Annotated in this window: 109 protein-coding genes; 38 read left to right on the top strand and 71 right to left on the bottom strand. The window is 69.7% G+C overall.

Annotation, left to right across the window (positions count from 1 at the left end):
* Positions 1–390: 390 nt before the first annotated feature.
* Together gmk and KRR26_RS26725 are read right to left on the bottom strand one after the other, a co-directional pair.
* A complete protein-coding gene (gene gmk, locus KRR26_RS26730; protein ID WP_120210852.1) occupies positions 391–1,014 on the bottom strand; it encodes a guanylate kinase in 624 nt (207 codons plus the stop codon).
* Positions 1,011–1,889: a YicC/YloC family endoribonuclease gene (locus KRR26_RS26725; protein WP_120210851.1), complete on the bottom strand. Its 879-nt coding sequence runs from the start codon at positions 1,887–1,889 to the stop codon at positions 1,011–1,013. The genes gmk and KRR26_RS26725 overlap by 4 nt, the downstream gene beginning before the upstream one ends.
* Positions 1,890–1,972: 83 nt before the next feature.
* On the opposite strand from KRR26_RS26725, the gene KRR26_RS26720 reads away from it, so the two are divergent.
* Entirely contained in the window at positions 1,973–3,076 is a 1,104-nt protein-coding gene (locus tag KRR26_RS26720) for a glycosyltransferase family 9 protein (protein ID WP_217081181.1), read from the top strand.
* On the opposite strand, the gene KRR26_RS26715 is transcribed toward KRR26_RS26720, so the two are convergent.
* From KRR26_RS26715 to KRR26_RS26670, 10 genes are read right to left on the bottom strand one after another with little or no spacing between them, the layout of a single operon-like run.
* The gene (locus KRR26_RS26715; RefSeq protein WP_120210849.1) at positions 3,062–3,268 is read right to left on the bottom strand and encodes a Trm112 family protein; all 207 of its coding nucleotides are present in this window, start codon (positions 3,266–3,268) and stop codon (positions 3,062–3,064) included. The two genes, KRR26_RS26720 and KRR26_RS26715, sit on opposite strands and share 15 nt — an antisense overlap.
* A gap of 3 nt (positions 3,269–3,271) precedes the next feature.
* Complete coding sequence (locus tag KRR26_RS26710) at positions 3,272–3,760, bottom strand: adenylyltransferase/cytidyltransferase family protein (RefSeq protein WP_217081180.1); 489 nt, start codon at positions 3,758–3,760, stop codon at positions 3,272–3,274.
* Positions 3,757–4,770: a bifunctional heptose 7-phosphate kinase/heptose 1-phosphate adenyltransferase gene (locus KRR26_RS26705; protein WP_120210847.1), complete on the bottom strand. Its 1,014-nt coding sequence runs from the start codon at positions 4,768–4,770 to the stop codon at positions 3,757–3,759. The genes KRR26_RS26710 and KRR26_RS26705 overlap by 4 nt, the downstream gene beginning before the upstream one ends.
* Before the next feature lie 31 nt (positions 4,771–4,801).
* Positions 4,802–5,914, bottom strand: coding sequence for a tetraacyldisaccharide 4'-kinase (gene lpxK, locus KRR26_RS26700; RefSeq protein WP_233577542.1), 1,113 nt, complete (start codon positions 5,912–5,914; stop codon positions 4,802–4,804).
* Positions 5,907–6,923 carry a glycosyltransferase gene (locus tag KRR26_RS26695; protein ID WP_217081179.1) on the bottom strand — a complete coding sequence of 339 codons (1,017 nt, stop codon included), beginning with the start codon at positions 6,921–6,923 and terminating at the stop codon, positions 5,907–5,909. Before KRR26_RS26695 ends, lpxK begins: the two co-directional genes overlap by 8 nt.
* Complete coding sequence (locus tag KRR26_RS26690) at positions 6,923–7,924, bottom strand: glycosyltransferase family 4 protein (protein WP_217081178.1); 1,002 nt, start codon at positions 7,922–7,924, stop codon at positions 6,923–6,925. The genes KRR26_RS26695 and KRR26_RS26690 overlap by 1 nt, the downstream gene beginning before the upstream one ends.
* Positions 7,921–9,201, bottom strand: coding sequence for a 3-deoxy-D-manno-octulosonic acid transferase (locus tag KRR26_RS26685; protein ID WP_217081177.1), 1,281 nt, complete (start codon positions 9,199–9,201; stop codon positions 7,921–7,923). Before KRR26_RS26685 ends, KRR26_RS26690 begins: the two co-directional genes overlap by 4 nt.
* 21 nt (positions 9,202–9,222) lie before the next feature.
* Positions 9,223–10,383: a PHP domain-containing protein gene (locus KRR26_RS26680; RefSeq protein WP_217081176.1), complete on the bottom strand. Its 1,161-nt coding sequence runs from the start codon at positions 10,381–10,383 to the stop codon at positions 9,223–9,225.
* Positions 10,380–12,158 carry an ABC transporter ATP-binding protein gene (locus KRR26_RS26675; RefSeq protein WP_120210843.1) on the bottom strand — a complete coding sequence of 593 codons (1,779 nt, stop codon included), beginning with the start codon at positions 12,156–12,158 and terminating at the stop codon, positions 10,380–10,382. Before KRR26_RS26675 ends, KRR26_RS26680 begins: the two co-directional genes overlap by 4 nt.
* 2 nt (positions 12,159–12,160) lie before the next feature.
* Complete coding sequence (locus KRR26_RS26670; RefSeq protein ID WP_120210842.1) at positions 12,161–14,047, bottom strand: response regulator; 1,887 nt, start codon at positions 14,045–14,047, stop codon at positions 12,161–12,163.
* Between the two features lie 64 nt (positions 14,048–14,111).
* On the opposite strand from KRR26_RS26670, the gene lpxB reads away from it, so the two are divergent.
* From lpxB to KRR26_RS26655, 3 genes are read left to right on the top strand one after another with little or no spacing between them, the layout of a single operon-like run.
* Positions 14,112–15,266 carry a lipid-A-disaccharide synthase gene (lpxB, locus tag KRR26_RS26665; RefSeq protein WP_217081175.1) on the top strand — a complete coding sequence of 385 codons (1,155 nt, stop codon included), beginning with the start codon at positions 14,112–14,114 and terminating at the stop codon, positions 15,264–15,266.
* A gap of 16 nt (positions 15,267–15,282) precedes the next feature.
* Positions 15,283–15,987, top strand: a complete 705-nt coding sequence (locus KRR26_RS26660; protein WP_120210840.1) for a polyprenol monophosphomannose synthase — start codon at positions 15,283–15,285, stop codon at positions 15,985–15,987.
* Between the two features lie 21 nt (positions 15,988–16,008).
* Positions 16,009–16,638, top strand: a complete 630-nt coding sequence (locus KRR26_RS26655; protein ID WP_120210839.1) for a MarC family protein — start codon at positions 16,009–16,011, stop codon at positions 16,636–16,638.
* A gap of 7 nt (positions 16,639–16,645) precedes the next feature.
* Here the strand turns inward: KRR26_RS26655 and KRR26_RS26650 are convergent, their stop codons facing one another.
* The 13 genes from KRR26_RS26650 to KRR26_RS26590 form a co-directional block, all read right to left on the bottom strand.
* Complete coding sequence (locus tag KRR26_RS26650) at positions 16,646–17,116, bottom strand: hypothetical protein (RefSeq protein ID WP_120210838.1); 471 nt, start codon at positions 17,114–17,116, stop codon at positions 16,646–16,648.
* Between the two features lie 10 nt (positions 17,117–17,126).
* Positions 17,127–18,152, bottom strand: coding sequence for an OmpA family protein (locus KRR26_RS26645; protein ID WP_217081174.1), 1,026 nt, complete (start codon positions 18,150–18,152; stop codon positions 17,127–17,129).
* Positions 18,153–18,401: 249 nt separating this feature from the next.
* Positions 18,402–19,205 (bottom strand): LpxI family protein, encoded by an 804-nt coding sequence (locus KRR26_RS26640; RefSeq protein WP_217081173.1) that lies wholly within the window; start codon positions 19,203–19,205, stop codon positions 18,402–18,404.
* A gap of 20 nt (positions 19,206–19,225) precedes the next feature.
* Positions 19,226–20,002, bottom strand: a complete 777-nt coding sequence (lpxA, locus tag KRR26_RS26635; protein WP_120210836.1) for an acyl-ACP--UDP-N-acetylglucosamine O-acyltransferase — start codon at positions 20,000–20,002, stop codon at positions 19,226–19,228.
* 32 nt (positions 20,003–20,034) lie between these two features.
* A complete protein-coding gene (gene fabZ, locus KRR26_RS26630; RefSeq protein ID WP_120210857.1) occupies positions 20,035–20,502 on the bottom strand; it encodes a 3-hydroxyacyl-ACP dehydratase FabZ in 468 nt (155 codons plus the stop codon).
* On the bottom strand, positions 20,502–21,557 hold the full coding sequence (lpxD, locus tag KRR26_RS26625) for a UDP-3-O-(3-hydroxymyristoyl)glucosamine N-acyltransferase (RefSeq protein ID WP_120210835.1): 1,056 nt from the start codon (positions 21,555–21,557) through the stop codon (positions 20,502–20,504). Before lpxD ends, fabZ begins: the two co-directional genes overlap by 1 nt.
* Positions 21,558–21,578: 21 nt before the next feature.
* Positions 21,579–22,142 carry an OmpH family outer membrane protein gene (locus KRR26_RS26620; RefSeq protein ID WP_120210834.1) on the bottom strand — a complete coding sequence of 188 codons (564 nt, stop codon included), beginning with the start codon at positions 22,140–22,142 and terminating at the stop codon, positions 21,579–21,581.
* 106 nt (positions 22,143–22,248) lie between these two features.
* A complete protein-coding gene (bamA, locus tag KRR26_RS26615) occupies positions 22,249–24,690 on the bottom strand; it encodes an outer membrane protein assembly factor BamA (protein WP_236069210.1) in 2,442 nt (813 codons plus the stop codon).
* Between the two features lie 76 nt (positions 24,691–24,766).
* Positions 24,767–25,441, bottom strand: coding sequence for an ABC transporter ATP-binding protein (locus KRR26_RS26610; RefSeq protein WP_120210832.1), 675 nt, complete (start codon positions 25,439–25,441; stop codon positions 24,767–24,769).
* A 2-nt stretch (positions 25,442–25,443) separates the two neighbouring features.
* Entirely contained in the window at positions 25,444–27,822 is a 2,379-nt protein-coding gene (locus KRR26_RS26605; RefSeq protein ID WP_120210831.1) for an ABC transporter permease, read from the bottom strand.
* 12 nt (positions 27,823–27,834) lie between these two features.
* Positions 27,835–29,397: a lysine--tRNA ligase gene (gene lysS, locus KRR26_RS26600; protein WP_120210830.1), complete on the bottom strand. Its 1,563-nt coding sequence runs from the start codon at positions 29,395–29,397 to the stop codon at positions 27,835–27,837.
* A gap of 144 nt (positions 29,398–29,541) precedes the next feature.
* Positions 29,542–29,922: an anti-sigma factor family protein gene (locus KRR26_RS26595; RefSeq protein ID WP_120210829.1), complete on the bottom strand. Its 381-nt coding sequence runs from the start codon at positions 29,920–29,922 to the stop codon at positions 29,542–29,544.
* Positions 29,919–30,551: an RNA polymerase sigma factor gene (locus KRR26_RS26590; protein WP_120210828.1), complete on the bottom strand. Its 633-nt coding sequence runs from the start codon at positions 30,549–30,551 to the stop codon at positions 29,919–29,921. The genes KRR26_RS26595 and KRR26_RS26590 overlap by 4 nt, the downstream gene beginning before the upstream one ends.
* A gap of 250 nt (positions 30,552–30,801) precedes the next feature.
* Between KRR26_RS26590 and KRR26_RS26585 the strand changes: the two genes are divergently transcribed.
* Positions 30,802–31,887 (top strand): PilZ domain-containing protein, encoded by a 1,086-nt coding sequence (locus KRR26_RS26585; protein ID WP_120210827.1) that lies wholly within the window; start codon positions 30,802–30,804, stop codon positions 31,885–31,887.
* Positions 31,888–32,393: 506 nt separating this feature from the next.
* Here the strand turns inward: KRR26_RS26585 and KRR26_RS26580 are convergent.
* From KRR26_RS26580 to KRR26_RS26545, 8 genes are all read right to left on the bottom strand, one after another.
* Positions 32,394–33,893 carry a hypothetical protein gene (locus KRR26_RS26580; RefSeq protein WP_217081172.1) on the bottom strand — a complete coding sequence of 500 codons (1,500 nt, stop codon included), beginning with the start codon at positions 33,891–33,893 and terminating at the stop codon, positions 32,394–32,396.
* Between the two features lie 298 nt (positions 33,894–34,191).
* Positions 34,192–35,314 (bottom strand): peptide chain release factor 2 gene (gene prfB / locus KRR26_RS26575; RefSeq protein WP_233577540.1). Its coding sequence is split into 2 segments (ribosomal slippage): positions 34,192–35,244 and positions 35,246–35,314, totalling 1,122 coding nucleotides; the frame shifts between segments, so codons are not numbered across the junction.
* Between the two features lie 33 nt (positions 35,315–35,347).
* Complete coding sequence (locus KRR26_RS26570) at positions 35,348–36,667, bottom strand: Lnb N-terminal periplasmic domain-containing protein (RefSeq protein WP_120210823.1); 1,320 nt, start codon at positions 36,665–36,667, stop codon at positions 35,348–35,350.
* A 102-nt stretch (positions 36,668–36,769) separates the two neighbouring features.
* Positions 36,770–37,651: an rRNA maturation RNase YbeY gene (ybeY, locus tag KRR26_RS26565; protein WP_199723976.1), complete on the bottom strand. Its 882-nt coding sequence runs from the start codon at positions 37,649–37,651 to the stop codon at positions 36,770–36,772.
* A complete protein-coding gene (locus tag KRR26_RS26560; protein ID WP_199723975.1) occupies positions 37,648–40,152 on the bottom strand; it encodes an HD family phosphohydrolase in 2,505 nt (834 codons plus the stop codon). The genes ybeY and KRR26_RS26560 overlap by 4 nt, the downstream gene beginning before the upstream one ends.
* A gap of 193 nt (positions 40,153–40,345) precedes the next feature.
* Positions 40,346–41,428: a PhoH family protein gene (locus KRR26_RS26555; protein WP_120210821.1), complete on the bottom strand. Its 1,083-nt coding sequence runs from the start codon at positions 41,426–41,428 to the stop codon at positions 40,346–40,348.
* Positions 41,429–41,510: 82 nt separating this feature from the next.
* A complete protein-coding gene (locus tag KRR26_RS26550) occupies positions 41,511–42,626 on the bottom strand; it encodes a DUF4388 domain-containing protein (protein ID WP_217081171.1) in 1,116 nt (371 codons plus the stop codon).
* Positions 42,627–42,632: 6 nt separating this feature from the next.
* Positions 42,633–44,777, bottom strand: coding sequence for a hypothetical protein (locus KRR26_RS26545; protein WP_217081170.1), 2,145 nt, complete (start codon positions 44,775–44,777; stop codon positions 42,633–42,635).
* A 131-nt stretch (positions 44,778–44,908) separates the two neighbouring features.
* On the opposite strand from KRR26_RS26545, the gene mazG reads away from it, so the two are divergent.
* Positions 44,909–46,081 carry a nucleoside triphosphate pyrophosphohydrolase gene (mazG, locus tag KRR26_RS26540; protein ID WP_120210818.1) on the top strand — a complete coding sequence of 391 codons (1,173 nt, stop codon included), beginning with the start codon at positions 44,909–44,911 and terminating at the stop codon, positions 46,079–46,081.
* A 147-nt stretch (positions 46,082–46,228) separates the two neighbouring features.
* A complete protein-coding gene (rpsT, locus tag KRR26_RS26535; RefSeq protein WP_120210817.1) occupies positions 46,229–46,492 on the top strand; it encodes a 30S ribosomal protein S20 in 264 nt (87 codons plus the stop codon).
* A 36-nt stretch (positions 46,493–46,528) separates the two neighbouring features.
* Here the strand turns inward: rpsT and lptE are convergent, their stop codons facing one another.
* The 3 genes from lptE to leuS are packed head-to-tail and all read right to left on the bottom strand — an operon-like array spanning position 46,529 to position 50,148.
* Entirely contained in the window at positions 46,529–47,038 is a 510-nt protein-coding gene (lptE, locus tag KRR26_RS26530) for an LPS assembly lipoprotein LptE (protein ID WP_120210816.1), read from the bottom strand.
* Between the two features lie 32 nt (positions 47,039–47,070).
* A complete protein-coding gene (locus KRR26_RS26525; RefSeq protein WP_217081169.1) occupies positions 47,071–47,634 on the bottom strand; it encodes a hypothetical protein in 564 nt (187 codons plus the stop codon).
* Positions 47,635–47,646: 12 nt separating this feature from the next.
* Positions 47,647–50,148 carry a leucine--tRNA ligase gene (gene leuS / locus KRR26_RS26520; RefSeq protein WP_217081168.1) on the bottom strand — a complete coding sequence of 834 codons (2,502 nt, stop codon included), beginning with the start codon at positions 50,146–50,148 and terminating at the stop codon, positions 47,647–47,649.
* A gap of 328 nt (positions 50,149–50,476) precedes the next feature.
* Here leuS and asnS point away from each other — a divergent pair, with 328 nt between their 5' ends.
* Together asnS and KRR26_RS26510 are read left to right on the top strand one after the other, a co-directional pair.
* Positions 50,477–51,877 carry an asparagine--tRNA ligase gene (gene asnS, locus KRR26_RS26515; RefSeq protein ID WP_120210813.1) on the top strand — a complete coding sequence of 467 codons (1,401 nt, stop codon included), beginning with the start codon at positions 50,477–50,479 and terminating at the stop codon, positions 51,875–51,877.
* Positions 51,878–52,300: 423 nt separating this feature from the next.
* Positions 52,301–52,498: a hypothetical protein gene (locus KRR26_RS26510; RefSeq protein ID WP_120210811.1), complete on the top strand. Its 198-nt coding sequence runs from the start codon at positions 52,301–52,303 to the stop codon at positions 52,496–52,498.
* 9 nt (positions 52,499–52,507) lie between these two features.
* On the opposite strand, the gene KRR26_RS26505 is transcribed toward KRR26_RS26510, so the two are convergent.
* From KRR26_RS26505 to KRR26_RS26375, 27 genes are all read right to left on the bottom strand, one after another.
* Positions 52,508–53,440: an NAD(P)-dependent oxidoreductase gene (locus KRR26_RS26505; RefSeq protein WP_328707219.1), complete on the bottom strand. Its 933-nt coding sequence runs from the start codon at positions 53,438–53,440 to the stop codon at positions 52,508–52,510.
* Positions 53,441–53,540: 100 nt separating this feature from the next.
* Positions 53,541–55,265 (bottom strand): putative ABC exporter domain-containing protein, encoded by a 1,725-nt coding sequence (locus KRR26_RS26500; protein WP_217081166.1) that lies wholly within the window; start codon positions 55,263–55,265, stop codon positions 53,541–53,543.
* Entirely contained in the window at positions 55,262–56,032 is a 771-nt protein-coding gene (locus KRR26_RS26495) for an ABC transporter ATP-binding protein (protein WP_120210808.1), read from the bottom strand. Before KRR26_RS26495 ends, KRR26_RS26500 begins: the two co-directional genes overlap by 4 nt.
* A gap of 23 nt (positions 56,033–56,055) precedes the next feature.
* Positions 56,056–56,439 carry a response regulator gene (locus tag KRR26_RS26490; RefSeq protein WP_217081165.1) on the bottom strand — a complete coding sequence of 128 codons (384 nt, stop codon included), beginning with the start codon at positions 56,437–56,439 and terminating at the stop codon, positions 56,056–56,058.
* A 78-nt stretch (positions 56,440–56,517) separates the two neighbouring features.
* Positions 56,518–57,552: a protein-glutamate methylesterase/protein-glutamine glutaminase gene (locus KRR26_RS26485; RefSeq protein WP_120210806.1), complete on the bottom strand. Its 1,035-nt coding sequence runs from the start codon at positions 57,550–57,552 to the stop codon at positions 56,518–56,520.
* A complete protein-coding gene (locus KRR26_RS26480) occupies positions 57,552–58,424 on the bottom strand; it encodes a CheR family methyltransferase (RefSeq protein WP_217081164.1) in 873 nt (290 codons plus the stop codon). The genes KRR26_RS26485 and KRR26_RS26480 overlap by 1 nt, the downstream gene beginning before the upstream one ends.
* A gap of 20 nt (positions 58,425–58,444) precedes the next feature.
* Positions 58,445–60,439, bottom strand: coding sequence for a HEAT repeat domain-containing protein (locus KRR26_RS26475; protein ID WP_120210804.1), 1,995 nt, complete (start codon positions 60,437–60,439; stop codon positions 58,445–58,447).
* Positions 60,436–60,966 carry a chemotaxis protein CheW gene (locus tag KRR26_RS26470; protein ID WP_120210803.1) on the bottom strand — a complete coding sequence of 177 codons (531 nt, stop codon included), beginning with the start codon at positions 60,964–60,966 and terminating at the stop codon, positions 60,436–60,438. Before KRR26_RS26470 ends, KRR26_RS26475 begins: the two co-directional genes overlap by 4 nt.
* The gene (locus tag KRR26_RS26465) at positions 60,963–61,526 is read right to left on the bottom strand and encodes a chemotaxis protein CheW (protein WP_217081182.1); all 564 of its coding nucleotides are present in this window, start codon (positions 61,524–61,526) and stop codon (positions 60,963–60,965) included. The genes KRR26_RS26470 and KRR26_RS26465 overlap by 4 nt, the downstream gene beginning before the upstream one ends.
* Before the next feature lie 41 nt (positions 61,527–61,567).
* Positions 61,568–63,784, bottom strand: coding sequence for a chemotaxis protein CheA (locus tag KRR26_RS26460; protein ID WP_236069220.1), 2,217 nt, complete (start codon positions 63,782–63,784; stop codon positions 61,568–61,570).
* Positions 63,784–64,158, bottom strand: a complete 375-nt coding sequence (locus KRR26_RS26455; protein WP_120210801.1) for a response regulator — start codon at positions 64,156–64,158, stop codon at positions 63,784–63,786. Before KRR26_RS26455 ends, KRR26_RS26460 begins: the two co-directional genes overlap by 1 nt.
* Before the next feature lie 57 nt (positions 64,159–64,215).
* Positions 64,216–64,707, bottom strand: coding sequence for a M17 family peptidase N-terminal domain-containing protein (locus KRR26_RS26450; RefSeq protein ID WP_120210800.1), 492 nt, complete (start codon positions 64,705–64,707; stop codon positions 64,216–64,218).
* On the bottom strand, positions 64,704–65,129 hold the full coding sequence (gene nusB / locus KRR26_RS26445) for a transcription antitermination factor NusB (protein WP_120210799.1): 426 nt from the start codon (positions 65,127–65,129) through the stop codon (positions 64,704–64,706). The genes KRR26_RS26450 and nusB overlap by 4 nt, the downstream gene beginning before the upstream one ends.
* Positions 65,130–65,134: 5 nt before the next feature.
* Positions 65,135–65,635: a 6,7-dimethyl-8-ribityllumazine synthase gene (ribH, locus tag KRR26_RS26440; RefSeq protein ID WP_120210798.1), complete on the bottom strand. Its 501-nt coding sequence runs from the start codon at positions 65,633–65,635 to the stop codon at positions 65,135–65,137.
* A gap of 35 nt (positions 65,636–65,670) precedes the next feature.
* The gene (locus tag KRR26_RS26435; RefSeq protein WP_120210797.1) at positions 65,671–66,327 is read right to left on the bottom strand and encodes a riboflavin synthase; all 657 of its coding nucleotides are present in this window, start codon (positions 66,325–66,327) and stop codon (positions 65,671–65,673) included.
* 45 nt (positions 66,328–66,372) lie between these two features.
* Positions 66,373–67,536: a bifunctional diaminohydroxyphosphoribosylaminopyrimidine deaminase/5-amino-6-(5-phosphoribosylamino)uracil reductase RibD gene (gene ribD / locus KRR26_RS26430; RefSeq protein ID WP_120210796.1), complete on the bottom strand. Its 1,164-nt coding sequence runs from the start codon at positions 67,534–67,536 to the stop codon at positions 66,373–66,375.
* 9 nt (positions 67,537–67,545) lie between these two features.
* Positions 67,546–68,049 carry a transcriptional regulator NrdR gene (gene nrdR, locus KRR26_RS26425; RefSeq protein ID WP_120210795.1) on the bottom strand — a complete coding sequence of 168 codons (504 nt, stop codon included), beginning with the start codon at positions 68,047–68,049 and terminating at the stop codon, positions 67,546–67,548.
* Positions 68,050–68,068: 19 nt separating this feature from the next.
* Positions 68,069–69,325, bottom strand: a complete 1,257-nt coding sequence (locus tag KRR26_RS26420; RefSeq protein ID WP_120210794.1) for a serine hydroxymethyltransferase — start codon at positions 69,323–69,325, stop codon at positions 68,069–68,071.
* A gap of 38 nt (positions 69,326–69,363) precedes the next feature.
* Positions 69,364–69,807 carry a ribose 5-phosphate isomerase B gene (gene rpiB / locus KRR26_RS26415; RefSeq protein ID WP_120210793.1) on the bottom strand — a complete coding sequence of 148 codons (444 nt, stop codon included), beginning with the start codon at positions 69,805–69,807 and terminating at the stop codon, positions 69,364–69,366.
* Between the two features lie 108 nt (positions 69,808–69,915).
* The gene (gene fabF / locus KRR26_RS26410) at positions 69,916–71,172 is read right to left on the bottom strand and encodes a beta-ketoacyl-ACP synthase II (RefSeq protein ID WP_199723973.1); all 1,257 of its coding nucleotides are present in this window, start codon (positions 71,170–71,172) and stop codon (positions 69,916–69,918) included.
* Positions 71,173–71,255: 83 nt separating this feature from the next.
* Positions 71,256–71,513, bottom strand: a complete 258-nt coding sequence (acpP, locus tag KRR26_RS26405) for an acyl carrier protein (protein ID WP_120210791.1) — start codon at positions 71,511–71,513, stop codon at positions 71,256–71,258.
* A gap of 107 nt (positions 71,514–71,620) precedes the next feature.
* Positions 71,621–72,370 (bottom strand): 3-oxoacyl-[acyl-carrier-protein] reductase, encoded by a 750-nt coding sequence (gene fabG / locus KRR26_RS26400; protein WP_217081162.1) that lies wholly within the window; start codon positions 72,368–72,370, stop codon positions 71,621–71,623.
* The gene (fabD, locus tag KRR26_RS26395) at positions 72,367–73,305 is read right to left on the bottom strand and encodes an ACP S-malonyltransferase (RefSeq protein WP_120210789.1); all 939 of its coding nucleotides are present in this window, start codon (positions 73,303–73,305) and stop codon (positions 72,367–72,369) included. Before fabD ends, fabG begins: the two co-directional genes overlap by 4 nt.
* A gap of 24 nt (positions 73,306–73,329) precedes the next feature.
* A complete protein-coding gene (locus KRR26_RS26390; protein ID WP_217081161.1) occupies positions 73,330–74,328 on the bottom strand; it encodes a beta-ketoacyl-ACP synthase III in 999 nt (332 codons plus the stop codon).
* 46 nt (positions 74,329–74,374) lie between these two features.
* Positions 74,375–75,436, bottom strand: coding sequence for a phosphate acyltransferase PlsX (gene plsX, locus KRR26_RS26385; protein ID WP_120210787.1), 1,062 nt, complete (start codon positions 75,434–75,436; stop codon positions 74,375–74,377).
* Positions 75,437–75,454: 18 nt separating this feature from the next.
* Positions 75,455–75,640: a 50S ribosomal protein L32 gene (gene rpmF, locus KRR26_RS26380; RefSeq protein WP_120210786.1), complete on the bottom strand. Its 186-nt coding sequence runs from the start codon at positions 75,638–75,640 to the stop codon at positions 75,455–75,457.
* A gap of 58 nt (positions 75,641–75,698) precedes the next feature.
* Positions 75,699–76,298, bottom strand: a complete 600-nt coding sequence (locus KRR26_RS26375; RefSeq protein WP_217081160.1) for a YceD family protein — start codon at positions 76,296–76,298, stop codon at positions 75,699–75,701.
* A 227-nt stretch (positions 76,299–76,525) separates the two neighbouring features.
* Here KRR26_RS26375 and KRR26_RS26370 point away from each other — a divergent pair, with 227 nt between their 5' ends.
* The 26 genes from KRR26_RS26370 (at position 76,526) to KRR26_RS26245 (ending at position 102,416) form a co-directional block, all read left to right on the top strand.
* The gene (locus tag KRR26_RS26370) at positions 76,526–77,380 is read left to right on the top strand and encodes a tetratricopeptide repeat protein (RefSeq protein WP_233577538.1); all 855 of its coding nucleotides are present in this window, start codon (positions 76,526–76,528) and stop codon (positions 77,378–77,380) included.
* Positions 77,377–77,874 carry a hypothetical protein gene (locus KRR26_RS26365; protein WP_120210783.1) on the top strand — a complete coding sequence of 166 codons (498 nt, stop codon included), beginning with the start codon at positions 77,377–77,379 and terminating at the stop codon, positions 77,872–77,874. The genes KRR26_RS26370 and KRR26_RS26365 overlap by 4 nt, the downstream gene beginning before the upstream one ends.
* 106 nt (positions 77,875–77,980) lie before the next feature.
* Positions 77,981–78,661, top strand: coding sequence for a winged helix-turn-helix domain-containing protein (locus KRR26_RS26360; RefSeq protein WP_120210782.1), 681 nt, complete (start codon positions 77,981–77,983; stop codon positions 78,659–78,661).
* Between the two features lie 6 nt (positions 78,662–78,667).
* A complete protein-coding gene (locus KRR26_RS26355; protein WP_120210781.1) occupies positions 78,668–80,023 on the top strand; it encodes a sensor histidine kinase in 1,356 nt (451 codons plus the stop codon).
* A 13-nt stretch (positions 80,024–80,036) separates the two neighbouring features.
* Positions 80,037–80,984, top strand: a complete 948-nt coding sequence (locus KRR26_RS26350) for a metallophosphoesterase family protein (protein ID WP_120210854.1) — start codon at positions 80,037–80,039, stop codon at positions 80,982–80,984.
* Between the two features lie 165 nt (positions 80,985–81,149).
* Positions 81,150–82,724 carry a trypsin-like serine peptidase gene (locus KRR26_RS26345; protein ID WP_217081159.1) on the top strand — a complete coding sequence of 525 codons (1,575 nt, stop codon included), beginning with the start codon at positions 81,150–81,152 and terminating at the stop codon, positions 82,722–82,724.
* A gap of 438 nt (positions 82,725–83,162) precedes the next feature.
* A complete protein-coding gene (locus tag KRR26_RS26340) occupies positions 83,163–84,875 on the top strand; it encodes a chloride channel protein (RefSeq protein ID WP_236069207.1) in 1,713 nt (570 codons plus the stop codon).
* Between the two features lie 23 nt (positions 84,876–84,898).
* Complete coding sequence (locus tag KRR26_RS26335) at positions 84,899–85,147, top strand: hypothetical protein (protein WP_120210779.1); 249 nt, start codon at positions 84,899–84,901, stop codon at positions 85,145–85,147.
* A 92-nt stretch (positions 85,148–85,239) separates the two neighbouring features.
* Positions 85,240–86,088 carry a sulfite exporter TauE/SafE family protein gene (locus KRR26_RS26330; protein WP_407931740.1) on the top strand — a complete coding sequence of 283 codons (849 nt, stop codon included), beginning with the start codon at positions 85,240–85,242 and terminating at the stop codon, positions 86,086–86,088.
* Positions 86,085–86,525 carry a DUF1634 domain-containing protein gene (locus tag KRR26_RS26325; protein WP_120210777.1) on the top strand — a complete coding sequence of 147 codons (441 nt, stop codon included), beginning with the start codon at positions 86,085–86,087 and terminating at the stop codon, positions 86,523–86,525. Before KRR26_RS26330 ends, KRR26_RS26325 begins: the two co-directional genes overlap by 4 nt.
* Positions 86,526–86,591: 66 nt before the next feature.
* Positions 86,592–87,071 (top strand): SixA phosphatase family protein, encoded by a 480-nt coding sequence (locus tag KRR26_RS26320; RefSeq protein ID WP_217081157.1) that lies wholly within the window; start codon positions 86,592–86,594, stop codon positions 87,069–87,071.
* A 127-nt stretch (positions 87,072–87,198) separates the two neighbouring features.
* Entirely contained in the window at positions 87,199–87,750 is a 552-nt protein-coding gene (locus tag KRR26_RS26315; RefSeq protein WP_147423105.1) for a hypothetical protein, read from the top strand.
* Between the two features lie 270 nt (positions 87,751–88,020).
* A complete protein-coding gene (locus KRR26_RS26310; RefSeq protein ID WP_158611603.1) occupies positions 88,021–90,093 on the top strand; it encodes a SulP family inorganic anion transporter in 2,073 nt (690 codons plus the stop codon).
* A 29-nt stretch (positions 90,094–90,122) separates the two neighbouring features.
* Positions 90,123–90,995, top strand: a complete 873-nt coding sequence (locus KRR26_RS26305; RefSeq protein ID WP_158611602.1) for an SPFH domain-containing protein — start codon at positions 90,123–90,125, stop codon at positions 90,993–90,995.
* Positions 90,992–91,939, top strand: coding sequence for an SPFH domain-containing protein (locus KRR26_RS26300; RefSeq protein ID WP_120210772.1), 948 nt, complete (start codon positions 90,992–90,994; stop codon positions 91,937–91,939). Before KRR26_RS26305 ends, KRR26_RS26300 begins: the two co-directional genes overlap by 4 nt.
* Before the next feature lie 113 nt (positions 91,940–92,052).
* The gene (locus tag KRR26_RS26295) at positions 92,053–92,742 is read left to right on the top strand and encodes a response regulator (RefSeq protein WP_120210771.1); all 690 of its coding nucleotides are present in this window, start codon (positions 92,053–92,055) and stop codon (positions 92,740–92,742) included.
* A gap of 94 nt (positions 92,743–92,836) precedes the next feature.
* The gene (locus tag KRR26_RS26290) at positions 92,837–94,042 is read left to right on the top strand and encodes a porin (RefSeq protein WP_120210770.1); all 1,206 of its coding nucleotides are present in this window, start codon (positions 92,837–92,839) and stop codon (positions 94,040–94,042) included.
* 35 nt (positions 94,043–94,077) lie between these two features.
* Positions 94,078–94,902, top strand: coding sequence for a phosphate ABC transporter substrate-binding protein (locus tag KRR26_RS26285; RefSeq protein WP_120210769.1), 825 nt, complete (start codon positions 94,078–94,080; stop codon positions 94,900–94,902).
* Positions 94,903–94,941: 39 nt separating this feature from the next.
* Positions 94,942–95,955: a phosphate ABC transporter permease subunit PstC gene (pstC, locus tag KRR26_RS26280; protein ID WP_120210768.1), complete on the top strand. Its 1,014-nt coding sequence runs from the start codon at positions 94,942–94,944 to the stop codon at positions 95,953–95,955.
* Entirely contained in the window at positions 95,952–96,866 is a 915-nt protein-coding gene (gene pstA / locus KRR26_RS26275; RefSeq protein WP_120210767.1) for a phosphate ABC transporter permease PstA, read from the top strand. The genes pstC and pstA overlap by 4 nt, the downstream gene beginning before the upstream one ends.
* Positions 96,867–96,914: 48 nt before the next feature.
* Entirely contained in the window at positions 96,915–97,658 is a 744-nt protein-coding gene (gene pstB, locus KRR26_RS26270; RefSeq protein WP_199723977.1) for a phosphate ABC transporter ATP-binding protein PstB, read from the top strand.
* 14 nt (positions 97,659–97,672) lie between these two features.
* Complete coding sequence (gene phoU, locus KRR26_RS26265; protein ID WP_120210765.1) at positions 97,673–98,362, top strand: phosphate signaling complex protein PhoU; 690 nt, start codon at positions 97,673–97,675, stop codon at positions 98,360–98,362.
* A 95-nt stretch (positions 98,363–98,457) separates the two neighbouring features.
* Complete coding sequence (locus KRR26_RS26260) at positions 98,458–99,669, top strand: ceramide glucosyltransferase (RefSeq protein WP_120210764.1); 1,212 nt, start codon at positions 98,458–98,460, stop codon at positions 99,667–99,669.
* A 79-nt stretch (positions 99,670–99,748) separates the two neighbouring features.
* Complete coding sequence (locus KRR26_RS26255; RefSeq protein WP_120210763.1) at positions 99,749–100,600, top strand: metallophosphoesterase family protein; 852 nt, start codon at positions 99,749–99,751, stop codon at positions 100,598–100,600.
* Between the two features lie 91 nt (positions 100,601–100,691).
* Positions 100,692–101,072, top strand: a complete 381-nt coding sequence (locus KRR26_RS26250) for a response regulator (RefSeq protein ID WP_233577535.1) — start codon at positions 100,692–100,694, stop codon at positions 101,070–101,072.
* Between the two features lie 51 nt (positions 101,073–101,123).
* Positions 101,124–102,416, top strand: a complete 1,293-nt coding sequence (locus KRR26_RS26245) for a hemolysin family protein (protein ID WP_120210761.1) — start codon at positions 101,124–101,126, stop codon at positions 102,414–102,416.
* Here KRR26_RS26245 and KRR26_RS26240 read toward each other — a convergent pair.
* From KRR26_RS26240 to KRR26_RS26220, 6 genes are all read right to left on the bottom strand, one after another.
* A complete protein-coding gene (locus KRR26_RS26240) occupies positions 102,400–103,377 on the bottom strand; it encodes a fibronectin type III domain-containing protein (RefSeq protein ID WP_158611601.1) in 978 nt (325 codons plus the stop codon). The two genes, KRR26_RS26245 and KRR26_RS26240, sit on opposite strands and share 17 nt — an antisense overlap.
* A gap of 133 nt (positions 103,378–103,510) precedes the next feature.
* Positions 103,511–104,119 carry a bacteriocin fulvocin C-related protein gene (locus tag KRR26_RS26235; protein ID WP_217081156.1) on the bottom strand — a complete coding sequence of 203 codons (609 nt, stop codon included), beginning with the start codon at positions 104,117–104,119 and terminating at the stop codon, positions 103,511–103,513.
* A 326-nt stretch (positions 104,120–104,445) separates the two neighbouring features.
* Positions 104,446–104,712 (bottom strand): LamG domain-containing protein, encoded by a 267-nt coding sequence (locus tag KRR26_RS26230; RefSeq protein WP_217081155.1) that lies wholly within the window; start codon positions 104,710–104,712, stop codon positions 104,446–104,448.
* A 365-nt stretch (positions 104,713–105,077) separates the two neighbouring features.
* On the bottom strand, positions 105,078–105,203 hold the full coding sequence (locus KRR26_RS37485) for a hypothetical protein (RefSeq protein ID WP_268905895.1): 126 nt from the start codon (positions 105,201–105,203) through the stop codon (positions 105,078–105,080).
* Between the two features lie 95 nt (positions 105,204–105,298).
* On the bottom strand, positions 105,299–105,931 hold the full coding sequence (locus KRR26_RS26225; RefSeq protein ID WP_120211004.1) for a CHRD domain-containing protein: 633 nt from the start codon (positions 105,929–105,931) through the stop codon (positions 105,299–105,301).
* Between the two features lie 123 nt (positions 105,932–106,054).
* Positions 106,055–107,017, bottom strand: a complete 963-nt coding sequence (locus tag KRR26_RS26220; RefSeq protein WP_158611609.1) for an AraC family transcriptional regulator — start codon at positions 107,015–107,017, stop codon at positions 106,055–106,057.
* Positions 107,018–107,121: 104 nt separating this feature from the next.
* Here KRR26_RS26220 and KRR26_RS26215 point away from each other — a divergent pair, with 104 nt between their 5' ends.
* Positions 107,122–108,504 carry an alpha/beta fold hydrolase gene (locus tag KRR26_RS26215; RefSeq protein ID WP_217081154.1) on the top strand — a complete coding sequence of 461 codons (1,383 nt, stop codon included), beginning with the start codon at positions 107,122–107,124 and terminating at the stop codon, positions 108,502–108,504.
* An 11-nt stretch (positions 108,505–108,515) separates the two neighbouring features.
* On the opposite strand, the gene KRR26_RS26210 is transcribed toward KRR26_RS26215, so the two are convergent.
* Positions 108,516–109,256, bottom strand: a complete 741-nt coding sequence (locus KRR26_RS26210) for a TetR/AcrR family transcriptional regulator (RefSeq protein ID WP_120211001.1) — start codon at positions 109,254–109,256, stop codon at positions 108,516–108,518.
* A gap of 97 nt (positions 109,257–109,353) precedes the next feature.
* On the opposite strand from KRR26_RS26210, the gene KRR26_RS26205 reads away from it, so the two are divergent.
* A complete protein-coding gene (locus KRR26_RS26205) occupies positions 109,354–110,934 on the top strand; it encodes an FAD-dependent oxidoreductase (protein WP_217081153.1) in 1,581 nt (526 codons plus the stop codon).
* Positions 110,935–111,163: 229 nt separating this feature from the next.
* Here the strand turns inward: KRR26_RS26205 and KRR26_RS26200 are convergent, their stop codons facing one another.
* Positions 111,164–111,634: a hypothetical protein gene (locus KRR26_RS26200; protein WP_120210999.1), complete on the bottom strand. Its 471-nt coding sequence runs from the start codon at positions 111,632–111,634 to the stop codon at positions 111,164–111,166.
* Positions 111,635–112,092: 458 nt separating this feature from the next.
* Here KRR26_RS26200 and KRR26_RS26195 point away from each other — a divergent pair, with 458 nt between their 5' ends.
* Entirely contained in the window at positions 112,093–113,094 is a 1,002-nt protein-coding gene (locus KRR26_RS26195) for a hypothetical protein (protein ID WP_120210998.1), read from the top strand.
* Positions 113,095–113,529: the final 435 nt, after the last annotated feature.

The following is a 113,529-nucleotide window of genomic DNA, read 5'->3' as shown; positions in this document are numbered from 1 at the left end:
CCACTCCACTCCCTCACCGCCCGCTGAACTCACCTCCGGGTCGACCGTCAGGAACCTCTCCGCAATCCCCTTCGCAAAGCAACGCGAGCAGGCCTGCAGGTCCTTTGAGCCAGACAGGAATCATCCCCTGTCAGCTTTCGGTCTTATTCGACATCCTTCACAGAACATGGGCGCACAGGCGCCTCCTCGCGAGACCGAACTTGCGAGGCCACCTCTTGGCAACGTGTGGGCAACACCGGGGTGTCGCTCGCGTGCCGCCGTGAGATGAGGGGCTTATCCGCCAGAAGAACGGGCAGCGCAAGAAGTTTGCTGCCTTCTGCTCCGGGTCGTGCCCCCGCACTCGCTCCGGGTTCGGGCAGGCAGGCCCCCCTGCCCGCCACGATCCCTCCTTCAGCTGCCGAACTTCAGCCGAGACAGGTCTACGCGGCCCCGCCGGCAGCGCTCCGCCACCACCACCGACTTGAGCTCCTGATAGGCGCGCTCGAAGTCATCGTTCATGACGATGTAGTCGTAGGAAGCGATGCCTCGCTCGATCTCCGAGCGGGCCGCGAGCATGCGGCGCCGGATGGTTTCGTCCGAGTCAGTCATCCGGTCGCGCAGCCGCCGCTCGAGTTCTTCCATCGAGGGGGGCAGCACGAAGATGAGGATCGCATCCGGGTGCTTGCGCTTGATGGCCTGGCCGCCCTGGACGTCGATGTCGAAGATGGCGACCCCCTTTCGGCTCCGGGCGTCATCCACCACGGACTGCGGGCTGCCGTAGAAGTGGCCGTGGACCTCGGCCCACTCCACGAACTCGTTGCGCTCGATCTTCTGCTGGAAGGTCGCCACGTCCACGAAGCGGTAGTCCACCCCCTCCTGTTCCTTGCCTCGGGGGCGGCGCGTGGTGACGCTCGTGGAGAAGATGGCCTCCGGCTGATCCTTGAGGAGACGATGGGCCAGCGTCGTCTTCCCCGCTCCCGAGGGAGCAGAGAGGACCAGCAGCAGGCCGGGTTGCAACACCATGGGCTCGTTCATTCGACGTTCTGCACCTGTTCGCGGATGCGCTCGACCTCGGCCTTCATCGAAACCACGCGCGCGGAGATCTCCGCGTGCTGGCTCTTCGAGCCGGTCGTGTTCACCTCTCGGTGCATCTCCTGCACTAGGAAATCCATGCGGCGGCCCGCGGGCTCGCGGCTGGCCATCAGGACTCGGAACTGCTCCAGGTGGATACCCAGCCGCGTCACTTCCTCGGCGATATCGGTGCGCTCGGCGAAGAGCGTCACTTCCTGGGCGAGCCGCTGCGGATCCACCGCGATGCCGCGCGCCAGCTCCGCCACGCGCTCGCTGAGCCGGGTCTGGTAGTCCGCCACGGCCTTGGGCGCCAGCTCCGCGACCTCGCGACTCCAACCTTCGATGAGCTTCATGCGCGCGTCCAGGTCCGCCTGGATGGACTGGCCTTCCGTCTCGCGCATCGCCTCCAGGGCCCCGAGGGCCTGCTCCAGCGCGACCTGCACGGCCTGAGTGGCCGGCTCGATGGCCAGCCCCTTCTCCTCCAGACGAATGACGCCCGGCTGGTTGGCCACGTGCGCCCACGCCACTTCGGCCGTGAGGCCCAGTGCATCCGCGACCTCGCGGAAGGCTCGGGCGTACTCACGGGCCAACGCGACATCCACGGTGGGGACATTGCCCGAGACGGTGGCGGCCTGGCGCTTCACCAGCACCTCGACCGAGCCACGGGCCAAGCGGTCCTTCACCGTCTTGACCAGCACGGACTCCAGGGGCGCCAGCTCGCGTGGCAAGCGGACCTTCACTTCGCAGAACTTGTGGTTGAGCGAGCGCACTTCGACGGAGACCTCTTCGTCTCCCACACGCGCGCGACCCGCGCCAAACCCGGTCATGCTCTTGAGCATCGGGCCGGTTGCTAGGGTCTTTCGGGCCGGAGGTCAAGGCAGCGTCTTGCGTCGCTTCCAGTTCTGGTAGGGTCCGCCGCGCAATGGCGTGGCACAAGCGGCTCGAACTGTGGGCAAAGCTGGCGCTGGCGCTCGTCGGGTCCGTGCTGCTCTGGCGCCCCGGTCGTCGCCGCCCTCTTGGAACTCCTCTCCCCGTCCCGCGCAGGGTCCTGCTCGTGCGGCCCGACAATCGCGTGGGCGAGGCCCTCCTCACGACACCTCTGATGCGGACGCTCAAGACGCACGTGCATCCCGCGCCCGAGGTCCACGTCCTCGTCCACGCCAAGGTGGCTCGCGTGTTGTCCGGGCACCCGGACGCGGATGCCGTCATCCCATTCGATCGGCGTCACCTGTGGCTTGGGCCCCTGGCCCCCGGCATCCGAGCCTTGCGCCGCCAGCGCTATGACGTGGTGGTGGACTGCGCGAACTGGGACGCGCCCTCGGTCACCAGCGCATTCATCGCGCGGATGGCGGGACCTCGCGCGGTCGTCCTCGGGCCGGCGGTATGGCCTGTGTCTCTGCTGCACTCCATCTCCGTGCCTGCTCGGGCGGACACGCGGCATGAGGCCCAGCAGCGCACGCATCTCCTCACGCCGCTGACTGGCGGCGCGGTGTGCGAGGGCTTGTCCTTCCGCGAGCCGACCCTCAGCCCTCCCATTCGGGCCTACCTGGAGGCCAGCTCGGGGCGAAAGCTCGCGGTCATCAATCCGGGGGGGCGCCTGGGCAATCGCCGCATTCCTCCCGAGGCCTTCGCCGCCGCTGCGCGTGCACTCCTCGAGCAGGGGCGGACACCTGTTGTCACCTGGGGCCCCGGAGAGGAAGCGCTGGCGCGAGGGGTCGTCGAGGCGGCACCCGGAGCGCAGCTCGCGCCGCCGACCTCCATCGATGAACTGGCTGCGCTCATGCGCTCGGCGGGAGCGACGGTGTGCAACAACACCGGTCCGATGCACCTCTCGGTGGCCGTTGGCGCGCCCACACTGGCGTTCTTCCTGCGCATCGACATGGAGCGCTGGGGCCATGCCCAGGCTCCGCATCGCATGGTGGACCTCACGGGGCTCGTCGATGGTGCGGGCGGCGTCGGGCTCGAAGCTCGCGCCGCGGACGAGGCCCGCAGCTTCGCTTCGGCGCTGGAGTCACGCTCCTCCTGAGCCGAGTCCCGATGAGCGGGGCCAGGGACTCTCGCGCTCGGGGACCATCTGCGGGATGCCGTCCTCGATGGGCCAGGCTCGCTGGCAGACGGGGCAATGCACCTGCGGACCTGCCTCGCTGTCGTGGACTTTCAGGGCGCCCTTGCATCGCGGACACCCGAGCACCTCTGTCAGGAGCGGCGACAGGGGCATGGCCTACTTCGACGCCTCGCGACCCAGGCGGCGCGCGAGGTCGGTGGTGCTGTGGTCCTTCGGATCCCCCGAGACAGCGGTCCGACCACCGTAGGCCCGCACTTCGTCTCCCTCGGGGATGGAGTCCGGCGTGTAGTCCGTCCCCTTCACGTGGAGGTCTGGCTGCAGGGCCCGGATGATGTGGCGCACGTTGGATTCATCGAACAGGAGGACACGGTCCGTGCACGCCAGCGCCGCGACCAGTTCTGCTCGCTCCAACTCCGGGATGTACGGGCGTCCCGGCCCCTTGTAGGCACGCGTCGAGGCGTCCGAGTTCACCGCCACCACGAGCACATCCGCGAGCGCCTTCGCTCCTTCCAGGTAGCGAACGTGCCCCACGTGGAGCAGGTCGAACACGCCGTTGGCCAGCGCGACGGTGCGCCCCTGCGCTCGCCACTGGGCACGCTCGCGTGCGAGCGACTCCAGGGACCGCAGCTTGTCCAACGTGCTCATCGCGTGCCCCGCAGCTCGCCCAGCAGTTCGTCCCGCGACACGGTGGCGGTGCCCGGCTTCTGCACCACGAGCGCGCCCGCGATGTTCGCGAGCCGAGCCGCTTCGCCGAACGTGGCTCCGGCAGCGAGGGCCAGGGAGAAGCTGGCGATGACCGTGTCTCCCGCGCCGGTGACATCCACCGCCGCCTTCGCCCCATATACGGGGATCAGATCCACGCCTCCGTCGGCGTCGAACAGCGCCATGCCATGCCGACCGCGCGTCACCAACAGGGCCTGGCAATCGAGGTTCTTGCGGGCGGCGTGCCCTGCCTCCAGCAAGTCCGCTTCCGAGCGAACTCGGTGCCCGGACAGGTGCTCCAGCTCGGGCTCGTTGGGCTTGCACACCGTCAGGCCGGTGAACGAGGACAGCGAATAACGGCTGTCTACGCAGACCGGCATCCCGTCCGCCGCGAGCTTGCGCAACGTCTCTCGGACCTCGTCGCCCACGACTCCCGCGCCGTAGTCCGAGACCACCACCGCATCCGCGTCACGCGCCGCGGCCTCGACCTGCTTCGCGATCGCCTTGCGGATGCGCGGCGACAGCGGACCTTGTTGGCCGCGGTCGACGCGGAGCATCTGCTGGCGTGTCGTGCTCACTCCGCCCGCGAGGATGCGCGTCTTGGTCTCGGTCTGAATGTCCTTGCCGCTCACCGCATGCAGCCGAATGCCCGCCTCGTCACAGAGCTTGCGCAACGAGCGGCCCATCGCGTCCGCGCCCAGCACGCCCACCGCGGTCACCTGTCCTCCGAGCGCTCGGACGTTGGCCGCGACGTTGGCGCCACCGCCCAACTTCACCTCCGACGACTCGTAGCGGACGATGAGGACCGGCGCCTCACGACTCACGCGGTCTGTCTGGCCGTAGAGATAGTGGTCGGCAACCAGGTCACCGATGAGCAGCACCCGACGCCGAGCGAACGCGGCGGGCAGGCGGGTAGGCGAAGGCAATGGACGTACGGGCGAGACTGCGGCCATGGGCGCGGTTTGTCCCACAGCCCCCCGCCCCTCACAAGTCGCTCGGACGCGGCGCCAGCCCGAGTGCCCGACGCAGGTGCGACTCGCCCTCCAGGAGTTCGACGCCCAGCCGTATCACCCAAGCCGAGTAGCCCGACGGGAGCCGCATCGCGTCCTTCTCCGTGGTGACGACCTCGGCGCCGAGTTGGCGGGCCCTTGCGTGGATCGCGCGCAGCTCGGACTCGGTGTAGGCGTGATGGTCCGGGAAGAGCGCTGCGTCGCGGAGGTCGGCTCCGAGAGACGCGAGCATTCGCAGGAAGCCTCCCGGCCGGGCCAGACCCGCCAGCGCGAGCACCGGCCGCCCTTGAAGCCATGAAAGCGGGCGCGTCACACCGTCCGGTGCAACCACCTCCGTAGGAAGGTAGCGCGTCACGACCCGGGGCAGCCCTTGGGTCCTCCGCGGCGAGGGGGAGGCCCCGTCCGGCGCGGCGCGGACCCAGAGGAGCGTGGCGCGGCGCAGGGCCGAGGCGGGCTCTCGGAGTGGGCCTCGTGGCAAGAGGTGGCCGTTGCCCAGCCCCACGCTCGCATCCATGACGACGACGTCTTCGTCTCGGGCGAGTCGACGGTGCTGGAAGCCGTCATCGAGCAGCACCGTGTCGAGTCCGAACTCGTCCCTGGCCCGGCGCGCTCCGGCCACGCGATCCGCGCCCACGAAGAGGCGGACCTGCGGACAGCGGGTCGCGAGCATCAGGGGTTCATCCCCCGCGTCTTGCACCGAGGGCAGCGGGACCGCCCCCGTGAAGGTCCGCGGCTCGGTGGACGCGCGACCGTAGCCTCGCGTGAGGATGCCCACCTTGCGCCCCTCTCGGACGAGCAGCTCCGCGAGGTAGAGCACCGCCGGTGTCTTGCCGGTTCCTCCTACGTTGAGGTTGCCCACGGAGATGACTCGAAGCCCCTCCACTCGCTCGGGGCGCATGAGCCCCGTTTCGTAGAGCGCGCCTCGGAGGCGAACGGCCAGACCATAGGGCCAGGACAGCAAGGTCAACGGCGAGAGCTGCAAGCGCCGGGTCCAGGACTCAGGCTTCGGCGGATAGAAGAGGCGCTCGAGCGCTGTGGATGAGGCATCGGCCGTTCCGAGCCGCATCGGGAGCTCGGAATCAGCCATGGCCGTAGAGGTCCAGGATGGTGCGGGCGATCTCCGCGTTCGTCGGGTGCGCGACCTCCGCGCGTTGGCCAGACAGGGAGGCGGAGACCACGGCCTCGACCGTGGGTGAGGCCACTCTCGCGTCCGCCAGGTCCGGCAACGCACCTTCTTCGACGGCGATGACTCGAACTCCGCTCGCTCGCGCCTGCGCCGCGGCGCGTCCGCTCCAATCGTTTCCGAGCCCGAGGATCCACACCTCGTCCAGCGCACGCAACCAACGGGCGAAGTCCTCTGCGCGTTGGTAGCCCGCGAATGTCACCGCACTCGCGAGCCCAAGCGTCGTGACCTGTCGCCGCGTGTCTTCCAACAAGGCGCCGTCACCGATGAGGACCAGGTGCGCCTCGGGGCGCTGCTCGCGCAGCTTCGCGAAGGCCTCCACGCCCAGCGCATGCCTGCGCGACGGCTGGAACGTGGAGATCATTCCGACGAGCGGAGCCCCGGCAACTCCCAGCGCATGTCGCAGCGTGGGCCTATCGGTCGCGGGCTCGAAGTGTGAATCCACCAGGGCCGGGAGCACCTGCCCCAGGCGTCCCAGGGCCTTGAGCTTGGGCAGCAGGGAGCGCGCCGGCACCGTATAGGCGTCCGCCCGGGGCAGCGAGGCACGCAGGGAACGCAGGGCATGGATGGACCGAACCAGCACGGCCCCTCGTGGACGTCCCCAGCGGGCCAGCAGGTGATCATGGCTGAAGTGCGAATGGACGACATCCACCGAGCGACGACTCAGCGCCCTCCCGTCGCGCCACATCCCCCAGGGCGGCGACTTCACCGACAACTCCAGGCCCCCTTCGTCCAACAGGCCGAGTTCGCGCAGTCGCGGAACCGCGGGCTCCTCGGCGGGGATGTCGACTCGCCGGCGATCCACCGCCACCGTCACCTCGTGCCCCAGGTCTCGCTGAGCGAGGGCGAGCAGCGCCACGTTCTCCGCGGGGCCGCTCCAGAATGGACTCGCGAGCAGATGGAGGATGCGCATCAGGGCTCCACCAACGACCGGTACAGCGCCGTCAACGCCTTGGCCTCGTGCTCGACGCCGCAGCGCGAGCGTGCCTCTTCGGAGGCATTGCGACCCACGGCTCGGGCTCTCTCAGGCTCGCGCAGGAGTTCGGTGAGCAGTTCGCGCAGGCCCTTCACGTCTCCGGGCTCGAAGAAGAAACCGGTTCGCCCGTGCTCGATCAGCGTGTCCAGGTACGGCAGCTTCGAGGCCACCACGCAGCACCCCGAGGCCATGGCCTCCACGTGGACCAGGGAATAGCCCTCGGCGTAGGACGGGTGCACCAGGATGGTCAGCCCTCGATACCAGGGCTCGATGACCGCCTGCTCTCCCGCGAGCGTCACCCGGTCCTCGATGCCAGCCCGGAGCTTGTTCACCCAGTCCAGGTCTGGTCCCTTCGCCAGCCCGACCAGGACAGCTTGCCAGTCCGGGTTCGCTGGCAACACGGGCCGCATGGCCTCGATGAAGTCGCCCTGCCCCTTCTCCGCGCGAATGCGGCCGATGACTCCGATGCCGTAGCGGCCCCCTTGCCCCAGGCTTCGCCACGCGTCGTCGCGATTCTCGGGGGGATGGAAGCGCGACAGGTCGATGCCATGCGACACGATGGACGAGGGGAGCCGGAACACCTCGGAGATCTGCTGCGTGAGCGCCACCCGAGCGTCCGCGCAACGCGCCAACCAGCGAGTGAAGCCGGTGGGCGCGATCGACGTGTGGCGCGTGAAGACGAGGCGCACATGGCGCCCCAACAGGCGCAACAGCATGCCCGCCATCAGCTCGTTGTTGCGGTGGGCATGCCACACGATGGGCTCACGTCGCGACCGGCGCAGCAGTTCGCCCCAGGTGATTCGTGGGAGCGACTCGCTCAGGCCCGAGCCGATGACGCGCGTCTCGTCGACCCGTTCGAGCGCTGGCACCACGGACTCCACGTGCCGCGTCACGCCCGTGTAGCGCGAGTGGAAGTGGGGATGAACGATGAGCGTCATCGGCGCGCGACCCCCGCGGTCGAGAAGAGCGAGGCCATCGCCTCGGCGTTGCGTTCGCTGGCTCCGGAGATGCCTCGCACCGTGGCCTCGGCCTGAGCGCCGAGGTGCTGACACTGCCGTGGAGCCTCAAGCAGTCGAGCCAGCTCCGTGTAGAGCGCGTCGGCGTCCTGGACCTGGACTCCGCCGTGGCCGTTCAGCACCGCGACGCTGTCTCGGAAGTTGTCCATGTGCGGACCGAACAACACGGGCCGGCCCTGCCCCGCCGGTTCGAGGATGTTCTGCCCGCCGCGCTTCGTGAAGGAGCCCCCGACGAACACCACCGTCGCCAGTCGGTACGCTCGCGACAACTCGCCCATGGTGTCCAACACCACCACCGATGCGCGCTCGGGGTTCCCCTTCGAGCGAAGGCCCGCGCGCAGGCCCTGCGCCTCGGCCAGTGCGACGATTCGCTCGGCGCGATTCACATAGCGCGGTGCAATCACCAGCCGCAGCGTCGGGTGCGCGGGGCGCAAGCGCAGATAGACAGCGAGCAGTTGCTCCTCCTCGCCCTCGTGCGTGCTGCCCGCCATCCACACGGGCTCATTCGTGGACAGCCCCAGTGCGTCGCGCAATGCCGCGTCCTCGCCGGCCGGCCCCGCGGTGAGCGAATCGAACTTCGTGTTCCCCGTGACGTGTACCCGGTCGGCCGGGGCTCCGAGCATCCGTGCCCGCTCCGATTCCTCGTCCTGGCGCATCAACATCAGGTCCAGGTCTTCGAGCGGATTGCCGATGAGGCCGAACAGCCGGCGATACCGCCCCACGTTCGCGGGCGAGAAGCGGCCATTCGTCATCACCACCCTCGCGCCCCCGCGCTTCGCGGCGCGAATGAGGTTGGGCCAGACCTCGGTGTACTCGAGCACCAGCACCCGCGGGCGGAGGGCTCGGACCGCCCTGCGCGTCGCGCCCCACAAGTCATAGGGCGCGTACACCACGCCATCGATTTGCGATGACAGGCGCTCCTTCGCCATCGCATAGCCACTGTCCGTCATCGTCGACAGGACGATGCGGCAGCCCGGGAAGCGGGCCCGCAGTGGACCGAACATGGGCGAGAGGGCCAGCAGATCTCCCGCGCTCGCGCCATGCAGCCACAGCAGCGGGCCCGTGCCCTCGGGCACGACTCCCGGCGCGTAGAAGCCAAGCCGCTGCAACAGGCCATGCCGCGTCTTCCGGTGCAGCGAGAGCACCGGAAACAGCAGGCCGAACAGCACATAGGTCGTGAGAACGTACAGGAGGCGCATGGGCCGACGCCTCGCCGTCTATCAGATGCCCGGGCCGCGCGGCAGCACGCGGACAGGGCTCGGGACGATCCAGGGGCGCCACTCCGAACCGAAGAAACGCCCGGGTGCGCGCACCCACACTTCCACCTGCGCCACTCCTGGCCCCGTCAGCTCCACGGACGTCGCATCGCGAAGGCGGCCCTCTCCCCAGACGCGCACCTCCACCGTGTCGGGATGGCGCTTGGGCAGGCGCACGGTGAGGACGTCCCCCACCCTCGCCTCGCGCCCGGCTGAAGCGAGGCCCTCCAGGGCGAAGCCCTCGGGTTCACCCAGTGCCCGAAAGGAGCAGACCGCGCTCCCGCTCGTGAGCGCGGACACCACCCGTTCGGCGGCCTCACTCGCGTTCTGGGGGAGCGGGCGCGGCACCACCTCTGGCGGCAGCACCATGGCCATCGCACGGAAGACGGATTCGTAGGTCGGCAGTCCGTGCGCGTCGTGTGCGCACAGCGCCACGCGGGGCTTCTCGTGGGACAGTTCCAAGAAGCGCACCATGGGCTCGGGCTCCGGCGCGACCATCAACATCACCCCGTGGACTGGATGGGTGAGCGATGCGCCCACGGCGGGCAGCAACCGCGAGATGGGGTTGCGCAGGGCCTGACGAAGGAACGTGTCCGCCGAATACAACTCAAAGCCCGGGACTCGCCGCGCGGTGTCGTCGTCTCGCCACGGGTTGCGACGTTGTACCGGATGCGCGAGGACGCCGGTTCCTCCCGCCGCCTCCACCGCGGACACCGCCGCGTCGGGAGGCATCCACGCTCGCACTCCCTCCAACGGCCGCTGCATCCCCAGCGCCGCGAGGTGTCCCGCCGTCGTGGAGAGCTCCACGCCCGGAATCATCAGGACACCGTCGATCCACTCGGGGACCCTCGGGGCGAAGTCGTTGTGATCCGTCAGCACCACGAAGTCCAGGCCCGCGGCCTTCGCCGCCCGCGCCACCTCATCGGGCGTGCCGCGCCCATCCGAGCGCGTCGTGTGCACGTGATAGGCGCCTCGGATCCACGCGGACGGGCGCGTGGGTTCATCCAGGGCCGGGTAGTCCACGAAGCTGGCCGCGAACGCGAAGAAGCCCGCGAACCCCAGCAGCACCAGCACGAGGCCCGCCAGCGCCCGAAGCGTTCGGCCGGCCAGCACCGAGGACTTCACGCCGCGCCCCGCTCGCCCGTGGTCTGCAAGGCCCACAGCGAGGCGTAACGTCCGCCCGTGCGCAGCAACTCCGCGTGGGAGCCGCTCTCCACAATGCGGCCCGCGTCCACGACGTGGATGACATCCGCGTTCGTGATCGTGGACAGACGGTGCGCGATGACCAGCGCCGTGCGCCCCGGGAGGACCTCGGCCAGCGCGGCCTGCACGTCGCGCTCGCTCTCGGGGTCCAAGCTGCTCGTCGCCTCGTCCAGCACCAGGATGGGTGCTCGTGACAGGACCGCGCGCGCGATGCAGAGGCGCTGCCGCTGACCACCGCTGAGAATCACCCCACGCTCACCGATGCGCGTGTCGTAGCCTTCGGGCAGGGCGCGGATGAAGCCGTCCGCGCTGGCCACTCGGGCCGCGGCCTCGACTTCTTCTCGCGTGGCCTCGGGGCGCGCCTGTCGCAGGTTCTCCACCACCGTGCCGTGGAACAACAGTGGCTCTTGCGTCACCAGGGCGAGCTGCGCGCGCACGCTCGCGGCTGTGTAGCGATCCGCGTCCACGCCATCCAGGAGCACGCGCCCTCGAGACGGCCGCTCGAAGCGCAAGAGCAGCGAGGTCACCGTGCTCTTGCCACCGCCACTCGCGCCCACCAGCGCCGCCACCTGCCCCACCTTCAAGTCGAGCGTCAGCCCATCCAGGGCCCGGCGCTCCCCATACGAGAAGGCCACGTCCTCCAGGCGCAGCGACGTCGTCACCGCGGGCGCGGGCCTGGCGTCCGGCGCGTCCTCCACCGGGTGACGCAGGTCGAGCACCGCGAACAGCCGCTCTCCCGCCGCGCCTGCCTGCACCGCGAACTGCGTCACGCGGCCCAGGTCCTTCACCGGCTGGTAGACCATCACCACCGCGGTCAGCAGTGACAAGAGCGCCTCGGGCTCCATCGCCCGCGTCGCCGCCGCGTAGCCCAACGCCGCCGCCAGGGCCGCCGCCGCGAGCACCTCCATCACACCGGGGACGCCCCCCCGCGCCCAGGCCGCGCCGACCACGGCGTCCTCGTGGGCCTTCGCGTAGGACTCGAAGCGCGCCAGCTCCGCCTTCTGGCCGTTGAAGGCCTGGATGGTGCGCAGGCCACCCAATCCCTCATGGAGCTGCGCGGCGATCTGCCCGAGCTGCGCCTGTCCCTCACGCGTGCCTCGCAGCACCTTGCGCGTCAGTCGCGACGCGGGCAGCGCCGCCAGCGGAATCACGCACAGCATCAGTCCGCCGAGCAGCGGGCTCATGGACAGCGCGACGCCCGCCAGCACCAGCACCTGGAGCGAGTCACGCAGATACGAGCCCACCGAGTACATCGCCGCCATCTCCACGGCCGTCACGTCCGAGGAGAACCGGCTGAGCAGGTCGCCCATCCGCTCGCGCGAGAGCTGCGAGGGAGACAGCGCGGTGAGCCGCAGGAAGAGGTCTCGGCGCAGGTCCTTCACCACGCCCTGCGCGAACAAGCCCATGAAGTAGAACTGGCCCAGGTAGCCCACGCCCTTCACCACGCCCACGCCCAGCACCAGGACCGGGAAGCCCCACAGCGCGGCCTCGCGTGGCAGGTCCGCCAGCCACGGCACGCGGTGCGCGCCAGCGAAGCCCTCTTCCCCCCCGGACAACAGGAAGCGCAGGGCCGGGCCCATCAGGTACGCGTATGCGCCCGTGGCGAGCCCCAGCACCGCCATGCACGCGAACGCCGTCACCAGGACGCCCACGTGCGGACGGGCATACCGAAGCAGACGCCACAAAGCCCGATGCATGGCTACTTCCCCACCTTCTGCAACGCGGCCTTCGCCAGCGTGGAGTACGGATTCAGCTCCAGCACCTTGAGCAGCTTCTTGCGCGCCAGGGGCGCATCCCCCAGGTCCATCTCGATGATGGCCGCGATGATCTGCGCCCGCTCCAGGTACGGATCCAACGTGAGCGCCTTCTTGAGCGACTTCTGCGCGCCGCGCGCCCGTTGCACCAGCGGCCCCGGCGAGCCCTGGTACGTGGCCCACGAGAGGTACGAGTAGTACTCCGGCTCGCCCGGGTTGAACGCAACCGCTTCCTCGAAGGCCTGCATGGCCGCGCGGAAGTCGCGCTTCTTCAGCGAGGCCTCGCCCCGCCGCAGGGCAATCTCCGCGTCCACGTTGATGGTCGTAGCGCGCCCCACCACGTCCTGCCGGCTGAAGAGATACTGGAGGTAGGCCTTGCGCTTCTCCTCCACGCTGAGGACTCGGTACGCCGCGGACAGCTTCTCCTGCACCGAGTCCAGCAGGTCCTTCAGGTCCGACAGGTCGAACTCGGCGTGGGTGTCCGGATGAAAGCGCATCGCGGTCTCGTGGTACGCGCGCTCCACCGCCTCCGCGTCCGCCGCGATGTCCAGGCCCAGGCACCCGAAGTAGCTCCGGGTGATGATGCGCACCGCCTCCTCGCGCAGCGCCGCGGCCGTCTCCCCAGGCATCGTCTTGCGCTTGCGCGGCGCGATGACGTCCGGAGCCGCCGCCGCGCTCAGGGCATCCGAGCCCGTGGCCACCGGCGTGGGCGAGAACGTCACGCCGCCCGTCAGCTTGAGGAACCAGAGGAGCGTGTACGACGCGCGCAGCTCCCCGCGGCCGTGCGCCAGCAGGTCGCGCAGCATGATGCGCCCGTTGATCTGCAGGGCGATCTTCAGATCCTCCGTGTCCAGCGCCATGGCCTGGAGGTCCCGGCTGAAGTCCGCCGAGCGCACGGCATACTCGGTCAGGTTCGCGCGCAGCGACGCGGCCATCACCTTCAGCGGGAACATGCGCCGTCCGCCCTGGAGCACGGGCGCGAGCGCCGGGGCCTCCACGGTGGCGACCTCGGAGGCGAACTCGTCTCCCGCGTAGAACGCGTACCGGCCCTCGCGCATGCTCAAGACGCGGCCGAGCATCTCCCGCGTGTAGTCCCGCAACAACTGCAGCAGGTCCTCGCCCGCCGCCTCCACGCCCGCGTCCGCCAGCGCCGCGCCGATGCGCAGCCCCGAGGACAGCGCCTCTACCACGCGCGACTCCTGCGCCTCGGTGAGCACGCCGCGCCCGCGCAAGAAGCGCGGCAACGAGTCCTGGCGGGAGGTGGAGTCGAAGCTCACCGCGCCGCCACGCAGGAAGAACACGCGCCGGGACAGGTCGCGGTGCGCGGCCACGAGCACGCCATCGCGGCGCAGCCGGTAGAGCCCATGCAACTGGGCGGGCAAGGGATAGCCGCGCAGCTCTCCGGCAATCACCGCGGGGCGAGACAGCGTCGCCAGGATGCCCGTCAGCGGGACGGCCTGCGCGGCGCGAACCAGCGGCTCCAGGCGAGGCACCAGCTCACCGGGCTTGAGCGGATCCGGAATGTACGCGTTGACCTTCAGGTCCAGCACCGAGGCCACGCCACGCGCGCGCCCCAGGTGCCCCTTGTCGATGGCGACGATGGGCACGCGCCCGCCCTGGCTGTGCGAGCGGATGAGGTGCACCACGTGCTGGCCCTCCACGCGGGGCAAGTCCACCGACAGCACGACGATGTCGGGATTGTCCGCCGAGAAGTGCTCCAGCGCCGTGATGGCGTCGTTCACCGGACGCACGGTGTATCCCGCCTGGGACAGCAGTCCGGTCAGGTGCTCCAGCGTGGGAGGATGGCTCTCGGCGAGCAGGAGCGTCTTCACAGGGGAGTCGCAGTCTACAACCTCCACCCGGTCTCGCATCAGGTACGATGCGTGCCCTGCCCTCATGACGTCTTCCGCCCCCCGCATCCTCGTCGTGGCCGGCGAGGCCTCCGGCGACGCCCACGCCTCCGAGCTGGTCGCCGCCCTTCAAGCCCTCCGACCTGACCTCACCTTCTTTGGAATGGGGGGCACGCGCCTGGCCGCCCGAGGGGTGGAGCTCCTCTTCGACGCTCGGGAGGTGTCCGTCATGGGCATCACCGAGGTCCTCCCGCGCATCCCCCGCATCCTGCGGGTGCTCCATGGGCTGGCCGCCGCCGCCGCCGAGCGCCGCCCGGTCTGCGCCATCCTGGTGGACATCCCGGACTTCAACCTGCGCCTGGCCAAGAAGCTCAAGGCGATGGGAATCCCCGTCGCCTACTACGTCTCGCCGATGATCTGGGCGTGGCGCCGTGGGCGGGTGCGCACCATCAAGCGGCTCGTGGACCGGATGCTGTGCATCCTGCCCTTCGAGGAGGCGTTCTACCGGGACGCCGGCGTGGACGCGCGCTACGTGGGCAGCCCCGTGGTGGAGCAGGTGCCCGCGCCCCAGAGCGCCGCCGCGTTCCGAGCGCAGCTGGGGCTCAAGCCGGACGCGCCCACGCTCGCGCTGCTGCCCGGCAGCCGCATGAGCGAGATTCGGCGCATCCTGCCCACCCTGGTAGGCGCCGCGCGCCAGCTCCAGGCCGAGCGGCCCGGGCTCCAGGTGGTGGTGCCCGTGGCGCCCACCATCGCCCGCGAGGAGGTCGTGTCACGATTCGATGGCAGCGGGGTCACCCCCATCCTGGTGGACGGCCACGCGCCCGAGGTGGTGGGCGCCAGCGACGCGGCCGTGGTCGCTTCTGGGACGGCCGTACTGGAGGCGGGGCTCATGCAGCGCCCGCTGGTCGTCGTGTATCGCGTGTCACGCATCACCTACTGGGTGGGCCGGCTGCTGCTCCAGGTCGCGTTCGTGTCCCTGGTGAACCTGCTGGCGGGCCGGCGCGTGGTGCCCGAGCTGCTCCAGGGCGAGATGACCCCCGAGCGCATCGCGGAAGAGGTGCGGCAGGTCTGGCTGCCCGGCGCCCCCCGAGAGGCGATGGTCCAGGGACTGGCGGAGGTCCGCGAGCGGCTGGGCGAGGTGGGCGCGGCCCAGCGGGCGGCCGAGGCCGTGCTGGAGCTGCTGCCCCCGCGCCGCGTTTAGGGTATGTCGCCCCGACATGAACCGCGCGCTGGTCTGCATCCCCACCTACAACGAGCGCGAGAACATCGAGCCCATCACCCAAGCGGTGCTGAAGGCCGACTCTCGCGTGGACATCCTCATCGTCGATGACAACTCGCCCGACGGGACGGGGCAGATCGCCGACGCGCTCGCCGCGAAGGAGCCGCGCATCCGCGTGTTCCATCGCGAGAAGAAGGAGGGACTGGGACGCGCCTACCTCGCGGCCTTCCGCTGGGCCCTGGCCGAGCCCTACACGTACATCCTGGAGATGGACGCGGACTTCAGCCATGACCCGCGCTTCCTGCCCCTGCTGCTGGACGCGGCCGAGGGCGGCGCGGACCTCGTGCTCGGCTCGCGGTACGTGACGGGCGGCGGCACGGTGAACTGGGGCGTGGGCCGGCAGGTCATCAGCCAGGGAGGCTCGCTCTATGCGCGCACCATCCTGGGCGTGGACGTGCGAGACCTGACGGGCGGGTTCAAGTGCTTCCACCGGCGCGTGCTGGAGGCGATGGACCTGGACGCGGTGCACAGCACGGGATACGCGTTCCAAATCGAACTGACGTATCGCACTTTGCGCAAGGGCTTCACCGTGCGCGAGGTCCCCATCGTGTTCGAGGACCGACGTGTGGGTCACTCGAAGATGAACAAGAAGATTTTCCTCGAGGCGCTCGGCATGGTGTGGAAGCTGCGCTTCACCGTGTAGCCCCGAACCGGCCGTTCCGTCATGTCCAGCTCCCTGTCGCTCTTCCTCGTCTCCCTGTCCGCCGTCTTCTTCGTGGTGGACCCCATTGGCGTCGTCCCGCTCTTCCTGGCGATGACGGCGGGGGACTCGCGCGACAAGATTCGCCGCACCGCCCTGCGCGCCTGCCTGGTGGCGTGCGGGCTGATGCTGTTCTTCGCCCTCTTCGGCAGCATCATCTTCAAGGTGTTCGGCGTGTCGCTGGGCGCCTTCCGCGTGGCGGGCGGCATCCTGCTCCTGATGACGGCGCTGGACATGCTCCGCGCGCGGCCTGCCGCCACGCGCACCAGCCCGACGGAAGAGCAGGAAGGCGCCGTGAAGGAGGACATCGCCATCGTCCCCCTGGCCATCCCGCTCCTGGCGGGCCCGGGAGCCATCGCCACCGCGATGGTGCTGATGGCGCGAGGGGGCTCGTCGCTGCGCACGATGATTCCCGTGCTGGCCGCCATCGTGCTGACGTTCGTGTCCTGCTACTTCATCCTGGGCGCCTCCAGCCTGGTGCAGCGCGTGCTGCGCCAGTCGGGCGTCGCCATCCTGGAGCGCGTGTCCGGCCTCATCCTGGCCGCCATCGCCGTGCAGTTCATCGCGGATGGCGCCAAGGACCTGATGCGCTAGCCGCGCCTCAATTCACCGACACCCACGAGGCGCCCCTGCGCTTGAGCGTCCCCTGCGGCTTGCCCGCCTCCGCGGTGAGCTGCTCAGGGCTGGCGCGGCGCGCGTCGTAGGCATAGCCGCCCTGCACTTCCTGCAGATACACCACCACCGCGTCGACGACGTTCTCCTGCACCACCCGGAACGTGGGGTCACCGCACTGGGGCTCACCCTGGAAGAAGCGCTCCAGCATGGACTGGTCCGGGTGGCGCACATAGACGACGACGGGCACCTGGCCCGCGCGTCCCTCGGAGACAATCTGCTGCGCGGCGAGCGACGGCGAGGGCTGGTGCATCACCGTCTGCACCAGTTCGCACTTGTGGGCCTCCACATCCCGACGCGGAGCGAACGGCAGCGTGCGCGCACAGCCGCTGACGGCCAGGAGCGCCAACGGGAGCGTGCCCAGCATCTTCCGGAAGGGACGGGAGCCTGTCGTTCGCATGCGTTTCACCTCACAGTGGGTGCCACCGGGGGGTGAAGGGCGCGTCCTTCAGCGACGGCTCCTCCACCGCGATGATGTACTCGGCGCGACGGTTGCGGGCCTCCGCCGTCTCGTCGGGGGTGCGCACGGCCAGCGACTGCTCGCCGAACCCCTCGTAGAACACGGGCACCCGCAGGCCCCGCTGTCGGAACGCCGCCGCCAGGCTGCGCGCCCGCCGCAAGGACAGCGCGCGGTTGTCGTCCGCGCCCCCCACGGTGTCGGTGTGCCCCACGACGTAGAGCCGCAGCGCCGCGAAGCGCCCGTACTTCACGAGCGCGTCCCGGATGAGGCCGTAGGTGGTGTCGAGCTTCGCGCGCTCCGCCGCGGGAACGTCCGCGCGGTTGGACGCAAAGCCCACCTCCTCGTGGGGGATGTCCACCTGCCACGGGAACACATCCACCCCGGTGTAGAAGTCCGCGGTGTCGAAGGCCTTGAGGGCCACCTTCATCACCCGGCCCTCCGCCGCCGGCCAGGTCACCTCCAGCGGCGTGCCCGCGGCGGCGCCGTGGAAGTCCACCTCGCCCTCGAATGCCTTCTTGCCGGTGTCCATCAGCACCACCACCTCGGTCTTCCCCGCCGAGCGCGACAGCGTGAAGCGCAACCGCCGCGCGGCCACGTCCACGTCCTCCTTGCGCACGTCCAGGCGCAGCGGGCCGAAGAGCTCCGTGTCGAAGGACAAGGGCAGCGTGGCGGGCTCCGCGTCGGAGAAGCGCACCGTCAGCGCCCCCTCGTAGTGAAAGCGTCCGTCCGGCTGCGGGAGGGGGATGCGGCGCGTCACGCCCGGCGTCCCGCCGCCCTTCACCTCCACCGCCTGGCCGTCGCCACGCTTGAGCGTCACTTGGAATCCCTCGATGGGTTCGAGGATGTGCACGAGCAGCGTCGGTGTCCCCTCCCCCTTCGCGGCGCGAGCCTCCAGGGAGACCCGAATGGCGTCGGCGAACGCGGGGACGGGAACGCACAGCAGGACAAGGCAGCGGAGCAGAAGACGGGCATTCATGCGCGGCGGCACCGGGGTGTCGCGGGCAGGGTGGCGGTGCAACCCCAGCCCGGCAGGAGCGATTCCCGACAGGCTAGGCCGAAGCCTCGGGGCGCGGAACGCTCCGCGCGCACGACGGTGAGCGGCCCGACATCCATGCGCGGGGAATGCTGGCGACAGCGCGTCGCAGCACTGGGGTCACACTGACGGAGCCGCGCGGTAGGAGCCCAACCACGGGGGCGGCCGGGGAACCGAGCCGCCCGTGGGCCGTCAGCGCACGCCCACCAACGTGATGCCGCGCGCCTGGGCGCCGGCGAACAGGGCGGGCGCGTCCAGGAGCACCGTGCGCCCTACCTCCAGGGCCAGCACCGTGGCGCCGACCTCCTCCATGACCTCCAGCGTGCGAGGCCCCACCGCGGGCAGGTCGAAGCGCAGGTCCTGCTGGGGCTTGCAGCGCTTCACCACCACGGCGCCCTTGCCACCCAGCTTCGCGCCGCGGCGGATGGTCTCGTCCGTCCCCTCCACCGCCTCCAGCGCGAGCACATGGCCGTTGCGCACCACCACCGTCTGGCCCACGTCCGCCTGCCCGAGCAACACCGCCACCTCGCGCCCCAGCGCCACGTCCGTCTCCTGCGCGGGGTGCAGGCGCGGGCCGGCGAGGTGTCCCTCGGGACACAGCACCTCGCCCAGGTAGTCCGTGGGCGCGATGATGGTGATGCCGCGTGACTCGAAGTCCGCCGCCACCGCGCGCAAGAGGGCGTCATCCCGGAAGCTGCGCAGCCGAGAGATGATCCGCACCGCGCCCAGGTCGGGCCGCGCGTCGGACAGGGCACGAACGCGGCCAATGCCGCCCGCCATGGCGGCCTGCTTCACGCCCGCGCCCAGGAAGGCCTTCTGGATGCGATCCACCTGCCCCACCCGAACCCAGGTGAGCTGGTCGACCTCGGCCGCCAGCGCCGGGTCCGTCTCTCCCCGGTGCGCCACGGCCACCACTTCCTGCCCGCGCGCACGGGCCGCCCGCGCGAAGAGGAAGGGGAGCTGGCCGTTGCCCGCGATGAGCCCGATTCGCTCCACCACCCCTCCCATGCGCGCCGCTAGCGCGTGAGCCCGCGCTTGCTCTGCGCGACGAACTCGATGAGGTGGTCCACTTCCGGGTGCCCCGAGAGCTCCGCGCGAAGCTGGGCCAGTGCCTCCTGCAGCCCCTGCTTGGAGCGGAACAGGATGCGGTAGGCCTCCTTGACGCGAGCGAGCTGCTCCTCGGTGAAGCCCGCGCGCTCCAGGCCCACGGTGTTCAGCCCCACCAGCGTCGCGCGGTCGCCCTGCACCGTGCAGTACGGGGGCACGTCCATGGTCACCATGGAGCCACCGGAGATGAAGGAGTGGCGCCCGAGCCGCGTGAACTGGTGCACCGCCACCAGCCCGGAGATCTTCACCGAGTCGCCCACCGTCACGTGCCCGGCGAGCGCCGAGCCGTTGGCCAAGAGGCACTCGTCGCCCACCACGCAGTCATGCGCCACGTGGCTGTTGGCCAGGAAGAGGTTGCGGTGTCCGATGCGCGTGACACCGCCGCCGCCCGCCGTGCCGAGGTTGAGCGTGACGAACTCGCGAATCTGGTTGTCGTCTCCGAGGATGAGCTCGGTGTCCTCGCCCGCGTACTTGAGGTCCTGCGGCGCCGCGCCCACGGAGGCGAACTGGAAGATGTGGTTGCGCTCACCCAGGGTCGTGCGCCCCTCGATGACAACGTGAGGCCCTACGCGCGAGCCCGCGCCAATGGTCACCTGGGGCCCGATGACACTGAAAGGCCCCACTACCACCGACTCGTGCAGCCGGGCGTCGGGGTGAACCACCGCGGAGGGGTGAACCTGAGCCATGACGTCTCCTCTTGCTCGCGTGCCGACGACGCTCAGGACGCCTCGGCCCCGGAGGCCTTCGCGTCGGGATCCTTTTCCACCACCGTGGCGAGGAACTCACCCTCGGCCACCTTCGCGCCGTCCACGTGGGCCGTGCCCCGCGTCTTCCAGACAGCGCCCTTGTGGCGCACCACTTCAATGACGAGCTCCAGCCGGTCCCCGGGCACCACGGGCTTGCGGAACCGCGCGCCGTCGATGCCCATCAGGTAGGTCACCTGACGGGTGGGGTCCATGCCCTCGCTCTTGTACGCGAGGATGGCCGTGGCCTGGGCCATGGCCTCCAGGATGAGCACGCCCGGCATCACCGGGTGGCCCGGGAAGTGGCCGTTGAAGAAGGGCTCGTTGATGGTGACGTTCTTGTAGGCCGTCAGCTTCTGACCCGGCTCGAACGCGACCACCCGGTCCACCAAGAGGAACGGGTAGCGGTGCGGCAGCAGGCTCTGGATCTCTCCAATGTCCATCATCCGCCCTTCTCCTTCTCGAGCATCTCCACCCTGCGGCGCAGGGCGCGTACTTCCTTGAGCACGTCCGCCAGCTGTCCCACCGCGGCGCTGGCGCGCAGCCACTCGCGGTGCGGCACGGCGGGACTGCCGCTGACCACCTGTCCGTCTTCCACGTCATGGGCCACACCGGACTGGGCGCCCACCTTCGCGAGGTCGCCCACCCGGATGTGTCCCACCACGCCCACCTGCCCCGCGAGCACCACGCCCGTCCCCACTTCCGCGGAACCGGACACGCCCGCCTGCGCACAGATGAGCGACAGCGGGCCCACGCGCACGTTGTGAGCGATCTGCACCAGGTTGTCGAGCTTCGTCCCACGCCCGATGACCGTTTCGCCCACCGTCGCGCGATCGATGCATGTGCAAGCACCGACCTCGACATCGTCCTCGATGCGGACGATGCCCACCTGGGGAATCTTGAAGTGCTCCGGCCCCGCATCCCCCTCGGGGTTGAAGGCGAAGCCAAAACCATCCGCGCCCACCACGCACGAGGCGTGGAGGATGACACGCGAGCCGACCACGCACTGCTCACGCACCGTGACGTTGGGGTACAGGACACAGTCCTCCCCCACCTGGGCGTGCGCTCCGACATACGCCCCGGAATACAACACCGAGCGGGCGCCGATTCGTGCACCCGACTCCACCACCGCGCCCGGCATCACCGTGGCCTCGGGGTGGACGCTCGCCTCGGGATGGACGTGCGCGCCCGCGCGCACCCCCGCGGCGGGACGCGCCACGGGGTGGAACAGCCGGAGCAGGCGCGCGTAGGCCAGGTGCGGGTTGGACACCCGAACCAGGGACACGCCCTCGCGCGTGGGGGCATCCGAGCCCACCAGCACCGCCGAGGCCCGGGTGGACTCGAACTGCCGGCGGTAGCGCGGGTTTCCGTAGAAGGACACCTCGCCAGGGCCGGCTTCCTCGAGCCCGTTGAGGCCATGGATGAGCACAGCAGGGTCGCCGAGGAGCTCTCCTCCCACGTGGGCGGCGAGCTCCCCGAGCGAGCGCGAAGCGGGCATGGGCTGCACGCGCGAGACCGCCTACTTCTTCACCGGGGCATCCTTCGCCGCCGGCGCCGTCTTCTTGGCGGAGGTGTTGTAGCTGCGGATCACCTCGTTGGAGATGTCGTACTGGGACAGGGCGAACACGATGCCCGAGTCACGCTTGTCCAGCACGAAGCTCAGCCCGTCGCGCTCGGCGATGGTCGCGATGATCTGGTCGATGCGGTTGACGATGGGCTCCATGGCCTGGCGCTCCTTGTTGGCGGCCTCAGCCCGGCTGCGCTCGTACTTCTGCGCCAGCTCCATGACCTTCTTCTGGAGCTCGGTGGCCTTCTGGACCTTGGTCTCCTCGGACATGGCGCTGGCCTGCTTGTCGAGGACGTCCTTCTCCTTGCGCAGCGCCTCCTGCTCGCGGTCGATCTCCTTCTGGCGATCATCCAGCCACTTCTGGAGGCTGGCCTTGGCGGCCTTGCCATCGTCCACCTCGAGCAGCACGCGCTGCAGGTCGACGTAGGCCAACTTCAGGTCAGCGGCCGAAGCGGCGGCCGGCAGGGCAAGAGACAGGACAGCGGCGAAGGCCGCCAGAAGGCTTCGAAGCGACATGTTCAACGACTCCTCGGGGAAGGTGTACAGGCTCCGACGGGTGGTTCCCGGACGTGTTCAATCCACGTCCGGGCGGGCTGGCCGGAACGCCAGGGCACAAGGCCTATCAGAAGAAGTTACCGATGGTGAACTCGAACAGGATGGGTTCGTCCTCAGGCCGCTTGGTGAGCGGGATGCCCCACTCGAAGCGCAGCGGGCCGATGGGCGAGAACCACCGGAAGCCGAAGCCCACCGAGTGGAACAAGCCAAGCGGGAGCTTGTCCTGTTTGTCCTGGAAGAAGTTCTCGTGGATGCCGAACGCGTTGCCCGCGTCGTAGAACACCACGCCGCGCAGGCCGGCCTTCTCGAAGATGGGGAACTCCAGCTCGAAGTTGAAGATGAGCTGCTTGTTGCCGCCCACTCGGAACTCGGTGACGTTGGCGTCCGGGTTGTCCGCGCGAGGCACCAACTGCGTGGGGCTGATGCTGCGCAGGAAGTAGCCGCGAACCGAGTTGATGCCACCCACGTAGTAGAGCTCGCTGATGGGCAGCGGCTTGTTGGCGTTGAGCTGCTGGATGTAGCCCAGCGTGGCGTTCGTCTTGAAGACGAGGCCCAGCGGCAGCGGGAAGTACAGGCGCGAGTACGCGGTGTACCGGTTGAACAGGAAGCTGCCGCCCAGGAAGTCCGGGGCGAACTCCACCGCGCCGTAGTGGATGAATCCGCGCGACGGGAACAGGCGGTTGTCGCGGCGATCGAACGAGAGCGACAGGCGCGCCGCGCTCGTCACGCCGGATTGGAACTGGTTGGCCAGCAGCACCGCGCCGATGTTCTGGCCCGCCTCCACCGTCACCCACTCCCGCGTGTAGCCGATGGTGCCGAGCAGGTCGTCGATGAACTGGTAGCCGATGGAGACCGTGCCACCCGTCGAGTTGCGGATGAAGCCCTCGTAGTCCGCCTGGATGCGGAACGCCTCCACGGACAGGAGGTAGTTCGTGTCCAGGAAGTACGGGTCGTAGAACGACAGCTGCACCAGCGAGCGCAGACCGGAGATCTGCGCCGACGCGGACACGCTCTGGCCCCAGCCCAGGAAGTTGTTCTGGGACACCTGCGCCGTGAAGATGAAGTTCTCCACGTTGGAGAAGCCCAGGCCGATCTGGAACGTACCGGTCGCCTTCTCCTTCACCTCCACCTGGAGGACGATGGTGTTGTCCGCGCTGCCCGGGTGCTGGGTGATCTCCACCGTCTCGAAGAAGCCGAGGGCGGTGACGCGCTCGCGGCTGCGACGCACGCCGCTGCCGTTGTACAGCTCGCCTTCGTAGACGCGCAGCTCGCGGCGGATGACCTTGTCGCGCGTCTTGGAGTTGCCCACCAGGTCGATGCGCTCGATGGTGACCTGCGGCCCCTTCTGAACATCGAAGGTGAGGTCCACCGTGCGGTTGTCCGCGTTCACCGAGGTGACCGGGTTGATGTTCGCGTAGGCGTAGCCGCGGTCGTAATAGACGTCCGAAATGGACTGGATGTCCGTGGAGAGCTGCGATCGGTTGAAGCGCTCGTCCGAGTGCGACGTCATCAGCCGCGACAGCTGCTCCTTGGAGACCTCCAGGTCACCGGAGAAGTCGATCTTCCCGATGTCGTAGGCGTCACCCTCCACCACGTGGATGGTGATGTAGATGTAGCGCTTGTCCGCGGACAGCTGGATGGTGGGCTTGTCGATGCGGACGTTGATGAAGCCGCGGTCGTAGTAGGCCACCTGCATGACCGCCAGGTCGCGCTGGAAGGCCTCCTCGCGGTACGTGCCCTCGCCGGTCACGAAGGAGAAGTAGCCGCCCTCCTTGGTGATCATCGTCTCCTTGAGCACCGCGGGAGGCACCTTCTCCGCGCCCACGAAGGTGATCTGCTTGACCATCACCTTCGAGTGCTCGTCGACGAGGAACACCACGTTGACCGCGGCGCCGTTGTCCACGGGCTCCAAGCGGTGGCGGACCTCGGCCAGGAAGTAGCCCTTCTCGACGTACTTCTCCTGGATCTTCTTCTGGGTCGCGCGAACCGCTTCCAGGTCCAGGATGGTGTTGGCCTTGACCTCGATCTGCTCCTTCAGGTCCTCCTGGCTCAGCTCCTCGTTCCCCTGGAGCTGGACGGCCTTGATGATGGGCCGCTCGGCCACGCGCACCACGTACGCGATGCCCCGGGGGAGCCGCTGCACCAACAGCTGCACGTCGGTGAAGTAGCCCAGCGCCCAGACCGCCCGCAGGTCATCCTGGGTGAGCTGCGGATTGAACGTTTCACCGACACGCGTGCGCAGCGCGCGGCGGACCGCCTCGGACTCGACGCGCCGGTTCCCCTCGACGCGCACCTCGAAGACGCGGTCAGGATGGGACTCGTCATCGGGGCCAGGGGCCTCGGCGACGGGGGCATCGGATGCGGCCCCGGGAGTTGCGGGCGCGACGGAGGACGGGGACGGAGCGGGCGTACCCGCGTCCACCTGGGCGCGGACGAGCGCGGGCGCCAGCGTCCACCAGGTGGCCGCCAGGAGCGGGAGCAGTGACTTGCGCAGAACGGGGAGCCTCAAGTGCAGTCCGGCCAGAGAAAGGCGGGGCAATGTACGGGATGGGGGGAGCGCCCCTCAATCCAAAAGCGTGCAGGCATCAGGCCTCCGACACCTGGCCGCCAGCCAGCCGCAGGCGGCGGGGCATGGAGCGGGCGAGCGTCTCATTGTGGGTCACCACGACTGCGGTGATGCCCAGGTCGCGGTTCACTTCCCGCAAGAGCTGGTGAATCCCCTCGCCGGTGGTCGGGTCCAGGTTTCCCGTGGGCTCGTCGGCGAGCAAGAGGGCGGGCTTCAGGACGAGCGCGCGCGCCAGGGCCACGCGCTGGGCCTCGCCTCCGGACAGCTCGCCGGGCCGGTGGTCCACCCGCGCGCCCAGCCCCACGCGCTCCAGCAGCTCGCGCGCGTAGGTGTAGGCGCCGCCGCGGTCGCGCCGCTGGATGAGCGCGGGCATGGCCACGTTCTCCAGGGCGGTGAACTCCGGCAGCAGGTAGTGGCTCTGGAAGACGAAGCCGATGGAGTGGTTGCGGAACTCGGCGATCTCCGCGTCGTTCATGGCGAACACGGAGCGTCCATCGAAGAACACCTCGCCGGCCGCCGGGGCATCCAGCGTGCCCAGCACGTGCAGGAAGGTGCTCTTGCCCGCGCCGGACGCGCCAATCATGGACACCAGTGAGCCGCGCTCGATGTCGAGCGACACGCCGCGCAGCACGTCAATGCGCTTGCCGTGCAGGAAGTAGCTCTTGAAGACATTGCGGATGGACAAGAGGGCCATGGCTACTCCGCCTTCAGTCCTTCCACCGGCTCCACGCTGCTCGCCTTGAGCGCCGGGTAGATGGAGGCCAGATACGTGACGAGCACCGCGATGACCACCGCGAGCGCCGTCTGGACCGGTTCGATGCGCACCGGGAGCGCCGGGATGTAATACACCTCCGGGTCCAGCTTGATGCCGACCTTCTCGATGAAGACGCACCAGGAGAGGCCGGAGAACAAGCCGAGCAGGCCGCCCGCCACGCCGATCTGCAGTCCCTCCGCGAGGAAGATCTTCACGATGCCGCCGTCCGGGACGCCGAGCGCCTTGAGGACGGAGATCTCCTTGCGCTTCTCCAGCACCAACATGATGACCGTGGCCACGATGAGGCCGGCGGCCACGACGATGATGATGGAAAGGATGATGCCCATCACCAGCTTCTCCAGCCGCAGCGCGGAGAAGAGGTTCTTGTTCATCTCGCCCCAGTCGCGGGCGCGGTAGGGGTAGCCGCCCAGCACCTTCACGACCTGGTTGGAGATGCGGCGCGCGTCGTCGATGTCCGCCACCTTCAGCTCGATGCCGGTGGCGCCCTTCACGTTGAAGAAGTCCTGCGCTTCCTTGAGCAGGATGTAGACGAACTTGGAGTCGTACTCGTACATCCCCGAGTAGAAGATGCCCGCCACGCGATAGGCGCGGCTCTTGGGAATCGGACCCGTGGGGCCCAGCTCCGTGCCGAGCGGCGACACCACGTTCACCCGGTCCCCCACCACCACGCGCAGCGACGCGGCCAGCTCGCGCCCGATGATGATGCCCGGGAGCGTGGGCTGCGCCTTGCCCTTCGCGGGCGTGCCGATGATGGGGTCCAACTCCTCGTCCTTCGGGGGCGCGCCGTCGTCGTCCAGGCCGCGGCGCGGCAGGATGCGGTCCGGGTGCTCCAGGTGGGCCAGGTCTCCGCCGGGCAGGATGTTCTGGGGCAGGTCCGTCACCTCGCCCACCGTCGCCGGGTCGATGCCCTTGATGACGACGCCGTCCACGTTGCCCTCGGACGCGATCATCACCTGATTGATGATGAAGGGCGTCTCACCCACGACGCCGGGCACCTTGCGGATCTGCTCCATCACCTTGGCGTACTCGGGCATCTCGCTGGCGTACTTGTTCACCACCGCGTGCGCGTTGGTGCCCAGGATCTTCTGCTGAAGGTCCGCCTCGAAGCCGCTCATCACGCTCAGGACGATGATGAGCGCCATCACGCCCACGCCCACGCCGCCCACCGACAGCGCGGTCATCATCATGGTGGGTGACTGCTCGTGCTGCTTCATGTGGTTCTGCGCGGCCGCGGCGGCCAGCGGATCCGCCATGCCCAGCGCGCGCACGCGGGTGCGCTCGACGGCGGCCTCCGCGCCTCGGATGATGAAGTAGACGAGCAGCGGCGGGATGATGCCGAACATCAGCACCGCCAGGGTCCCCAACAGCAGCGACGGGCGGAACACCGCCACGTGGCGCCGGGCGACGAACAGCTCGAAGCCCAGCTTCAGATCCACCCGGCCGCTGCCCGCGGCGATGAACCCGGTGTTGATGCCCAGCACCAGCGCCAGGACCAGCGCGGTGAACACCAGCCAGTACGCCAGCTCCGGCCGGCCGATGAGCCCCGCCACGTACGTCACCTCGCGCAGCCGGTAGCCGAGCGCGAGCTGGAGCGAGGGGATGCGCTCCATCAGGGTCAGGATGACGGGGACCGGGATGCCCAGGTAGACGACGCCGATGGTCGCCTCGGGCAAGGACAGGCGCTGCGCCCGCGAGGCCCCCACGAAGCCCGAGATGAAGGCCACGAGCGACGCGGAGCACAGCGCGATGGCGAAGGCGACCGTCGGGGCCAGGGCGAGCCCACCGCCCGAGGAAGCACGGCTCGCGCCCCCCAGCTCCGGCGAAGGCCCCCCGCTCGACAGGAAGGTCTGGAGGAGGATGAGCACCAGCTCCGCCAACAGGATGCCGCCGCCGTAGGCCCCCAGGGTGCTCCAATAGAAGTCCCGGTAGCGCGCCAAACGGGGGTACAGCGGCGCCCCGGCCGCGGGGCTCGGGCCCTCAGAGGATGCGGGGCGACGGCGGATGCCCGCCGCGACGAGTCCCCAGCCCCCCAGCCAGACGAGGACGCCGGCGATGAGCATGCGCGGCCCGGCGATGGGCAGCGCCGCGGCGGCACGCTCCGGAACGAGCGCCAGCGCGTCCACCGCTTGGACGAGCCCACCCCACCCCACCAACGACAGGCCCAGGGCGCCGGCCGTCTCGGCCCACGCCGCCGACTCGGTGATGGCCACTCCGAGGAGGATGGCGCCGACGAGGGCCACCAGGGCCCCCGTCCAGATGAAGCTCCAGCGATAGACGGTCTGCCGTTCGGCGGGGTGCACGCGGCCTCCTGGCTACTTCGCCAGTGGCTTGAGGAGAGGAAACAGGATGACGTCGCGAATGCTCTGCGCGTCCGTGAACAGCATGGCGAGCCGATCAATCCCGATTCCTTCACCGGCCGTCGGCGGCATGCCGTGCTCGAGGGCGCGGATGTAGTCCTCGTCGTAATCCATCGTCTCCTGCTGCCCCCGCTGCTTGGCGTCCAGCTGCGCCAGGAAGCGACCCTTCTGATCCAACGGGTCGTTCAGCTCGGAGAACGCGTTGGCGATCTCCCGCCCGGCCGCGTACAGCTCGAAGCGGTCCGTCACCTCGGGGTTCGCGTCGTTGCGGCGAGCCAGCGGGCTCATCGACGTGGGGAAGTGGGTGACGAAGGTGGGATGAATCAGGGTGGACTCGACGTGGTGCTCGAAGAGGGCCCCCACCAGCTCGCCGTGGTTCATGGTCTCCACGGCGCGCCGCTCGGCCTCGGCGTGGGACGTCTTGAGCAGTTCGTGGCGCAGCCGGTCCGGGTCCGCCATGTCCTTGTCGGACAGGCCGCTGACCGCCTCGCGGATGGCCTCCACCATGGAGATGCGCTTCCAGCCCTTGCCGAAGTCCAGCACGTGCTCGCCGTACTTCACCTTGGAGTCGCCGGTGACGGCCACGGCCGCCTCGGAGATCATCTGCTCGGTGAGGTCCATCAGGTCCTCGTACGTGGCGTACGCCTGATAGAACTCCAGCATGGTGAACTCGGGGTTGTGCCGGGTGCTCACGCCCTCGTTGCGGAAGTTCCGGTTGACCTCGTAGACGCGCTCGAAGCCGCCCACCACCAGCCGCTTGAGATACAGCTCGGGGGCGATGCGCATGTACAGGTCGATGTCGAGCGCGTTGTGGTGCGTGCGGAACGGCCGCGCCGCCGCGCCCGACACCAGCGGGTGCATCATCGGGGTCTCCACCTCGATGAAGTCGCGCGTGTCCAGGAAGTTCCGGATGAAGCGCACCAGCTTGTTGCGCCGCAGGAAGACCTGCTTCACGTCCGGGTTGGACACCAGGTCCAGGTAGCGCTGGCGGTAGCGGATCTCCACGTCCGTCAGGCCGTGCCACTTCTCGGGCATCGGGCGCAGGGACTTGGTCAGCGGCGTGAACTTCGTCGCGGAGAGCGACAGCTCGTTCGTCTTGGTGCGGAAGATGGGGCCGGTGACCGCGAGGAAGTCACCCACGTCGCACTGCTTGAACACCTCGTAGGCGGCGTCGCCCAGGGCGTCCTTCTTCATGTGCGCCTGGATTTCCCCCGTGCGGTCGCGCAGCTTGATGAAGGCCGCCTTGCCGAACGAGCGCATGGCCACGATGCGGCCCGCGACGTCGTAGGGAGCCGTCGCGGCCTTCTCGAGCTCCTCGGCGGACTGGTCAGCGTGTTTCGCGACGATCTCCGCCGCGGTGTGCTGCGGCCGGTAGCCATTCCCGTACGGGTTGAAGCCGGAGTCCCGCCACTTCGCGGCCTTGTCGAGCCGCTGCTGGTAGATCTCCTGCTCCTTGGACCCGAGATCCGCTTCGGGACCGCTCTTGTCGACTGGGGGCTTATTGTTGTTGTCGTCCATGACGCGCTTTCAGAAAGGCGCGGCACGCTAGCCAAGCGGCCCTCGGGACGCAACGCATCACGGAGGCCCGCTCGCTCGCGCGGACAGGTGCCCCCAGGTCGCGGCGAGTGTTGCGCTTCATTTCCTTCACCGCGAGGACGCGCCCTAGATGACCGTCATCACGAAGACGGCCACCGCCGCGGCCACCAGCAGCGTGACGAGGATCTCCACGGGGAAGCGCTGGTGGGCATGGGCCAGATGAATCCCCCGGAGCCCGAACCGCCGCTGCCGGCGCACACGCCCCATCACCCGGGTCGCGAGCGCGGGTGGCGCCTTCTCCCGAGGCACCCCGCGCAGCCGCGACACCGTGCGGGCGTAGCGCTCCCACCCTTCCCGGCACTCGGGGCAACCATCCAGGTGAGCCCGCACGCACTTCTCGCGCGCTGCGTCCAGGGCCTCGTCCGCGAGCGAGAGAAACGCCTCCCGCGCCTCGCGGTGACTCAGCCGGGGTTCCACGTCCGTCGATTGCTCGTGAGTGCCGCTCATGGCTCCAGCCGCCCCAGGATGTCCGCCAGCTTCTCGCGCGCCCGATGCAACCGGCTCTTCACGGTTCCCTCGGGCAATTCAGTGATGTCTACGATTTCTTCGTAGCTCAGGCCCTCGACGTCGCGCAGGGCAACGAGCATGCGCGCATCGGGCTCGAGCTGCGAAATCGCCTGCTGCACCCGCGCCCGCTCGCGCGCGGATTCCAGGGCCGCGTCGGGGCCTGGGGGCGCGCCGAAGACCTCCACGTGGTTGCCCGCGCTGAGCTCATCGAAGGCTTCCGAGCGGCCCCGCCCTCGCCGCTGGAGGTACTTGAGGCGGTTGATGCAGTGGTTCTTCGTGATGCGGAACAACCACGTGGACAAGCGCGAGTCCTCGCGGAAGCGGCGCATGTTCTGATGCACGCTGACGAAGACCTCCTGCACCAGGTCGTGCGCCTCCTCGCGGTCGCCCACCATGCGCACGCAGAAGTCATAGAGCCGGTCCTCGTATTGGTGGACCAGGGTCTCGAACGCGTCCGCCTGGCCGCGCCGGAGCCGGGCCACGAGGGCCTGTTCCTGGCGCCGGGCCTCCAACGCCACGGACACGCCCGGACCGTCCTGCCCCAAATCGAGCGCCTCGCTCGGTGACACCCGTGTCCTCCCGCGTCCAGCAGCGTACCGCGCGCCGAGGCAGAGACATCCGCGCCGAGGAAAGGTTCCACGAATCGGCGGCCATTCCCGTCAGGCCTGGATTCGCCTTGGCTCCCCGCCCAGCCCTCCAATTCCGCAATCAGCGCAATCAGGCAGCGACATTGTAAGAAATCGAGGACTCAGCTACAGCGCGGAGACCTCGCGCGGCGTCGGACTCGGCGCATCCGTAACACCGGGGACAGGAGCACGGATGCCCTTGCCTGGAGCGCCCTGGGAGTCCTCCTCGGCCCGACGCGCGTCGCCGCCGCACGTGCTGCTGGTGGAGCCCGCTTCCGATCGCGCCGCGCGACTGACCTCGCTGCTCCAAGGCACGGCCTGCACTGTGGTGCCGGGCCTGGAAGCAGCGCGCGCGGCGTATGACGTGTTCCGGCCGTTGATGGTGCTGGTGGGCCACGCGGCGCTGACCGCCGAGAACAGCCCTGGGTTCCAGTGCCTGCGCACCCACCCCACCCATGGCGATGTGCCGCTCGTCGTGCTCGCGGACCCGGAAGCACCGGCCCAGGTGCTGGAGTCGAGCGCGCGCAGTGGCGCAGATGACTGCCTCTTGGGTCCAGTCCGAGCGGCGCAGTTACAAGCTCGGGTGCGGCTGCTGGTGGGCGCGCCCGGAGCGACGCACTCGACCGCGCCGGGGGTGCTGCTCGTGGGCGAGGCCGCGGGCACGCCCCACGGACTGGGCGCGGCGCTGGAGCTGAGCGGGTTCCACGTCGTCTATGCGCAGACCGTGGAGTGGGCCACGCGGCTCGGCACGCATCCGGGCGCCGCGCCGCTCCAACTCATCGTCGTCCGCGCCGAGGGCCTCGCACTCCCCGAGCCCGTGCTGACGGACCGACTGCGCCCCTTGTCCCAACTCTCGACCCCACTGCTGGTCTGGGATTCAGGCGATGCGGGCAGCATCCTCGCTCGCGTGCAGGCGGTGCTGCGCCGTCCGCTTCCAGACTTGCGCGTGCACGAGCGCGTCCCATTCCACTGCCCCGTCGAGTTTCGCGAGCCGCGAGGAGACGGCCTGTGGAGCGCGAGCCTCGCGCAGGAGCTGAGTCCCGGTGGCCTCTTCCTGCGGACGCTGGCCCCCGCGCCGGAAGGCGCCGCGCTGGAGCTGCGCATCCACCTGCCCGCGTCACGTGACGCCTTCGAGGTCTCAGGGGTCGTCGCGTGGGCCAATCGCCCGGGCCCACGGCGCATCCACGCCTACCGCATGGGCATGGGCGTGCAGTTCGTCGGGATGAGTCCGCGCCGGCGCATGCAGCTCAAGGAGATCTGCCGCACCGCCGCGACCTGACGGTCCCTCTCCAGGGCAAGGAGGCGCGCCGCCATCCGTCGCGCCCCCCGCGTAGACCCGGGCCTTCTGAGGCGCCCTTGGACTCAAGGTGAAACGACGAAGACCTCTCCCTCGGGGTCGACCTCGAAATGCAGAGCCCCCCGAGCCTGTCCCACGACAAACAAGGCGTAGCGCCCCCTCGGGCGAAGCGGACAGGGCCCCTGAATCACCGCGAACCCCCGGGGCGTCTCTCCATAGCGCAAGAGCCGAACGCCGTTGCGCTCTCCGAACGGCTCCGCCCTGAGATGCCAAGAGAGCTCCCCCGTGGCGCCATCCAGCACCTGGACCGTGTCATAGCGAGGCGGGTCCATAGGTGAGGGACCTTCGATCTCGAAGCGAGGAGCAGGGAGCCGCGCCTCGCCCTCCAGCAATGACACGCGAAGCGATGGGCGGCAGGCCGAAACCAAGACGACCGCCAGCATCGAGGCATGAGTGAGCGGGTGGAAGACTCGAGCCCGTGACACGGCTCAGGGAGCCCCTTGGCCGGCGCGGACCTGGGCAAGCGCCGCTCTCAGTTCAGCGGTGTAGTCCGTGCCATCCACATAGAAACGGCTGTTCGGACTGTCGAAATAACCAGCGCGTTGAGCGCTCGACAAGAACTCCGCCTGCTGCTCCGGATTGAACTGGCTCCAGGGCTTACCCGCCGCCAAAGCCTTCTCGAATTTATACCCGTCACCCAGTTCTTGCGCCACCAGCGCCTCGCTCATGTAATCCGTCCCCCCATTCTGGTGCTGCCAGACATGTCCGGCCTCATGAACGAGGGTCTCCGCCGTCAACGGCAAATCATCCGGCGGCACATAGATGGTGTCTCCATGGGTGAAGGCACGACCAAAGGCGCTGAATATCCCCGCCTTGCCTTCCTTCAATCGCACCGCCGAATAATCAATGCTGTCACCATAGACACCACGAAGCGTGGCGATCTCGTTGGAGCTCAGCTTGCGCCCCAACGGCTCCTGCCCGAGCAACGTCTGCATTGCACTGATTGTTCGACCGCCCGACATGAGCAGGACGTCAATGGGCGTCTGAATGAATGTCTTCACCGCGCCCATCGACATCTGCTTGAGGCCCTCGCCCACATGGCCCCGAATGAGCTTCCCAAATCCGCTGAGGAAGGTTCGAGCCCCCTCCTGGATATTGCGCAATGAGCCCTTGAGGCTATTCACCACCCCCGTCGCCAGACTGTGCAATCCATCGCCCACCCGTTGTCCCACCGTCCGAACCACACGGGCCACGGTGCGGGCTGCATTTCCGACCAGCCTGGCAGCACGACTGACGAAGCCACCGACGGCCCGGGCCGCGCCCGAGACCGCGCTTCCGACGGCGCGGACCGCTCCCGAGACCGCCCTACCAACGTCCCGGACCACGCCACTCACGGCCTTGCCGACAGCGTTGCCCACGTCGGAGAAGAAGTTGCCAATGCGCTCAAAGAGTCCCCTGAACTCGACCGCGGTTGCCTTGCCGTCGACCTGGATGATGCCCTTGTCATTCTCCGCGCGGATTGCGTTCACCTGCGCGGGCGACAACTTCTCCCCAGACAGGATGCGTCGAAACAACTCGCCCTCGTCGCCCGCGGCGTCTTGGACATTCAACTTCGTGTCCAGATGGTGGCCAGCCTCTTCGACAAACGTCGATGCGGCCTCCTGCGGCGACAGCGTCTGGTTGATGAAGACCGTCCCAGATTGCGAGTCATAGGCGCCATATGCGCCGCCCAGGGTCTCGGGAGAGACGAGCCGGACCTTGGGCAGCCATCCGTAGTCACCGGCCTGGGCCTTCTGGCGATAATTCTCGGCCTGGATGGCGTTGTAGCCATCGCCAAACACCGTCCGCATCGTGTCGTGGAATCGCTTCTTGTCCGAGGCCAGCGCACCGAACTCACGCCGGAAAGTCGACGCGATATCGGGCGCGGGGCTCGCAAACTCACTGCGCGCCAGAAACCCCGTTCTGTGCGCAGCAGTCTGGGGAAGCATTCCCCCGGTCCCACGCATGGGGGACGGACTCCGTGGAACCGAAGCCGTGCGCGGCGATTGAGACGGTACTCTCGACGGGATTCGCATCAGTCCACCCCCAGGTCAGCCATCACGGCAAATCCAGTCTACGCAGAAATTCATGCATGGACTTGAACCGGCGAGGCGTCTGCCTGGCTGATGACCGAAACCCGACAGTACGACGGCCCACGCCGAGGCACTCAGCGCAGAGCAGGCGACCGCGAACCGCCGCGACCGCCGGTCCCTCCCCCAGGATGGAGAGGGACCGGGGTGAACCGCGCTAGTCCAGCGCCGCGTTGCGGTTGGGGTTCTTCACGCCCAACAGCTGCGAGACGATGAACTCGTCCAGGTCTCCGTCCAGGACCGAGTCCACGTTGCCCGTCTCCACGCCCGTGCGCAGGTCCTTCACCATGCGGTAGGGCGCGAGCACGTAGCTGCGGATCTGCGAGCCGAACGAGATGTCCTTCTTCTGCGCCTCGGCCGCGTCACGCTCGGCCTCGCGCTTCTTCATCTCCAGCTCGAACAGGCGGCCGCGCAGAATCTGGAAGGCCATGTCCTTGTTGGCCGACTGCGAGCGCTCCGTCTGGCAGGTGATGATGATGCCCGTGGGCAGGTGACGCAGCTGCGCCGTGGACGACGTCTTGTTCACCTTCTGGCCACCGGCGCCACCGCCGCGGATGAACTTCAGCTCGATGTCCTTCTCCGGGATGTCGATCTGGATGGTGTCATCGACCTCCGGGTACACGTCCACCGAGGCGAAGGCCGTCTGCCGCCGCGCGTTGGCGTCGAACGGGCTGATGCGCACGAGCCGGTGCACGCCCACCTCAGCCTTCAGGTAGCCGTAGGCGTTCTCACCCGCGATGCGCAGCGACACGTTCTTGAAGCCCGCTTCTTCGCCGGGCTGCTCGTCGCTGATTTCGACCGTCCAGCCCTTGGTCTCGGCGTAGCGCGAGTACATGCGCAGGAGCATGGCCGCCCAGTCCATGGCATCCGTGCCGCCCGCGCCCGGGTTGATGTCCATGAAGCAGTTGTTGTGGTCCTGCGGCCCGGACAGCATGCGCGCCAGTTCGAGCTTGGCGACCTCGCCCTCCAGCGAAAGGAGCGAGTCCTCCGCCTCCTTCGCGCTGTCCGCGTCGTTCGCCTCCGCCGCCAGCTCCATCAGCACCTGCGCGTCATCCAAGCCGCGCATCGCCTTGTCGAAGGTCCCCACCTTGGACTCCAGGGTGGACTTCTCCTTCAGCAGCGCTTGCGCCTTGGTGTTGTCATCCCAGAAGCCCGGCTGGGTGGAGTCGCGTTCAATCAGCGCGATGCGGGACCGCTTGCGGTCGAGGTCAAAGATGCCCCCGGAGCGCGGACAGGCGCTCCTTGAGGCCGTTGATCTTCTCCATCGAATCGTTCGCCATGGTCGTCTTCGTCCTTCGTGTGAAAAGGTCGTCTCAGGAAGTCTTCAGGGAGGGCACGGAATCGCTTGGACGCGCGGAGGCTCGCTCGGAGCCCGGCCCTCGCGCCAGCAGTCGGTCCAGCCAGAACGCCCCCGCCATCCCCACCGAGATGGGCAGGATGAGGGCGATGAGCCGCCAGTTGTTCTGATCGAACAGCGGCAGCACCTTGAGCACCCCGCCCAGCACGCCCGTCGCGGCCAGCAGCGCCCACACCCACTTGAGGCGGGCGCGGACCTTCGCGCTGCCAAACGCCATGCGCACGCCATACGGCAGCGCGAGCAGCGTGACGGGATTGGCCAGGAACAGGTTCTCGTTGTGGTACGTCACCGTATGGTTCGTCACCAGCCACATGACGAACAGCGCGGTGCCAGGGATGCCGAGCACCAGCCCGAGCACCGCGTTCTCCACGCCCCACAGCACGCGGGCCAGCTTGCTGCCCGTGCGCCGCTCCCAGGCCGCCAGCCCCAGCGCGCCGCCCCCGAGCAGCACGCCCAGCGCGAACACCCACGGGCCATAGTTCGGCGGCTCGGCGGGGGGACGGGCCCGCGTGGCCTCGTAATAGTTCCACTGCTTCGCCACCAACGGCACGGGCTGGCCGTCGGCGCCGGGGACCTGGATGGCCGCCACCTGCTGCTCCAACTCGTCCGGGAGGAAGGCCTCCTCCCAGCGCGTGATGGGGTGGTCGATCTCATTGTTCATCATGAAGTCGAGCAGGATGCTCATGGGCGGATTCACCGCGGTGTATCGCCGCGTGTGCTCGCGCAACGTCATGCGCCCCGCCGCGCGGTCGTACTCGCGCAGCCGGCCCCCCGTCCCCTGGTCGATCATGTCGCGCAACCGCGTCACGCAGTTGTCGTCATAGTGGTGGTACAGGTAGTTGCGGTTCTCCGGCAGCACGTTGTCCGCGAGCAGCTTCGCCATGCGCACGCGCTGCTCGGGCGTCAGGTTCAGCTCCTGAACGCGCACGTCCCGGTTCTCCGACTTGTAGAAGCGGAACGTGCCGTTGACGCTCGACTCGCCGACCCAGAACTCCAGGCGCCCCATGGCGAAGTGGGCGAGCATCGCCTCGTCGAACGTGAACATCCCGTAGTTGTAGAGGCGCTGCTCCTGATGCTGGCGGTCCACCACCACCAGCGAGCCATGGCCCCACCACGAGGGCACGTCGTCACCGGGACTGAAGGTCACCAACCAGATGGAGAGGTCCGCGCCCTGGCTCTCGCCGGTGCCCCAGGGAGGCGCGGAGGCGGCGCGGGCGGGAGACGCGCCCCAGAGCAGGCCGAGCAGACAGGTGGCGACGAGCGTCAGGCGGTGCATGGTTCCATCCAACACACGGGAGGCAGGCGCGCCTACCTATCACGCGCGCCCGCCGGCTCAACCGTCAGGACGCCCCTTTGTCGGGCGGACGGGTGCCCCCCGTCACATCAGGCTGCGGGCCCGGCGCGCGCGGGAGTCGAGTTGCAGCGAGTCCGCGACCATGCCCCGCTCGCCCAAGAGCTGCTCCTCCAGCGCCGCCATCCGCTTGGCGTCCCGAGGCTTCTCGTGGTCATGCCCCAAAAGGTGCAGCAGCCCGTGCGCCAGGTAGCGGGACATCTCCGACTCCAGCGTCCGCTCGTACTCCTTGGCCTGACGCTTCGCCGTATCCAGGGAGATGACCACGTCGCCGAGCGGGCGGGGCCCAGGCGTGCCCTTGGGCAGCTCCCCGGCCGGGAAGCTCAGCACGTCAGTGGCCTTGTCCTTCTGGCGCCACGTGCGGTTGAGCCGGCGGATGGCCCGGTCCCCGACGAGCGACAGGGACAGCTCGCAGCCCGTAAGCCCCAGGCGCTTGAGGTAGTCCCGAGCCCGCGTGGTGAGCAGGCGCTCGTACTCCTCGCCCTGGCTGTGCGCCACCTGGACCGTCACGGTGTTGTCCGTGGGCTTGGCCTCGGGCTCCTCCATGTGGGCCAGCTCCGGACGGAACGCCGGCGCGCAGATGGACCAGTAGTCGCACGCGCCCTGGCCATCGTTGCGGTACACCACCCTCCGGCCTTTCGGCACGAGCCCGACTTCCCCCGGCTGGATGCGCTCGCGCTTGCCGTCCACGACGAGGGTCAGCTCGCCCGTGAGGACCAGCACCATCTCGTCGAACTCGGGGCATTGCGCGGGCTCGACCCAGCCCGGTGGCGCGAGCATGCGCGCCACGGACGCCGAGGCGGTCCCCGTGCTGGCGGCGCCCACGAACTCCTCGATGCGCTTGCCGTCATCGCGGGGAATCACCCGCCCCTTGCGCAGCCTCACACTGATGTTGCCCTTGCGACTCATGTTCCCCCCGCCGACCGGGCCTTGGCGTCCTTGGCCTCGGGCTTCGCAGCACCACCCTGGGCCACCATGAGCTGCGGCAGCCGGCCAACTCCCACCGCGCCCGCCGGATACACCGGCCGCGCATGGTAGATGCCTTCGAGCGTGTGCAGGAAGGACTGGGCGATGAGGTTGAGGTCCTTCAAGGTCAGGTCGCACTCGTCGAGCTGACCCTCTGAGAAAATGACGTTGATGATCTTCTGCACCTGGGCCTGCAGCTTGGCCGTGGTCGGGTCCGGCAGCGAGCGCGTCGAGGCCTCCACCGCATCGGCGATCATCACCAGGGCCGCCTCGCGGAACTGCGGCTTGGGCCCGGGATAGCGGTAGATGCTCTCGTCGATGGGGGGCGCGCCCTCCTTGCCCTCCTGCTCCTTCATCGCCTTGTGGAAGAAGTAGCCCACCGTCCGAGTGCCGTGGTGCTGCGGAATGGCGTCCGCCACCAGCTTGGGCAAGCGGTACTGGCGGGCCATCTCCAGTCCTTCCGTCACGTGGCGCTTGATGATGACCGCGCTCATCGCGGGCGCGAGCGTGTCGTGCCGGTTCTCGCCCTTCTGGTTCTCACCAAAGTAGAGCGGGTTCCGACCCTTTCCGATGTCGTGGTAGTACGCGCACGAGCGGGCCAGGAGCGGGTTGGCGCCAATCGTCTCGGCCGCGTTCTCCACCAACGTCCCGATGATGATGGAGTGGTGATAGGTGCCGGGCGCCTGGACGATGAGCTCCTTGAGCGCCGGGTGGTTGAGGTTCGCCAGCTCCAGCAGCTTGATGTCCGACGCGTAGCCGAACGTGGCCTCGATGAGCGGCGTCAGCGCCATCACCATCACGGGCACCGCGAGCGACGTGCCCACGAACGCGCACAGCGCGGTGACGAGCGTGTCCACCGCCAGCCCCTTGCCCTCCACCAGGAAGAGGACGAGGACCGCGACCAGGTTCGCACCGCCGGTGACGAGGCCCGCTCGGAAGATGCCCACGCGGTCCTTGGCCTTCACGATGCGGTCGGCGGCCACCAGCGAGCCCACCAGCGTATAGATGCCGAACGACAGCGAGTTGCCCAGGAGCACGCCCGACAGCGAGGCGAAGACGATGGCGAAGAAGAGCGCCAGCTCCTGCGTGAGGATGAAGCGCACCAGCATGGCGCCCGCGGCGACCGGGAACGCGTAATAGAAGGCTTCGATGGGCAGCGCGGTGTAGCGGTCCTGCACCGCGTCCGCGATGGACACCCAGACCTGCAGGAGCCCCAGCAGCCCCACCAGCAAGAGCCCCAGCAATACGCTGTCCTTGCGCGTGGGCCGGAAGCGCCGGAAGGCCGCCTGGCAGAAGGCGTGCGTGGCCACGATGAGCAGCGCGACGAGCCCCGTGCCGCCCACCTGGAGCTGGAGCAGGTCCAACCGGTCCGTCTGCGCGCGCATGCCGCGGAGCATGACGAGGTGGGTCTCGTTGACGAGTTCGCCATCACCGATGACGCGCTGGCCCTTCTTGATGGAGATGACCGCGTCCTTCACGGCCTCCACCGCGAGCCTCCGCCGAAGGTCCGACTCCGCGATGTTGATGGTGAGGTTGGGCCGCACCAACCGCTTGGACAACCGGAGCACCGCGCGGCGCTGAGCGCCCGGGGCATCGGCCAGGACATTGCCCGGCACGGAGGCGAAGCGGTCCAGCTCCTGGTGCGCCTCGCGAACATCCGAGACCTGGGGCGCGGCGCCCGACAGCGTCTCCTCGTTCTTGTGGCGCAAGTCCCTCACGGTGAGGCCCTGCGGGGCCTCGCGCGCCAGCTCCTCCCGGGAGCCGGCCACGTGCACCGGACCGCGCTCGGAGCGGTACGCGCGGTCCACCAGCAGGAGCGTGGCGGCCTCGGACTCCTCGGAGAAGCCGGCGGCGAGCAGCGCTTGAAAGTCCTCGGACTCCAGGCCCGCGTCGCGCTGGCCGAAGAGCAGCTCCTGGAATTGGCCGAGCATGTCCTCGCGCTCACGGCGCTGGCGCTCCAAGGCCTCGGGCGTGGGGGCCGGCGCGCGTCGAGGGCGGCGACCTTCCTCGGCGCCATGCTCCTCCGCCTGCGTCTGCCGCTGCTCCTCCAACCGCTCGCGCATGGTGGCGAACGCGGTCCGCACCGAGGTGCGCACATTGCCGACCACGGCGGGGTTGAGGTCGTACACGGGCCGCACGGCGCCCCGGGCCTCCACGCGGCGCTTCTCCGTCATCGCCTGGTGGACGATGTCGTAGTCACGCGCGGCCTTGAACCCAGCGGGCGAGCTGGCGCGGAACGGCTTCCCGACGTGCTCCTCGGTGAGCGCGGGAATCTGCTGGCTGTAGAGGCCCGGCGAGATGACGAAGCCCGCCCCCACCGCCACCGCGAACAGCAGGACGAACTGGATGGCGCGGCGCCCCCACTCCCCCCCTCCCCATCCCAGACGCATGGCGAGCGCGTCCAATGGGCTGGGCCCGGGGGGTGATGACTCTGGTTCGGCCATGGGGCTCCTCACCCTAGGAAAGGCGTGGCACCTCCATCAAGGACGCACGCCCGCGAAATATTCGTGAGGGTGGGTCATCCAACGTCCGCCTGCCAGCCCCAGGGCAAGACACTTGGGTGGGCAGATGAAGCCAGACGTAGGAGGGAGCAACACCCTTCCCGCGCATGCGAGGCGCGGGAAGGGGCACGTTACCTCAGGCAGCCGAGTCCGGGGGCGCGACGGGTGCCGGGGGCGCGCTTTCAGCGGTCGCGAGCGCCGCGGCGGCGGCTTCCTTCTGGGCGACCTCCGCCTTCTCGTAGGCGCGGATGACTTCCTGGACGAGCGGGTGCCGCACGACGTCCAGGTCCGAGAACTCGGCGAAGTGGATGCCCTCGATGCCACGCAGCACGGAGCGCGCGTGGTTCAACCCGGACATCTTCCCGGTGGGCAGGTCCACCTGGGTGACGTCGCCGGTGATGACCGCCTTGCTGTTGTAGCCCAGGCGGGTGAGGAACATCTTCATCTGCTCGACGGTGGTGTTCTGCGCCTCGTCGAGGATGACGAACGCGTCGTTGAGGGTGCGACCGCGCATGAACGCCAGCGGAGCCACCTCCACCACGCCCTGCTCCACCAGGTGCGCGGCGCGATCCACCGCCATCATGTCGTGGAGCGCGTCGTAGAGCGGGCGCAGGTAGGGGTTCACCTTCTCGGCGAGGTCGCCCGGCAGGAAGCCGAGCTTCTCACCCGCCTCCACGGCGGGACGCGCGAGGACGATGCGCTTCACCTTGCGCTCCTGGAGGAACGCCACCGCCATCGCCATCGCCAGGTACGTCTTGCCCGTGCCCGCGGGCCCGATACCGAACACGATGTCGTGGGAGCGGATGGCGTCCACGTAGCGCTTCTGCGCGATGCTCTTGGGGGAGATCTGCCGGTTGCCGGAGCTCTTGAGGACCGAGCCCAGCATCACGTCCTGGAGGTTCTCGGCGCCGCGGCCGAGCACCTTGATGCCCTGCTCGACGTCCTCGCGGTACACGGGGCGACCGGCGCGGATCATCCCCTCCAGGTTCTCCAGCAGGCGCACCGCGAAGGCCACCGCGTCCGCGGGGCCGGACAGGAGCAGCTCCGTGCCGCGCTGTCCCACCCGGACACCGAGGCGCCGCTCCATCAACTTCAGGTTCTCGTTCTGGTTGCCGCACAGCGCCAGGGCCGTCTCGTTGTCACGGACGTCGACCTTGGCGGAGGTGGGAGAAGAGGCAGGACGGGCGGCGGGCACTTCCAACGTGGCGGGGTTTCGCAATGCGCGTGGTTCCTCGGTCAGTTGTCGCTGTCCTCAACGTAACGCCGGCCCTCGGGCTTCGAAAGACGACGTGAGGCACAGGCTAGCGCAAGGGCGGCAGAAGCACGAACCGCCGAGCGGGCAGCCGTCGGTAGTAATACTCTTCCCGCCACGGGTAGCGCAGTTCCTCCTGGGTCAACAATCCAGCGTCCACCAAAGCATCCAGGTGCTCTGGCAATTCGCCGTGCTCCAGTTGGAACACCTCAAGCGCAGCGGCGATCCTCACGCGCTGCGATTGAGAAATCTGACGCTGCGCCGCCGGATCCGCGAAGCCCGAGGCCGCCGCATCCGCTGCCCCCGGCCACTCCACGCGCGCGCCCACCACGGCCACGCCCGAGAGCACCGCCATGGTGGCCACCACCCGAGCCACTGCGCCCGCGACCCGAGCAACCAGCCGCTCTTCCCCTGGCACGGGCACCCGCCCCTCGGGGTAGATGGGCCGCACATACTCGCCGTTGACCAGGTTGTAGAGCGCCTTGCAGGTCTCGAACTCCCCCACGCAGCACAGGTCCACCAGCTTGCGCAGGTCACGCCCCGAGGCGATCTCCTCGTAGACGCGCCGCTCGGCGGGCCCGATGACACCCAGTTCGCCGCCCTCTTCGCCCGGACGCGCTTGGGGCAGGGCCTTGAGCCGCTCGAACGTCATGTCGTCGCGGTTGATCTTCCGCCGGATGACGGGCCACTCGTCCACCATCCGGAAGCCCTCCATCAGCACCGTCTCCGCGCGCAGCGGGCTGATGGCATCCGCGTCCGGCTCCACGGGCTCCTGGATGAACTCGTAGGTGCCCGTCTTCCACGTGAAGAGGCGGTAGAGCGTCTCCGTGGCCTGCAACTGCATCATCTGCTGGAAGCGCTCGGCGGTGAGCGCGTGGCTCGCGACGAGCACGTCTCCCAGCCGCTTGAGCGTCCGCCGCTGGGCTTCCAGCGCCGCCTCCAGCTGCGTCTCGGTGATGAGCTCGGCGCGCACCAGCATGGCGCCGATGAGGTCCTTCTTCTTCCGGGTGATGCTCTCGGCCTTGATGATGTGGCCGTCCCGGAAGCCGACGCGCACCTCCTGGTCCTTGATGCGGAACTCCAGCGTCCCGGTCTTCTGCTGCTGACCGATGAGCTGGAGGATGTCACCGATGCCGAAGTCCTTGAGCGTGCCTTTCAGGGACATGGTCGTTCAGGCCTCGCCCCGCTGGAGCCGCGACAGCCCCCGCAGCGACAACAGGTAGATGAGGAGCAGGAGCAGCACCGCGGGCCCGAGCTTCAGGTACAGGGGCGCGTCGCCGTAAGGCACCCGCACGAGCCCCTGGCGAAGCACCAGCACCGCGACGGCGAAGAGGAACGCGAAGGCGTACAGGGCGCCGCGCACCGGCCGGCCCGTGAAGACGTGGCCCGCCCCGGACACCAGCGCGCCCAGCACGTAGGCCGCTCGCGAGCCCCACGTGCGATGGCGCTCCACCTGGTCCTCCTTGCGCGCCCGCAGCTCCTTGGGAACCAGCCCCCGCCGAGAGAAGACGTTCACGCACTGGCCACACTGCTTGCTGCCCTGCCCCAGCTCCCGGTCGCAGCGCGTGCACACTGGCCGGCCACACCGCTCGCAGACGCGCGCGGCCTTGAGCGGCCCGGCCGCCGCGCCGAACGCCACCGCGAGCAACGCGCAGACCGCGGGCAGCGCCCAGGCCACAGGCCCCGGCGCCACCCCGCTCGCGAGCCAGCGGCCCACCTGGGCCTCCACGCGGTCCGCGTCGCGCGAGCCATCCGCCAGACCGAGCCACTCGGAGTCCGGCATGGCGGGCGCCAGCATCAGCAGGTTCACCAGCGGCCGCTCATCCGGCGGTGGCTCCCGGCGCAAGAGCGAGCCATCCAGCGCCTGCGCGGCCGCGCTCTCGGTGGCGGCCCGGTCCAGTTCGGCGCCCACCTGCTCATCCGGGAGCGCCCGCGCGCGCCGGCGGTGGATCTGCGCGAGGTTGTAGTGGGGCGCCGCGAGCGTCGCGTCCGCGCCCGCCGCCTGGGTATAGAGCTGCACCGCGCCTTCCGTGTCGCCCAGCCCCATCAGCGTGTTGCCGAAGCGGATCAGCATGCGCGCATCCCCGCCCCGCAGCGCCGAGGCCGCCTTGAAGTGGGTGCGCGCATCCTCCAGGAGCCCGCGCCGCGACTCGTACCAGGCCAGGGACTCGGCCTCCGCGAAGGTGGCCTTGCGCTGGCCGAGCCGCTCGCGCACCCGCTCCGCGGCGTCCTGCGCGGACACCCCGCCCCGCTCCAGGACATAGACGTCCTCGGCCACCGTGCCCGCGAAGGCCGTGACGCGCACGAGCCCGCCGGCCGCGAGCGGCAGCACGCCCAGGCCCGCCAAGAGCACCGCGGCCACCGCCCGCTCGGCGACCGAGAGGTACAGCGACACCACGGCGAAGCCGATGAGGAGCACGGGCAAGACGCCCCAGCCCAGCACCAGCGGCAGGCTCAGCAGGAGCACGCCCAGGACGGTGGACTGCCAGCGGGACACGACTCTGGGCAGGAGGTGATGGAAGTCGTGCAGCGCGTAGCGCAGCCGCCTCAGGATGAGCACGGCCACCACCACCATCGCCGTCGCGGCCCAGGCCATGAGCCCCAGGGCGCCCAGGTCCGCCAGCGCGGGCCTTCGGTAGCGCGCGTCCAGGGCGAGGGCCACCCAGGCCTCGCGCAGCTCCCCGCCCCAGCGCCCGGCGGACAACGGATCCGCGGCCACGTAGGTCTCGGCGCGCGCGAACCGCACCGAGGGAAGCCGGGGTGAAAGCTCCACCGCGAGGTCCAGCAAGCGCAGCGCGCCGGTCACGTCCCCCGCGCGCCGCCGCACGGCCGCCTCGCGCGCGAGCCCCACGCTCAACGGCTCCAGGCCCAGCGCGAGCACCTCGTCCTTCAGCTGGGCCAACTCCTTCAGCGCCGCCTCGGCCGTGGCGTTGTCGTTGCGGCTGCGCGCCTGGCGCCAGCGGTCCCACACCGCCAGGAGGTCCGCGTCCGTCACCTTGGGCGCCAGCACCGGGGTCAGCGCGGGGCGCGGCGGGGGTGGAGGGGCCGCGGGGGCGGGCGCGACGACGGGGGCCACGGGCGGAGGCGCCACGACCTCGGCGGCCTTGCCCTTGCCAGGGCGCGAGCGAGCGGGCGGCTCCTCGGCCTCTCGCTCGGAGTCGTCCTGCTCCTGGGAGTCATCGGGTGGAGAGGCATCCTCCGCGTCCGGATCCACCTCCTGAAGGCGCGTGGGCGCCTGGAGCTGCGCGGACGCCCCCAGGGGGACGAGGAGCACGAGGGCGCTGCAGAGGGCCAGCAGGGAGAACAGGCGGATCATCCGGGGCGCCGATGATAGGCCACGGCCGGGGCCCCTCAAAGGGGACGACCACTCCGGGGGGCCCGGATTTCCGAGCATGCGCCCACCACAGCGCGTGTTACAGGACGCGCGAAATGAGCGGAGGTGAACGCATGGCGGCGCCCGGGACCGAGCTGGAACGACTGGTGGGAATCATGAGCCGGCTGCGTGCCGAGGGCGGCTGCCCCTGGGACCGCGAGCAGGACCTGCGCTCGCTCCGCCCGTACCTCATCGAGGAGGCCTTCGAGGTTCTCGACGAGATGGACCGGGTGGCGCTCGGCGGGCCGTGGCGTCCGCTCTGCGAGGAGCTGGGAGACCTGCTGTTCCAGATCGTCTTCCACGCGCAGCTCGCGGCGGAGCTGGGCGAGTTCACCATGGCCGATGTGTGTCAGGCCATCAGCGACAAGATCACCAGCCGCCATCCCCATGTGTTCGGCGCCGAGCAGGTGGACGGCGCCGAGCACGTGCTCGCCAACTGGGCGAAGCTGAAGGCCGAGGAGCGCAAGCGCAAGACGGGCCGCGCGGGCTCGGTGCTGGACGGAGTGCCCACCGCGGCCCCGGCGCTCCTGCGCGCCGAGCGCCTCACCGAGAAGGCCAGCCGCATCGGCTTCGACTGGCCAGACCTTGCGGGGGTTCGCGGCAAGCTGGACGAGGAGCTGCGCGAGTTGGACGAGGCCATCGCCTCCGGCGACCGGGACGCCATCGAGCACGAGCTGGGCGACGTCCTCTTCTCCCTGGCCAACCTCGCCCGCTTCGTGAAGGCCCCCGCCGAGGACGCGCTGCGCATGGCCAGCCGCCGCTTCACCGCGCGCGTCCAGTACATCGAGGCCCGTCTGCACGAGGAGGGCGTGCCCTTTGGCGAGGCGACCCTGGCGCAGATGGAGCGCCACTGGCAGGGCGCCAAGGCCGCCGGGAAGGCCCTCCCACCTCCCGTGAAGTCCACGCCGACTCCGTCCACCACCCTGAACCTCCCCGTGGCGAACCTGAGCGCCCAGCGGGCCTTCTGGGACGCCGTGGCCCCTCGCCTGGGTTGGACCGTGGAGGCCCCCTCGCCGGAGTCCGCCACCTACACGGACGGCGCCCTGCGCTTCCGGTTCCACCCGGGCGCCAGCCCGGCCCAGGGCACTGGGATGACCGTGGAGGCCCACTCCGCCCACGCCGTGGGCCGATTGGCGCGCCTGTTGGAGTCAGACCACCCGGGCAGCCTCCAGACCCAGGCGCCCGGCCGGCTGGCCTTCCGTGATCCTGCGGGGCTGGTGTGGGAATACATCGCCCCTGCACCGTGATTCCTCGCCGCGATCGCCGTCAGATCCTGCTCGCGGGCGTCCGGGAGCCGGAAATCCGGGCCCGGAGCGCACGCGCGCCTTGACGCCACGGGGGCGTCGCAGTAAGGACGGCCCCTCTTTTTCCTTGCCTTCCGCTGGAGCATTGCCTTGGCCAACACCAAGTCCGCAGAGAAGCGTCACCGCCAGTCCCTGAAGCGCCGCGCCCGGAACGTCACGGTGCGCACCAACGTGAAGGAGGCCGTCAAGGCCGCCCGCGAGGCGATCGCCACGAAGGATCCGGCGAAGAAGACGGACTCGCTGAAGGCCGCGTCCAAGAGCCTGAACAAGGCCGCGTCCAAGGGCGTGCTCCACAAGCGCACCGCCGCGCGCCGTATCTCCCGGCTGGCCAAGGCCGCCGCGAAGCAGGCCTGAGCGCGACTCACGTCGTGGAGGGCCGAATCCCGGCCCTCACCAGGCGCTGGCCAACCGAGCGTATCCGTCCCGCATGAGCACCTCCGCCAGTCGCGCGAGCGCTGCCTGCCGGTTGGCCTCCGCCTCCAGGATGTCCCCCGTCCCCTGAAGGTAGTCCTCCGTCCCGGAGACCACCGTCTCGCCGAGCACCCGCTCGTCCTTCATGAGTCGCAGTCGGACCATGGACGTGACGCGGTAGTTATTCGCGATGATGGTGGGGGACGTTCCCACGTTCATCACCGTCCCTTCGATGCGCCCATCACACGCGGCGCCTGTCCCGAGCCGGCCGGCCTGCGTGAGCTGCTGGCGCAGGAAGCGCGTGAAGAGCGTCTCCAGCGCGGGCTCGGCCGTCTCGTTGCCCATCACCGGGGCGCAGACGGAGTGGAGGCCCTCGGGCAGGTTCGCGCCCCAGGGCGTGAGGCGATAACCACACCCGACGAACAGCGACGACACGAGGACCAGCGCCGCGCCCGCGCGAGGCCGGCGGACGCACCAGAAGGGACGCATGGCGGAGCACCCTACCCGCCCTCGCCTCTCCGTCAAGCGCGTGGGCGCTCGGGCTCCTCCTGAGCCGTGGGGACCACCGTCACGCCCCGCTCACGCGCCATCGCCGCCAGCGCGCCCCAGGCAGCCTCCAGGCGCGCCTGCCGCGCCGAGCCTCGCAGCGCCATGCCCAGCGGCCACCGAAGCCGGGCACCGCCCGTCACGTCGAGCGTCAGTGCCCGGTGGCGGTAGAGCCCGGCCAGCAGCACGCCCATGACGCCCGCGACGAGCCCCATGACCTTCATGTCTCGCGTGGGCGCCCAGAGTCCGAGCGCCGCGAACGCGAGCAACCCGAGTGCCTCCAGGTACGGCCGGCGCTCCCACTCCAGGCGCCGCACGCGCGCCCATGGCACCGTGGCGGGAGGCCCATCTGGCCGCCCCTGAAAGCTCAACTGCTCGGGGCCCGCGAACAGGCCCCGGCCCCGCCCCAGGTCCAACCGGACTTCCACGGTGGACCGAGGCGCCTCCGGCAGCGGCTCGCCACAGAAGACGCAGCGCGGCGGCCCCTCGGGCTGGGGCCTGCCGCACGCGCGGCACATGACGAGGACCTCGGCCGGCACCTGGCGCTCGCCTCAGCCGACGACGAAGTTCACCAGGCGCTTGGGGACGAAGACGAACTTGCGCAGCGTCTTGCCCGCCAACGCTGCCTGCACCTTCTCGTCCGCCTCGGCGATGGCGCGCACGTCCGCCTCGGCCGCGTCCGCCGCGACGTGGATCTCCGCGCGCAGCTTGCCGTTGACCTGCACCGCGTACGGAATCGTCTCGTCCACCACGAGCGCCGGATCGAACGCGGTCCAGCCGTCCTGCACCGTGAAGTGCTTGGCGCCGTAGGCCTCCGCCAGTTCGTCCGCGATGTGCGGAGCAATCGGCGTGAGCACCACCGCGAGGATGCGGATGGCCTCGGCCATGGCCGCCTTCTCCGCGGGCGTCTCCGGCGCGCCGAGCAGGTAGAGCGCGTTGACGCACTCCATCACCCCGGCGATGGCCGTGTTGAAGGACAGCCGCTCGATGGCCTCGCCCACGCGCTTGAGGCACTTGTGCGCCGCGCGGCGGATGTCGAGCGCCTTGCCCTCATACGGTCCGGAGTGCGTGGCTCCCGCCACGGCCGCGTGGTGCGTGGCCGCGAGCGTCCACACGCGCTTGAGGAAGCGGAACACGCCCTCCACCTGCTTGTCGGACCAGTCGAAGTCGCGCTCCGGCGGGCCGGCGAACAACACGTAGGCACGCGCCGTGTCCGCGCCGTACTTCTCCACGATGCTCGCGGGCGCCACCACGTTGCCCCACCGCTTGGACATCTTCCGGGCATCCGGCCCGTTGACGATGCCCTGGGTGATGAGCCGCGTGACGGGCTCGTCCACGGGCGACAGCCCGAGGAGCTTCATCACCCGGGTCCAGAACCGGAAGTAGAGCAGGTGCATCACGGCGTGCTCGGGGCCGCCCACGTACACGTCCACCGGCAACCAGCGCTGCGCCTCCTTCGGGTCGAAGGGAGCGCCCTCGAAGTGCGGCGAGAGGTAGCGCGCGAAGTACCAGCAGGAGTCGACGAAGGTGTCCATCGTCTCCGTCTCGCGGCGCGCGGGCCCCTGGCACTTGGGGCACGTCGCGTTGACGAACGACGGCACCTTGGCGAGCGGCGGCTCGCCCTTGCCCGTCAGCACCTCCTGCACGTCAATCTCGGGCAGGCGCACCGGGAGCTGCTCCACGGGCACGGGGATGCCCTTGCGCTCCGGGTCGCACTTCTCGCAGTAGACGATGGGGATGGGCGTGCCCCAGTAGCGCTGGCGGCTGAAGCCCCAGTCCTTCTGGCGGTACGTCACCGTGGTCCGCCCGCGACCTTCCTCCTCCAGCTTCGCGGCCATCTTCTGCCGCGCCACCGCGGACGCAAGGCCGGTGTACTCACCCGAGTCCACCAGCACGCCGTACTCCGTGAACGCCGCCTCGAGCGCGTCGCCCGCGGGGAGCTTGTCCCCCGCGGCCGGCTGGATGACGACCTTCACGGGCAGCTGGTACTTGCGCGCGAAGGCGAAGTCGCGAACATCATGCGCGGGCACGCTCATCACCGCGCCCGTGCCATAGTCGCTCACCACGAAGTTGGCGATCCAGATGGGCACCGGCTGGCCCGTGAACGGATTCACCGCGTACGCGCCGGTGAAGACGCCTTCCTTCTCCGCGTCCTCGCCCAGCCGCTCCGTCTTGGACTGCGCGCTCATCCGCTTCGCGAACGCCTCGACGTCCGCGCGCCGCTCCGGCGTGGTCACCTGCGCCACGAGCTTGTGGTCCGGCGCCAGCACCACGTAGGTGCAGCCGTAGATGGTGTCGATGCGGGTGGTGAAGACGCGCATCGAGGCGTCATGCCCCTGGACCTTGAACTCGGCCTCGGCGCCATCCGAGCGGCCAATCCAGTTGCGCTGCATGGCGGTGATGCGCTCGGGCCACTCCTTGAGCGTGTCGAGCGCGTCGAGCAGGTCCTGCGAGTAGCGGGTGATGCGGAACGCCCACTCGGGCATCTCCTTGTCCACCACGGGCGAGTCGCAGCGCTCGCAGACGCCTTCCTTCACCTGCTCGTTGGCGATGACCGTGAGGCAGCCCGTGCACCAGTTCACCTTGCTGAAGCGGCGATAGACGAGCCCGCGCTCCAGTATCTGGATGAAGAACCACTGGTTCCAGCGGTAGTACTCGGGCTTGCTGGTGTTGACCTCGCGCGTCCAGTCGTAGCTGTAGCCGAGGCTGCGCATCTCCTTCTTGAACGAGGCGATGTTCTCCTCGGTGCGCACGGCCGGGTGCACGCCGTCCTTGATGGCCGCGTTCTCCGCCGGCAGTCCGAAGGCGTCCCACCCCATGGGGTGCAGGACGTCAAAACCCTTCATCTGGAAGTAGCGCGCGAAGACATCCCCGATGAGGTAGTTGCGCACGTGCCCCATGTGCATCTTCCCGCTGGGGTACGGCAGCATCTCCAGGATGTACTTCTTCGGGGCGTTCGGGCGCGTGCCTGCCCGGAAGAGGCCCTCGCTCTCCCAACGGGTTTGCCACTTGCCTTCGATTGACTGCGGCTCGTAACTCTCGTTCATCGCCATGGCGTGTGAGTCTCTTATGAGAGGCCCGCCCCCCCGAGCAACAAGTCTCACCGCGCGGGAGTTGCCCGCCTATCAGGCAATGCGAGCCCCAAGACGGGCGGACGAGGCCATCGCACCCGGCTGACCGCTGAAAACACCCGGGTCCATCCCCTTCCCTCCCGGCAGGCCGCATGGGTCCGACCCCCGCGTCGCGGCCCCCTGGGTCGGGGCGGCGCCCGGCCGGCCGCGTGCCGGCGGGCGGGAAGCGCGGGAAGGGTGGTCTCCAGGCTTGCCCTCGGGCCCGGGCACGGCTAACTCGCTTTTCCGACTTCGCTCAAGGGAGAGCGTCATGCAGGTGGTCAGTGTGAAGAGGGCCCTGTCGGGCTCGGTTGAGGCGGGGACGAAGGTGGAGGTGCGCGGCTGGGTGCGCACGCGTCGTGACTCGAAGGCTGGCATCAGCTTCGTCAACGTCAGCGATGGGTCGTGCTTCGATCCCATCCAGGTGGTCGCGCCCAATTCGCTGCCCAACTACGCCGAGAAGATCCTTCACCTCACCGCGGGCAGCTCGGTCATCTGCCGCGGAACGCTGGTCGCGTCGCAGGGCAAGGGTCAGGCGTTCGAGATCCAGGCGGACGAGGTCCAGGTGCTGGGACTCGTGGATGACCCGGACACGTACCCCATCCAGCCCAAGCAGCACTCGCTCGAGTTCCTCCGCGAGGTGGCGCACCTGCGCGTGCGCACCAACACCTTTGGCGCCATCACCCGCGTGCGCAACAGCGCGGCGCAGGCGGTGCACCGGTTCTTCCACGAGGAGGGCTTCTGCTGGGTGAACACGCCCATCGTCACCGCCAGCGACGCCGAGGGCGCCGGGCAGATGTTCCGCGTGTCCACGCTGGATGCCATGAACCCGCCGCGCACGCCGGAGGGCAAGGTCGACTGGCACCAGGACTTCTTCGGCCGTGAGGCGTACCTCACCGTGTCCGGCCAGCTGAACGTCGAGGCGTACTGCCTCGCCATGTCCAAGGTCTACACGTTCGGGCCCACGTTCCGCGCCGAGAACTCGAACACCACGCGGCATCTGGCCGAGTTCTGGATGATCGAGCCGGAGATCGCCTTCGCGAATCTCCACGACGACGCGGATCTGGCCGAGCGCTTCCTCAAGTACGTCTTCAAGGCCGTGCTCAACGAGTGCGCGCCCGACATGAAGTTCTTCGAGGAGCGTCAGCAGAAGGGCGTCATCGAGCGGCTGGAGAAGTTCATCCAGTCCAGCTTCGAGCGCATCGACTACACGGACGCCATCGAGATCCTCAAGAAGGCGAAGAAGAAGTTCGAGTACGCGCCCGAGTGGGGCAAGGACCTGCAGACCGAGCACGAGCGCTACCTCGCCGAGGAGCACGTGGGCCGGCCCGTGGTGGTGATGAACTACCCCGAGCAGATCAAGGCCTTCTACATGCGCATCAACGAGGACGGGAAGACCGTCGCCGCGATGGACGTGCTCGCCCCCGGCATTGGCGAGATCATCGGCGGCAGCCAGCGCGAGGAGCGTCTGGACGTGCTCGACCAGCGCATGAAGCGCTTCGGCTTGGACCCCGCGCATTACCAGTGGTACCGCGACCTGCGCCGCTACGGCACGGTGCCGCACGCGGGCTTCGGACTCGGGTTCGAGCGCCTCATCGTCTACATGTGCGGCCTGCAGAACATCCGCGACGCCATTCCCTACCCGCGCGTTCCGGGCTGGGCGCAGTTCTGACGCACCCGTCGCCTCGCGACCTCCCTGGGTTGACGCCAGGGAGGCCGTGGCTATCGTGAGGCGGTGTTCCGGCGCATGCGTCAGATGATCCGCGGGCTGAGTCTGGCGCTGACGTGCGCCATGCTCGCCCTGGGCGCTGGCGCTTCCGCGCATCCGCTCCCCACTCGCGAAGATTCGATCGCGGTCGTCATCGGCCGGAGCGTGGCGGCACCGCGCCCGTCGGCCGTCCGGCGCGCGACCCACGCGGCGCCCCTTCGCGTTCGCGCGCGCCGTGTCCAGGCGTCACGCCCTCGCGCGCGCTGGACAGCGACGCGCGGCACGGCACCTCCGCGGCGCCTGTTCCTCCACCATCGCGCGCTCCTGCACTGAGTCGCTTCCGAGGCCCGTCCCCGGAAGTGTTTCTCTCGTGTCCTGGAGCACGTCATGTCCTGGTTCGCACGTGCGGGCCGCGCCTTCGGGCGTGGTCTCGCGACGGGCGCGCGCCTGCTCACGCGCGCCTGCAAGCTCGCCCTCATCCTCGTCCTCGTCGCCCTGCCCAATCCCCTGGTCGTGGTCCTCTCCGCGCTCCTCACCCGAGAGCGGCGCAACCTTCCGGCGGAGGTGCTCCGCAAGAAGCCCTAGGCCCCGCCATCACTTCGCGGGGGGCCCGAGCCCCGCTCGCTGCGCGGCGATGGCCCCCAACGCGGACCAATCCAACGCGCCCATCCCCTGCGCCAGCCCGCCGAGGAGGTTGTCTCGGACGAGGCTGGCCAGGGGCATGGGGACCTCCGCCGCGCGCGCCGCCTCCAGCACCAGCGACACGTCCTTCAACCCCAGGCGCAGCGCGAAGCCCGCGGGCGAGTACTGCTCCTTCGCGACCGCCGTCGCGTAGCCCTCGAACACAGGCGAGCGCGCGAAGACGGACTGGAACACGTCCAGGAAACGGGCCGGCTCCACGCCGGACTTGCGCACGAGCGCGAAGGACTCCGACAGGGCCTCCAGCATCGACGCGATGAGGAAGTTCCCGGACAGCTTCACGACATTGGCCGCCGACGGCTCCTCGCCCAGCTCCGTGAGGCCGCGCCCCATGGCCGAGAGCAACGGGCGCACGCGCTCCACCTGCGGTGCCGGCCCCGCCGCGAGGACCCAGAGCTGTTTGGATTCGGCCGCCGCGGGGCGGCCGAACACGGGCGCGGCCACATAGCCCTGGCCCGAGCCCGCGTGCACCTGGGCCAGCTTTCGCGAGAGCGCCACCGAGAGGGTGCTCGATGAGACGTGCACCGCGCCCCGCGCCAGCCCCGCGTGGACGCCCGCGAGCCCCAGCGTGGCGGTCTCCGCGGCCGCATCGTCCGCGACCATGCTGATGACGACCTCGGCCTCCCGCGCGGCCTCCGCGGGCGTGGCGGCCACCGTCGCGCCCGCCTGCTTCAGCGGTTCGGCCTTCGCTGGCGATCGGTTCCACACCACGAGGGAGTGTCCAGCGGCGAGCAGATTGCGCGCCATCGCCGAGCCCATGTTTCCCAACCCGATGAAGCCGACCTTCATGTGCCGCCTCCTCGCTCGAGCCCTGGCCGCATTCCTCACCGAAGCGACACGTCGCGCGAGCGCGCGGAGTGTAGTGAGGCCGCGAGCACCGCCCCGTCACGAGGTCGCAGCACTGTTCAACGGCCAGCGCATCGCGCGCCTACTCCGTCTGCTCTTCCGACAGGTCGAGCGACTGGAAGACGCGTCCGAGCCAGCGGATGCCCAACGCGACCTCGCCCGCCAGGACTCCCGCCGCCACGACGCCCGCGACGCTGAAGGCCCACGCACCGAAGCGATCGAACAGCGGGTAGCCCACCACCAGCGCCACGAAGGCCGCGGGGACCAGCCCCACCAACGTCACGACGAGCGTCCCCGCCAAGGTCAGCAAGCGCTGGCCTAGCGCCTCGATGCCGCGCGCGCGCTCCATCCCCACGGGCACCCACGCGGGAAGCAGCACCACCGCCGCGTTCTGCACGAACAGGCCCGCCAGCGACAGCGCGGGGAGGAACGCCATCAGTCCAAGCAGCGCGGGCACCCAGGCGCCCTCGAAGCCCAAGTCCTCCTCACGGCCCAGCAGCAGCGCTCCGGCCAACAAGGCCACCTGGAACGCGCCCAGCGTCAGCGCGGACGCCGCCAGCTCCGCGCCCACCACCTGCCAGCCCGCCAGTGGAAGCACGCGCAGCAACTCCAGCTTCGGCAGGTCCATGCGGAGATCCATCCGGAACGCGCTCGGGCCCACCACCGCCATCACCACCGCCATCGTGAGGCACACCGGGCTCACCACCCGCCGCGAGTCCTCCAGCACCGTCGGATCTCCCAGCAGCGCGGCCAGCGTCCCGCCCAGCACCACGGTGATGAGCAGCCAGATCAACCCACCGCCCATCCGCTGGCGGGCGATGAGGTTCTTCCAGATCAGCGCGACTTCCGGCCGGCCGCGCGCCCTCAGCGCGAAGGGCTGCCGCCCCACGCGAATGCCACCCATCGCGGCCCCACGCCCCGGAGCACGCACGGCCCGCGCTCGCTCACGGGCCTCGGCGCGGACGAGCGCGGACTCCTCGAAGGGCGTCTGCGCCCACCACACCCAGGCGTAGTGCACGACCAGCAGGAAGAGCACGGGCGGGAGCGCGGCGAGGAAGTCCTCCGTGCTCTTGGCCAGCGCGGGGCCCACCAGCAAGCGGCCTGGCCACAGCACCGCGCGCGGCCCCGGCGCGTCGAGGAAGGTCAGCAGCCACTGACGCCCCTGCCGCGCCGACGCGAAGCCCGCCGGCAGCGGATGCGCGCGCAGGGCCTCCAGGACCACCCACCCCACGCCAGCCAGCCCCAACGCCAACACCGCCCAGCGCGCGAACACGACCCAGCCGCCGCGCGCCGCCCACCGCGTGCGCATGAACGACGCCGCCGTGCCATGCAGGGACAGCGTGGTCAGCGACAGGCACGCGCCCAGGAAGAAGAGCCCGGGATGGGCGCTGACCAACCTTCCAACGAAGAGCGTGGCCGCCAGCGCGCCCGCGGCGGTGCCCAGCACGCTCCTCGCCAGCTTGTAATGCAGCAGCGCGCCGCGCGTGACGGGCGCTGGAAACAGCTGCTGCACCTCCGTCTCCGTGAACGTCAGCGAGGGGCGATCCGCGCCCAGGGCCCACGCGCTGAACAACGTCCCCCACACCGACACCACCAGCGACAGCTCCGCGAAGAGCCGCACGCCTGGAGACGCGCTCCCCGCGCTGTCGCGGAGGAGCAGCGTGCGCCCCACGAGGGAGTACAGATAGGCGAGCCCCACCAGCGCCCCCACGAGGTAGCGCGGACGCTTCAGCCGCTGGAGCTGGCGCAGGACGCGATTGCGCCCCGAGCGCACCCACACGAAGAGCACCGCACCATGCAGGCTCACGGTCCGCTCTGCTCCAGGCGCGCGGGGTCCGAATCCCCGCCCGTGATGCGCACGAACAAGTCCTCGAGCGAGGCGTTCGCGCCCCCGGGCCCGCTCAGTCGCTCGCGGATCTCCGCCAGCGTCCCCAGCGCCACCACCTGTCCCTTCGCGATGACGAGGATGCGGTGGCACAGCTCCTCCACCAGCGGGAGCAGATGCGACGACAACACCAGCGCCGCGCCCTGCTCCGCGCGGCGCCGCAACGAGGCCTTCATGCGGCGAATGCCCAGCGGATCCAACCCCGTGAGCGGCTCATCCAAGAGAATGAGCCGAGGCGCGTGCAGGAAGCCGCACGCGATGGACAGCTTCTGCTTCATGCCGCGGGACAGCTCGCCGGGCAGCGCTCGCTCGCGGCCTCCCAGCTCCATCTCCTCCAGCAGACCGCGCGCCCGAGCCTCCCAGTCCTCCACGCCATAGAGCCGCGCCGTGAAGTTCAGGTGCTCCCACACCGTGAGGTACTCGAAGAAGCGCGGTTCGTCCGGCAGGAAGGCCAGCTCTTGCTTCGCCTCCACCGGCATCATGGCGAGGTCATGGCCCGCCACGCGCACACGCCCTGTCGACGGGGGCAGGATGCCGGCGAGGCACCTCAGCGTGGAGGTCTTCCCCGCGCCATTGGGTCCCACCAGTCCCAGGACCTCGCCGGGCGCCACCCGGAACGTCAGCCCCTGCACCGCCCGCACCGCGCCATACGTCTTCGCCAGCCCTTGCACGTCCAGGACGGTTTCCATTCGCCAGCGCGGCTCCAGGGAAGTCATTCGAGGTTGAGCAGTTCCTTCACCGTATCCACCACCACCTTGGCCTGCACGGGTTTCACCAGGTACGCGCTGGCGCCCAACACCATCGCGCGCTGCCGGTCCGCGGCCGCCGCCTCGGTGGTGATGACGACGATGGGCACGGTGCGGTGGTCGGTCGCCTGCCGGATGTGGCTGATCAACTTCAGCCCGTCCATCAACGGCATGTTGATGTCCGTCAGCACCAGGTCGAAGCGCCCCTGCGTGGTGAGCTTCTTCAGGCCCTCGGCGCCATCCTGCGCCTCGATGCAGGTGACCCCACCGAGCCGCTGGAGTGCGTACATGATGCTGCGCCGCATGGCCTGAGAGTCATCCACCACCAGCGCGCGGATCTGCTGCGACATGCACGCAGCCTAACACCCTGGCCCCGCGCGGCCCGGGAATGTGTCCGGCGCTCCCCGCTCGAAATCCGACAACGCCCGTCAGGTGCCTCGGCGCCTTCGCACCAGCGACGCCAGGGCCGGCCCCATCTCCCCCAAGGGCAGCACCCGCTTCACCGCGCCCGTGGCGATGGCCTCTTGCGGCATCCCGAAGACGACCGCCGTCTCCTCGGACTCGGCCCAGACCTCGCCGCCCGCCGCGTGCACCGCCCGTGCGCCCTGCGCGCCATCCGAGCCCATGCCCGTCAACACCACCGCCACCGCCCGAGCGCCCAGCACCTGCGCCACGCTCTCGAACAGCCGATCCACCGAGGGCGCGTACTTGTCCTGCCCCACCGGCGCCGGCGTGTGCAGCTCCAGCCGCCCCGAGCGCTCCGACACGACGAGGTGACGTCCCCCCGGCGCGATGAACACGTGTCCGGGCTCCACCACGTCGCCCTCGCGCGCCTCGGTCACCGTGAAGGGGCCCATCCGGTCCAGGCGGTCCGCGAACGCACGCGTGAAGTGGGCGGGCATGTGCTGCCCCACGAGCACGCACGGCGAGGGTTCGGACGTCAGCCCCTCCAACAACCGCTGCACCGCGGGAGGCCCGCCCGTCGACGCGCCGATGGCGAGCACCTGAGGCGCCTCGTTCGCCACCACCGGGCCCCGAGCTGGCGCGGGGATGCGCGCGGCCGTGCGCACGTGGCGAGCCGCGCGCACCTTCTCCAGCAGCTCACCGCGCAGCTGCTCCAAGGACTCATGCGTGCCGCGCGCGGGCTTCGCGATGAAGTCGAAGGCGCCCAACTCCAGCGCCTTGAAGACGTCCGAGCGGTGCGCATAGCTGGAGATGACGATGACCGGCGTGGGCGCCGTGCGCATCAGGAGCCGCAAGAAGGTGTAGCCCCCCAGCCGAGGCATCTCCAGGTCCAACGTCACCACGTCCGGCTTGAGCTCGAGGACCTTGCGCAGGCCCTCCTCTCCGTCCGCGGCCCGGTCCAGCACCCGCACGTCCGGGGCCGACTCCAACAGCGTGGTGAGGGTGCGGCGGTTCTGCGCCGAGTCGTCGATGACGAGCACGGAGAGCGGCCGGATCATCAGCGCCCCTCTCCGCCCGGCAGCTCGGGCTTCCGGTAGACGAGGTCCCCGCGCAGGTGCACCAGTTCGAAGTCCGCGCCCAGGTTGAGCAGGTTCTCCGAGTGGCCGAGCAGCAAGTAGCCCCCCGGATTGAGCCGGTCGCGGATGATTCGCAGCACGCGGCGCCGCGCGGATTGATCGAAGTAGATCATCACGTTGCGGCAGAAGACGACGTCCATGCGCGCCACGAGCTGGCTGCTGGCCTCGTCCAGCAGGTTCTGATGCCCGAAGCTCACCCATGCCCGCACGTCGTCGCGCACGCGAACGCGGTTGCCTGGCAGCGGCACGAAGTAACGCTCCAACAGCTCCGGTGCTGTCGCCCGCAACGCGCTCGGCCCGTACTCCGCTCGCCGCGCCGTGGCCAGCACGCGCCGGGAGATGTCCGTCCCGTACACCTCCACGTCCCACTCGTCGAAGCGCCGGCTCTCCTTGAGCAACATGGCCAGCGTGTAGGCCTCCTCGCCGGAGGAACAGCCGGCGGACCACAGGCGCAGTCGCTTCAACCGTCCGTTCCGCTTCTCCAGCAGGGGAAACAGCTCATCCGTGAAGGCGCGGAGCTGGACGGGCTCGCGGAAGAAGTACGTCTCGTGCGTGGTGAGCGACTCGACGGCCGCCTCCAGCTCCGCGTGGCGCTGAACGTCGTAGCGCAGGAAGCGGTGGTAGGCGCCGAAGTCCGCCAGGTGCAAGGCCTCCAGGCGAGGCCACAGCCGGCGCTCCATCACGAACTTCATGTCGTCGTGAACCAGGATGCCGCAGTGCGAGTAGACGTGGTCACGCAGCAGGCGGAACTGCTCCACCGTCATCTCTGGCCGACTCTCATCGAAGCGTGCCACCCGAGTCCCCCCTCCTCGCCCTATCGCCGCGACAGGCGCTCCACCGCATCCAGGAGCGCCCGCCGCGCCAGGCTGTCCGTCTCGGCCCCCAACGCTCGCTGCGCCATCCGCAGGGCCGCTTCGGCCCCAGGCCCCTCCACCTCCCCCAAGACCCTCGCCGCCGCCGCGCGCACATCCCACTCGGCGTGGCCCAACAGCGCTTCGGCCAGCGTCAACCCTGGCGGCGTCCCCGCGCCTGCGGCCAGCGCGGCCTTCACCACCTCCGAGTCCGCATGGCCCGCCGCGACGCGGAGCACCTCCGGGCCCACCGCCCCCAACCTCGCGAGCGCACGCACGGCCTGCACCGCCAGCGCGCCGTCCTCGTGACGCGCGAGCAACTCCAGCTCCGGCACGCGCTCCAGCGCGCCACACTCGCCCACCGCATCCACGCCCGCCAACCGCACGCCCAGGTCCTCGTCCGCGAGCGCGGGCCGCAGCAGTGCGGCCGCATCCGGCCCCCCCAGGCGTCCCGTGGCGCGCACCGCCGCGATGCGCACCGCCGCGGCCTCGTCCGCGAGCGCCCCACGGGCCAACTCGCCACCCGCGCGGAAGTCCACCTCGCCCGCCGCCTCCACCGCCGCCGCGCGCCACGCGGGCTCCGCGTCCCGAGCCAGGCGCCGCAGCACCGGCAGCGCGAGCGCGCCACCTACCCGCCCCAGCACCGCCACCGCCGCGGGCGTCGCGCGCCGCGACACGGACTCATCCAGCGCCTTCAGCACCGCGCTCGCATGGGGCTCGGACAGCGCGACCAACGCGCGCATCGCCGCGCCCGACAGGGACGGATCTCCAAGCAGCTCGACCAGCGGACGCACGGCCTCCGGAGCGCTGGTGCGCCCGAGGGCCCGAACCACCACGGCGCGCAGGTCATCCTCGGCCCAGTCGAGCAGCGACTCCAGCGCCGGCACCGAGTCGGCATCCACCAGGTCCACCAGCGCCTCGGTCGCCGCCGTGCGCGCGGGCAGGGACAGCTCTCCCATGTGTCGCAGGAGGACCCGGCCCCCCTCGGGGCCCAGACGCCCCAGCGTGTGCAGCACCTCGCGCAGCAGCCGGTCCTCTCGCGCCACCTCCGCCACGGGCACCGCCAGCGCCGCGTCCTCCAGCACTCCGGCCGCGAGCAATGCCCCGGCCCTCACCGCCACGTCGTCCGACTCCAGCGCCCGCTGCACGCGCGCGGATGCATCCGGAAGCTTCGCCAGCGCGCCTCGCACGAGCCCATCCAATTCGTCACGCCGGGCGCCATCGCGCCGCGCCACCTGCGTGCCCAGCGCGCCCAAGGCCGCCTCGAGCACCGAGCGAGCCCCCGCGCCCAGCCCCGCGCAGACGCGCTCCAAGGCCGCACGCTCGGGCCTCAGGCCCAGGACACGCAGGGCGCTGCGCCGCAGGCTCGCGTCATCCGCCAGCGCCAGTGCCACGTCCAGCGGAGGCGGCTGCCCCAAGAGCGCCAGGCCCTCCAGTGCCGCCAGCCGCAGCAGCGACTCGTCGGCGTCCAGCAGGGACTCCAGCGCTCGCGCCGCGCCCGCGCCCCCCACGCGCCCCAGCGCTTCGGCGGCGGACACGCGCACGTTGAGGTCCCCATCGCCCAGGGCCCGTACGAGCACGGATTCCACCACGTCGCCCCGCCGCCCGAGCTGCCCCAGGATGTCCGCCGCGAACTTGCGCTGATCCGGATCCTCGTGCGCGAGCAAGCGCACCAGCGGCCCCAATGCCGCGTCCCCCAGGCCCGCCAGCGCCTCGGCCGCCGCGTTGCGCGCGCCCGCTTCGCCTCGCTCGCCCAGCACGGAGATGAGCCGCGTCGCCACCCGAGGCGCCTCCGGCAACCGCTGGAGCCCCTCGGCGGCGGCGTGCCTCACGCGCCAGCTCTCATCGTGCAGGCCGCCAATGAAGGACTCCAGCGCGTCCGACGCGAGCGGATCCAACGCCTGCATCGCCCGGTAGCGCTCCTCCTCGCGCGAAGGCACGTCGGCCACGTCGCTCATTCCGCCCCTCCGGGCCGCGCTGCCTCGCGCTCCAGCTCCGAGCGCAGGAGCGCCTTGATGTCCAGCAACAGGCGCAGCCGCTCCGGAGGCCCGCACACGCCCACCACGAACGGAGAACGTCCCGCGCTCACCACGGCGGGCGCGGGCTGGATGTCGCCCCGGCGCACCCGCAGCACCTCCGCCACGCGGTCCACCCGCACCACCACGCGCCGGTTTCCCACCCGGCACACGAGCAGCCGCGTCTTGGGCGTCGCGGGCCCCTCGTGTCCCTGCAAGCGCCGCCGCAGATCCACCACGGGGAGGATGGCGCCACGCAGGTGCAGCACCCCTTCCACGAACGAGGGCGTGTGCGGGATGGGGATGACGCGCTGGAGCGGGAGAATCTCCTCCACCCGCTGGATGTCGAGCACGTACTCCTCGCGGCCCACGAAGAAGGCGCACAACTGCACGACAGGGTCATGCGCGGCGGCGTCCGCTTCCGTCACCGCGCGAGGGCGGCGCGCCAACAGGTTCACGGGATTCGTCATGAGGCGAGCGCCAGCTCGGGGTCCAGGAGGATGTAGAGCTGCGCGCCTCGGCGGCCGAGCCCCACCACACAGTCGCGCTCGCCACGAAGTCCCGGCGGCGCGGCCTCCAGCATCGAGGGCTTGAGCCGCACCACGCCCTGCACGCTGTCCACCCACACGCCGGCGGGCCCCTCCTCCGTCTTCAACACCAGGATGCGCGCCGCGCGGGGCGCCGGCAGCGCCTCGGGGCCCGCCACCCTCGCGGGCACCTCCGCCAGCCGCAGGCGCAGCTTCACGTCGTACACGGGCAGCAGTTCGCCGCGCAGGTTCATCACGCCCAGGAGCCACGGCTCCGCCCGCGGGATCTCCGTGAGGGGTGGCACCTTGCAGATCTCCCGCACGGCGAGCAGCGGCACCGCGTAGCACTCGTCCTCCAGCAGGAAGGACAGGTACTCCTCGGGCACCTCTTCCACGGCCTGGGGCGTCACGCCGTGGCTGCCGGCCGCGAAGTCCACCAGCCCCGAGACGTCCTCGTCCGGCCGGTAGAAGAAGTCGTCGAGCAGCGCGTCGAAGCGGGGCACAGCGGCCAAGGATAGCAGCCCGCACGGTGCGGTGCGCGGGCTCAGGCGCGACGCCGCTCCTGAGCGATGCCCTCCTCCAGCAACTCCGCCACATCCAACACCAACACCGTGCGCCGGTTGCCCAGGTCCGTGGCCCCCGAGATGCCTCGGACCGAGCGCAGGCGACCGCCCAAGGGCTTGGTGACGATGTCCTGTTGGCCGTGCAGCTCGTCCACCGCGATGCCCATGCGCTGCTGCGCCAGGCCCACCACCACCACGAAGTGGCGCCCCACCGGGCGCTCCGGCAGATGGAACAGCCGCGCGAGGCGCAGGAAGGGCAGCGTCTGGCCCCGCAGGTCCAGCACCTCGCGGCGCTCCACCGTGCTGATGTCCTCGGGCCGCACCGCGAGGATCTCCAACACGCTGTTGAGCGGCACCGCGTACGTGCGCCCGCTCACGCCCACCACCAGCGCACGGATGATGGCCAGCGTCACCGGCAGCGTCAGGTGGAACGCGGTGCCGCGCCCTCGCTCGCTCCACACGTCGATGATGCCGGACAGGTTGCCCAGGTTGTTCTTCACCACGTCCAGGCCCACGCCTCGGCCGGACAGCTCGCTCACCCGGTCGCGAGTGGAGAAGCCGGGCAGGAAGATGAGGTTGAGCAGCTCACGGCGGCTCATCTCCGCGGCCTGAGCGGGCGTGACCAGCCGCCGCGCGAGCGCCACGTCGCGCACGCCCGTCTCGTCGATGCCCGAGCCGTCATCGCTCACGCTGATGACGACGTGGTTGCCCTTCTGCTCGGCGTGCAGTTGCACCACCGCGCGCCGCGACTTGCCCGCCGCGAGCCGCGCCTCCGGAGGCTCCGCGCCATGGTCGATGGCGTTGCGGATGAGGTGCATGAGCGGATCGCTCAGCTCCTCGACAATGAGCTTGTCCAGCTCGACCTCGCCACCGCTGATGGCGAAGTCGATCTCCTTCCCCGCGTCGCGGGCGATGCGGCGCACCAGGCGGGCCAGCTTGTCGAACACCTGCCCCACCGGGACCATGCGCGCTTCGAGCAGCCCTTCCTGGAGCGCCTCCAGCTTGCGCTCCAGCTGCCGTGTCTCGCGCGCCAGCTCTTGCCCGAAGAGCTTCGACACCGCGATGGCGCCGTCCTGCCGCGTCGTCTCCGCGAGTCGCTGGAGGTTCGCCTTGATGAGCAGCAGCTCGCCCACCATGTTGATGAGCCCGTCCAGCCGCCCGATGTCCACGCGCACCGTCTGCGTCAGCGAGCGCAGCGAGGGCTCCGCCTCCGGACGCGCCCCGCCCGCATCACTCGCCAGGGGCGCCGCGCTCTCCACCGCTGGCACGGCGCGCATGCGCGGAGGGACCCCAGGCGCGGAGGGAGCCCCCTCGCCCGCGGGCGGAGCAGTCTCTTCCGAGGGCGGCGGAGCGCGGGCGGCCTTCTTCCGCCCTCCACCCCGTCGGGCTTTCGGGCTGGGGGCCCCTTCGGGCGACGCGGCGGTCGCGACCGGCATCGCCCCGACGACCGGGCGCACCGGAAGCTGGAACAGCTCCGCCGGAGTCCCCAGCAGGCCCGAGGTCAGCGCATCGCCGTTGACCTGCGCGCCGAAGATGAGATCGAAGGCGATGCCGTTCACCCCGCCCGGCCGCGCCGACGGCAAGGTGCTGATGATCTCCCCGAGCGGCTTGAGGCGCGCGTTCAGGTCCGCCAGCCCCTGGTCAAAATCGGACAAATCGAACGCGGCCCGCACGCGCCAGAGTGACACCTCGCGGCGCACGTTCTCGCGTAGCCGGTGCTCCTCGTACTCGGTGAAGACAGCCCGCACCTGCGGGTCCAGCTCCAGCCGCTCGAGCGGATCCTCCTCGGCGGCGCGCGGAGGCGAACCCAGCCGAGCCAGCCGCGTCGCCATGTCCTCGGCGCGCCGGCTCAGGCCGTCCGTCTCCTCGCCGCGCGACGCTTCGGCCAGGAGGGACTGGAAGGTGTCCAGCGCGTCCACCAGCGAGTCCAGCACCGCGTCGTCCAGCCGCAGGCGCCCCAGCCGCAGCCGGTCCAGCAGGTCCTCCGCGCCGTTGGCCAGCCGAGCGATGCGCTCCTGTCCGAACAGGCCCGCCAGCCCCTTGAGGGAGTGCGCCGCGCGGAACAGGCCGTTGACCCGCTCGGGGTCCGCGTCGTCGCGCCCACGCACCTCATCCAGGGCGAGCAGGTCCCGCCCCAGGGCATCCAGAATCTCCGTGGCCTCGGCGACGAACTCCGCCAATGCCTTGGTGCCGGTCATCACGGGAGCTTCAGGTACCGCCGCAAGAGCCCTTCCAGACTGCCCGCCACGAACGGCTTCACCAGGTACTCCGCCGCGCCCAGGGCCATGCCGCGCTCGCGGTCCTGCTCCCGCCCCTCGGTCGTGATGATGAACAGCGGCACGTCCCGGTAGTTGGGGTTCTTCTTGACGAAGTTGATGAGCTCCAGCCCGTTGATGTCGGGCATGTTGATGTCGGTGATGATGAGGTCGAACCGGTGGCGAGGCAGCAGCTTGAGCGCCTCGAAGCCGCTGGAGGTGCTGATGGCTTCCACCTCGTCCACGGCCTCCACGGTCGCGGCGATGAACTCGCGCGACGCCTTGGAGTCCTCCACGATCAGCACCTTGAACCTCATGCGCGCTCTCGCCCCGGGCCCCCGATGCTATCAGACTCGGGGTGCGTCCGCCGAGCGTCAGCCCTTGCGGGCTGGCAGCAATCGCACGAGCGCCTTGTCCGCCAGGAGGGACACCCGTCCGCCCTTGAACGCCGGCAGGAAGTGCCGCTGGTAGGCCTCCATCCGGGCGGTGTCATCCAGGAGCCCCCCCGCGGGGACCTCCAGGGCCACCGCGTTCACCTGCGCCCGGCCCAGCACCTTCGCCGCGCCGGCCAGCGCCGCCCCCAGGGCCGCCGCGTCCAGCTTCTTCCGGGGCCCCAGGCCCACCACGAAGATGCGCGGCACGGGCAGCTTCCCGTCCGCGGGGAGGAGGAGCCAGTCGTCCTTCACCCCGGTGAAGAAGCCCCCCTGGAGCACCCGCGACAGCGCGCCGCACAGGCGCCAGTCCACGAACCCCGCCGTGGCCGGCAGGGGGCGATCGTCCTCGGCCACGAACAGGCACAGGGCGTCCACGTCGCCCAGCGCGTCCAGGCCCTCGAAGCCCACATCCAGGGGGGTCGTCTGGCTCACGGCTTCCCGAGTGCGACCGCCACGCGGTCCAGGAGGCCGTTGACGAAGGCGCTCGACTCCTCCGTCCCGAAGTTCTTGCCCAGCTCCACCGCCTCGTTGATGGACACCTTGCGAGGGATGTCCGGGCGGTACTTCAGCTCGAAGATGCCCAGCCGCAGCACGTTCCGGTCGATACGGGACATGCGGTCCAACCGCCAGTTGTGGCTGTGCTTCTCGATGAGCTGATCAATCTCGGCCAGGTGGCCCTGCACCCCGTCCACCAGTTCGCGGGCGAACTTCACCGCGTCCGGCTCCGGCTTGCCGTCCTCCTGGGAGGCCGCCCACGCCGAGGCCAGCGCCTCAGCCGCGCTGCCACTCGGGGTCATCTCGAGCTGGTAGAGCGCCTGCAGCGCCCGCTCGCGTCCCGTTCTACGCGCGCCCATCCGCGTTAACCCTTCTTCTCCGGCGCGGACATGCGCGCGAAGAGATTCACCATCTCGATGCACGCCACCGCGGCCTCGGCGCCCTTGTTGCCCGCCTTCACGCCCGCCCGGTCAATGGCCTGCTCCACCGTATCGCACGTCAGCACGCCGAACGTCACCGCCGTCGCCGGGGTACCCGCCGCCGCGTTGAACGCCACCGAGCCGATGCCCTTGGCGCACTCCCCGGCCACGTAGTCGAAGTGAGGCGTGCCGCCCCGGATGACCGCGCCCAGCGTAATCATTCCCGCGTACTGGCGGGTCTCCGCGACGCGGCGCGTGAGGCCGGGCAGCTCATACGTACCCGGGCAGCGGAAGACATCGATGTCCCCATCCGCCACGCCGTGACGCACCAGCGTGTCCACGGCGCCCTTCAGCAGCTCTTCGGTGATGAAGCTGTTGAAGCGCGCCACGCAGATGGCGAACCGGCCCTTGGGCGGGAGGAAATCCCCTTCGAAATAGCGAGGCATGGCGCGCGTCCTACACCATCCGCGCGCCCGCGTCGCTACTCCCGAGCCCCACCGAAGCCAGCGGCCCGCAAGGCCGCCTCGGTCAGCCCAGGGCCCGCCTGCCCGCCCCGCAGCGTGAACAGCCGGGCCACGTACTTGCCAATCAGGTCCCCCTCCAGGTTCACCCGAGACCCCACCCCCTTGGCCCTCAGGGTGGTGCGCTCCTGCGTCTCGGGGATGAGCTGGACGCTGAACCGGTCCGCCCCCACGGTGTTCACCGTCAGACTGATGCCGTCGATGGCCACCGAGCCCTTCTCGATGAAGCAAGGGGCCAGCTCGGGGGGCAGGGCGAACACCATCACCCACGAGCCCCCTTCCGCGTACGTCTCCAGCACCTGACTGACGGCGTCCACGTGTCCCGCCACCAGGTGCCCGCCCAGGCGGTCCCCCAGGGCCAGGGCGCGCTCCAGGTTCACCTTGTCCCCGGGCCGGAAGGCGCCCAGGGTGGTGCGCCGCAGCGTCTCGGGCGCCGCTTGGACCTGGAAGGTGTCCGCCGAGCGCGACACCACCGTGAGGCACGCGCCCTCGACGGCGATGGACTCGCCCAGCTCGAACTGGGCCGCGCCCAACGCGGTGCGAATCCACAGGTCGGTCATCGCGCCGGGGACGACGCGCTCCACGACCCCCACATCCTGAATGAGACCGGTGAACATGGCGCCGGGCTTATCACCAAAGGCGAGCCCGGACGCGCCCGCGCGTCACAGCAGCGCCTGGAGCAGAACGTCCTCTCCAATGTGCTCCAAGGTGAGGCTCTTCACCTTCAAGGCCTGGGACATGGCCTGGACGCCCAGGTCGCCCGCCCACGACAGGCCCGAGGCCCCAATCAGCTTGGGCGCCAGGAAGAGCGCGAGCGCGTTGGCCCGCCGCTCGCGCAACAAGGAGGCGTACAGCTCCGAGCCGCCCTCCACGAGCACGTGGCTCATCCCCGCCTTGGCCATGCGGCGCAAGAGCGCGGTGAGGTCCACGCGCTCCTTCTTCGCGCGCACCTGCCACACGTCCACGCCCAGCGCCGCGAGCTTCCGCGCCTTGCGCCCCTCGGGATCCTCCAGCGTGGCCACCACGGTGCGCGCCGAGCTGCGCTGCGTGAACACCGTGGCGTTGGCCGACAACCGCAGCCGCGAGTCCACCACCACGCGCACCGCGTCCTTGCCGCCGCCACCGGGCAGCCGCGTGGTGAGCTTCGGGTCATCCAGGCGCACGGTGTTGGCCCCCACGAGGATGGCGTCCACCCGGTCGCGAAGCTGGTGCACCCACGCGCGAGCGGCCTCGCCCGTCACCCAGCGCGAGTCGCCGGTGGCCGTGGCCAGCTTGCCGTCGAGCGTGACCGCAGCCTTCAGGGTCACCCACGGCAGGCCCGTTTTCAGCACGTGGAAGAAGGGCCGGTTGAGCGCGTCCGCCTCGTCCTGGAGCACGCCCGTCACCACCTTCACCCCGCCACGCCGCAGCCGCGCCACGCCCTTGCCGCTCACCAGCGGGTTTGGATCCGCCGAGCCGCAGAAGACGCGGCGCACGCCGGCCTCCAGGATGGCCAGGCTGCACGGCGGCGTGCGGCCATAGTGGTCGCACGGCTCCAGCGTCGTGTAGAGGTCCGCGCCGCGCGCCTTGGTGCCAGCGGCCTCCAACGCGACGACCTCCGCGTGGGCCGTGCCGGCCTTCTTGTGATAGCCGCGCGCGATGATCCGGCCGCCCTTCACCAGCACCGCGCCCACCACGGGGTTCGGGCTGGTGCGCCCCAGGCCCTTGGAGGCTTCCTCCAGGGCGATGCGCATGAAGAACTCGGCCACCGCGCGGTCGAAGTCCGCCGCGCGCTTCGCCCGAGGCGTCCGGGAAGCCTCCAACCGTGCCCGCGTCAGCAACCGCATACGCCCTTCCTAACCGCCCTTGACCGGAGGCGCAGCAGGCTTTGCCTTGCGCTCGCGCTCCGAGTCCTCGAGCAGGTCCTTCAACTCGTGCATGAACTCGGCGATGTCGCGGAAGCTGCGGTAGACGGACGCGAAGCGCACATAGGCCACTTCGTCCATCTGCTGGAGCCGGCGCATCACCTGCTCGCCCAGATAGGACGAGGGGACTTCCTTCTCCCCCATCCCCTGGAGCACCCGCTCGATGTCCTCGATGGTGGACTCCATCTGGTCCACCGACACGGGCCGCTTCTCGCAAGCCTTCTTCAGGCCACTGAGAATCTTCTCCCGGTCGAACGCCTCGCGCCGGCCGTCCTTCTTCACGATGAGCGGGTAGAGCTCCTCCACCCGCTCATACGTGGTGAAGCGGCGCTTGCACGCCAGGCACTCGCGGCGCCGGCGAATGACCGAGCCCTCGTGCGACTCGCGCGAGTCGATGACCTTGTTCTCGGCGTCCTGGCAGAAGGGGCAGCGCACGGGAGGGGACAGGCTCCTTCTACTTCAGCCGCGAGGCATACAGCGGGAAGCCCTTCGCCAGCTCCTTCACCTGCCCGCGGATCCGCGCGAGCGCCGCGTCGTCCTGCGCATGGTCGAGCGCGTCGCCGATGAGCCGGCCCACCACGGCCATGTCCGCCTCGCGCATGCCGCGCGTGGTGATGGCGGGCGTGCCCACCCGGATGCCGGACGTGACCATCGGCTTCTCCGGGTCGAACGGAATCATGTTCTTGTTCACCGTGATGCCGGCCTTGTCCAGGACGGCCTCGGCCACCTTGCCCGTGAGGTTCTTGGGGCGCAGGTCCACCAGCATCAGGTGGTTGTCGGTTCCGCCCGACGTCAGCCGCAGCCCGGCGGACTTCAGCGCCTCGGCCAGCGCCTTCGCGTTGGCGACGAGCTGCCGCTGGTAGGCCTTGAACTCCGGCGACAGTGCTTCCTTGAAGGCCACCGCCTTGCCCGCGATGACGTGCATCAGCGGCCCGCCCTGGATGCCCGGGAAGATCTGGCTGTTGATGGCCTTGGCGAACGGCTCGCGGCTGAGCACCATGCCACCGCGCGGACCGCGCAGCGTCTTGTGCGTGGTGGTGGTGACGATCTCCGCGAAGGGCACCGGCGAGGGGTGCACGCCCGCGGCCACCAGGCCCGCGATGTGGGCCATGTCCACCATCATGGCGGCGCCCACCGCGTCGGCGATCTCACGGAACTTCGCGAAGTCGATGGTGCGCGGATAGGCGCTCGCGCCCACGACGATGACCTTGGGCTTGTGCTCCTTGGCCAGCGCCTCCACCTGCGCGAAGTCGATGGTCTCCGTGTCGCGCGTCAGGCCGTAGTGGACGACCTTGTAGAGCTTGCCGGAGAAGTTGAAGCCCGCGCCGTGGGTGAGGTGTCCGCCGGAGTTGAGGTCGAGCGACAGCATCGTGTCACCCGGCTTCATGAGCGCCATGTACGCGCCCATGTTCGCCTGGCTGCCCGAGTGCGCCTGCACGTTCGCCGACTCCGCGCCGAACAGCGCCTTGGCGCGCTCGATGGCCAGGTTCTCGGCCACGTCCACCACCTCACAGCCGCCGTAGTAGCGCTTGCCGGGGTAGCCTTCGGCGTACTTGTTGGTGAGCACCGAGCCCACCGCTTCCATCACCGCCGGACTGACGAAGTTCTCCGAGGCGATGAGCTCCAGGCCCTCTTCCTGGCGCTGCGTCTCCTCTCGGAGGACGTGCGCGATCTCCGGATCAACCTGGGCCAGCGTGCGGGTGTTCTCCATGGGTTCCCTCGGTGCAAAGACTGCGGGTAACGGGCGAACTAGCCCTGCGATTCCGCCTCGCGAATCTTCTGGACGCGCTTCTCATGGCGCCCGCCCTCGAAGGCGGTGGACAGGAACGCCTCCAGGATGCCGCGCGCCACGCCGGCGCCCACCACGCGCTGGCCCAGGCACAGCACGTTGGCGTCATTGTGGGCGCGCGCCATCCGAGCCTCGAACTCGGTGGTGCACAACGCCGCGCGAACGCCGCGGTGCTTGTTGGCCACGATGCTCATGCCAATGCCCGTGCCGCACACGAGCACGCCGAGCGTGGCCTCGCCCGCCGCCACGGCCCGCGACACCTTGGAGGCGAAGTCGGGGTAGTCCACCGACTCACGCGTCTGGGGGCCTGCGTCCTCGTAGGCGACGCCGCGCTCCTTCAGCGCCGCGACCAGTTCCTGGCGCAGCTCGATGCCCGCGTGGTCGGAAGCAAGGAGGATTCTCACCCGGGACTCCGAAGAAGGCGGGGCGGTCAGGGCTTGCGCCCCCCGCCCCGGAAGAGAGGGTCTCGGAGAAGCCCGCGCCTGGACGGACGCGAGCCACCGAGCCGTGGACTACTTGAAGCGCTTGAACAGCAGCACCGCGTTGGTGCCACCGAAGCCGAACGAGTTGCTCATCACCGCGTCCACCTTCGCATCGCGCGCGTGGTTGGGGACGTAGTCCAGGTCGCACGTCGGATCCGGCGTGGTCTGGTTGATGGTGGGCGGCAGCACGTTGCGCGTGAGCACCTGCACGCTCACCACCGCCTCCGCGCCACCCGCCGCGCCGAGCATGTGGCCCGTCATGGACTTCGTCGACGACACCGCCAGCTTGCGGGCGTGGTCGCCAAACACGGTCTTGATGGCCTTGGTCTCGTTCGCGTCGTTGAACTCGGTGGAGGTGCCGTGCGCGTTGATGTAGCCCACGTCCTCGGGCCGCATGCCCGCCGTCTGCAGCGCCAGCCGCATGCACCGCGCTGCGCCCTCGCCCTCGGGCGCCGGCTGCGTCACGTGGTAGGCGTCCGAGTTCGCGCCATAGCCCACCAGCTCCGCGAGGATGTTGGCGCCGCGCTTCTTCGCGGCCTCCATCTCCTCGAGGATGATGATGCCGGCGCCCTCGCCCATGACGAAGCCATCCCGTTCCTTGTCGAACGGGCGGCTGGACCCCGCGGGGTCGTCATTGCGCGTGGACAGCGCCTTCATCACCGCGAAGCCACCCAACCCCAGCGGGGTGATGGAGGCCTCGGCGCCACCGGCGATGGCCGCGTCCGTCTCACCCAGGCGGATGGACTTCCAGGCCTCGCCAATGGCGTGCGCGCTGGTGGCGCACGCGGACACCGGGGCCCAGTTGGGGCCCTTGCAGTTGTAGCGCATGGAGATGAGCCCAGGCGCCATGTTGACGATCATCTGGATGATGAAGAAGGGCGACAGCCGGTCGAACCCCTTCTCCAGGCCCTTGCGGTGCTGCTCCTCCAGGGAGGAGATGCCACCGATGCCCGAGCCGACGATGACGCCCACCTTCTCCGGCGCATAGCCGTTGGGCGTATCCAGGCCGATGGGAATCCCAGACTCCTTCACGGCCATGTCCGCCGCGGCCATGGCGTACTGCGCGAACAGGTCCATCCGGCGCACCTCGCGCCTGTCGATGAACTCCTCCGGAACGAAGTCCTTCACCTCGCCCGCGATACGCGCGTCGATCTTTCCCGGGTCGAACCGGGTGACGAGACCGATGCCAGACTTGCCGGCGAGCATCGCCTGCCAGTTCTTCTCGGTCCCGGTGCCCAGCGCCGAAATCATTCCGGTGCCGGTGACGACGACTCGACGGTTTGTCACGTTCCTCTCCGCGCTGGCCGCGAAGGGCATGGGAACGCCGTTACCAGCGCTCCACCTGCCCCGACACGCCGTGGTGCTACAAGCTACTTCTTGTGGGTGTTGATGTAGTTGATGGCGTCCCCGACCGTCTTGATGTTCTCGGCCTCCTCGTCGGGGATCTCGACCTCGAACTCCTCCTCCATCGCCATCACGAGCTCCACGATGTCGAGGCTGTCCGCGCCAAGGTCCTCGATGAAGGAGGACTCGGGCTTGATCTCATCCTCCCCCACCCCGAGCTGGTCGGCGATGATGGACTTGACCTTGGACTCGACGACCTTGGGGTCGATGGTTGACGTCGACATAAGTGTAGAACCCTCCAGGGGGAACCAGATGGGGCCCCGGCGTTACTCCCGGGCCGATGTAAGGCGGGCGCGGTATATCCCACGCCCGGCGGCAATCCAACCGCGGCTTACATGTACATGCCGCCGTTCACCTTCAGGACCTCACCGGTGATGTAGGACGCCGCGTCACCCGCGAGGAACAACACGGCCCCCGCGACCTCATCCGCGTTGCCCAACCGCCCCAGCGGGATGCCCGCGGTCATCTTCTGCCGCAGGTCGTCATCGAGGTGGGACGTCATGTCCGTTCCGATGAACCCTGGAGATACCGCGTTCACGCGGATGTTCCGACTTGCCAGCTCCTTGGCGACAGACTTGGTCAAGCCGATGAGTCCCGCCTTGGAGGCCGCGTAGGCGGCCTGGCCGCCGTTGCCCATCTCGCCCACCACGGAGGTGAGGTTGATGATGGCGCCGCCGCGCTGCTTCATCATGGGCCGGCTGGCAGCGCGGATGAGCGCGAAGGCGCCCTTGAGGTTGGTGTCGAGCTGCTTGTCCCAGTCCTCGTCCTTCACGCGCATCACGAGCCCGTCCACCGCGACGCCCGCATTGTTGACGAGCACGTCGATGCGACCATGAGCCTTGACGATGTTGTCCACGGCGGTGGCGCATGCGGTGGCGTCCGCCACATCGAAGCGCACGGCCTCGGCCTTGGCGCCTGCGCCCTGGAGCAGGGCGACCGTCTCCTGCGCGGCCGCCTCATTGCCCACGTAGCTGATGACCACGGTGGCCGCGCCCGCCTTCGCGAACGCCAGCGCACACGCCCGGCCGATGCCACGCGAACCGCCCGTCACCAGCACGACCTTGTCCTTGAAGCCGCTCATGCCGCCCCCAGCGCCGCGAGCACCTTGTCCAGGGTCGCGGTGTTCTCCACGTTGAACGTCTCAATGTCCTTCGTGATGCGCTTCACCAGGCCGCACAGCACCTTGCCCGGCCCCAGCTCAATGACGCGCGTGACGCCCTCGGCGTGGAGGGCCTCCACGCACTCAATCCACCGCACTGGCGCGCTCACCTGCTCCAGGAGCAGCGGCACCACGCGGGCCACGTCCGAGTTCGGCCGCGCCTCCACGTTGGTCACCACCGGCACCCGCGGCGCGGAGAGGGACACGCGGCCCAACACCTCGGCGAGCCGCGGCTTCACGGGATCCATCAGCGCGCAGTGGAACGGCGCGGACACAGGCAGCGGCATGACCTTCTTGGCGCCCGCATCCTTGCACAGCACGCCCGCGCGCTCGACGGCGGCGGCGTCTCCGGCGATGACGGTCTGCTCGGGCGAGTTGTAGTTGGCCGGGGACACCACCTGCCCCTGCGCGGCCGCATCGCACGCGGCCTTCACCTTGTCCGGCGCCAGGCCGAGCACGGCGGCCATGGCCCCCACGCCCGCGGGCACGGCCTCCTGCATGAACGTGCCGCGCGCGCGCACGGCCCGGGCGGCATCCGCCAACCCCATGGCCCCAGCGGCCACCAGGGCGGAGTACTCGCCCAGCGAGTGGCCCGCCACGAAGGCCGGCGCAGGACCGCGCTTGGAGAAGACGGCGTGGACGGCCAGGGACACCGTCAGGATGGCCGGCTGCGTGTTGGCGGTGAGCTTGAGCGCCTCTTCGGGGCCCTCGAAGCACGTCGTGGAGAGCTTCTCTCCGAGCGCATCATCCACGGCGTCGAAGACGGCCCGGGCCTCGGGGAATGCCTCGTAGAGATCCTTGCCCATCCCAACGACCTGACTGCCCTGCCCCGGGAAAACGAACGCGACCTTCGACATGTTGCGGTCCTACCTCCTGTTGTCCTACCAGCGCACCACCGCGCTTCCCCAGGTCATCCCGGCGCCAATAGCCATCATCACGATGATGTCCCCGCGCTTCAGGCGGCCAGCGCGCAGCGCTTCATCCAGGGAAATGGGCAGTGAAGCGGACGACGTGTTGCCGTACTTGTGCAGGTTGAGCCAGCACTTTTCGCGCGGAATCTCCAGCCGCGCCAGCACCGCCTCCAGGATTCGGAGATTGGCTTGGTGCGCAATGACATGGTCGACCTGGCCCGGCTCGAGCCCGTGCGCCGCCAGGGCCTCGTGGGTGGAGTCCACCAGGGCTCGCACGGCGAACTTGAAGACCTCCCGGCCGTTCATGTGCACGGTGTTCAGCCGCTCGTGCAGCACCTCCTCCGTCATGGGCATGCGCGAGCCCCCGCCAGGGATGGTGAGAATCTCCGCGTGGGCGCCGTCCGTGCGCAGGTGCGTGGAGAGGATGCCGCGCGGAGGACCCGAGTCGTCGGTGTCCGACACGGGCGCCAGCACCAGCGCCCCGGCGCCATCGCCGAAGAGCACGCACGTGTTGCGGTCCGACCAGTCGAGCGACCGGCTGAAGAGCTCCGCTCCAATCACCAGGGCGCGCCGCGCCTGCCCCGTGCGCACGAACTGGTCCGCCACGCTCAGCGCATAGAGCGAGCCCGAGCAGGCCGCGGCCACATCGAAGGCAAAGGCGCGCCGGGCCCCCAGCTTCGCCTGCACGAACGCCGCGCAGGAGGGCATGGGCATGTCGGGCGTCACGGTGCCGACGACGATGAGGTCCAGGTCCTCGGGTTGGATGCCCGCCATGGCCAGCGCGGGCCGCGCCGCCTGGACGGCCATGTCGCTGGTTGACTCATCGGGCGCGGCCTGACGGCGCTCCTCGATGCCGGTGCGTTCTCGAATCCACGCATCGGTGGTGTCAACGAGGCGCTCCAAGTCCTGATTGGTGAGGACGCGCGAGGGGGCGTACGAACCGGTTCCGACGATTTGGGTGCGTTCCACGGGAACTCCGGAGTGTCATCGGACCCCAACGCTCGGCCATCGTTCTCTAATCGGATTCGTTAGCGTCTGTCGCCTTCTTTCCCTTCTGCTGGGCAGGGAGCCATGCAGCCGCGTTGCGAATGCAACGTGTCATCTCCTCGTGCATGCCCGAGCGCGCCGCCTGCAGCGCCGTGACGAGCGCGTTGAAGATGGCGCGCGGCGACGACCGGCCGTGCGCGACGATGCCCACGCCCTGGATACCGAGGAGCGGCGCGCCGCCATACTCGGCATAGTCCATGACGCGGCGCAGCCCCGCCAAGGTCGGCTTGAGGAGCAACGCGCCGAGCTTCTCGGGCAGGCCGCCTCGCTTCTCGATGGCCTGCCGCATGAGCCCTGCCATGCCCATGCCCACGCCCTCGGATGTCTTGAGCACGACATTTCCGGTGAACCCATCTGTCACGACGACCTCCACGTCGCCGGAGAACAGGTCCTTGCCCTCCACGTAGCCCACGAACTCCAGCGGGGAGCCGCGCAGCAGCGCGCTCGCCTCGCGGGTGAGCACCGTTCCCTTCGAGGGCTCCTCGCCGTTGGAGAGCACCGCCACGCGAGGACGCGCGATGCCCAGGCGCATCCGCACGTACGCCTCACCGAGCACGGCGAACTGGGCCAGGTGCAAGGGCCGGCAGTCCACGTTGGCGCCCGCGTCCAACAACAGGCACCGCCCGCCGCCCTTGAGCGCCGGGAACAGCGCCGCGATGGCCGGCCGCTCGACCCCGGGGATGCGCCCCAGCGTCAGCAGCCCTCCAGCCATCACCGCCCCGGAGTTGCCGGCGGAGACCAACGCGGACGCCTCGCCATCGCGGACGAGCTCGAAGCCCACCCGGAGCGAGGAATCACGCTTGCGTCGGAAGGCCGCCGACGCGTGCTCGTCCATCTCCACCACCTCAGAGGCATGGCGGAAGAGGACGTTCTCGGGCGGCTCCGCTTTCTCCAGCACGGGACGCACGCGGGCCTCATCCCCGACCAGCACGACTTCGTGCCCGGGGTAGGCCCGCGCGAACAGCACGCCTCCATCAACGACGGCACCGGGGGCGTGATCGCCGCCCATGGCATCGAGGACGAGGCGCACTGGCGTGGCGTCCGTGGACTACGCCTGCGTCGCGATGACCTCTCGGCCGCCGTACGTTCCGCACGCCGCACAGGCGCGGTGAGGAAGCACCGGCTCCTTGCACTTGGCGCACTTGATGACCTGCACGGCCGACCGCAGGTTGTTGTTGGCCGCCCGGCGGCGATCCCGGCGCATCTTCGACGTCCGCTTCTTGGGAACTCCCACGACTCACCTCGGCTTCGATCCCGTCCCCCCCCGCGCCTTGCGAGGGGCATAGGGACCGTCAGTTCAGCTTGATGTTCTTGAGCGGTGCCAGCCGAGGGTCAACGACCTTCGTCTCACAGCCGCACTTCTTCTCATTGAGGTTCTGGCCGCACTGCGCACAGAGCCCCTGGCAGTCTTCCCGACAGACCGCGTTCATCGGGAGCGCGAGCAATACCTGTTCCCGGACGATCGGATCCAGATCGATCGTCTTTCCATCGAAGACCTGCTGGTCCGCCGACTCCAGCTCGAACGAGCCTCCGGACTCTCCCTGCCCTCGCTCCTTCTTCTCCATGGACGACTCATCGTCGTCATTGAAGTCGTCGCCTCGGGCCAGGGACTCCGGCACCAGGTTGAGCAGGAAGGACACGGGCAGGTCGAGCGTCACCTCGGCGAGGCAGCGCTTGCAGGGCGCCTTCACGTGCGCCGTGAGCTTGCCCTCGAGCAGCACGCCACCGCTGACCTTGCGGAAGGTCGCGTGGAGCGTGGACGGACCGGTCGCCTGAAAGCCGGTGTCCGTGCCGGGCGCCGCGCCCTCCAGCACCTCCGTCAGCAGAGGGAGACCCACGGGCTCGTCGAGCGTCAGCCCCGTCTCTTTGATTTGTTCAATCTTTACGACCATCTACAAGGCTTCCAGGCAAAAGGGCGCGCAACATAGAGGGACTCCCCCTTGCAGTCAACACGCCGGAGTCCACGATCGGCTCCGTGTCCTCGACACCCCATCGTGACGCGTCGGCCCACGCCCACAATGGATCCCTCGGACACGCCTCTGGTACTTTCCACCTACTGATGCGTCGTCAAGCCACCAGCATGCGTGTGGGTGTCTGTATCCTGGGAGTGGCGCTCGCCGTGCCCAGCTCCGCCCGTCCCCTCTTTCCCCCTCCCCATTTCTCACAGATTGGGCTCGCGAGCCCGGAGATTGCCCAGGCACGGGCCCAGTTGGACGCCGGTGAGTTTGAGGCGGCGCTGAAGACGGTGCAGGCGGGCCTGGACGCGCCGGACGTGACCGATGATCAGCTCGTGGAGCTCTACCGCCTCCAGGGCCTCACGGCGCTCTACCTCGGCGACGAGACGCTCGCGCGCGCGGCCTATGAGAAGCTGCTCCAGGCCCGCCCCGACTTCGAGCTGGCCCGCAGCGCCCCGCCGAAGATCCGGGCCCTGTTCGCGAAGCTGAAGGAGGACATCAAGAGTCGCCGGCTGCGCCCCGTCACGCTGGAGGTGGACCCCATCCCGGACCCCACGCCAGGTGAGCCCGTGGTGGTGACCGCGACCATCCAGGACATGGCGCTGGGCGCCCGAGCGCGCCTCTTCTACCGGCGCGTGGGAGCCCAGGGCTTCAACTCCGTGGACTTCTCGCGAGAGCGCGGCGCGCCAGAGCACTACCGCGCGACGGTGCCCGCCTACGAGCTGCCGGCGGAGCCCACCTCGTACGAGGTCGAGTACTACTTCGAGGTCGCGGACGCGGCGCAGCGCCGGCTGGCCGGACGCGGGGATTCGTATCAGCCACTCGTGTTCCAGGTGATGCCCCGGGCCGTGGCGGCCCCGGCCGTCGCCGAGGACACCTCCCGGCCCTGGTACAAGAGCCCCTGGCTGTGGGTGGCCGTGGGCGCGGTCGCCATCGGGGGCACGGCGGGGGTCGTGGCCCTCTCGTCCTCGGGGGAGCGCGGTCGCGTCCCCATCACCGTCCGCGTGGATCCGCAATGAGCAAGCGCCTCTTCCTTTCCGCCGCGCTGTGCCTGGGGCTCGCCGCATGCGGCTCCGAGTCCCTCGATGAGGGCGCGAACCTGGGCATGGAGCTGCGCGTCAGCGCCTCGGCCGCCAGCCAGTTGGGGGCCTTCCAGGTCGTCGTCCTCAAGGACGGCTCACGCCGCAGCTGCGCCGACCTGCAGCGCACCTGTCTGGCCGGACAGGTGACCTCCGACGCCCTCCTCATGCTGACCAACGGCGCTGGCCACCAGGCCCGTGCGCTGCGCTTCCCGGTCAACCTGGAGAGCGCGTCCCAGGCGCTGGAGGTGGACGTGCCCGTGGGCCGCGACTACGCCCTGGTCATCGAGGCGCTGTCCTCGGACAGCCCGCCGCGCTTCCTGGGCAGCTCCTGCAACTACCTCCGAGAGGTCAACGCGGGCCGCAACGCCACGCTGGTCGCCGCGCCGCTGACGCTCGCCGCCCAGGACTGCGACCCCACGCTCGCGCCGTGAGCGACCCTCGGGCCGCCCGGCGAGCGGGCGAGCCCGGAGCGCTGGGGTTTCGTCGCAGGCTTGCTACAAAGCGCACGACACGGATTCTGGTAGGGGGGCCGGACACATGGCACGCATCCTGATCATCGAGGACGAGCAGGACCTCGCCGGGCTCGTCGACTACAACCTTCGCGCCGCGGGTTTCGAGACCGAGTCAGCGAACACGGGCGCTGGCGGGCTGGCCCGGGCGCGCGCCGCCCCGCCGGACCTCGTCCTGTTGGACCTCATGCTCCCCGATGTGGCGGGCGGCGAGGTCCTGCGGATGCTCAAGAGCGACCCGGACCTCAAGAAGACCGCCGTCGTCATCGTGAGCGCGCGCGGCCAGGAAGCCGACCGCATCCAGGGGCTGGAGCTGGGCGCGGATGACTACGTGGTGAAGCCCTTCTCCGTCCGCGAGCTGCTCCTCCGCGTCAAGGCCGTGCTGCGCCGCGCGGACGCGGAGGAAGGCCCCGCGGCGGTGCTGTCCGCGGGGGAGATCAGCCTGGACACGTCGCGCCATCAGGTGCGCGTCAAGGGCGAGGAAGTGGTGCTCACCGCGCTGGAGTTCCGGCTGCTGCGCACCCTGCTGGAGCGCAGCGACCGCGTGCAGACGCGCGAGGTGCTCCTGTCCGATGTCTGGGGCATTCAAGCGGAGATCCACACCCGCACGGTGGACACGCACATCAAGCGCCTTCGCGAGAAGCTCGGCCCCGCCGGCGACATCATCGAGACGGTGCGAGGCGTCGGCTACAAGCTCAGCCCCCCCTGAGGCGACATGTCCCTGCGCACCATCCTGGTCCCGCTGCTGCTTCCGGCCGCGCTGGTGGCCGTGTTGCTCGCGCTCTTCGGTCAGCCGGGAGGCGCGCTGGCCGCGTCGCTCGTGACGCTGGCGGGCTCTGCCATCGCGCTGGGAACGAGCCGACAGGTGTCCGAGCAGCAGCTTCGCGCCCTGGCGCGCAAGACGCTCGGGCGCGCCGATGGCAACTCGACCATGGGCCCGCCATCGGACCGGCTCGATGAGTTCACCAGCCTGGAGGGCGCCATCGACTCGCTCCACTCCCAGCTGTCCGCGCGCAACGCGGAGCTCATCCAAGGGGCGCGCACGCTCACCGCCGTCCTGGACGGCATGGCCGAGGGCATCTGGGTCACCGATGCCGAGGGCACCGTGGTGCGCCACAACGACGCGCTCGCGCAGATGCTCCACCGGCCCGCGGGCGGAATCATCGGCCAGCGACCGCTCGCCCTCATCCGCAACGAGGCCCTCAACGACGCGGTGATGCGCGCCTGTCGCGAGGGCGAGTCCACGCGGCTGGAGCTGACACTCGAGGGCCTGTTTCCTCGCACCCTGTCGCTGCGGGTGACGCCCCTGGGGGGAGACCTGCCCGGCAGCGCCGCCGTCTTCCATGACGTCACCGAGCTGCGCCGCCTGGAGAAGGTGCGCAAGGACTTCGTCGCCAACGTCTCGCACGAGCTGCGCACGCCCATCACCGCGATTCGCGGCTACGCCGAGACGCTCCAGGGCGGCGCGCTGAACGACCCCCACGTGGCGCCCAAGATGGTGGACATCATCCACCGCCAGTCCGAGCGCCTCTCCGAGCTGGTGGAGGACCTGCTGGAGCTCTCCCGCCTGGAGGCCCGCGAGGTGCACCTCCAACAGGCCCGCGTCCCCCTGGCCATCGCGTCCGCGCGCGCCGCGGAGGCCGTGCGCATCAAGGCCGAGGGCAAGTCACAGCACATCGAGCTGCACGTGCCCCCCGACCTGCGCGCCCAGGGTGACGAGCGCGCCATCGAGCAGGTGCTCCTCAACCTCCTCGACAACGCCGTGAAGTACACCCCCGCCGGCGGCCGCGTGGACGTCTACGGCACCCTCGAGGAAGGCCGCTGCGTGGTGCGAGTCCAGGACACCGGCGTCGGAATCGAGCAAAAACATCTTTACCGGATATTCGAGAGATTCTACCGCGTGGACAAGGGCCGCAGCCGGGACATGGGCGGCACGGGGCTGGGGCTCTCCATCGTGAAACATCTGGTGGGCGCCATGGCGGGGGAGATCAAGGTGGAGAGCCAGCCGAACGTGGGCAGCACCTTCACGATTTTTCTGCCCGCGGCTACCCCGGAGGCGGCGACCGGATAGGATGGGCGCGACCATGCGGGTCGCCATCCTCGCGGACATACACGGCAATCTTCCTGCCTGCGAGGCGGTCCTCGAGGACATCGCGCGCTCGGTCGCCCCCGACTACATCGTCGCGGCGGGTGACCTGGCGCTGCGCGGGGCCCACCCCCGAGAGACGGTGGAGCTGCTCACCAGTCGCTGCGACTCGCTGCTGATGGGCAACACCGACTGCTACCTCGCGGGGAACTACCTGGGCGGGGCATACCGCGAGCGGGACCACTGGAAGACGGAGCTGCTGCGCTGGACGCGGGATCAGCTCGGCGACACGCTGCTTCAGCAGCTGGGGAGCCTGCCCTTCTCCGTGCGCTACACGCCGCGCAAGGGGCAGGACCTGTTCGTCTGCCACGCCAATCCGCGCAACCTCGAAGAGTCCCTGGACCCCACGCTGGACGACCACGCGGTGCGGCGCTTCTTCACGCACCTGGACGCCGCGGCGTGCGCCTTCGGGCACCTGCACTTTCCCTATCGCCGCCGCGTGGGGCGGATGCTCATCGCGGATGTCGCCAGCGCGGGCATTCCGCGCGATGGCGATCTGCGCCCCGCCTACGGCGTCTTCACGTTCACGCCCAAGGGCTGGCGCGTGCAGATCCGCCGCGTCCGCTACCCGGTGCGCAAGGCCACCCAGGCGCTCACCGCGCGGCGCGTGCCCGGTGGGCCGCTGCTCATCCACAAGCTGGTGGAGGCGCGCTACCGCCACCACCACGCGCTGATGGAGGCCGCGCGCCGCCACTCGGGGCTGCCTCCTCCGGGGCCCGTGCTGCGGCCGCCCCCTGGCTCCGCTTCGCGTCAGCCGGTGGCCGCGCCGTGTGATGACGCCCCGCCTCCGGACGTGGATCCGTCGTCGCTGCCCACCGACATGGATGGCACGGTGACGGACGCCACGCCGCTGCCGCTCGACGTGCTGCACGACCTGGACGGGTAGGTCCCCGGCGACCAGCGGGCCTGTCCACTCCCGGACGTGCGTGGCCCATTGTGACGAAGAGCGGGCTTTCACGCCCGATGCCTCGCGTTTCCTCGCGCACCTCCAGATGCATCCGCCGGCTCGACGCCTTAGCCATGGAGGGCGGCGGCTCGAGAGGAGGGGCGCATGTCCTGGTGGACGGTCGGACTGTCGGTGGTGACGCTGTCGCTCGCCCAGGCGGGCACTCCTCCTGAGTCCCCCCGAGCCGTGCACACCGACAGCGCCCCCTTCTGCGAGGGCGAGTACGCGGACAGCTTCTCGGCGCTGTCCGCCCAGGCGCGGGCGTATGAGCAGTCCACGCGCAAGTACACCTACTGCGTGCGCAGCACCGCGACGTATGAGTGCCTGTCGTACGGCCCCGAGGGCAACGTGCGCCGCAGCCGGACCCAGGTGTCCGCGCACGGCACGGCGTTCGCCTATCGGCAGCAAGGCGGCGAGACGCTGCTGCTCACCAACGAGCACGTGACCGAGTGGCCCGCCGTCACCGACGAAGCCCATCCGGTGGAGGGCGTGGCGCCCGGGTGCAAGCGCGTGGGGGACGGGCTGCGCATCGTGGACAACGAGTCGGATGCGTTCGAGCGCGACGACATCCCGCTGTCCCGCGTGGTGAGTGATCCGCAGCTCGACATGTCCATCATCAAGACGAAGTCGCCGCTCGCGGTGATGCCGTGGAAGGTGGGCCGGAGTGCGTCGCTGCGCGAGCGGACTGTGGTGGACGTTCGCGGGTTCCCGCTCGGCGTGTTCAACGCGACCAACGTCGGGAAGGTCATCTCCGCGTTCGACCACGATGAGTACAAGGACTGGAACCACGATGACTTCGTCGTGGATGCGCTTCTGTCTCCGGGCAACTCGGGCTCGCCGGTGCTGGCCATCTCGTGCAAGACGGGCGAGTTCGAGTTGGTGGGCGTCTATCACGCGGGATACTCGCGAGGCAGCGCGCTCAACGTCGTGGTGGGGATCGACCAGGTGCGCGACCTGATGACGACGCTGCGACGCAGCACGCGGCGGGCCTCCGAGGAGAACGCGCCCTTGGATGCGTCCGCGCGCGAGCGCATGGCCAAACGGGTGGAGGCCACCGCCACGCCGTTCTTCCCTTTCGGGAACCGGACCGCCGCGGTGTATCCGCGCATGGATGGCTCGCTGCTCTTCGCGATCTACGGGCAGGACTTCCCGCGCAAGGTCTATCCGCTCGTGGTGCTCGAGGACCTCAAGGCGCGCGTGCCGGGCGTCTTCGGTGAGCCTGGACGCGTGTGGTTTGGCGGCGAGCGAGGTCTGCGCGAGAGCCTCCGCGCCGAGCAGGACGCGGAGCTGCAACAGCAACTCGCGCGGCTGCTGGATGCGTTGCGGCGGGACGCGACCCTCGCCTTCTCCTTCCAGGAGGCGCTGCCTTCCTCCGCGGAGTCGCGGCAGACCTTCGATGCCACGGCTCGGATGCAGAAGGCGCTCGACCGGTCCATCAACGCGCATCGAGATCTCAGCGACACCGCCGCGGAGCTGGCGGACCACCTGGCCCCCAAGCCCTCGGATGCGGCGACCCTGGCGGAGACGCTCCTGACGCTGCCGAGACCTCCGCCAGCGGGCGTGGGCATCCATCTGGGAGAAGGACCGCTCTCGCCTCCTCGCGCACCTCGGGCGCCCGCGTCCGCGACCCAGCGCGAGGCGAGGAGCGACTCCGCGCCGCCCCGCCCCGTGGCACGGTAACGGCGTCGGAGGTACGTCCGCGCGCGGTGCACTGGTAGCGCCTCGGACTCCGCCCTCGAGGAGCAATGCTCGGGCGCTAGCCCACCGGGCACCCGAGCGCGGTGCTCCCGGTTCCGTACCGCGAGGCGCGGCGGCGCTCCGAGGCTGGACCGCTGAGCGATGCGGCGCTCCGGCGCTGCGCTGGAGAGCGAGGGCTTCGCGTCCGCACCGATGCGCGAACGTGACGCCCCTGCATTCGATCGCCGTGCGAGCGCGAGACTTCGGCGCAGCGCCACGCGCGCGCCACGATGCCTGGGTTCCTTGCCGGGGAGCGAGCGGGGAGCCCTCCCCTCGCGGGACGGTGCATCCCCAGTCGCGTCCCTAGATTGCGGGGACGTGGACACCACCCCTGAATCAGCGCGCGGTGACTCCCTGCCAGACGGGCGGGCACGCCGGCCCTTGCCCCCACAGCTGGGGGGCTTGCTCAAGGGGCTGACGAACCAGGAGCGACGCTTCTGGGCCATGGTGGTGGGCGTGGGCCTCATCTCCGGCCTCGGCGCCGTGGCCCTGCTCCAAGTGCTGCGCGTCACCCAGAACCTGTTCTGGCACGTCAACGGCGATGAGTTCATCGCGGGCGCGATCGCCTCTCCCGCGTGGCGCCGCTTCCTCGTCCCGGTCCTCGGCGGCGCGCTCGTGTCCCTGGTGTCGCTGCTCGTGGGCCAGCCCCTTCGCGGCCACGGCACCGCGGGCATCATCGAGTCCATCTGGGTCAAGTCCGGACGACTCCCGCTGCCGCGCGCGCTGTTCCGCGGCCTCGTGTCCATCATCGTCGTGGGGCTCGGCGCGCCGCTGGGACGCGAAGGCGCGCTGTTGCAGACAGGCGCGGCCAGTGGATCCGCGCTCGCCCAGCGCCTGCGCTTGGGCCCCGGACAGGCCCGCTTGCTCGTGGCGTGCGGCGCCGCGGCGGGCATCGCCTCCGCCTACAACGTGCCCATTGGCGCGGCACTCTTCGGACTCGAAGTCTTGCTCGGCAGCTTCGCGCTGGAGCTGTTCGGCCCCATCGTCGTGTCGTGCGTCGTGGCCACCCTCGTGTCCCGCACGCTCATCGCGGATCACCCCAGCTACGTCATCCCGCACTACGTCCTCACCCACCCACGGGAGCTGCTCCTGACGCTCCTGCTCGGGGTGTTGCTCGGGGCCGCGTCCGCGGGCTACGTGCGCGGCATCAACGCGCTGTCGGATCTCCTCGACCGCGCGCCAGCGTGGCTGGCCCCCTTCCTCCCGTTGGCCGCGATGACCGTGGTGGGCGTGGCCGCGATGGGCTGGCCGTATCTGCTCGGCAATGGCTATGACCCGGTGAACATGGCGCTGCACGGGTCGCTCCCCTTCCTGCTGCTGGTGGGCCTCCCCCTGGCAAAGCTCGCGGTGACTTCGTTGTGCGCGGGCGCTGGCGTCCCAGGCGGGCTCTTCACGCCCTCGCTCTTCTTCGGCGCGCTCCTGGGCGGCGCGTTCGGCGTGGTGGTGGGCCACCTCGCGCCCGGGGGCGCGCCGAGTGGCGCGTACGCCCTGCTGGGCATGGGCGCGGTGCTGGCGGGCACCACGCACGCGTCCGTGTCCGCGGTGCTGATGATATTCGAGATGACCGGCGACTACGGCCTCATCCTGCCCCTCATGCTGGGCGCCGTGGTCTCCACCGCCGTGAGCCGGTGGTTGGAGCCCGAGTCCCTCTACACGTCGGTGCTCAACCGCCGCGACGTGCGCGTGCCCGACTCGGTCCCCTACTGGCTGCGCGAGGAGGGCGTGCGCGGGATGCTCATGCCCGTCACGCAACGCGTGCCGCCTTCCGCGCCCTTCGATGAGGTGGTGGTGCTCCTCCTGGAGCAGCCCCCCGGCATGGACCTGTACGTCACCGACGAGAGCGGGCGCCTGCTGGGAGTCATCGTCCTGGACGAGCTCAAGGGGCACCTGCCGGACCACTCGCTGCTCCAGGCCACGGTGGCCGCGGACGTCATGGACCGACGCGTGCAGCCAATCACCCCCGGCCTGTCACTCGCGGAGGTGGCCACTCGCTTCGCTCGCACGCCCCTGGAGCGACTGCCCGTGGTGGATGACGCGCGGCACCTCTTGGGCACCATCTCCAAGACCGAGGTGTTGAAACACGGACGCTTCTAGCCCCTCACGAGGAGACTCGTCGCATGGACAACCGGGCCCGCGCGTGGAGCATCGCCGCCCTGGCCCTGCTGTGCTCCGTGCTCTCCTACGTTCTGCTGCGCTCCCCGCCCCACCCGATGCGTCCAGAGCGCTCCGCCCCGGCGGCCCCCTCCGCGCCCGAGCACCCGTATGACGCGTACCGAGCGTGGCCCATGTTCCAGGGTTGGCCTCTTCCCCAGGTGCCGGGGCACCCACCCGCGGCGGAGCACCCGGAGCCGAAGCCCCCGCCCTGACGCCGTTCCGCGACCGTGAGCAGCCAGCCGGCCGAGCCATGGCTCGCCAAAGGGGTTGTGCACGGGACGCGGGAGAGGATGATGCGCGTCGCGTGCTCGCCACCCCTTTCAACTTCGTCGCGCTCGTGATGGTCGTCTCCGTCGTGGCGGGCCTGCTCGGCTCGCTGCTGGGACTCGGCGGCGGGCTCATCCTCATCCCCATCCTCACCCTCGTGCTGAAGGTGGACATCCGCTACGCGGTGGGCGCCTCCATCGTGTCGGTCATCGCCACCTCCAGCGGCGCCGCCGCGGCCTATGTTCGCGATGGCCTGGCCAACATGCGCGTGGCGATGTTCCTGGAGCTGGCCACCACCGCCGGCGCGCTCACCGGGGCGTTGCTTGCGGGCGTGGTGGGAGGCCGCGGGCTCTATCTCCTCTTCGGCGCGGTGATGGCGTACTCGGCGCTCGCGATGCTGCGCAAGCTGCGTGAGCAACCCACGCGCGCGACCGAGGCGAACGACGCGCTGGCGGATCGCCTGGGCCTGCACAGCAGCTACTTCGATGAGGCCTCGGGGAGAGAGGTGGCCTATCGCGTGCGCCGGCCGCTGGTCGGGCTCGGGCTCATGTACGTGGCTGGGACGGTGAGTGGCCTGCTGGGCATCGGCTCGGGCGCGCTGAAGGTGCCCGCCATGGACCTGGCCATGGGGCTGCCCATCAAGGTCTCCTCGGCCACGAGCAACTTCATGATTGGTGTGACGGCGGCGGCGAGCGCGGGCATCTACTTCGCGCGCGGCGACATCGACCCGTTCATCGCGGGCCCCGTGTGCGTGGGCGTGACGCTGGGCGCGTTCGCGGGCTCGCGCTTCATGACGAAGCTGAGCAGCGGCTGGCTGCGCGCCCTGTTCGTCGTCGTGCTGCTGTGGGTGGCCTTCGAGATGCTGCGCAAGGGCGTGCACGGATGAGCCTGTCCTCCCCCAATCCACGCCCGAGCGCGCCTGTCGCGGCCCCCATTCCCCAGGCGCCCGCGCTCACGCCGGAGCTGCTCATCAGCATGCTGCTGCGAGGCGGCGTCATGCTGAGCCTGTCGCTGGTCGCCGTGGGCATGGGGCTGACGTTCTTCCACCACCCCGACTACTTCTCGTCGTCCACGGCGCTGGAGCGACTCACGGCGCCGGACCACGGCCTGCATCGCTTGACGGATGTCTTCCAGGGCGTGCTCGCCGTGCGCGGCCAGTCGTTCGTGATGGCGGGCCTGCTGGTGATGATGTCCGTGCCGGTGCTGCGGGTGGCGCTGTCGTTGGGCGTGTTCCGGCTCCAGAAGGACCGCGTCTTCGTCGCCATCACCGCGGCGGTGCTCGCGCTGTTGCTCGTGTCCTTCCTCGTGGGTGGAGTGGAATAGACAACGCCCGCGCAGTTTGCGCGCTTGTCAAACACGGACGGACGGGCTGCTCTACAACGCGCGCCCATGGCCGCACACGACCTGCCCCTGCTCATCGTTCGCCACGCCGTGGCCGAGGACTCGAACTCGCTGGGCGACGAAGCCCGCGCCCTCACCTCCGAGGGACGCATCGCCTTCCGCCAGCACGCGCGCAAGCTGGCGCGCCGCGTCCCCTTGCGAGGCATCCTCACCAGCCCCCTGGTCCGCGCGGTGCAGACCGCGGAGCTGCTCGCGGATGCCTTTGGACTCTCCGAGGTGGAGGTCGCGCCCGCGCTCATGCCGCTGGGCGGCGCCCACAAGCGCATCATCAAGCTGGCGCGTGAGCGCGGCCCGGGTTGGGCCCTGGTGGGCCACAATCCCTCGCTGGAGCGCGCCGTGGCGCTCGCGCTGGGACACAGCCTTCCGGACAAATTGAGGAAGGGCGCCGCCGTCGCGCTCATCCCGACCGATCAGGGCTTCACACTCGGGTGGGTCGCCTCGCCGGGCCGCGACTTGCTGCGCCCCTGACACCGCCTCGCCCCACCACGCCGACTTCCGCGACGACGGGACGAGCGGCGAGACCACTGCAAGTCACCCCCGCGCACCTCCCCATTCTTCGAGAAATCGGAGAGTGCGGAAGGCCCTTGAACAAGGCTTGCGCCGCGCACAATTCCAGGTCAGGAATACGCTGAGCGACGAAGTGTTCGGGGTGCAGGTGATGTGTCTTCAGAAGGCCAGACACAACAAGACGTCGGCTCAGGGGCTGAGCGGTGAGTCCGCGCGAGATGCGCAGACCGCCCTCGGGCTCGGCGTGACGCTTCGCCTGCCGCTGCTGGCGCTGATCATCATTGGCCTGGGCTTCCTCCCGGGCGTGATGGCGCCCGCCAAGCCCTTCACCCCCACGGTTCGCGTGGGCCAGGGACAGGGCAACGGGCAGCAGAGTCCCTTCGAGGAAGACCATCACCGCACGGACCTCGCGTTCAAGGTCTTCGCGGCGAAGCCTCGGAGCACGCCTCGGCTGGGAGGGCGTCCCCTCCTCGGCGGCCCCGAGCTGGATGCCTTCCTCGCCCGCCTCCTGAAAGACCATCCGCTGCCTGCCGCGGGCCTCTGTGGCCCCAGCGAGCCGCCGGATGACGTGGCCTCGCGCCTGCGCCGCAGACAGCTTCCCCGGCGCTGCGCGGCGCCCGAAGACGAGCCGCTCGTCTAATCCTCGCAGTCTGACTCGCGACCTGTCTGTCTCGGCGCCTGGCAACACCAGACGCCGAATGGCCCCGTCGCGCGCGCCATCCTGAACGTCCTCTGCCGGGCGCGTCGCCCTTCGTGTGTCTTTGGACCCGCGAAGCGACGCGCATGGCCGGAGGCCCACCCTCTCTCCGGCAACATGCTCAATCCCTCACATCCACAATCCATCGACGTCGTGCCCCGTCGGCCTCCCGATGGGAGAAGAAGACGCACGCCGCTGCCCGCGCCCCGCCCCATGCATGAGCGGGCGAAGGGCTCCCCGCGGAGCGCCCCCGGAGCGGCGACGCCCCGACACGCCTCGCGCGAGCTGTTCCAAGCCTGGACACGCGCCTGGGGCGAGGTCCTCACCGGCCGCCACCTGCCCGCGGACCTCCTGGCCGGCATCACCGTGGCGGCGGTGGCGCTGCCGCTCAACCTCGCCCTCGCGGTGGCGAGCGGCCTGCCTCCCGCGGCGGGCCTCATCGCGGGCGCCATCGGCGGTGGGCTCGCGGCCATCTTCGGGGGCGCGCCCCTGCAGGTGACGGGGCCAGCCGCGGCGCTCAACGTGATGGTGCTGGCCATCGTCGCGGAGTTCGGCGTGGCGGGCGCGGCGGCGGCGGCGCTGCTCATTGGCGGGCTGCAGATCGCCATGGGGCTGGCGCGCGGCGGCAAGCTCATCCGCCTGGTGCCGGAGTCGGTGCTCGTGGGCTTCACCACCGGCGTCGGCATCAAGCTCCTGGATGGCCAGCTCCCGGAGCTCTTCGGCTTCGACTACACCGTGGCGCAGCTGGCGCAGATGCTGGACCGCCCGGAGTGGCTGCGCGACGTCTCCTACACGGCGGTGCTCTGCGGCCTGTTCGTCGCGTTCCTGGTTGTCTCCACCCAGCAGTTCAAGCGCTTCCCCGCGGCGCTGGTGGGCATCGCGCTCATCACCGCGCTGGCCGAATACCTGGGCTGGGGCATCTCGCGGGTGGGGGATGTGCCCTCCTCGCTCCCCTTCCCGGCGCTGCCTTCGATGGAAGGCAGTCAGTGGCTCACCCTCGCGTGGAAGGTCCTGCCGCTGGCGCTGCTCGCCGCGGCCGAGTCCCTGCTCGCGGCGCGCGCGGTGGAGCGCATGGCCCCCACGGCTCCGCCGCCACAGTTGGACCTGGAGCTGATCGGGCAGGGGGTGGCCAACACGGGCTCGGCGCTCTTCGGCGGCATGCCCGTCACGGGCGTCATCGTGCGCTCGGGCGTCAACGTCCAGAGCGGGGCGAAGACGCGGCTGTCCGCGCTGGTGCACGCCGCCGCGCTGCTGCTCGCGGTGCTCTATCTGTCCCAGCAGCTCGCCATCATCCCCCTGGCGGCGCTGGCCGGACTGCTGTGCGTGGTGGGAATGCGGCTCATCGAGCTGAAGACGCTGCGCCACCTGTGGCACACGGAGAAGCTGGGCGCGGTGGCCTTCATCGTCACCGCGGTGGGCACCGTCACCGGACACCTGGTGGCGGGACTCGCGGCGGGCATGGCCATCCACGGCGTGCACCTCTGGCTCACGCGCAAGTCGCGCGCCCAGGCCCGGGAGACGCAGGCGCGCAAGGCCACCGGCATCCGCGCGGTGCTCCACAAGGACCGCGCCGAGGCCCGCCAGCCCCACGGCCACGAGGCCCCGCCCCAGGACCATGCGTGGCTGCGCAACATCCGCGCCCGAGCACACCGGGCCGCCTCCGCCTTCGTCCACGAGCAGGCCGCCGTCATCGGGCGGGTCACCATGGGCGAGCACGTGCACATCGCCGCGGGCAGCTCGGTGCGCGCGGACGAGGGCTCGCCGTTCTTCATCGGAGACAACTCCAACGTGCAGGACGGCGTGGTCATCCACGCCCTCAAGGACAAGCGCGTGCGCGTGGGCGGCGAGGAGTGGGCCGTCTACGTGGGCCGCAACGTGTCCATGGCCCACGACGCGCTGGTGCATGGCCCGTGCTTCATCGGGGATGACACCTTCGTGGGCTTCAAGGCGGTGGTGCACGACTCCGTCGTCGGCTCGCACTGCTACATCGGCATTGGCGCCGTGGTGGTGGGCGTGGAGATTCCCGACGGGCGCTTCGTGCCGCACGGGATGATCGTCGACACCGCGGAGAAGGCGGAGAAGCTGCCGCTCGTCTCGGCGTCCCACCTCGAGTTCAACGAAGACGTGGTCGACGTGAACCGCGGGCTCGCGTCCGCCTACCACAAGTACGTCAAGGCAGGCGCCCTCGTGCACGTGCCCACCGGGCACGGACCGCACGGTGAAGCGCAGCTCTCGAACAGCCCTGGAGCGCTCGCGCGACGGCCGCGAGGCCCGGGCCGCTTCTGACCCCATCCATCCCTTCGGAGGTTTCTCTCGTGACGTTCTTGTTCGGAATCCTGGGCGGCGCCGCCCTCTACGGCGCCTTCATCCTGAGTCGTTGTTTCTTCCAAGTGGAGCAGGGCCAGCTCGCGGTGCTCACGTCGTTCGGCCGCGCCGTGCATCGCGAGGAGGACTCGCAGCGGCTGCGCACCTACGGCCCCGGGCTGCACCGGAAGCGGCCCTGGGAGAAGGTCATCCATGTCCCGATGATGGAGCAGAACCTGGACCTGTCCGGCGAGGAGGGAGGCCGCACCGCCATGGCGGCGGACGGCACCCTCCTGCGGCTGGACTCCATCCTCCGCTACGTGCCGGTGGAGCGGGAGCTGAGCCACTTCCTCTTCGGCTTGCGCTCGCCCATCGAGCACATCACCGGCCTGTTCACCTGCCTCTTGCGCAATGAGATCGCCAACTTCCGCGAGGCGCCGGACAAGGCCCCGAGCGGAGCGGAGGAGCCAGGCTCGTACGCGCTCATCCGGCGCGAGCGGCGCATGCTCAACGCGCGCATCGAGGAGTTCTGCCGCACGCGCATCGGCCGGCGCTATGGCGTGGGCTTCAACGCGGTGGACCTCACGGACGTGCTGCCTCCGGACGAGTTGGCCGACGCGCTCAACGCCGTCATCCAGGCGCGGTCCGAAGCGGACGCCACCCACGCGCGGGCCGAGGCCGAGACGCAGCAGCGCGTGCTCGCCGCCGAGCGGGGACTCGCCATCGCGCGGGCGCACTCCAAGGCCGTGGAGACGGAGATCGGCACCCTGGGCCGCTACCTGAGCGAGCTGGCCCAGAAGAACACCCTGCACCACTACGTCGCCCGCCGCCGCTCCGAGGTGACGTCCGATGCCCGCACCATCTACCGGAAGGACTCGCGATGAACTCCCCTGACACCCTGCACTTCTTCGGTGGCCTCGTCCTCGGACTCGCGGCCCTGCCCTTCCTCTTCGGCATCCTCCAGCGCCTCGCCCTCCAGGTGGAGGACGAGGAGGCCGTCATCGTCACGCGCTTCGGCCGGCTGGAGCGCGTCATCACCCGCCCCGGCTGGCACTGGCTGCTCGCCCGCGCCCTGCCCTGGGTGAAGACGGTGCCCGTCTCGCTGCGGCGCGACTTCCGAGAGTTCAACAACATCCACGTCAACGACGCGCGCGGCACCACCGTCATCGTGGACCTGTGGTTGGAGTTTCGCATCGCGGATCCCGCCAAGGCCCTGTTCGACGTGGCGGATTGGGATCGCTCGCTCAACAACCTCGTCACCCACTCGGCCATCTCCATCCTGGGCAACCGCGAGTTCCAGCAGATCCTCTGCGACCGAAACGAGCTGGGAGACCTCTTGCAGCGCGACGTCGCCGCGGAGACGGCGCGCTGGGGCCTGGAGGTGGACGCGGTCCTCATCCGCAACGTCAGCCTCCTGCCCGAGGTGTCCCATCAAGTGCTGGAGACCATCTCCGCCCGACTGGAGCGCGCCAAGGCGGACATCGAGGAGGAGGGCCGACAGCGCGTGGCGCTCCTGGAAGCCGAGACGGAGGCACACATCGCGGGCATGGTCGCCGAGGCCAAGGGCCAGTACCCGTCCGCGGTGGGACGCGCGCTCGCCGCGCTGAGCCATGAGCCCGAGGTCCTGGTGGCGTACCAGGAGCTCTACGAGCTGTCCCTCATCCGCCCGCATCGCACCATCGCGTTCAGCGGCTTCAACGGCGAGCTGCGCGCGGTGGACGCCGCCATGCTGTTGAATCCCGCGGGCGCCGAGCACGCGGGGCGTGAGCACTCGGGCCACGAGCCCAATGCCTTGGAGCGCGCGGCCAAGCCCCTGCCTCGCAGCTGAGGACCGCTTCCTCGCCCGCGTCCTTCCGTGACGCGGGCGAGGAGGGCAGTCACGAACTTGTTGCCGGCGTGTCACGCGGCGGCAAAGCGACGCGCTCAGAGTGCGAGGCCGCCATGTCCCATGTCCTCATCGTTGACGACGAGCGCGATCTCGCCGAGCTGATCGATTTCAACCTGCGCGCCTCTGGCTTCACCACTCGGGTGGCGGGCACTGGAGAGGCGGCGCTCACCGCGGCCCGGGAGCAGCCCCCCGACGTCGTCCTGCTGGACCTCATGTTGCCGGACATGTCCGGCGTGGACGTCTGCCGTCAGCTCCGGGCGAACGTGCACTCGCGCGACGTGCTCATCGTCATGCTCACCGCCAAGAGCGAGGAGGCGGACCGCATCCGCGGCTTCGAGGTGGGCGCGGATGACTACGTCGTCAAGCCCTTCTCCGTGCGCGAGCTGGTGCTGCGGCTCAAGGCCATTGTCCGCCGCGGCGGCACGCCCAAGGACGGACTGCAGCCGCTCGCGCTCGGGCCCCTGCGCCTGGACGTGGCGTCCCATCGCTTCTACGTCGACGAGCGCGAGGTGGCCCTCACCGCGCTGGAGTTCCGCCTGCTGGAGCACCTCATGACGCGGCTGGGCCGGGTGCAGACGCGAGAGCTGTTGCTGGAGGAGGTCTGGGGGCTGTCCAGCTCCTTGGAGACGCGCACCATCGATACGCACGTGATGCGCCTGCGCGACAAGCTGGGGACGGCGCGCGCGCTCCTGGAGACGGTGCGCGGCGTGGGCTACCGCATCGTGGATCCGTCGGCCACGTGAAACTCGTTGCCGCGTTGTCACGAGAGGGACCTCAAATGGCCACAAGTGCTCCGTAGAAGACAGTCCGCGGTCTTCTCAGGAGCCCTCCAAACACATGCGTAACCTCCTTGTTGCCCTCCTCACCCTGACATCCAGCGCGGCCCTGGCGCAGTCCGCCGAGCCCCAGACGCCGGCCGTCTCCGAGACGCAGCCCACCGAGGCCACCGCCGCCGCCGAGCCCACCGTCGATGAGCGGATGACGACCGCCGAAGGCAAGGTCGCCGCCCTGGAAGAGCAGAACGCGACGGCGCAGTCCGACCTCTCGGCCCTGAAGAAGTTGAAGATCTCCGGCTACATCCAGGCCCGCTACCAGTACCAGGAGTCGCTGGATGACTACGGGACGGGCGGCTTCAGCCGCTTCACCGTGCGCCGGGGCCGCCTCAAGGCCACGTACACCACGGACCTGGCGCAGGCGATGCTCCAGATTGACGCGACGCCCTCCGGCGTGGTGCTGAAGGACGCCGAGGCCACGCTGTTCATCCCCGGCACCAAGCAGACGTGGTCGCTCACCGCGGGTCAGACCAAGTGGCCGTTCGGCTATGAGGCGCCGCAGTCCTCCAGCGACCGCGAGTTCCCGGAGCGCAGCCGCGTCATCCGCGCCTTCCTGCCCGGCGAGCGCGACCGCGGCGTGAAGCTCAACGGCCGCTATGACTTCCTGCGCCTGAACATCGGCGTGTTCGACGGCAACGGCACGGACTCCGGCACCGTCCAGGACAACGACAAGGACAAGGACGTCATCGGCCGCGTCGGGTTCGACCTCAAGTGGATCGCCGGTGGCGTGTCCGGCTGGTACGGCGACTCGCTCGGCAAGCTGGCCAACGACGAGTTCCGCACCGCCTACAAGCGCACCCGCATTGGCGCGGACCTCCAGGTCTACCTGGATGTGCTGCCCATCGGTGGCACCGCCCTCAAGGGCGAGTTCATCGCCGGCAAGACGTTTGGCGGCGCGAACAACGCCACCAACCTGAACGCCTCGGCCCACGGCTACTGGCTGCTCCTGGTGCAGAACCTCGGCCTGAGCGACGCGGTGGCGGTGCGCTTCGACAGCTTCGATGCCCGCAACGGCGCGCCCAACGTGGAGGCCAACGGCGTGCCGGGCGCGAACAACACCGTCAACACGGTGGGCGTCCTCGTGCAGCACTACTTTGGTGAGAACCTGAAGGTTTCGGCGGTCTACGAGATCCCCATGACCGCCAAGGTCGCCGACGCCAAGGACCCGAAGGACAATCTCTTCACCCTGCAGATGCAGGCGCGCTTCTAGGCCACGACCTACCTTTTCCCCAGGAGACAGTTCCCATGAAGAAGACTCTGCTCTCGTCCCTCACCGCCCTCGTCGCCCTGGCCACCCCGTTGGCCGCCCAGGCCGGCACCCTCACCGTGAAGGGCTCGGACACCATGGTCATCCTCGTCCAGCGCTGGGCCGAGGAGTTCATGAAGAAGAACCCGGGCACCAAGGTCCAGGTGACCGGCGGCGGCTCCGGCACGGGCCTCTCCGCGCTGCAGAACGGCACCACGGACATCGCCATGTCCAGCCGCGAGATGAAGGAGGCCGAGCAGGAGAAGCTGCGCGCCCGCTTCAGCACCACCGGCGTGGAGATCCCCGTCGCCAAGGACGGCGTCACGTTCTACGTGAACGAGACCAACCCCGTGACGGCGCTCACGGTGGAGCAGCTCAAGGGCATCTACCTGGGCGACACCACGAACTGGAAGGACGTGGGCGGCCCCGCGGCCAACATCGTCCTCTACTCCCGCGAGAACTCCTCGGGCACCTACTCCTTCGTGAAGGACAACGTGCTCGGCGGCGATGACTACGCCGCCAACGCCCAGACGCTGCCGGGCACCGCCGCGGTCGTCAACGCGGTGGCCAAGGAGAAGAACGGCATTGGCTACGGCGGCGCCGCCTACGCCAAGGGCGTCAAGGAGCTGAAGATCAAGAAGGGCAGCGAGGAGTTCGCCCCGACGGCGGACAACGTCAAGAGCGGCAAGTACCCGCTCTCGCGCAACCTCTTCTTCTACCTGCGCAACAAGCCGTCTGGTGAGGCCAAGGCCTTCATCGACTTCACGCTCTCGCCCGAGGGGCAGGCCGTCGTCACCAAGGTCGGCTACTTCCCCGTGAAGTAACGAGCGTCACACGAATGTCACGCGAGGCCCTCGGCTGCTATGGATAGACAGGCGCTCATGCAGGAGCAGAGTCTCGCGTCACCGGTGCCCGTGCCGACCCTGTCGGCGGCGGCGCGGCGCCGGCAGTTGAAGGAGAAGGTCATCGCGGGGTTGGTCACCGCGGTGGCCTTCACGGGCATCGCGGCCCTCATCCTCATCCTCATCTTCGTCGCGAAGGAGGCGCTGGGGCTCTTCACGGATCCGCATGCCCGTCAGGAGGCCAGCCTCTCCAAGATGTTCCTGCCCCAGGTGACGCGGCCCGGGCGCCCGGCCACGTTCGTGTGGCAGCCCGTGTCCAGCGTCCCGAAGGTCAGCATGATTCCGCTGTTCATCGGGACGCTGAAGACGACCCTCGTCTCCATGTTCGTCGCCGTGCCGCTGGGGGTCTTCGGCGCCCTGTTCGCGGCGGAGTTCGCCCCGCGCCGGCTGCGCGAGGTGCTCAAGCCCACCATCGAGCTGCTCGCCGGAATCCCCTCGGTGGTGCTCGGCTTCTTCGCGCTGATGGTGATGGCCAGCTTCGTCCAGGACCTCTTCGGCCTGGAGTCGCGGCTCAACGCGGTGGTGGCCGGGCTGGGCCTCGCGCTCGCCATCGTCCCGGTCATCTTCACCGTGTCCGAGGACGCGCTCACCGCGGTGCCGCGCAGCTACCGCGAGGCCTCGCTCGCGCTGGGCGCCACGCCCTGGGAGACCGCGTGGAAGGTCGTCCTTCCGGCGGCGGCCCCCGGCATCCTCGCCGCGTGCGTGCTGGGCTTCGGCCGCGCCATCGGTGAGACGATGATTGTCCTCATGGCCTCCGGCAACGCCGCCATCGTGTCGGCGCGGTTGGGGGATTCGGTGCGCTCGCTCAGCGCCACCATCGCCGCGGAGATGGGCGAGGTGGTGGTGGGCAGCCCGCATTACTCGTTGCTCTTCTTCATCGGGGTGGAGCTGTTCGCCTTCACCTTCGTGCTCAACATGTTCGCCACCTCCTGGACCCGCAAGGTCATGAAGCGCCTGACGGGAGGGGCGGGATGAAGCACACCACGCGCAAAGCGGTGGGCCTGGCGCTCACGTCGCTCACCGGGCTGGCCGCGTTCGTCATCGTGGCCGTGATCGCGATCATCCTCCTGGACGTCGTGCGCGGGGGCGCGGCGAACGTCTCGTGGGCGTTCCTCACCCAGCCCCCCACCGACGGCATGATGGGCGGCGGCATCTTCCCCGCCATCTTCGGCACCGCGGCGCTCACGCTCCTCATGACGCTGGCGGTGATGCCGGTGGGCGTGCTCACCGCGCTGTACCTGCACGAGTACGCCCCGCCCGACTCGCGCATGGCGCGCTGGGTGCGCGTGGCCGTGGCGAACCTGGCGGGCGTGCCCTCCGTCGTCTTCGGCCTCTTTGGCCTGGGCTTCTTCATCCTCTTCGTGGGCAAGGGCCTGGACCGTGCGCTCGGCTACGAGGAGATGCACTGGGCGCAGCCCGGCATCCTCTGGGCCGCGCTCACCCTGGCGGTGCTGACCTTGCCGGTGGTCATCGTCTCCACCGAGGAGGCCTTGCGCGCCGTTCCGTTGGATCACCGCACGGCGAGCCTCGCGCTGGGCGCCACCCAGTCCCAGACGCTCGTGCGCGTGGTGTTGCCGGGGGCGCTGCCGGGCATCCTCACCGGCGCGGTGCTGGCCATCTCCCGAGGCGCGGGCGAGGTGGCCCCCATCCTCTTCACGGGCGCGGCCTACTTCCTGCCGGACCTGCCCACGCACCTCAACTCGCAGTTCATGCACCTGGGCTACCACACGTACGTGCTGGCCACGCAGTCACCGGACGTGGAGGCGACACGCCCGCTGCTGTACGCCACCGTGCTGGTGCTGCTGATGCTCACCTTCGCCCTCAACCTCGTCGCGGTCATCATCCGGTCGCGCACGCGCCGCAAGGCCGCCTCCGCCGGACACTGACGGTACCCGCCCACCATGCCCCTCCAGTCCCCTTCCCCGCGCAACAAGATGGAGGCGCGGGAGCTCACCCTGCGCTACGGCAGCAAGGTGGCCATCCGCACCATCTCGCTGGCCATCCCCGAGCACCAGGTGACGGCGCTCATCGGCCCGTCCGGCTGCGGCAAGTCCACCTTCCTGCGCTCGCTCAACCGGATGAACGACCTCATCCCGGGCACGCACCACACCGGCACCATCCTCCTGGATGGCACCAGCATCCATGACCGCGCCCTGGACGTGGTGGACCTGCGCCGCCGCGTGGGCATGGTCTTCCAGAAGTCCAACCCCTTCCCCAAGTCCATCTTCGAGAACGTCGCCTACGGGCTGCGCGTGGGCGGGCTCAAGGACAAGGCGGCCCTGAGCGCGCGCGTGGAGAAGTCCCTGCGCGGCGCGGCGCTGTGGGACGAGGTGAAGGACCGGCTGGACGAGAGCGCCCTGGGCCTGTCCGGCGGCCAGCAGCAGCGCCTGTGCATCGCCCGCGCGATGGCGGTGGAGCCCGAGGTGCTGCTGATGGACGAGCCCGCCAGCGCGTTGGACCCCATCGCGACGGCGAAAATCGAGGAGCTCATCCACGAGCTGAAGTCGACGTACACCATCGCCATCGTCACCCACAACATGCAGCAGGCCGCGCGGGTGAGCGACCGCACCGCTTTCTTCTACATGGGAGAGCTGGTGGAGTGCGGCCCCACGGAGCAGATCTTCACGAACCCGCGCGAGAAGCGCACCGAGGACTACGTCACCGGGAAGTTCGGGTAGGAAGACACCACATCATGCCGGCGACCCATACCGACAAGGCGTTCGAGCAGGACCTGCGAGACCTTCGCGAGAAGCTGCTCGCCATGGGGGCCAAGGTGGAGGCCCTCATCGCCAACAGCGTGCGCGCCCTCACCGAGCGCGACTCCCCCCTGGCCGAGAAGGTCGTCAGCGCCGACCGCGAGGTGAATCGCCTCGAGGTGGAGATTGACGACCTGTGCCGGCGCATCCTCGCGCTGCGCCAGCCCGCGGCCAGCGATCTGCGCCTCATCACCACCGCGCTGAAAATCGTCACCGACCTGGAGCGCATTGGCGACCTGGCGGTGAACCTGGCCGAGCGCGCCATGGACCTCAACATGGTCCCGCCGCTGGCGCCCTACGTGGACATCCCCCGGCTGGCGGACCTGGCCCAGCAGCAGGTGAAGAAGGCGCTGGATGCCTTCGTGTCCGGCGACGCGGACAAGGCCGAGGACGTCCTCAAGGGCGATGACCTGTTGGATGCCCTGTTCCTCAAGATCTTCAACGAGCTGCTCGCGTACATGATGGAGGACTCGAAGAACATCCGCCGCGCCACGGCGCTGATGTTCATCGCCAAGCATCTGGAGCGCATTGGCGACCACGCGATGAACGTGGCCGAGATGGTCATCTACATGGTGCGGGGCAAGGACGTGCGCCACCCGCGCAGCCGCAACCTCACCGCCGAGTAGCCCGGGGGCGGGCTTCACGCGGCTGTCACGCCGAGTTGCCCGCTCCGCCGCCCCCGCTTCGCCAGACCGCCTTGGAGAGTCCCTAGCCTGGAGGCATGATCCTCGCCTCCAGCCTTCTCCTGGCAGCCGCCTGTGTCGGCCTCTCGGCCCTGGTCATCCAGTACGCGCTCGTGCTGCGGCACCGCCGCGAGCCCCCTGCCCGGCCCGCGCGCGCCTCGCGCCCCGGCATCTCCATCCTCAAGCCCCTGTGTGGCGTGGACGACGACCTGGAGGCGAACCTCGCCCAGTTCGCCGCGCTGGACTATCCGGACTACGAAGTCGTCCTGGGCATCAAGGACGTGAGGGACCCGGCCTGGGACGTCGCCGGCGAGGCGGTGGCGCGCTGGCCGCAGCGCTTCCGGCGAGTGCAGCAGGTGGGCGAGCCCGGCCTCAACCCCAAGGTGAACCAGCTGGTCACCCTGGCCGCCGCCGCGCGCCACGACCTTTGGGTCATCAGCGACAGCAACACGCGCGTGGCCCCGGGCTACCTGGATGAGATTGCCGCGGCCTTCGAGGATCCGTCGGTGGGCTGCGTGACCCATCCCGTCGCGGGGCTGGGCGAGGAGACCTTCGGCTCGCTGTTGGACAACCTGTACCTGACGTCGAGCGCGGCCGCGGGGATGATCGCCGCCAAGCGCTTCGCCGGGCAGGACATCGTGGTGGGCAAGTCCATGGCCCTGCGGCGCGAGGATGTGGAGGCGCTCGGCGGCTTCTTCTCCGTGAAGGACGTGCTCGCCGAGGACTTCGTCATCGGGTTGTGGGTGACGCGCAAGCTGGGCCGGCGCGTGGTGGTGGCGCGCGCGCCCGTCTTCAACGTCTCGCTGCGCAAGAGCGTGGAGGCCTTCTTCCAGCGCTACCTGCGCTGGAGTGTCATTCACCGCACGGCGGTGTCGCTGGGCACGTACCTGGCCCAGTCGCTGCTCAACCCCGCGCCGTGGGCGCTCCTGGGCGCGCTGCTGGCGCCCTCGCGATTCACGGCCGCCGCCGCCGCGCTCGTCGTGGTGGGCAAGGTGCTCGTGGACCTGGCCGCCCTGCGCGCGCTGCGTCCCGGGCCCGTGCCCCTGAGCGCGGCGGGCGCGGTGCTGGTGAAGGACGCGCTGCTGTTTGCCGCATGGTGCCACGGCCTGTTCTGCCGCACGGTGAACTGGCGGGGCACGAAGCTGCGCGTGGGCCCGGGCACGCGGCTCTTGCCGGCGCCCGTGCCTGGGCTCGATGCCCGTCCCGCGCCCGCGAACGAGGCCCTGCTCGCCGGCGATTTCATCGGGTGACCGGGACGTTGCGCAGCGCTTGCGACGCATTCACACGGCAGCCCTTACGGTGCCTCGGGACGATGACTATCTCCACGCCATGCCGCCCCTCCGAACGCTGGCGCACTTGTCGGATCTTCATCTGGACCTGAGCCCCGCGAGCGACGCCGCGGCGGCCTCCCTGGTGGAAGCCCTGCTCAAGCGGAACGTGGACCAGGTCGTGGTGACGGGCGACTTGACGCACCAGGGCGCGCGCTCCGAGTTCCACCGCTTCCGCCACCACTTCGCGCCGCTGCTCGACTCCGGACGGCTCACCTTCATCCCGGGCAACCACGACCGTCCAGGCGACGACGTGGGCCGCGGCTGGATGGACGGGCACAAGGTTCGCACTGTCGAGCGCGAGGGCCTCTTCCTCGTCTGCGTGGACTCCACGGGCGAACACAACCGCAACTTTTTCAACAGCCACGGCGAGCTGAGCCGCGCGGTGGTGGACCAGGTGGACGCCGCGTTGTCCGAGGCGCCACACGACGCTCTCGCCGCGGTGCTCCTGCACCACCACGTGCTGCCGCTTCCCGAGGAGAGCTTCCCGGAGCGCCTGGCCACGCGGATGGGATGGCCGCATGCGGCGGAGCTGGCGCTGGGCGCGGAGCTCGTCAAGCGAGTGGCCGGACGCTGCGACCTGGTGTTGCACGGCCACCGCCACGTCCCCCGCGAGCGAGACCTGGGCAGCCCCGGGGGCCGCGCGCTGAAGGTGTACAACGCGGGCAGCTCCACCGACCTGGGCCGCTTCCGTCTGTTCCAGCACGCCGCGGGGCGACTCGAGGGCACGCCCACGTGGTGCCGGACGACGCGGCCCTCGCAGCCTCGGACGGCGGCCCACAACGTGATTCCCGCGCTCCAGTACCTGATGGGCCAGCTGGGCGGAGCGAGGGGGCAGCGCCCGGCGGCCTGAGCCCCCCGCGAGCGGCATGCGCGCGCCACTTGTCGCGAATGCCACCCTCCCCCAGGGGCGTTGTCCCCCTGTCAGCTGTCAGGGAGGCTGCTTGGGTCGACTCGCCGTGGGAGATGAAGCGCGAAAGGTCCTGGTCGTGGATGACGACGCCGACTGGAGGGAGGTCCTCCGGCTGAGCCTGGAGGAGCTGGGCTACGAGACCACCGAGGCCGCCAACGGCCAGGAGGCGCTCGACTCGCTGCGGCGCGGCGATCGCTACGGCGTGATGCTGCTGGATTTGAACATGCCGGGAGTCAGCGGCCAGGAGGTGGTGGCGCAGCTTCCGCCAGACACCCAGCCGCGCATCGTCTTCCTCACCGCCGCCTCCGCGCAGGACGTGGGGGCCGACCTCTTGTCCGGTCCTCGCTACTACCTGCCCAAGGGCGCGAGCCGCGACCAGCTGGCGCTCCTGCTGGAGTCGCTCGGCGCCTAGGGCGCGCCCGGCACGGAGGCCGCCATCGGCTCGGAGCTCGTCATCATCCTGCTGCTCGTGCTGGCCAACGGCGTCTTCGCGGGCGCCGAGCTGGCGATTCTCTCCGTGCGCAAGACGCGCCTGCGGGAGCTGCTCGAGGAGGGCAGCCGCTCCGCGAAGTCCGTGTCCGCGCTGCGCGATGACCCCGAGCGCTTCCTGGCCACGGTGCAGATTGGCATCACCGTCATCGGGGCCACCGCGGCGGCCTTCGGCGGCGCGAGCATCGCCCGGCGACTGGGCGACGTGCTTTCTGGGTGGGGGCTCTTGTCCGAGGCGCGCGCGCAGCAGGTCGCCTTCGCGGCGGTGGTGGCCTTCGTCTCCTATCTCTCCTTGGTGTTGGGCGAGCTGGTGCCCAAGTCGCTCGCGCTGCGGACCGCGGAGCGCTACGCGCTGCTCATCGGCCGGCCGCTGAATGGGCTCGCGTGGCTGATGCGGCCCTTCGTGTGGTTCCTCACCGCCAGCTCCAACGTGGTGCTCCGCCTCTTCGGCGACCGCACGAACTTCACCGAGTCCCGCCTGTCACCGGACGAGTTGCAGCAGTTGGTGGAGGAGGCGGCGAAGCAGGGCGCGGTGGACCCGCGCGTGGGGGAGATCGCCACGCGCGCGTTCGAGCTGGGCGACCTGATGCTCCGTGACGTCATGGTGTCCCGCGAGCGCATCGTCGCGCTGCGGCGCCACGCGCGGCCCGAGGAGATTCGCCGCGTGCTCCTGGAGCGCGGCCACTCGCGGCTGCCCGTGTACGAGGACACCCTCGACAACGTGGTGGGCTACGTCATCGCCAAGGACTTGCTGGGCATCGCGTGGGAGGGCGACCTCATCGTCCTGGAGGACGTCATGCGTCCGCCCTTCTTCCTGGTGGACACGATGCGGCCCATCGCGGCGCTCAAGGAGTTCCAGCGCCGGCACATGCAGCTCGCCGTGGTGGTGGACGAGCGCGGCGCGGTGGTGGGGCTGGTGACGGTGGAGGACCTGCTGGAGGAGCTGGTGGGCGACATCCTCAGCGAGTCCGAGACGCCCGTGGAGAAGGTGCGCCGCGAGGGCCCCCAAGAGGCGCTCGTGCTGGGAGAGACACCCCTGCGGCAGGTGAAGCGAGAGCTGGGCGTGGACCTGGAGGAAGGCGAGGACTACGCGACCGTGGCGGGCCTCACCATCGCGCTGTCGGGCGGAGCCATCCCCGAGCCCGGCACGCGGCTGCGCCTGAAGGACGGCACGGAGTTGGAGGTGGTGGACGCCACACCGCGCCGGGTGCGCACGGTGCGCATCCACCTGCCTCCGTCACCCAAGCCCGCTACGGATACGGAGTGACCTCGATGGCCTCCGCGCTGGGCCCCTGGCCCGCCTCGTTGAAGGCATTCACGACGAAGCGATAGGTGCCTGGATCGTTCGGGTAGACGGGCTGCTCGACGAAGTGGTCGCCCGTCCCGGTATAGCCGATATCCGCGCCTCGGAACTGGATGTAGACGCCAAAGCCCAGCTGGTCGCCGCCGCCCGTGTCCGCGACCGCGAACTCCAGGCGGATCCGCGGCGGCTTCCCGTCGTCGTGGAGGAAGACCACCTTGTTGATGATGGCGACGGACGGGATGGTGCGGGGATGGAAGACGGCGCTGAGCAAGGGCGTCCCTCCCACCACCTCGTTGTTCGCGACCACGCGGGCAAGGTACTCGACGCCGTTGGTGAGCCCGGTGAACGTGGCGGTCAGCTCGGTCACCGTCTGGGTCGCGACGTCCTTGTTCGTGGCCCGGTGGATGACCGTCACCGTGTACGAGACGATGGGCATGCCATTGGGCTCAGGGGGCAGCCAGGAGAGGACGACCTTCTGGTTGGTTGACAGGTCCGTGATGTCCCGCGGCGCATTCGGGACGACCCTGGGACGAACCGCCGCTGAGCGCGCGGACTGAGGACCATCTCCCAGCGAGTTGGTGGCGGCCACGCAGAAGGTGTACGGCCTTCCGTTGACCAGCCCCGTCACCTCGGCGGTGGTGCCACGGCCGGGCACCGGGAGGCTCCGCGCGGCCTTGCCCTCCTCGAAGACCCAGACCGTGTAGCCCACGATGTGGCCACCGCCCTCGCTCGCGGGCGCATTCCACGACAGGGACACCCTGGAATCGCCCGCCGTGACGGTGAGCGATTCGGGCGCCCCCGCCTGCTCGATGTGCGGGACGACCACCGCGTTGTTCGCGGGAACCTCCGTCCCATCTCCACAGGCCGTGCCGCCTCCCAGCGCCACCAGCATCCCCACCACACTGAATCCGAGACAGCGCCTCATGTCCGCTCCTTTGTCCGGCCGGCCTGAACGGCGGTGGACTCTACGCATCCCCTCTCATGTCACAAACAGGAAACCACACGGAGCGAAAGAGCAGCCTTCACAAGGAGCGGATGCGGACTGTCGGCGGCCGGGGCTATTTGCAGACGCCATCACAGGGGTAGCGCCACCAGGAGCCGCAGCCACTGCTCTGCCGGTGGCACTTGCCGGGTTGGCACTTGCCGAGGCTGCAGAAGGCGCTCTGCAGGCTACATTTGCAGAGGTTCGCGGTGGTGAGCGACAGCCCCGGGTCCGTGTCGGGCGGCCCCAGCGTTCGGATGAGGGCCTGGGACTCCTGGGTGCCAAAGGCCTCGACCACGGCGGCCTCCACCTGGGAGGTGTCCACCGCGGAGGCGGGCTCGAAGACATCCGGGGTGAGCACGGCGAGGATGGCGTCGAGCACCGCGAGTTGCTTCAGCGTGAGCCGTGGATGGTCACGGCGATAGGCCTGCACATGCTCGCGCCAGAGGGCGGCCTGCTGCGCGGGGGACAGCACCTGGAAGGCGGCCTCGCGATACAGCACGGGATGCGTGCTCAACCCACGGAGGTCCGTGGGCACGTTCGCGGAGTTCTTCACGAGCCAGGAGACGAACTCCGTGTTGCCCCCACGGCACTCCTCATCCGCGGCAGCCGTCTCGGGCAGAAGACAGACAAGGCCCAGCAGGAAAGCGGTCCCCCGTATCGCCAGCGTGCCAAGGTGTCGCATCGAGTGCTCCAGGGATGGGCGGCGGATTCCGCAGGCCTTCACCCCTACGCTTCCGCGCTGGCGACTCGCGACCCCACATCTTCAATCTCAGACTGAACGACATCCGAGCGAACACCTGCCGACATCCGCGAGGTTGGCCAACGAACGCCCCGGCCCTGAACTGGTAACGCCCTGAACGCTTGCGCCAGGACAAGGCCACGCTCACGCGACGACCGCTCCTCCGCGGCCACCAGTCCTGGTCTGGGGTCGTCATCGATGAGGGCACCACCTGGGTGCACCAGGTGGTGCCACAACCGGGCCCGATGGGCTCGGCTCCGGCTGCGGGCCTAGTTAGGGCACGTCAGGGCTGGCGTCCAGGCCTCCACCTTGTCGATCAGGAGCGTCGAAGGGAGCTGGGTGACGCCAGGGATGATCTGGTTTGAAGCCCAGCCGTTCCCGCCAGCTTCGACATTGAGGTTCAGGAGAAGCTGCATTGGCCCCAATGTGATTCCCGAGGTCGCCGTGTAGAGGAGGACGCCATCCACGCTGACGCTGATGCGATCCGAGCGCCAGTCCAGCTCATAGACATGGACCGACTGGGCATAGGAAGCCATGGCAGTGTGCTCGCAGTCCGGACGCCCCCTGCGAGGAGTCGTCGTAGAAGGAGTGCTGACCGCAGCAGCCGCCAAGGCACGTCGACCCAGCCATGCACGCACCCGCACAGCAGGGTTCACCAAACCCTCCGCAACTCATGCATGCGCCGGCCACACACGTCTTCCCCGCCCCGCACCCTGCCTGGCACGTGCCAGTCGGGTCAGGCACATCCGCCTGAATGAAGACAGGGTTCTCGCCCGAGATGGGCACCCACTGCGGGGCGGAATGGGCTTGCGTTGGAGAGAAGCAGGCGACGAGGAGGGCAACGGCCCAAGCGACATGCGTGGAACTCATCCGATTGGGATTCGACATATCCGCCATCCCCCTACGGCAAGACATCCATCGCATACACCGTAGAGCCCCATCCCGTGGTGGTGACGGTTTCATCCGTGAAGACATTCACATGTTTGTCGGCCATGAACGCCGCTGCCGCAAGAGCCTGTGCCTTCAAGGTGAACCTCCCGGTGCGATTGTGATTACCGCGGGGTGCCACTCAGGAAGACGCATGTCCCTGGCAACCTCTGGCACACACCTCCAAGCGTGACGCTAGTCCTGGGCGACAGAGAGCTGGCCGCGCATCTCGCCGTAGTAGGTGTGTGCCTTGGTGTGGAGGTTGAAATAGAGCACGCCCTTGCGCGCGAGATACTCCAGCCCCGACAGCGTTCGCGTCTGGTTTGGGAGCCCGATGTCAGACGGGCAGCTCTCCGGCAACGAGGGCTTCAGGCCCGGCATGTCCTTCACGAAGCGCACGTTCTTGTTGGTCAGCTCCACCACCAGCTTCCCTTGCGAGAACAACTTCGACGGGCTGTCCACCTCGCCGAAGTCCACGATGATGGGCCCCAGGAACCCAGGCGGCCCGCAGTGGATGTGAAACATGAGGATGTCCGCGGGATTGACGCCCTGGATCTCCACCTCCACGTAGGCGCGGCTCATGTCGCGGCTGAAGCGCAGTTGCCCATGCCCCCGAGACTTGCGCTCCTCGCGCGGAATCGATGGCGCCGTGGCGCCCAGACTCTTCTGGAGCAGCTTCGGCGTCTCGGACTCCTCGCCCGGCTCCTGCGCGGGGCTGAGGAAGCTCTCATACGTGACGTAGGTCGTCGCCCCGAGCGCGGGGTCCTTGGCGTAAGCCTCCAGCGACAACAGCGGAATCATGACCGCGAGAACCGTCAGGGCGCGCATGGGCGTTCTCCTCTCTGCAAGGGAGCGTCCTGAGTAGCGCCGCGCGGGTCGTGCTCGAAGTCCAAAGACGGCCAGCGGATGGCCGATATCTGTGCAGGGTCGCCTGCGAGCGACGCGGCCGACTCACGCTCCCGGCGCGCTCACCGCCGCGAACGCGGGCCCCGCGGGCGCGTGGCGCAGGCTCCGGCGGAACTCCCCGGGCGACTGCCCGATGTGCCGCTTGAACGCCTTGCCAAACGCGCTGTCCGTCTCGTAGCCCACGGCCTCGGCGATGTCTGCCATCGACGCGTCGCCCGCCATGAGCTGGGTGGCCGTGTGCATCCGCCACCCCGTGAGGTACGAGAGCGGGCTCTCCCCCAGGACCTTCTGGAAGCGCGCCGCGAACGTCGAGCGCGACATGCTCGCCGCCCGCGCCATCGTGTCCACCGTCCACGGGTGCTGGGGCCGCTCGTGCAACTGCTTCAACACCTTGCCGAGCTGCGCGTCCTCCAGCGCGCGCAGCCAGCCCCCCTTCTCGCCCGGGAAGGACTCCACATGTCCGCGCAGCGCCTGGACGAACAGGACATCCGCCAGACGCGTGGACACCAGTTCGTGCCCAGGTCGCCCCGCCTCCATCTCGGAGGCGACGAGTTGCACCAGCGACTCCACCCACCGCGTGGAGCGGCTCCCATCCCCCTTCATGTGCAGCACGCGCGGCAGGCCCGAGAGCAGCCGACTCAGCCACGTGCCCCCGAGCCCGAAGCTGAACGAGATGAGCGTCGTCTGCGGCCCCGTCCCGCCATGGCGCAGGACCCCGCCGCACTCAGCGCCCACCTCCGCGTAGAGCTCCGGCAGCGGTCGCGTGGACGTCTTGGGTGAGTCCCGCAGCGAGTGCGGCCCCTTCCCCAGGATGAAGACCCAGTCCCCCGCCGCCAGGGCGATTCGCTGCCCATCCACCTCCAGCCAGCAACCCCCGCGTGAAACCGCGTGGAAGAAGCCCGGGTGCTCCAGGTCGAGCGAGATGCCCCACGGCGCGCTCAACTCCAGCCGCCCGTACACCTCGGTCTTCAACTGAAGGCTGCGCAGCGCATCCGCCAGGACATCCATTACCCGCTCCCGCCCTGGACGATTGGACCAGAGATGCGGAGCTTCGCACATGGTTCGTCCGGAGGCATCGGACTACTTCTACGCCATCGAAGGGAGTCCAGACCATGCAGACAGAGACCTCGCAGTCCCCCTCCATCCCCCAGCCCCTCCGCGTGCTCGCCGCCGGGCTGGCCACGGCCATCCCCGCCGTGCTCGTCACCACCGTCGCGGTGCACACCGCGCCCCACGTCCAGGGCATCGGCTTCTTCCCCTCGCTCCGCTACGCCGTCCTCACCCCGGTGTCCGTGGCGATCGCGCTCGCCGCGGCCATGCTCTACCGGCTGCTCATCTCGCGCAGCGCTCGGCCGCGCGCCGTCCTCGGTTCGGTGCTCGCGGGCCTCGGGCTGGTGACCGTGAGCGCCCTGGCACTCGCGGGCCCCACGGGACTGGTCAGCGCCGCCCTCCCCGCCGTGGCGGTGGGCGCGCTCGCGCTGGCCTGGCTCACGCCGCGCGCGGTGCAGCGGCCGGCACGCTCACGCATCAGCCTGACGCTGCTCCTGTTGCTCGGCGCGCTGGAAGGGTGGGCCTTCCTCGCCGCGTCCGCCCATGAGCCCGCCCTGCCCAAGGGCTCGCCCGTCGCCTTCGACGTTCCCTCCGAGCTGTTCGACGCGGCGCCCCAGTTCGTCACGCTGCCGAGCGGCGCGCGCATCCACTACGTCGACGAGGGCACGGGCCCCACGCTCCTCTTCCTGCACGGCAATCCCGCGTGGTCCTTCCAATGGCGCACGCTCATCCAAGGCCTGCGCGGCTCGTACCGCACCATCGCGCTCGACTACCCCGGCTTCGGAATGTCCGAGGCGCCGGCGGGCTACGGCTTCACGCCGCGCGAGCAGAGCCACGTCGTCGAGGAGTTCGTGGAGCAGCTCCGGCTCCACGACGTGACGCTCGTGATGCAGGACTGGGGCGGCCCCATCGGCCTGGGCTTCGCCACCCGCCGGCCCGAGCTCGTGCAGCGCATCATCCTCGGCAGCACCTGGGCGTGGCCCACGCAGAAGAACGTGCCGCGCGGCATCTTCTCCGTCATCGCCGGGGGGCCGGTGGGGGAGTTCTTCCAGATGAACTTCAACGGGTTCGCGTCGTTCGGGCTCCAGAACGGCATCGTCCGGAAGCTGGCCCCGCAGGAGCTGGACACCTACCTGCGCCCCTTCGTCCCGCTGGAGCGCCGAGGCATCGCGGCCTTCTACCCGCGGCAGATCACCGCCGCGACCGACTACTTCACCGAGGTCGAGTCCGCCCTGCCCCGACTCGCGAACAAAGACGCCCTCATCTTCTGGGCGCTCAAGGACGAGGGCTTCCCGCGCGAGGACCTGGAGCACTTCCAGCGCGTCTTCCCGCGGAACCGGACGCGCGAGTTCGCGGAGGCCAATCACTTCTTCTTCGAGGACACCGCGCCCCAGATGCTCCCCGAAATCAAGGCGTTCCTCTCCGCGCCCATCTCCAGCCGCTGACCTGCGCGCCGCTACTTCTTCCGACGCGGCAAGCGCGTGGCGAGGCCCTCCAAGATGCAGTCCAATCCCTGGTCGAACGCCACGTCGAACGAGGGATGGGTGGCCTCGCGCATCACCTTCCCCAACATGGGGAAGCGGCCCGTGGCCACCATGCGCTCGAGGTACGGCGACGTGGCGTGCTGCCACTCCTTCTTGGTCATCCCGCTCTCGCGCTCCGCGCTCCGTTCGCTGGCCTCGTTCCGGATGGCGCCAATCACGAACGCGTTGACGGTGCCCACGGCCTGGAGAATGGCGTCCACGGTCTCGAACCCCGGCGCGCCGTCCAACGCCGCGAGCGCCGCCTCCAGGTACGCCAGGGCGTGAGGCCCCAGGTGGATCCGCCCCACCAGCAGATCCACCAACCACGGATGCGCGTGAGCCGCCCGCCGCGTGCGCTGCGCCATGGCCCGGAGCGCCTCGCGCCACGAGCCCCGCAACGGGCCCTCGGCCACCAGCTCCCCGTAGACGGCGTCCACCATGAGCTCCAGCAGCTCCTCCTTGGTGGACACGTAGCCGTAGAGGCGCATGGGCCCGGCATCCAGCGCCGCCGCCACCTTCCGCACCGACACCGAGGCCAACCCCTCCGTGTCGGCCAGGGTGAGCGCGGCGCGCACAATCCGCTCGCGGCTCAGCGGCTCGGGCTTCGGGCGAGGGGCCGGCTCGGGGCGCTCCCAGATGAGGGCGGTCTCCGGCTCGCGCGGCTTCTGGCTCATCCCGGCCCCTCTAGCCGCTCCCCCGCGACCTTGACAACCCGTCCGGCCTGGATACGGTGTATCGATCGATACACCGTATCGAAAGGACGATACCCTCATGGAATCCACCCCGGTGCTCATTGTCGGAGGCGGGCTGGTCGGCTTGTCCGCCTCGTTGTTTCTCGCGTGGCGCGGCGTCCCGTGCGTGCTGGTCGAGCGCCACCCCGGCAGTTCGCCGCACCCTCGGGCGATTGGCTACACGGCGCGGACGCTGGAGCTGTTGCGCGCGGTGGGGCTGGAGGAGCGCATCCCGCCCATCCCCGCGAACTTCCAGCTTCGTCGCGCGCGGGTGGAGAGCCTCGCGGGCACCTGGTTCGAGGAGTCCCCATGGACGCCGGAGCGCCGCTCGGAGCCTCGCGTGGAGCAGTCCCCGTGCCGGGGCGCGGCCGTCGCGCAGGACTGGCTCGAACCCCTGCTGCGCGAGCGCGCCATCTCGCTCGGCGCCGACATCCGACTGGAGACCGAGCTGCGCCACTTCGAGCAGGACGCCACGGGCGTCACGGCCACGCTGCGCCGCCGAGACGGGAGCGAGGCCACGCTGCGCGCGGCCTATGTCATCGCGGCGGATGGGCACCGCAGTCCGGTGCGGGAGGCCCTCGAGATTGGCCGCTCCGGACGCGGCCACATGCGCACGGTGCGCAGCGTCCTGTTCCGCGCGCCACTCGACGCGTATCTACAGGCCGGGGTCCGCCAGTTCCAGATCGAGCAGCCGGGCCTCGACGCGTTCCTGACCACCTACGGAGATGGGCGCTGGGTGCTGATCTTCTCGGACGACGACGAGCGAGACGAAGCCACCCTGCGCACCCTGGTATCCCGCGCCATCGGTCGCACCGACGTGGACATCGAGTTGCTCACCACGGGGCGCTGGGAGTTGAGCGCGTTGATCGCGGACCGCTTCGCCGCGGGCCGGATCTTCCTCGCGGGCGACGCCGCGCACACGCTCCCGCCCAGCCGGGGAGGCTATGGCGCCAACACGGGCATCGACGATGCCCACAACCTCGCGTGGAAGCTCGCGGCGGTGCTCTCGGGCACGTCCGGGCCGGCCCTGCTCGACACCTACGACGCGGAGCGCCGGCCCATCGCCTGGCTGCGGCACGACCAAATCTTCGCGCGCCCGGACTACCGGGCCGAGGCCGCGGGCGTGGCCCAGGACACGCCCATCTTCGACGACGACGCGATGGAGTTCGGTCAGCTCTATCGCTCGACCGCGGTGCTGGGAGCCGCGGCGGAGCTGCCCCCCGCGCGCCGGCCCGAGGAGTGGGCCGGCCAGCCGGGCACGCGCGCACCGCATCTCTGGGTCCGCCAGGACGAGGCACGGCGCTCCACCCTCGACCTGCTCCAGCGAGGCTGGGTGCTCTTCTCCGAGGACCCTGCTTGGGCCTCAGCCGCGACGCACGCCGCGCAAGCCGTGGGGCTCCCCGTGGCCTGTTTGCACCTCGGCACCACGGTGCAGCCAGAGGACCTCTCCGCGTTCCGCACGGCCTATGGGGTGAGCCCGCGAGGCGCCACGTTGATCCGCCCGGATGGTTACATCGCCTGGAGAGCGATGGACCTCCCCGCGTCACCGGCCGAAGCCCTCACCGAAGCCCTCGCCACGGCGGCCTGCGCCGCGCCTCGCGTGAGCCAGCCGCGCCCGTGACCTGTGTTGGCCTGCCGCTCCTGTTTCAATGGAGCCTTGCAGGCCGAGGAAGCAGCCACCCGCGCGAAGAGCTGAACCCAACTGGCGCGCGGAGCGCCCAGGCTCCGGCAGGCATCCGCCGCGGGTCTGGCGGAGTCACGCGAGGACGCGACACTCGGGGCAGCGCGTCCTCGCGGCTCTGAGCCTCACCGCGCGCGGCGGAGCAGTGGGCCCGGGCAAGCCCAGTCCCTTACTGGATGTAGAGGTTGGCCGTCCGCCAGATGCCATCCGTGCCCTGGATGCTTCCGCTGAACGAACCGCTCGTCACACCGGTGAGTTGGAAGGTGCGCTCCGTGCCAATGTAGACGCCTCCGCTGAAGATGGGGCTGGTGCTCGTCCACGTCACGGCGGTCCCCGCGAAGGAGCCATAGAAGGCACCGGTGCTGTAGTACTCGCGAGTCTTGACGGTGACGTTGCCGTTGAAGTCCCCCGTCGTGGTCGTCTTGCCCGACGTGGTCTCGCAGCCGATGAGCGAGTCGCACACCTGGAAGATGGAGAGGGAGGACGTCCCCATCGCGGTCTTCTCACCGCGGGGCTGCTCTGCCTGCGTCGCGGCGGGCTCGGGCTGAGCCGCCTCACGCGTCTCCGGGCCGCACCCCATCATCGACAGACCGAAGAACGCTACCGCGGCCGCGCTCACGGCCAGACGTGGATTCATCATGTCAGGACCCCCTATGCGCGCCCGAACCGAAATGGGCCGGGCGCGTCCCAATAGCATACGTCTCCCAGTCAACACTTCAATCCGCAATCACAACCACCACACGGGTCATCTTCGCGTCCCCTGAGTCAGCCCCGGACTCTGGGTTGGTGGCGCCATGTGTCTGCAATCACCCGGCATGAAACACCCGTGACACTTGCGCCCGGCAGCCCCCGCACGAACCCGCCTTCTGCCTCTCGGGAGGCACGAAGCATCCCCGCCGTGCCTCGACCTTCGAGAGGGCGCATCGAGTCAACAGGTGAGGAGTCCCAGCCGTGCATGCCTGAGTCCGCGAGGGCTCAATGCAGACATCATCGCGGGCGCGGCCCCCCCACAGCCCACGCGCGCCCGTGAGGCATTCGCAGCGGCGCAGAGCCGTCTTTCCTGCAATCGAGGGTCACGGGCGACGTATCCTCGGTACCATGCGACTCCGCCCTCATTGGCTTCTCCTCTCGCTCACGGTGGCTTGCGCCACCGCGCCCTCGGCTCCGACGACACCGTCCATTCCCGCCCCCGCGCCCGGCAAGCCCCTCGCGCTGCCGAGCCAGCTCAAGGAGGGACGCTTCGTCGTCCATCCCCGCACCTCGAGCGGGAAGGAGGTCGCGCTCTTCACCGACACCGGCGGAGGGCTGTACGTCACCGAGTCCTCGGTCCGGGCACTCGGAGTCCCCTTGGAGAACGAGGAGAGCGCGACGGGCGCTCCGGCGCGCCCCGCCATCCGCATCCCCGCCTTCAGCCCGGACGCCTGGATTCCGCCCCTGCTCAACGAGCAGATCACCGTCACCGTCATGCCGGACGGCATCGCGAAGGCGAACACGTTTGAATGGGACGGCATGCTCGGCCAGGCCTGGTTCGCCGGGCGGGTCTGGACCTTCGACTATCCGCAGCAGAAGCTCTGGCTGCGCGCCCCCGGAGATGTCCCCACCGTCGACGCCGCGCATCGCGTCTCGCTGGGCTTCCCGACGACCGCGGAGGGAATTCGCCAGGCAAACTTCCCCCGCATTCAGATCAAAGTGGATGGCGAGACGCTGGATCTCCTCTTCGATACCGGCGCCTCCGTGCTGCTGACAAAGGGGGCGCAGGATGCCCTCGCGGACGGACGTCCGGCGGACCGAGCCACGAGCTTCATCACCCGCTCGGTGTTCGAGCGCTGGCGGCAGCACCACCCCGAGTGGCGCGTCGTGGCAGACGCGGACAGCCGCATCCCCAACTCATTCCTCATCGAGGTGCCGTCCGTGGAGGTCGCTGGCTATACCGTGGGCCCGGTCTGGTTCACGACCCGAGCCGACCCGAACTTCCACCAGGGCATGTCCCAGTTCATGGACAAGATCGTCGAGGGTGCGCTGGGTGGCAGCGCCCTGAGCTACTTCCGCGTGACGGTGGACTATCCCCAGGCAATCGCCGTGTTCGAGCGGCTCCCCTGAACCACCGGGGATGAAGAGTGGCGCGAGTCAGACCGACAGACGCTGACTCGCCAGGGGCGGGCTGACGCCTTCGATGTGCGTGCGCCCGTCCTTAGAGCGTGTTGAGATGGACCGCGATGCGAGGCGGCGCAGCATGAGGCCAGTCATTGCAATGGGATGAAGGCTTCGGACGAATGCTTGTGCCACTCGTAGTCCCGAGCCATGGCGCGATGCCCCTGGATGGTGAGCGCCCTGTTCGCCCTCAACGTCGTGATGCACGCCGTGGTCCGGGCCCTCTGGAGCGACCTGCCCTCCCCGCTGCTGCACGTGGTCAAGTCCCGAATCGTGTGTAGTCGGTTCGGAGGGGGTACGGGGGAGGAAAGCTCCTTGGCGGCATCATTCAGCGGTGCCTGGGTTTGAAGTCAGCAAGGCCATGTCGAGGTAGCGACGGTCATC

Origin of the sequence: Citreicoccus inhibens (assembly GCF_019039035.1) — a bacterium.
In the GTDB taxonomy this organism is placed as follows: domain Bacteria; phylum Myxococcota; class Myxococcia; order Myxococcales; family Myxococcaceae; genus Citreicoccus; species Citreicoccus inhibens.
Note: the sequence above shows the minus strand (reverse complement) of the source record. Positions and strands in the feature narration are given on the sequence as shown.

Coding starts and splice junctions, on each gene's coding strand:
- KRR26_RS26320 (WP_217081157.1), top strand. CDS start 86,592: ATGGCCGCACACGACCTGCCCCTGCTCATCGTTCGCCACGCCGTGGCC.
- KRR26_RS26660 (WP_120210840.1), top strand. CDS start 15,283: ATGAACCGCGCGCTGGTCTGCATCCCCACCTACAACGAGCGCGAGAAC.
- KRR26_RS26225 (WP_120211004.1), bottom strand. CDS start 105,931: ATGCGCGCCCTGACGGTTCTCGCGGTCATGATTCCGCTGTTGTCGCTG.
- fabG (WP_217081162.1), bottom strand. CDS start 72,370: ATGAGCGGCTTCAAGGACAAGGTCGTGCTGGTGACGGGCGGTTCGCGT.
- KRR26_RS26705 (WP_120210847.1), bottom strand. CDS start 4,770: ATGGCCGCAGTCTCGCCCGTACGTCCATTGCCTTCGCCTACCCGCCTG.
- KRR26_RS26260 (WP_120210764.1), top strand. CDS start 98,458: ATGATCCTCGCCTCCAGCCTTCTCCTGGCAGCCGCCTGTGTCGGCCTC.
- KRR26_RS26620 (WP_120210834.1), bottom strand. CDS start 22,142: ATGTCGCTTCGAAGCCTTCTGGCGGCCTTCGCCGCTGTCCTGTCTCTT.
- KRR26_RS26495 (WP_120210808.1), bottom strand. CDS start 56,032: ATGGAAACCGTCCTGGACGTGCAAGGGCTGGCGAAGACGTATGGCGCG.
- KRR26_RS26310 (WP_158611603.1), top strand. CDS start 88,021: ATGCATGAGCGGGCGAAGGGCTCCCCGCGGAGCGCCCCCGGAGCGGCG.
- KRR26_RS26285 (WP_120210769.1), top strand. CDS start 94,078: ATGAAGAAGACTCTGCTCTCGTCCCTCACCGCCCTCGTCGCCCTGGCC.
- KRR26_RS26350 (WP_120210854.1), top strand. CDS start 80,037: ATGCGGGTCGCCATCCTCGCGGACATACACGGCAATCTTCCTGCCTGC.
- lptE (WP_120210816.1), bottom strand. CDS start 47,038: ATGCGTCCCTTCTGGTGCGTCCGCCGGCCTCGCGCGGGCGCGGCGCTG.
- lpxK (WP_233577542.1), bottom strand. CDS start 5,914: ATGGCTGATTCCGAGCTCCCGATGCGGCTCGGAACGGCCGATGCCTCA.
- KRR26_RS26490 (WP_217081165.1), bottom strand. CDS start 56,439: ATGTCGCAGCAGATCCGCGCGCTGGTGGTGGATGACTCTCAGGCCATG.
- ybeY (WP_199723976.1), bottom strand. CDS start 37,651: ATGAGTCGCAAGGGCAACATCAGTGTGAGGCTGCGCAAGGGGCGGGTG.
- KRR26_RS26545 (WP_217081170.1), bottom strand. CDS start 44,777: ATGATCCGCCTGTTCTCCCTGCTGGCCCTCTGCAGCGCCCTCGTGCTC.
- pstA (WP_120210767.1), top strand. CDS start 95,952: ATGAAGCACACCACGCGCAAAGCGGTGGGCCTGGCGCTCACGTCGCTC.
- ribD (WP_120210796.1), bottom strand. CDS start 67,536: ATGCGGTTGCTGACGCGGGCACGGTTGGAGGCTTCCCGGACGCCTCGG.
- pstB (WP_199723977.1), top strand. CDS start 96,915: ATGGAGGCGCGGGAGCTCACCCTGCGCTACGGCAGCAAGGTGGCCATC.
- KRR26_RS26460 (WP_236069220.1), bottom strand. CDS start 63,784: ATGACCGGCACCAAGGCATTGGCGGAGTTCGTCGCCGAGGCCACGGAG.
- KRR26_RS26580 (WP_217081172.1), bottom strand. CDS start 33,893: ATGCTTCCCCAGACTGCTGCGCACAGAACGGGGTTTCTGGCGCGCAGT.
- KRR26_RS26375 (WP_217081160.1), bottom strand. CDS start 76,298: ATGGTCGTAAAGATTGAACAAATCAAAGAGACGGGGCTGACGCTCGAC.
- KRR26_RS26710 (WP_217081180.1), bottom strand. CDS start 3,760: ATGAGCACGTTGGACAAGCTGCGGTCCCTGGAGTCGCTCGCACGCGAG.
- KRR26_RS26345 (WP_217081159.1), top strand. CDS start 81,150: ATGTCCTGGTGGACGGTCGGACTGTCGGTGGTGACGCTGTCGCTCGCC.
- KRR26_RS26325 (WP_120210777.1), top strand. CDS start 86,085: ATGAGCCTGTCCTCCCCCAATCCACGCCCGAGCGCGCCTGTCGCGGCC.
- ribH (WP_120210798.1), bottom strand. CDS start 65,635: ATGCCTCGCTATTTCGAAGGGGATTTCCTCCCGCCCAAGGGCCGGTTC.
- KRR26_RS26295 (WP_120210771.1), top strand. CDS start 92,053: ATGTCCCATGTCCTCATCGTTGACGACGAGCGCGATCTCGCCGAGCTG.
- pstC (WP_120210768.1), top strand. CDS start 94,942: ATGGATAGACAGGCGCTCATGCAGGAGCAGAGTCTCGCGTCACCGGTG.
- KRR26_RS26570 (WP_120210823.1), bottom strand. CDS start 36,667: ATGCACCGCCTGACGCTCGTCGCCACCTGTCTGCTCGGCCTGCTCTGG.
- gmk (WP_120210852.1), bottom strand. CDS start 1,014: ATGAACGAGCCCATGGTGTTGCAACCCGGCCTGCTGCTGGTCCTCTCT.
- KRR26_RS26230 (WP_217081155.1), bottom strand. CDS start 104,712: ATGGCTTCCTATGCCCAGTCGGTCCATGTCTATGAGCTGGACTGGCGC.
- KRR26_RS26255 (WP_120210763.1), top strand. CDS start 99,749: ATGCCGCCCCTCCGAACGCTGGCGCACTTGTCGGATCTTCATCTGGAC.
- KRR26_RS26675 (WP_120210843.1), bottom strand. CDS start 12,158: ATGCATCGGGCTTTGTGGCGTCTGCTTCGGTATGCCCGTCCGCACGTG.
- lysS (WP_120210830.1), bottom strand. CDS start 29,397: ATGGACGACAACAACAATAAGCCCCCAGTCGACAAGAGCGGTCCCGAA.
- fabD (WP_120210789.1), bottom strand. CDS start 73,305: ATGTCGAAGGTCGCGTTCGTTTTCCCGGGGCAGGGCAGTCAGGTCGTT.
- KRR26_RS26215 (WP_217081154.1), top strand. CDS start 107,122: ATGCAGACAGAGACCTCGCAGTCCCCCTCCATCCCCCAGCCCCTCCGC.
- KRR26_RS26655 (WP_120210839.1), top strand. CDS start 16,009: ATGTCCAGCTCCCTGTCGCTCTTCCTCGTCTCCCTGTCCGCCGTCTTC.
- KRR26_RS26420 (WP_120210794.1), bottom strand. CDS start 69,325: ATGGAGAACACCCGCACGCTGGCCCAGGTTGATCCGGAGATCGCGCAC.
- KRR26_RS26690 (WP_217081178.1), bottom strand. CDS start 7,924: ATGACGCTCATCGTTCATCCCCACTTCCACTCGCGCTACACGGGCGTG.
- KRR26_RS26195 (WP_120210998.1), top strand. CDS start 112,093: ATGCGACTCCGCCCTCATTGGCTTCTCCTCTCGCTCACGGTGGCTTGC.
- KRR26_RS26300 (WP_120210772.1), top strand. CDS start 90,992: ATGAACTCCCCTGACACCCTGCACTTCTTCGGTGGCCTCGTCCTCGGA.
- mazG (WP_120210818.1), top strand. CDS start 44,909: ATGGCGGCGCCCGGGACCGAGCTGGAACGACTGGTGGGAATCATGAGC.
- leuS (WP_217081168.1), bottom strand. CDS start 50,148: ATGGCGATGAACGAGAGTTACGAGCCGCAGTCAATCGAAGGCAAGTGG.
- KRR26_RS26560 (WP_199723975.1), bottom strand. CDS start 40,152: ATGGCCGAACCAGAGTCATCACCCCCCGGGCCCAGCCCATTGGACGCG.
- KRR26_RS26455 (WP_120210801.1), bottom strand. CDS start 64,158: ATGAGGTTCAAGGTGCTGATCGTGGAGGACTCCAAGGCGTCGCGCGAG.
- KRR26_RS26200 (WP_120210999.1), bottom strand. CDS start 111,634: ATGATGAATCCACGTCTGGCCGTGAGCGCGGCCGCGGTAGCGTTCTTC.
- KRR26_RS26235 (WP_217081156.1), bottom strand. CDS start 104,119: ATGCGACACCTTGGCACGCTGGCGATACGGGGGACCGCTTTCCTGCTG.
- KRR26_RS26335 (WP_120210779.1), top strand. CDS start 84,899: ATGGACAACCGGGCCCGCGCGTGGAGCATCGCCGCCCTGGCCCTGCTG.
- KRR26_RS26720 (WP_217081181.1), top strand. CDS start 1,973: ATGGCGTGGCACAAGCGGCTCGAACTGTGGGCAAAGCTGGCGCTGGCG.
- KRR26_RS26725 (WP_120210851.1), bottom strand. CDS start 1,889: ATGCTCAAGAGCATGACCGGGTTTGGCGCGGGTCGCGCGCGTGTGGGA.
- KRR26_RS26290 (WP_120210770.1), top strand. CDS start 92,837: ATGCGTAACCTCCTTGTTGCCCTCCTCACCCTGACATCCAGCGCGGCC.
- KRR26_RS26695 (WP_217081179.1), bottom strand. CDS start 6,923: ATGCGCATCCTCCATCTGCTCGCGAGTCCATTCTGGAGCGGCCCCGCG.
- KRR26_RS26510 (WP_120210811.1), top strand. CDS start 52,301: ATGTCCTGGTTCGCACGTGCGGGCCGCGCCTTCGGGCGTGGTCTCGCG.
- KRR26_RS26365 (WP_120210783.1), top strand. CDS start 77,377: ATGAGCAAGCGCCTCTTCCTTTCCGCCGCGCTGTGCCTGGGGCTCGCC.
- KRR26_RS26650 (WP_120210838.1), bottom strand. CDS start 17,116: ATGCGAACGACAGGCTCCCGTCCCTTCCGGAAGATGCTGGGCACGCTC.
- KRR26_RS26550 (WP_217081171.1), bottom strand. CDS start 42,626: ATGTCCCTGAAAGGCACGCTCAAGGACTTCGGCATCGGTGACATCCTC.
- lpxD (WP_120210835.1), bottom strand. CDS start 21,557: ATGCCCGCTTCGCGCTCGCTCGGGGAGCTCGCCGCCCACGTGGGAGGA.
- KRR26_RS26715 (WP_120210849.1), bottom strand. CDS start 3,268: ATGCCCCTGTCGCCGCTCCTGACAGAGGTGCTCGGGTGTCCGCGATGC.
- KRR26_RS26355 (WP_120210781.1), top strand. CDS start 78,668: ATGTCCCTGCGCACCATCCTGGTCCCGCTGCTGCTTCCGGCCGCGCTG.
- KRR26_RS26685 (WP_217081177.1), bottom strand. CDS start 9,201: ATGCGCCTCCTGTACGTTCTCACGACCTATGTGCTGTTCGGCCTGCTG.
- KRR26_RS26645 (WP_217081174.1), bottom strand. CDS start 18,152: ATGAATGCCCGTCTTCTGCTCCGCTGCCTTGTCCTGCTGTGCGTTCCC.
- KRR26_RS26210 (WP_120211001.1), bottom strand. CDS start 109,256: ATGAGCCAGAAGCCGCGCGAGCCGGAGACCGCCCTCATCTGGGAGCGC.
- KRR26_RS26360 (WP_120210782.1), top strand. CDS start 77,981: ATGGCACGCATCCTGATCATCGAGGACGAGCAGGACCTCGCCGGGCTC.
- lpxB (WP_217081175.1), top strand. CDS start 14,112: ATGACGTCTTCCGCCCCCCGCATCCTCGTCGTGGCCGGCGAGGCCTCC.
- KRR26_RS26205 (WP_217081153.1), top strand. CDS start 109,354: ATGGAATCCACCCCGGTGCTCATTGTCGGAGGCGGGCTGGTCGGCTTG.
- KRR26_RS26470 (WP_120210803.1), bottom strand. CDS start 60,966: ATGACGAATCCCGTGAACCTGTTGGCGCGCCGCCCTCGCGCGGTGACG.
- phoU (WP_120210765.1), top strand. CDS start 97,673: ATGCCGGCGACCCATACCGACAAGGCGTTCGAGCAGGACCTGCGAGAC.
- lpxA (WP_120210836.1), bottom strand. CDS start 20,002: ATGGCTCAGGTTCACCCCTCCGCGGTGGTTCACCCCGACGCCCGGCTG.
- KRR26_RS26475 (WP_120210804.1), bottom strand. CDS start 60,439: ATGAGCGACGTGGCCGACGTGCCTTCGCGCGAGGAGGAGCGCTACCGG.
- KRR26_RS26485 (WP_120210806.1), bottom strand. CDS start 57,552: ATGATCCGGCCGCTCTCCGTGCTCGTCATCGACGACTCGGCGCAGAAC.
- KRR26_RS26610 (WP_120210832.1), bottom strand. CDS start 25,441: ATGGCCCTCTTGTCCATCCGCAATGTCTTCAAGAGCTACTTCCTGCAC.
- nusB (WP_120210799.1), bottom strand. CDS start 65,129: ATGGGCGCGCGTAGAACGGGACGCGAGCGGGCGCTGCAGGCGCTCTAC.
- KRR26_RS26240 (WP_158611601.1), bottom strand. CDS start 103,377: ATGAGGCGCTGTCTCGGATTCAGTGTGGTGGGGATGCTGGTGGCGCTG.
- fabZ (WP_120210857.1), bottom strand. CDS start 20,502: ATGGACATTGGAGAGATCCAGAGCCTGCTGCCGCACCGCTACCCGTTC.
- KRR26_RS26595 (WP_120210829.1), bottom strand. CDS start 29,922: ATGAGCGGCACTCACGAGCAATCGACGGACGTGGAACCCCGGCTGAGT.
- asnS (WP_120210813.1), top strand. CDS start 50,477: ATGCAGGTGGTCAGTGTGAAGAGGGCCCTGTCGGGCTCGGTTGAGGCG.
- KRR26_RS26435 (WP_120210797.1), bottom strand. CDS start 66,327: ATGTTCACCGGTCTCATTCAGGATGTGGGGGTCGTGGAGCGCGTCGTC.
- KRR26_RS26585 (WP_120210827.1), top strand. CDS start 30,802: ATGCCCTTGCCTGGAGCGCCCTGGGAGTCCTCCTCGGCCCGACGCGCG.
- acpP (WP_120210791.1), bottom strand. CDS start 71,513: ATGTCGACGTCAACCATCGACCCCAAGGTCGTCGAGTCCAAGGTCAAG.
- KRR26_RS26220 (WP_158611609.1), bottom strand. CDS start 107,017: ATGGATGTCCTGGCGGATGCGCTGCGCAGCCTTCAGTTGAAGACCGAG.